Annotated in this window: 115 protein-coding genes and 1 pseudogene (1 of these 116 running past the window's edge); 45 read left to right on the plus strand and 71 right to left on the minus strand. The window is 67.0% G+C overall.

Translation table 11 applies throughout. From position 1 onward, the window contains the following. The coding region (locus AC1RJ9_RS14325) for an SOS response-associated peptidase (protein ID WP_492839391.1) at window positions 1-822 on the plus strand (822 nt) is incomplete at its 5' end. Here the strand turns inward: AC1RJ9_RS14325 and AC1RJ9_RS14330 are convergent. Next, window positions 819-1151 carry a hypothetical protein gene (locus tag AC1RJ9_RS14330; protein WP_062093634.1) on the minus strand — a complete coding sequence of 111 codons (333 nt, stop codon included), beginning with the start codon at window positions 1149-1151 and terminating at the stop codon, window positions 819-821. The genes AC1RJ9_RS14325 and AC1RJ9_RS14330 overlap by 4 nt on opposite strands. Before the next feature lie 96 nt (window positions 1152-1247). On the opposite strand from AC1RJ9_RS14330, the gene AC1RJ9_RS14335 reads away from it, so the two are divergent. After that, window positions 1248-1427 carry a hypothetical protein gene (locus AC1RJ9_RS14335; RefSeq protein ID WP_127846981.1) on the plus strand — a complete coding sequence of 60 codons (180 nt, stop codon included), beginning with the start codon at window positions 1248-1250 and terminating at the stop codon, window positions 1425-1427. 2 nt (window positions 1428-1429) lie between these two features. Here AC1RJ9_RS14335 and AC1RJ9_RS14340 read toward each other — a convergent pair whose 3' ends face one another. Beyond that, the gene (locus AC1RJ9_RS14340) at window positions 1430-1777 is read right to left on the minus strand and encodes a hypothetical protein (protein WP_062093633.1); all 348 of its coding nucleotides are present in this window, start codon (window positions 1775-1777) and stop codon (window positions 1430-1432) included. Between the two features lie 155 nt (window positions 1778-1932). Here AC1RJ9_RS14340 and dinB point away from each other — a divergent pair, with 155 nt between their 5' ends. The 3 genes from dinB to AC1RJ9_RS14355 are packed head-to-tail and all read left to right on the plus strand — an operon-like array spanning window position 1933 to window position 4314. Beyond that, window positions 1933-3003 carry a DNA polymerase IV gene (gene dinB / locus AC1RJ9_RS14345; RefSeq protein ID WP_062093632.1) on the plus strand — a complete coding sequence of 357 codons (1071 nt, stop codon included), beginning with the start codon at window positions 1933-1935 and terminating at the stop codon, window positions 3001-3003. A gap of 45 nt (window positions 3004-3048) precedes the next feature. Next, window positions 3049-3426, plus strand: a complete 378-nt coding sequence (locus AC1RJ9_RS14350) for a hypothetical protein (RefSeq protein ID WP_062093631.1) — start codon at window positions 3049-3051, stop codon at window positions 3424-3426. 27 nt (window positions 3427-3453) lie between these two features. Beyond that, window positions 3454-4314: a trypsin-like peptidase domain-containing protein gene (locus AC1RJ9_RS14355; protein WP_062093666.1), complete on the plus strand. Its 861-nt coding sequence runs from the start codon at window positions 3454-3456 to the stop codon at window positions 4312-4314. Here the strand turns inward: AC1RJ9_RS14355 and AC1RJ9_RS14360 are convergent. Beyond that, window positions 4311-4523, minus strand: a complete 213-nt coding sequence (locus AC1RJ9_RS14360) for a hypothetical protein (protein ID WP_062093630.1) — start codon at window positions 4521-4523, stop codon at window positions 4311-4313. The two genes, AC1RJ9_RS14355 and AC1RJ9_RS14360, sit on opposite strands and share 4 nt — an antisense overlap. Window positions 4524-4755: 232 nt before the next feature. On the opposite strand from AC1RJ9_RS14360, the gene AC1RJ9_RS14365 reads away from it, so the two are divergent. The 4 genes from AC1RJ9_RS14365 to AC1RJ9_RS14380 are packed head-to-tail and all read left to right on the plus strand — an operon-like array spanning window position 4756 to window position 10712. Beyond that, complete coding sequence (locus AC1RJ9_RS14365) at window positions 4756-5523, plus strand: ImuA family protein (protein WP_062093629.1); 768 nt, start codon at window positions 4756-4758, stop codon at window positions 5521-5523. A gap of 13 nt (window positions 5524-5536) precedes the next feature. Next, window positions 5537-6958, plus strand: coding sequence for a Y-family DNA polymerase (locus tag AC1RJ9_RS14370; protein WP_369797823.1), 1422 nt, complete (start codon window positions 5537-5539; stop codon window positions 6956-6958). Then, window positions 6955-10119, plus strand: a complete 3165-nt coding sequence (locus AC1RJ9_RS14375; protein WP_062093627.1) for an error-prone DNA polymerase — start codon at window positions 6955-6957, stop codon at window positions 10117-10119. Before AC1RJ9_RS14370 ends, AC1RJ9_RS14375 begins: the two co-directional genes overlap by 4 nt. Before the next feature lie 8 nt (window positions 10120-10127). Then, complete coding sequence (locus AC1RJ9_RS14380; RefSeq protein ID WP_062093626.1) at window positions 10128-10712, plus strand: alpha-ketoglutarate-dependent dioxygenase AlkB; 585 nt, start codon at window positions 10128-10130, stop codon at window positions 10710-10712. Here the strand turns inward: AC1RJ9_RS14380 and AC1RJ9_RS14385 are convergent. Continuing rightward, complete coding sequence (locus AC1RJ9_RS14385; protein WP_062093625.1) at window positions 10709-11086, minus strand: hypothetical protein; 378 nt, start codon at window positions 11084-11086, stop codon at window positions 10709-10711. The two genes, AC1RJ9_RS14380 and AC1RJ9_RS14385, sit on opposite strands and share 4 nt — an antisense overlap. Window positions 11087-11298: 212 nt before the next feature. Here AC1RJ9_RS14385 and AC1RJ9_RS14390 point away from each other — a divergent pair, with 212 nt between their 5' ends. Together AC1RJ9_RS14390 and ku are read left to right on the plus strand one after the other, a co-directional pair. Next, window positions 11299-11529, plus strand: a complete 231-nt coding sequence (locus tag AC1RJ9_RS14390) for a DUF5961 family protein (protein WP_062093624.1) — start codon at window positions 11299-11301, stop codon at window positions 11527-11529. 87 nt (window positions 11530-11616) lie between these two features. Beyond that, window positions 11617-12501 carry a non-homologous end joining protein Ku gene (gene ku / locus AC1RJ9_RS14395; RefSeq protein WP_062093623.1) on the plus strand — a complete coding sequence of 295 codons (885 nt, stop codon included), beginning with the start codon at window positions 11617-11619 and terminating at the stop codon, window positions 12499-12501. Here ku and AC1RJ9_RS14400 read toward each other — a convergent pair. After that, on the minus strand, window positions 12498-12680 hold the full coding sequence (locus tag AC1RJ9_RS14400) for a hypothetical protein (RefSeq protein ID WP_062093622.1): 183 nt from the start codon (window positions 12678-12680) through the stop codon (window positions 12498-12500). The two genes, ku and AC1RJ9_RS14400, sit on opposite strands and share 4 nt — an antisense overlap. 100 nt (window positions 12681-12780) lie before the next feature. Here AC1RJ9_RS14400 and AC1RJ9_RS14405 point away from each other — a divergent pair, with 100 nt between their 5' ends. Genes AC1RJ9_RS14405 through AC1RJ9_RS14415 form a run of 3 tightly spaced genes read left to right on the plus strand, consistent with a single transcriptional unit; the run spans window position 12781 to window position 14035 of the window. Further along, complete coding sequence (locus tag AC1RJ9_RS14405) at window positions 12781-13554, plus strand: exodeoxyribonuclease III (protein ID WP_062093621.1); 774 nt, start codon at window positions 12781-12783, stop codon at window positions 13552-13554. Beyond that, window positions 13551-13877, plus strand: coding sequence for a hypothetical protein (locus AC1RJ9_RS14410; RefSeq protein ID WP_168193664.1), 327 nt, complete (start codon window positions 13551-13553; stop codon window positions 13875-13877). The genes AC1RJ9_RS14405 and AC1RJ9_RS14410 overlap by 4 nt, the downstream gene beginning before the upstream one ends. A gap of 32 nt (window positions 13878-13909) precedes the next feature. Next, complete coding sequence (locus AC1RJ9_RS14415) at window positions 13910-14035, plus strand: hypothetical protein (protein ID WP_255357051.1); 126 nt, start codon at window positions 13910-13912, stop codon at window positions 14033-14035. On the opposite strand, the gene AC1RJ9_RS14420 is transcribed toward AC1RJ9_RS14415, so the two are convergent. Further along, window positions 14032-14562, minus strand: a complete 531-nt coding sequence (locus tag AC1RJ9_RS14420; protein ID WP_062093620.1) for an antirestriction protein ArdA — start codon at window positions 14560-14562, stop codon at window positions 14032-14034. The genes AC1RJ9_RS14415 and AC1RJ9_RS14420 overlap by 4 nt on opposite strands. A gap of 243 nt (window positions 14563-14805) precedes the next feature. After that, the gene (locus AC1RJ9_RS14425) at window positions 14806-15447 is read right to left on the minus strand and encodes a hypothetical protein (protein WP_062093619.1); all 642 of its coding nucleotides are present in this window, start codon (window positions 15445-15447) and stop codon (window positions 14806-14808) included. 317 nt (window positions 15448-15764) lie between these two features. On the opposite strand from AC1RJ9_RS14425, the gene AC1RJ9_RS14430 reads away from it, so the two are divergent. Then, entirely contained in the window at window positions 15765-16799 is a 1035-nt protein-coding gene (locus AC1RJ9_RS14430; protein WP_492839393.1) for a hypothetical protein, read from the plus strand. A gap of 31 nt (window positions 16800-16830) precedes the next feature. After that, window positions 16831-17697: a hypothetical protein gene (locus AC1RJ9_RS14435; RefSeq protein WP_127846982.1), complete on the plus strand. Its 867-nt coding sequence runs from the start codon at window positions 16831-16833 to the stop codon at window positions 17695-17697. 62 nt (window positions 17698-17759) lie between these two features. On the opposite strand, the gene AC1RJ9_RS14440 is transcribed toward AC1RJ9_RS14435, so the two are convergent. The 13 genes from AC1RJ9_RS14440 to AC1RJ9_RS14500 form a co-directional block, all read right to left on the minus strand. Then, on the minus strand, window positions 17760-18701 hold the full coding sequence (locus AC1RJ9_RS14440; RefSeq protein ID WP_062093616.1) for a hypothetical protein: 942 nt from the start codon (window positions 18699-18701) through the stop codon (window positions 17760-17762). 250 nt (window positions 18702-18951) lie between these two features. Continuing rightward, window positions 18952-19176 (minus strand): DUF2274 domain-containing protein, encoded by a 225-nt coding sequence (locus AC1RJ9_RS14445; RefSeq protein WP_062093615.1) that lies wholly within the window; start codon window positions 19174-19176, stop codon window positions 18952-18954. Beyond that, a complete protein-coding gene (locus AC1RJ9_RS14450) occupies window positions 19173-20324 on the minus strand; it encodes a TraB/TrbI/VirB10 family type IV secretion system protein (RefSeq protein ID WP_062093614.1) in 1152 nt (383 codons plus the stop codon). The genes AC1RJ9_RS14445 and AC1RJ9_RS14450 overlap by 4 nt, the downstream gene beginning before the upstream one ends. Beyond that, window positions 20321-21100 (minus strand): P-type conjugative transfer protein TrbG, encoded by a 780-nt coding sequence (trbG, locus tag AC1RJ9_RS14455; RefSeq protein ID WP_062093613.1) that lies wholly within the window; start codon window positions 21098-21100, stop codon window positions 20321-20323. Before trbG ends, AC1RJ9_RS14450 begins: the two co-directional genes overlap by 4 nt. Continuing rightward, window positions 21097-21783 (minus strand): conjugal transfer protein TrbF, encoded by a 687-nt coding sequence (gene trbF / locus AC1RJ9_RS14460; RefSeq protein ID WP_062093612.1) that lies wholly within the window; start codon window positions 21781-21783, stop codon window positions 21097-21099. The genes trbG and trbF overlap by 4 nt, the downstream gene beginning before the upstream one ends. Next, window positions 21780-23069 carry a P-type conjugative transfer protein TrbL gene (gene trbL, locus AC1RJ9_RS14465; RefSeq protein WP_062093611.1) on the minus strand — a complete coding sequence of 430 codons (1290 nt, stop codon included), beginning with the start codon at window positions 23067-23069 and terminating at the stop codon, window positions 21780-21782. Before trbL ends, trbF begins: the two co-directional genes overlap by 4 nt. Continuing rightward, the gene (trbK-alt, locus tag AC1RJ9_RS14470; RefSeq protein WP_082749312.1) at window positions 23066-23293 is read right to left on the minus strand and encodes a putative entry exclusion protein TrbK-alt; all 228 of its coding nucleotides are present in this window, start codon (window positions 23291-23293) and stop codon (window positions 23066-23068) included. Before trbK-alt ends, trbL begins: the two co-directional genes overlap by 4 nt. Then, entirely contained in the window at window positions 23290-24006 is a 717-nt protein-coding gene (gene trbJ, locus AC1RJ9_RS14475; RefSeq protein WP_066683924.1) for a P-type conjugative transfer protein TrbJ, read from the minus strand. Before trbJ ends, trbK-alt begins: the two co-directional genes overlap by 4 nt. Continuing rightward, window positions 24003-26447, minus strand: a complete 2445-nt coding sequence (gene trbE, locus AC1RJ9_RS14480; protein WP_062093609.1) for a conjugal transfer protein TrbE — start codon at window positions 26445-26447, stop codon at window positions 24003-24005. Before trbE ends, trbJ begins: the two co-directional genes overlap by 4 nt. Before the next feature lie 2 nt (window positions 26448-26449). Then, window positions 26450-26716 carry a VirB3 family type IV secretion system protein gene (locus AC1RJ9_RS14485; RefSeq protein WP_062093608.1) on the minus strand — a complete coding sequence of 89 codons (267 nt, stop codon included), beginning with the start codon at window positions 26714-26716 and terminating at the stop codon, window positions 26450-26452. Continuing rightward, the gene (locus AC1RJ9_RS14490; RefSeq protein WP_062093664.1) at window positions 26716-27006 is read right to left on the minus strand and encodes a TrbC/VirB2 family type IV secretion system protein; all 291 of its coding nucleotides are present in this window, start codon (window positions 27004-27006) and stop codon (window positions 26716-26718) included. The genes AC1RJ9_RS14485 and AC1RJ9_RS14490 overlap by 1 nt, the downstream gene beginning before the upstream one ends. 144 nt (window positions 27007-27150) lie before the next feature. Then, window positions 27151-28059 (minus strand): P-type conjugative transfer ATPase TrbB, encoded by a 909-nt coding sequence (gene trbB, locus AC1RJ9_RS14495; RefSeq protein WP_062093663.1) that lies wholly within the window; start codon window positions 28057-28059, stop codon window positions 27151-27153. 170 nt (window positions 28060-28229) lie between these two features. After that, a complete protein-coding gene (locus tag AC1RJ9_RS14500; RefSeq protein WP_156449561.1) occupies window positions 28230-28697 on the minus strand; it encodes an MmcQ/YjbR family DNA-binding protein in 468 nt (155 codons plus the stop codon). Window positions 28698-28970: 273 nt separating this feature from the next. Between AC1RJ9_RS14500 and AC1RJ9_RS14505 the strand changes: the two genes are divergently transcribed. From AC1RJ9_RS14505 to AC1RJ9_RS14520, 4 genes are all read left to right on the plus strand, one after another. Then, window positions 28971-30395, plus strand: coding sequence for an SMEK domain-containing protein (locus tag AC1RJ9_RS14505; protein ID WP_099503355.1), 1425 nt, complete (start codon window positions 28971-28973; stop codon window positions 30393-30395). A 77-nt stretch (window positions 30396-30472) separates the two neighbouring features. Continuing rightward, window positions 30473-31801 carry an argonaute/piwi family protein gene (locus tag AC1RJ9_RS14510; protein ID WP_210408489.1) on the plus strand — a complete coding sequence of 443 codons (1329 nt, stop codon included), beginning with the start codon at window positions 30473-30475 and terminating at the stop codon, window positions 31799-31801. A 663-nt stretch (window positions 31802-32464) separates the two neighbouring features. Next, entirely contained in the window at window positions 32465-32794 is a 330-nt protein-coding gene (locus AC1RJ9_RS14515; RefSeq protein ID WP_099503349.1) for a hypothetical protein, read from the plus strand. Continuing rightward, on the plus strand, window positions 32791-33888 hold the full coding sequence (locus AC1RJ9_RS14520) for an ImmA/IrrE family metallo-endopeptidase (RefSeq protein ID WP_099503347.1): 1098 nt from the start codon (window positions 32791-32793) through the stop codon (window positions 33886-33888). The genes AC1RJ9_RS14515 and AC1RJ9_RS14520 overlap by 4 nt, the downstream gene beginning before the upstream one ends. Here the strand turns inward: AC1RJ9_RS14520 and AC1RJ9_RS14525 are convergent. The 12 genes from AC1RJ9_RS14525 to AC1RJ9_RS14580 form a co-directional block, all read right to left on the minus strand. Next, window positions 33885-34790, minus strand: coding sequence for an alpha-glutamyl/putrescinyl thymine pyrophosphorylase clade 3 protein (locus tag AC1RJ9_RS14525; RefSeq protein WP_210408490.1), 906 nt, complete (start codon window positions 34788-34790; stop codon window positions 33885-33887). The genes AC1RJ9_RS14520 and AC1RJ9_RS14525 overlap by 4 nt on opposite strands. A gap of 37 nt (window positions 34791-34827) precedes the next feature. Next, on the minus strand, window positions 34828-35811 hold the full coding sequence (locus AC1RJ9_RS14530) for a thymidylate synthase (RefSeq protein WP_062096450.1): 984 nt from the start codon (window positions 35809-35811) through the stop codon (window positions 34828-34830). Window positions 35812-36075: 264 nt separating this feature from the next. Further along, window positions 36076-36474 (minus strand): CopG family transcriptional regulator, encoded by a 399-nt coding sequence (locus tag AC1RJ9_RS14535; RefSeq protein WP_371415250.1) that lies wholly within the window; start codon window positions 36472-36474, stop codon window positions 36076-36078. A gap of 14 nt (window positions 36475-36488) precedes the next feature. After that, window positions 36489-38441: a conjugal transfer protein TraG gene (locus AC1RJ9_RS14540; RefSeq protein ID WP_062096447.1), complete on the minus strand. Its 1953-nt coding sequence runs from the start codon at window positions 38439-38441 to the stop codon at window positions 36489-36491. 15 nt (window positions 38442-38456) lie between these two features. Further along, window positions 38457-40169 (minus strand): relaxase/mobilization nuclease domain-containing protein, encoded by a 1713-nt coding sequence (locus AC1RJ9_RS14545; protein ID WP_062096445.1) that lies wholly within the window; start codon window positions 40167-40169, stop codon window positions 38457-38459. 225 nt (window positions 40170-40394) lie between these two features. Next, complete coding sequence (locus AC1RJ9_RS14550; protein ID WP_231732189.1) at window positions 40395-41231, minus strand: lytic transglycosylase domain-containing protein; 837 nt, start codon at window positions 41229-41231, stop codon at window positions 40395-40397. Then, window positions 41228-41746 (minus strand): S26 family signal peptidase, encoded by a 519-nt coding sequence (locus AC1RJ9_RS14555; RefSeq protein ID WP_062098543.1) that lies wholly within the window; start codon window positions 41744-41746, stop codon window positions 41228-41230. The genes AC1RJ9_RS14550 and AC1RJ9_RS14555 overlap by 4 nt, the downstream gene beginning before the upstream one ends. Beyond that, the gene (locus AC1RJ9_RS14560) at window positions 41743-42201 is read right to left on the minus strand and encodes a DUF2840 domain-containing protein (RefSeq protein ID WP_062098545.1); all 459 of its coding nucleotides are present in this window, start codon (window positions 42199-42201) and stop codon (window positions 41743-41745) included. The genes AC1RJ9_RS14555 and AC1RJ9_RS14560 overlap by 4 nt, the downstream gene beginning before the upstream one ends. Further along, on the minus strand, window positions 42201-42491 hold the full coding sequence (locus tag AC1RJ9_RS14565; RefSeq protein WP_066683293.1) for a helix-turn-helix transcriptional regulator: 291 nt from the start codon (window positions 42489-42491) through the stop codon (window positions 42201-42203). The genes AC1RJ9_RS14560 and AC1RJ9_RS14565 overlap by 1 nt, the downstream gene beginning before the upstream one ends. A gap of 109 nt (window positions 42492-42600) precedes the next feature. Then, on the minus strand, window positions 42601-43344 hold the full coding sequence (locus AC1RJ9_RS14570) for a DUF2285 domain-containing protein (protein ID WP_231732188.1): 744 nt from the start codon (window positions 43342-43344) through the stop codon (window positions 42601-42603). Window positions 43345-43507: 163 nt separating this feature from the next. Next, window positions 43508-43723 carry a helix-turn-helix domain-containing protein gene (locus AC1RJ9_RS14575; protein ID WP_062098551.1) on the minus strand — a complete coding sequence of 72 codons (216 nt, stop codon included), beginning with the start codon at window positions 43721-43723 and terminating at the stop codon, window positions 43508-43510. Between the two features lie 92 nt (window positions 43724-43815). Beyond that, window positions 43816-44028, minus strand: a complete 213-nt coding sequence (locus AC1RJ9_RS14580) for a helix-turn-helix domain-containing protein (RefSeq protein ID WP_082749667.1) — start codon at window positions 44026-44028, stop codon at window positions 43816-43818. Between the two features lie 132 nt (window positions 44029-44160). Between AC1RJ9_RS14580 and AC1RJ9_RS14585 the strand changes: the two genes are divergently transcribed. From AC1RJ9_RS14585 to AC1RJ9_RS14600, 4 genes are all read left to right on the plus strand, one after another. Further along, on the plus strand, window positions 44161-44691 hold the full coding sequence (locus AC1RJ9_RS14585) for an RNA polymerase sigma factor (RefSeq protein WP_082749668.1): 531 nt from the start codon (window positions 44161-44163) through the stop codon (window positions 44689-44691). A 16-nt stretch (window positions 44692-44707) separates the two neighbouring features. Next, window positions 44708-45703 carry a FecR family protein gene (locus AC1RJ9_RS14590; RefSeq protein ID WP_062098553.1) on the plus strand — a complete coding sequence of 332 codons (996 nt, stop codon included), beginning with the start codon at window positions 44708-44710 and terminating at the stop codon, window positions 45701-45703. Between the two features lie 120 nt (window positions 45704-45823). Then, entirely contained in the window at window positions 45824-48913 is a 3090-nt protein-coding gene (locus tag AC1RJ9_RS14595; RefSeq protein ID WP_062098556.1) for a TonB-dependent receptor, read from the plus strand. A gap of 36 nt (window positions 48914-48949) precedes the next feature. Beyond that, entirely contained in the window at window positions 48950-51409 is a 2460-nt protein-coding gene (locus tag AC1RJ9_RS14600) for a S9 family peptidase (RefSeq protein ID WP_062098558.1), read from the plus strand. Window positions 51410-51423: 14 nt separating this feature from the next. Here AC1RJ9_RS14600 and AC1RJ9_RS14605 read toward each other — a convergent pair. From AC1RJ9_RS14605 to AC1RJ9_RS14615, 3 genes and pseudogenes are all read right to left on the minus strand, one after another. Continuing rightward, window positions 51424-53139 (minus strand): annotated as a pseudogene (locus AC1RJ9_RS14605) (asparagine synthase-related protein); the annotation flags it as partial. Window positions 53140-53142: 3 nt separating this feature from the next. Continuing rightward, window positions 53143-53790, minus strand: a complete 648-nt coding sequence (locus AC1RJ9_RS14610; RefSeq protein ID WP_062098567.1) for a lasso peptide biosynthesis B2 protein — start codon at window positions 53788-53790, stop codon at window positions 53143-53145. Between the two features lie 494 nt (window positions 53791-54284). Then, window positions 54285-54902 carry a GntR family transcriptional regulator gene (locus AC1RJ9_RS14615; RefSeq protein ID WP_062098569.1) on the minus strand — a complete coding sequence of 206 codons (618 nt, stop codon included), beginning with the start codon at window positions 54900-54902 and terminating at the stop codon, window positions 54285-54287. Window positions 54903-55235: 333 nt separating this feature from the next. Here AC1RJ9_RS14615 and AC1RJ9_RS14620 point away from each other — a divergent pair, with 333 nt between their 5' ends. Further along, complete coding sequence (locus tag AC1RJ9_RS14620) at window positions 55236-55724, plus strand: helix-turn-helix domain-containing protein (protein ID WP_062098571.1); 489 nt, start codon at window positions 55236-55238, stop codon at window positions 55722-55724. Between the two features lie 7 nt (window positions 55725-55731). Here the strand turns inward: AC1RJ9_RS14620 and AC1RJ9_RS14625 are convergent, their stop codons facing one another. Then, a complete protein-coding gene (locus AC1RJ9_RS14625) occupies window positions 55732-56058 on the minus strand; it encodes a DUF736 domain-containing protein (protein ID WP_062098573.1) in 327 nt (108 codons plus the stop codon). A gap of 388 nt (window positions 56059-56446) precedes the next feature. Continuing rightward, complete coding sequence (locus AC1RJ9_RS14630; RefSeq protein ID WP_062098575.1) at window positions 56447-56767, minus strand: DUF736 domain-containing protein; 321 nt, start codon at window positions 56765-56767, stop codon at window positions 56447-56449. A 775-nt stretch (window positions 56768-57542) separates the two neighbouring features. On the opposite strand from AC1RJ9_RS14630, the gene AC1RJ9_RS14635 reads away from it, so the two are divergent. After that, entirely contained in the window at window positions 57543-57959 is a 417-nt protein-coding gene (locus AC1RJ9_RS14635; RefSeq protein ID WP_062098577.1) for a thermonuclease family protein, read from the plus strand. Between the two features lie 11 nt (window positions 57960-57970). Here AC1RJ9_RS14635 and AC1RJ9_RS14640 read toward each other — a convergent pair whose 3' ends face one another. Then, entirely contained in the window at window positions 57971-58351 is a 381-nt protein-coding gene (locus tag AC1RJ9_RS14640; protein ID WP_062098579.1) for a hypothetical protein, read from the minus strand. A gap of 83 nt (window positions 58352-58434) precedes the next feature. Next, the gene (locus tag AC1RJ9_RS14645; RefSeq protein WP_062098581.1) at window positions 58435-60648 is read right to left on the minus strand and encodes a ParB/RepB/Spo0J family partition protein; all 2214 of its coding nucleotides are present in this window, start codon (window positions 60646-60648) and stop codon (window positions 58435-58437) included. Between the two features lie 549 nt (window positions 60649-61197). Between AC1RJ9_RS14645 and AC1RJ9_RS14650 the strand changes: the two genes are divergently transcribed. Continuing rightward, window positions 61198-61863, plus strand: a complete 666-nt coding sequence (locus AC1RJ9_RS14650) for a hypothetical protein (protein ID WP_197425296.1) — start codon at window positions 61198-61200, stop codon at window positions 61861-61863. Between the two features lie 57 nt (window positions 61864-61920). Then, entirely contained in the window at window positions 61921-62199 is a 279-nt protein-coding gene (locus AC1RJ9_RS14655) for an HU family DNA-binding protein (RefSeq protein WP_062098584.1), read from the plus strand. 520 nt (window positions 62200-62719) lie between these two features. Here the strand turns inward: AC1RJ9_RS14655 and AC1RJ9_RS14660 are convergent. After that, window positions 62720-63094, minus strand: coding sequence for a TFIIB-type zinc ribbon-containing protein (locus AC1RJ9_RS14660; RefSeq protein WP_062098586.1), 375 nt, complete (start codon window positions 63092-63094; stop codon window positions 62720-62722). 171 nt (window positions 63095-63265) lie between these two features. Here AC1RJ9_RS14660 and AC1RJ9_RS14665 point away from each other — a divergent pair, with 171 nt between their 5' ends. The 3 genes from AC1RJ9_RS14665 (at window position 63266) to AC1RJ9_RS14675 (ending at window position 66503) form a co-directional block, all read left to right on the plus strand. Then, the gene (locus AC1RJ9_RS14665) at window positions 63266-63754 is read left to right on the plus strand and encodes an MgtC/SapB family protein (RefSeq protein WP_062098588.1); all 489 of its coding nucleotides are present in this window, start codon (window positions 63266-63268) and stop codon (window positions 63752-63754) included. 153 nt (window positions 63755-63907) lie between these two features. Then, window positions 63908-64330 (plus strand): hypothetical protein, encoded by a 423-nt coding sequence (locus AC1RJ9_RS14670; RefSeq protein WP_062098590.1) that lies wholly within the window; start codon window positions 63908-63910, stop codon window positions 64328-64330. 106 nt (window positions 64331-64436) lie between these two features. Then, a complete protein-coding gene (locus tag AC1RJ9_RS14675) occupies window positions 64437-66503 on the plus strand; it encodes a TonB-dependent receptor family protein (RefSeq protein WP_099503343.1) in 2067 nt (688 codons plus the stop codon). 315 nt (window positions 66504-66818) lie between these two features. On the opposite strand, the gene AC1RJ9_RS14680 is transcribed toward AC1RJ9_RS14675, so the two are convergent. Continuing rightward, on the minus strand, window positions 66819-67493 hold the full coding sequence (locus tag AC1RJ9_RS14680; RefSeq protein ID WP_062099893.1) for a GntR family transcriptional regulator: 675 nt from the start codon (window positions 67491-67493) through the stop codon (window positions 66819-66821). Between the two features lie 144 nt (window positions 67494-67637). Here AC1RJ9_RS14680 and ribD point away from each other — a divergent pair, with 144 nt between their 5' ends. From ribD to AC1RJ9_RS14715, 7 genes are all read left to right on the plus strand, one after another. After that, window positions 67638-68636, plus strand: coding sequence for a bifunctional diaminohydroxyphosphoribosylaminopyrimidine deaminase/5-amino-6-(5-phosphoribosylamino)uracil reductase RibD (gene ribD, locus AC1RJ9_RS14685; RefSeq protein WP_062099894.1), 999 nt, complete (start codon window positions 67638-67640; stop codon window positions 68634-68636). Next, a complete protein-coding gene (locus AC1RJ9_RS14690) occupies window positions 68636-69262 on the plus strand; it encodes a riboflavin synthase (RefSeq protein WP_062099902.1) in 627 nt (208 codons plus the stop codon). Before ribD ends, AC1RJ9_RS14690 begins: the two co-directional genes overlap by 1 nt. Window positions 69263-69273: 11 nt before the next feature. Beyond that, on the plus strand, window positions 69274-70407 hold the full coding sequence (ribB, locus tag AC1RJ9_RS14695; protein ID WP_231732214.1) for a 3,4-dihydroxy-2-butanone-4-phosphate synthase: 1134 nt from the start codon (window positions 69274-69276) through the stop codon (window positions 70405-70407). 14 nt (window positions 70408-70421) lie between these two features. Beyond that, window positions 70422-70877 carry a 6,7-dimethyl-8-ribityllumazine synthase gene (ribH, locus tag AC1RJ9_RS14700; RefSeq protein WP_062099896.1) on the plus strand — a complete coding sequence of 152 codons (456 nt, stop codon included), beginning with the start codon at window positions 70422-70424 and terminating at the stop codon, window positions 70875-70877. A 231-nt stretch (window positions 70878-71108) separates the two neighbouring features. After that, the gene (locus AC1RJ9_RS14705) at window positions 71109-71711 is read left to right on the plus strand and encodes a sigma-70 family RNA polymerase sigma factor (RefSeq protein ID WP_066683756.1); all 603 of its coding nucleotides are present in this window, start codon (window positions 71109-71111) and stop codon (window positions 71709-71711) included. Beyond that, entirely contained in the window at window positions 71708-73006 is a 1299-nt protein-coding gene (locus AC1RJ9_RS14710; protein WP_062099897.1) for an Nramp family divalent metal transporter, read from the plus strand. Before AC1RJ9_RS14705 ends, AC1RJ9_RS14710 begins: the two co-directional genes overlap by 4 nt. 91 nt (window positions 73007-73097) lie before the next feature. Further along, the gene (locus AC1RJ9_RS14715; protein WP_062099898.1) at window positions 73098-74000 is read left to right on the plus strand and encodes an NAD(P)/FAD-dependent oxidoreductase; all 903 of its coding nucleotides are present in this window, start codon (window positions 73098-73100) and stop codon (window positions 73998-74000) included. Window positions 74001-74019: 19 nt separating this feature from the next. Here the strand turns inward: AC1RJ9_RS14715 and AC1RJ9_RS14720 are convergent, their stop codons facing one another. The 3 genes from AC1RJ9_RS14720 to AC1RJ9_RS14730 all read right to left on the minus strand — a co-directional run bounded on the left by AC1RJ9_RS14720 (window position 74020) and on the right by AC1RJ9_RS14730 (window position 75441). Beyond that, window positions 74020-74451 (minus strand): helix-turn-helix domain-containing protein, encoded by a 432-nt coding sequence (locus AC1RJ9_RS14720; protein WP_062099899.1) that lies wholly within the window; start codon window positions 74449-74451, stop codon window positions 74020-74022. 180 nt (window positions 74452-74631) lie between these two features. Continuing rightward, window positions 74632-74862, minus strand: coding sequence for a hypothetical protein (locus AC1RJ9_RS14725; RefSeq protein ID WP_062099900.1), 231 nt, complete (start codon window positions 74860-74862; stop codon window positions 74632-74634). Between the two features lie 246 nt (window positions 74863-75108). Continuing rightward, window positions 75109-75441 carry a DUF3768 domain-containing protein gene (locus AC1RJ9_RS14730; RefSeq protein ID WP_066730511.1) on the minus strand — a complete coding sequence of 111 codons (333 nt, stop codon included), beginning with the start codon at window positions 75439-75441 and terminating at the stop codon, window positions 75109-75111. Between the two features lie 590 nt (window positions 75442-76031). On the opposite strand from AC1RJ9_RS14730, the gene AC1RJ9_RS14735 reads away from it, so the two are divergent. The 4 genes from AC1RJ9_RS14735 (at window position 76032) to AC1RJ9_RS14750 (ending at window position 78612) form a co-directional block, all read left to right on the plus strand. Then, window positions 76032-76238, plus strand: a complete 207-nt coding sequence (locus AC1RJ9_RS14735) for a hypothetical protein (protein ID WP_062095592.1) — start codon at window positions 76032-76034, stop codon at window positions 76236-76238. Between the two features lie 105 nt (window positions 76239-76343). Continuing rightward, window positions 76344-77453, plus strand: a complete 1110-nt coding sequence (locus tag AC1RJ9_RS14740) for a HEPN domain-containing protein (protein WP_062095594.1) — start codon at window positions 76344-76346, stop codon at window positions 77451-77453. A gap of 119 nt (window positions 77454-77572) precedes the next feature. Then, on the plus strand, window positions 77573-77962 hold the full coding sequence (locus tag AC1RJ9_RS14745; protein ID WP_127846983.1) for a hypothetical protein: 390 nt from the start codon (window positions 77573-77575) through the stop codon (window positions 77960-77962). 137 nt (window positions 77963-78099) lie between these two features. Continuing rightward, complete coding sequence (locus AC1RJ9_RS14750; RefSeq protein ID WP_062095599.1) at window positions 78100-78612, plus strand: hypothetical protein; 513 nt, start codon at window positions 78100-78102, stop codon at window positions 78610-78612. 58 nt (window positions 78613-78670) lie between these two features. Here AC1RJ9_RS14750 and AC1RJ9_RS14755 read toward each other — a convergent pair whose 3' ends face one another. The 21 genes from AC1RJ9_RS14755 to AC1RJ9_RS14855 all read right to left on the minus strand — a co-directional run bounded on the left by AC1RJ9_RS14755 (window position 78671) and on the right by AC1RJ9_RS14855 (window position 101602). Continuing rightward, the gene (locus AC1RJ9_RS14755; protein ID WP_062095602.1) at window positions 78671-79747 is read right to left on the minus strand and encodes an acyltransferase family protein; all 1077 of its coding nucleotides are present in this window, start codon (window positions 79745-79747) and stop codon (window positions 78671-78673) included. Between the two features lie 24 nt (window positions 79748-79771). Next, window positions 79772-79963 (minus strand): hypothetical protein, encoded by a 192-nt coding sequence (locus AC1RJ9_RS14760; protein ID WP_062095604.1) that lies wholly within the window; start codon window positions 79961-79963, stop codon window positions 79772-79774. A 55-nt stretch (window positions 79964-80018) separates the two neighbouring features. Continuing rightward, complete coding sequence (locus AC1RJ9_RS14765; protein WP_062095606.1) at window positions 80019-80372, minus strand: DUF190 domain-containing protein; 354 nt, start codon at window positions 80370-80372, stop codon at window positions 80019-80021. A gap of 71 nt (window positions 80373-80443) precedes the next feature. Then, window positions 80444-81334 (minus strand): cation diffusion facilitator family transporter, encoded by an 891-nt coding sequence (locus AC1RJ9_RS14770; protein WP_062095608.1) that lies wholly within the window; start codon window positions 81332-81334, stop codon window positions 80444-80446. 103 nt (window positions 81335-81437) lie between these two features. Continuing rightward, complete coding sequence (gene flgC, locus AC1RJ9_RS14775) at window positions 81438-81854, minus strand: flagellar basal body rod protein FlgC (protein ID WP_062095610.1); 417 nt, start codon at window positions 81852-81854, stop codon at window positions 81438-81440. 70 nt (window positions 81855-81924) lie between these two features. Next, the gene (locus tag AC1RJ9_RS14780) at window positions 81925-85143 is read right to left on the minus strand and encodes an efflux RND transporter permease subunit (RefSeq protein ID WP_099503341.1); all 3219 of its coding nucleotides are present in this window, start codon (window positions 85141-85143) and stop codon (window positions 81925-81927) included. After that, the gene (locus AC1RJ9_RS14785) at window positions 85140-85559 is read right to left on the minus strand and encodes a hypothetical protein (protein WP_062096444.1); all 420 of its coding nucleotides are present in this window, start codon (window positions 85557-85559) and stop codon (window positions 85140-85142) included. Before AC1RJ9_RS14785 ends, AC1RJ9_RS14780 begins: the two co-directional genes overlap by 4 nt. After that, window positions 85549-86727: an efflux RND transporter periplasmic adaptor subunit gene (locus AC1RJ9_RS14790; protein WP_062096442.1), complete on the minus strand. Its 1179-nt coding sequence runs from the start codon at window positions 86725-86727 to the stop codon at window positions 85549-85551. The genes AC1RJ9_RS14785 and AC1RJ9_RS14790 overlap by 11 nt, the downstream gene beginning before the upstream one ends. An 11-nt stretch (window positions 86728-86738) precedes the next feature. Beyond that, the gene (locus AC1RJ9_RS14795; protein WP_066730480.1) at window positions 86739-87971 is read right to left on the minus strand and encodes a TolC family protein; all 1233 of its coding nucleotides are present in this window, start codon (window positions 87969-87971) and stop codon (window positions 86739-86741) included. A gap of 59 nt (window positions 87972-88030) precedes the next feature. Beyond that, window positions 88031-88399: a hypothetical protein gene (locus AC1RJ9_RS14800; protein WP_066682844.1), complete on the minus strand. Its 369-nt coding sequence runs from the start codon at window positions 88397-88399 to the stop codon at window positions 88031-88033. A gap of 84 nt (window positions 88400-88483) precedes the next feature. Then, window positions 88484-88948 carry an SRPBCC family protein gene (locus tag AC1RJ9_RS14805; RefSeq protein ID WP_066682845.1) on the minus strand — a complete coding sequence of 155 codons (465 nt, stop codon included), beginning with the start codon at window positions 88946-88948 and terminating at the stop codon, window positions 88484-88486. Beyond that, complete coding sequence (locus AC1RJ9_RS14810) at window positions 88945-89397, minus strand: hypothetical protein (RefSeq protein ID WP_127846984.1); 453 nt, start codon at window positions 89395-89397, stop codon at window positions 88945-88947. The genes AC1RJ9_RS14805 and AC1RJ9_RS14810 overlap by 4 nt, the downstream gene beginning before the upstream one ends. Next, the gene (locus AC1RJ9_RS14815; RefSeq protein WP_156449688.1) at window positions 89394-89537 is read right to left on the minus strand and encodes a hypothetical protein; all 144 of its coding nucleotides are present in this window, start codon (window positions 89535-89537) and stop codon (window positions 89394-89396) included. Before AC1RJ9_RS14815 ends, AC1RJ9_RS14810 begins: the two co-directional genes overlap by 4 nt. Then, the gene (locus AC1RJ9_RS14820) at window positions 89534-91558 is read right to left on the minus strand and encodes a heavy metal translocating P-type ATPase (protein WP_099503339.1); all 2025 of its coding nucleotides are present in this window, start codon (window positions 91556-91558) and stop codon (window positions 89534-89536) included. The genes AC1RJ9_RS14815 and AC1RJ9_RS14820 overlap by 4 nt, the downstream gene beginning before the upstream one ends. 11 nt (window positions 91559-91569) lie before the next feature. Next, window positions 91570-91920 (minus strand): DUF190 domain-containing protein, encoded by a 351-nt coding sequence (locus tag AC1RJ9_RS14825; protein ID WP_066684438.1) that lies wholly within the window; start codon window positions 91918-91920, stop codon window positions 91570-91572. Between the two features lie 111 nt (window positions 91921-92031). Then, entirely contained in the window at window positions 92032-95277 is a 3246-nt protein-coding gene (locus tag AC1RJ9_RS14830) for an efflux RND transporter permease subunit (RefSeq protein ID WP_099503337.1), read from the minus strand. 31 nt (window positions 95278-95308) lie between these two features. Beyond that, window positions 95309-96475 (minus strand): efflux RND transporter periplasmic adaptor subunit, encoded by a 1167-nt coding sequence (locus AC1RJ9_RS14835; RefSeq protein ID WP_099503335.1) that lies wholly within the window; start codon window positions 96473-96475, stop codon window positions 95309-95311. After that, the gene (locus tag AC1RJ9_RS14840; protein WP_062100102.1) at window positions 96475-97737 is read right to left on the minus strand and encodes a TolC family protein; all 1263 of its coding nucleotides are present in this window, start codon (window positions 97735-97737) and stop codon (window positions 96475-96477) included. The genes AC1RJ9_RS14835 and AC1RJ9_RS14840 overlap by 1 nt, the downstream gene beginning before the upstream one ends. 61 nt (window positions 97738-97798) lie before the next feature. Continuing rightward, the gene (locus AC1RJ9_RS14845; protein WP_062100101.1) at window positions 97799-98161 is read right to left on the minus strand and encodes a hypothetical protein; all 363 of its coding nucleotides are present in this window, start codon (window positions 98159-98161) and stop codon (window positions 97799-97801) included. Between the two features lie 259 nt (window positions 98162-98420). Beyond that, window positions 98421-98993 (minus strand): hypothetical protein, encoded by a 573-nt coding sequence (locus AC1RJ9_RS14850; protein ID WP_062100100.1) that lies wholly within the window; start codon window positions 98991-98993, stop codon window positions 98421-98423. A 47-nt stretch (window positions 98994-99040) separates the two neighbouring features. Continuing rightward, window positions 99041-101602 carry a TonB-dependent receptor plug domain-containing protein gene (locus AC1RJ9_RS14855; RefSeq protein WP_197426802.1) on the minus strand — a complete coding sequence of 854 codons (2562 nt, stop codon included), beginning with the start codon at window positions 101600-101602 and terminating at the stop codon, window positions 99041-99043. A 513-nt stretch (window positions 101603-102115) separates the two neighbouring features. Between AC1RJ9_RS14855 and AC1RJ9_RS14860 the strand changes: the two genes are divergently transcribed. The 3 genes from AC1RJ9_RS14860 to AC1RJ9_RS14870 all read left to right on the plus strand — a co-directional run bounded on the left by AC1RJ9_RS14860 (window position 102116) and on the right by AC1RJ9_RS14870 (window position 105532). Beyond that, window positions 102116-103552, plus strand: coding sequence for a M20/M25/M40 family metallo-hydrolase (locus tag AC1RJ9_RS14860; protein WP_168193665.1), 1437 nt, complete (start codon window positions 102116-102118; stop codon window positions 103550-103552). 69 nt (window positions 103553-103621) lie between these two features. Beyond that, on the plus strand, window positions 103622-104524 hold the full coding sequence (locus AC1RJ9_RS14865; protein ID WP_062100097.1) for a LysR substrate-binding domain-containing protein: 903 nt from the start codon (window positions 103622-103624) through the stop codon (window positions 104522-104524). Between the two features lie 78 nt (window positions 104525-104602). Further along, entirely contained in the window at window positions 104603-105532 is a 930-nt protein-coding gene (locus AC1RJ9_RS14870) for a hypothetical protein (protein WP_062100096.1), read from the plus strand. A gap of 9 nt (window positions 105533-105541) precedes the next feature. Here AC1RJ9_RS14870 and AC1RJ9_RS14875 read toward each other — a convergent pair whose 3' ends face one another. The 6 genes from AC1RJ9_RS14875 to metC form a co-directional block, all read right to left on the minus strand. Beyond that, the gene (locus tag AC1RJ9_RS14875; protein WP_062100095.1) at window positions 105542-106003 is read right to left on the minus strand and encodes a RidA family protein; all 462 of its coding nucleotides are present in this window, start codon (window positions 106001-106003) and stop codon (window positions 105542-105544) included. 67 nt (window positions 106004-106070) lie between these two features. Next, window positions 106071-106814: an amino acid ABC transporter ATP-binding protein gene (locus tag AC1RJ9_RS14880; RefSeq protein WP_066680041.1), complete on the minus strand. Its 744-nt coding sequence runs from the start codon at window positions 106812-106814 to the stop codon at window positions 106071-106073. Then, window positions 106811-107929 carry an amino acid ABC transporter permease gene (locus tag AC1RJ9_RS14885; RefSeq protein WP_062100093.1) on the minus strand — a complete coding sequence of 373 codons (1119 nt, stop codon included), beginning with the start codon at window positions 107927-107929 and terminating at the stop codon, window positions 106811-106813. The genes AC1RJ9_RS14880 and AC1RJ9_RS14885 overlap by 4 nt, the downstream gene beginning before the upstream one ends. After that, window positions 107926-109053, minus strand: coding sequence for an amino acid ABC transporter permease (locus AC1RJ9_RS14890; RefSeq protein ID WP_062100092.1), 1128 nt, complete (start codon window positions 109051-109053; stop codon window positions 107926-107928). The genes AC1RJ9_RS14885 and AC1RJ9_RS14890 overlap by 4 nt, the downstream gene beginning before the upstream one ends. Before the next feature lie 8 nt (window positions 109054-109061). Further along, the gene (locus AC1RJ9_RS14895) at window positions 109062-110105 is read right to left on the minus strand and encodes an amino acid ABC transporter substrate-binding protein (protein ID WP_062100091.1); all 1044 of its coding nucleotides are present in this window, start codon (window positions 110103-110105) and stop codon (window positions 109062-109064) included. Window positions 110106-110126: 21 nt separating this feature from the next. Next, on the minus strand, window positions 110127-111284 hold the 3' portion of the coding sequence (gene metC / locus AC1RJ9_RS14900) for a cystathionine beta-lyase (protein WP_062100090.1). Its footprint extends 3 nt past the window's final position; the window shows 1158 of its 1161 coding nt (coding positions 4-1161); its start codon lies beyond the right edge, outside the window; it ends in the stop codon at window positions 110127-110129.

Genomic DNA, 111284 nt, shown 5'->3' on the forward strand with positions numbered 1-111284 from the left:
GGACATCTGATAGCAAGCGTTAGGTCAGACAGTCTGCGCGTTCACTGCAAGCGGGGGGCCGTCCACATCTGCAATCTCTACGCCCTGATGAAGGCGCGCGCTGAAGTGGCGGCGCTGGCGCGGGCGATGACCGACCTCAATAACAACCAGCCGCCTATGCCGGGCATCTATCCTGACTACGCCGCGCCGATCATCACCCAAGGCGAAGACGGTCAGCGGATCATGCGCGACGCGAGGTGGGGCATGCCGTCATCAAAGGAAGCGCTGTTCGACGCGGCCACGCTGCGGGCCGACAAATTGCGCGCCAAGGGCACGGAGTTCGACTTCGCCGAGTTGCTGAAGATGGAGCCCGACAAGGGGACCACCAACATCCGCTACGCGATCAGCAAGAAGACGGGCAAAACCAACCGGCACTGGGCGCCGTGGCTAGGCGCCGGCAGTCGCTGCCTCGTGCCGTTCACCTCCTTCGCCGAGCCCGATCAGGACCACAAGAAAGACCGCAAGAACGTCTGGTTCGCGCTGGACGAAGGCCGCCCCCTGGCCTTCTTCGCCGGCATCTGGACGCCCCACGCCTGCGTGCGGATGATCAGCAAGGGCTGGGAAGAGATTGTGGCCTACGGCTTCCTCACGACGGATTCCGCCGAGCCGGTGAAGACCTATCACTCCAAGGCCATGCCGGTGATCCTCACCGAACCGGAGGAGTGGGACCTCTGGATGAGCGACGCGCCCTGGGACGAGGTCAAGTCGCTCCAGCGTCCGCTTCCGGACCGTCTGAAGATCGTCGCCTTTGGCGGCAAGAGCGACGAGGTTGTCCCCGCCTAGCCCTCGTCGTCCGGCGGGGTCCAAGACCAAGGGCCGTCGTAGAGATGCGGGAAGACAGCCACCTCCTTGGACCTGCATCCTTCTTCGCCGCTGCAGGATAGCCGCGCGGCGATATCCGCGATCTTAATGTGCGTCCGCTCGCCAAATTTCTCGACAAGATCCTCGGGAGTCCATTCCAGGCACCGAGGGCAGTCCTTGCAGCAGATCGCGAGAGAATAGCCCTTGGTGAGGTAGGTGCGCACCGTATCGCTTCCCACCTGACCGAGATGGAAGCGCCGAATGAGCTGTTCCGGCGGTCGCTTCAGCGTCGAAGGCGGGCGCTCTGACATGTCGGCGGTCTGTTCCTCGTGATCGACATCATCGGCGTCGTTCGATCCCGTAAGGAGCGATCGCGCGCCCCTGGCGTTCGGATCATGAGGTAATCCATGTCCGATCCGTTCGCACCCCCACCGCCCCATCCGGAACCTGGTGCTCCACCGCTGGAGATCCCGCCGGACGGCCCGCCGCCTGAGCTCGACGAGCCGATCGTCCCGTTCAACGAGCCAGGACCACCTTTGTCTCCAGACGACGACCGCCCCTACGATCCGCCGCCACGCGTGCAGTAGGCTTAGCCCGCGCGACGCAACTCCGTCGGCTTGGGATCGGCAGGCAACTGCGGAAAGAGCCAGATCAGCTCTGGATGCCGGTCGACCAAGTGCGCGAAAGGCTTGCGGATTCTCGGCGTTAGCGCCGGGTTCTTAACGCACATCGCTACGACTAGAGCGGCCGTCGTGCGCAGGGTCGGGTTGCGCAAACTGGCCCGCTGATCTTCCAGGCGCTTACGATAGCGCGAGCCGTGGTCTGTTGGCGGTAGTTCGGCCATCGCCCGATCGATGTCGCGCAGGGTCTCGGCAATCGCTTCGGCTAGGCCGATCTCCAGGGCCAGGCTCAGAAATTCACCCTCGATACGCGACACGTCTGGCACTCCCCGACTGGCCCCACGATGGACCACCCGAGCGGCCCTTCGCGCTGCGACGCGGCGTCGCAAGACCCGTGGTTTCACCCGATCTCAGCCGCCCGCTCAAGGAGAAAGTTCGCGTTTCGTTCACAGGGTGTTAGCTTGCTGGGGACATGGACTCGCCGCCTCGCAAAATCATCCATATCGACATGGACGCCTTCTATGCGTCGGTCGAACAGCGCGATGATCCCAGCCTTAAGGGCAAGCCCCTCGCCGTTGGCCACGGGGCACGGCGCGGGGTGGTCGCGGCCGCCAGCTATGAGGCCCGACGGTTCGGTGTGCGATCGGCCATGCCGTCAACCACGGCCCTACGCAAATGCCCGCAGCTCGTCTTCGTGCCGCCTCGGTTCGAGGTCTACAAATCTGTTTCGCGCCAGATCCACGAGATCTTCGCTGACTTCACCGACCTGATCGAACCGCTGTCGCTGGACGAGGCCTATCTCGACGTCACCGCCGACAAGGCCGGCGTCGGCAGCGCCACCGAGACCGCGCGGCAGATCCGGGCGCGCATCCTGGCCGAGACGGGCCTCACCGCCTCGGCGGGCATCTCCTACAACAAGTTCTTGGCCAAGATGGCTAGCGACCAGAACAAGCCCAACGGCCAGTTCCTGGTCGCGCCTGGCCGGGGCCAAGCCTTCGTGGCTACCTTGCCGATCGGCCGTTTCTACGGCGTAGGCGAAGTCACCGAGCGCAAGATGAAGGCGCTGGACATCGAGACCGGCGAGGACCTCTACAATCAGACCCTGGACTTCCTTGTTCACCACTTCCGCAACAGCGGAGCATGGTTCTACGGGATCGCCCGCGGTGTCGACGAGCGCCCGGTCAATCCCGATCGCGAGCGCAAGTCCTCAGGCTCGGAGACGACCTTCGAGACCGACCTCACCGATCCCGATCTCATTGAGACCGAGATCGCCGCCTTGGCCGACAAGGTGTTCGGCTGGTGCGAAAAGACCCAGGCGTTTGGGCGCACAGCGACGGTGAAGATCAAGTATGCCGACTTCGAGCAGGCCACGCGGCGGCGCTCTTTGCCCAACGTCATCGCTGACGCGACGACCCTGAAAGGCGTGGCCCAGGATCTGGTGCGATCAGTGTACCCTTTGCGCGCGGGCGTGCGATTGTTGGGCGTGACCGTGTCGAGCTTCGCTCCGGCCCCGATCGAGGCCCAGGCCACCCTACCCGTCTAGCCTCGGACCGTAGGCGTTCGTCATCGTGGCGCTATAAACCTCCCAATGACGCAGCCGCCGAACCCCGAATTGGAACCGATCGACTACTGGCGGGCCGTATCTCGCCGCGGCGTCCTGGCGCTTGGTTTCTGCGTGCGACGCGAAGTCGAGGGCCCCGTGCTGGTCGCTGAACTGACCGGGCCGCTGGACGGTTGGACGCGCCGCGCGGCGCTCGCCGCGATTGCGGTGCATCAGGATGTCACCGCAACGCGTGACCTGCCCTTGATCGCCGCGCACGCCGTATTGATCATGGCCTTGGAGCGGAGCGCAGCCGTCACCGCCCTGGCCGCCTACCAGGACCTTCTTGCCGGTGCGCTATGGCGCGCCATCGAGGCGGACCCGGCGCGCCAGATCGAGGCCTTGAGCCAGGGCGAGCCGTCCTAGCCAGCACTCAGGAGAGACCGCTTGGACATGACTGAGGACCAAGTCGGATCGCAAATCGCAATCCCGACGATGAAGTCGCTCTACATCGAAATGTTCCGGGGCGAGCTGAAGCTGGCGTCCGGCACCGGCTTCCTGGCGGCAAACGACCGGCAGTCGCACTGCGCTTTCATCACCAACCGGCACAACGTCACCGGGCGCGACCAGGATTCTGGACAGTGCCTGCACAGCCAGGGCGCCGAGCCGGACGCCATCGTCATCCATTTCCATAAGGCCGGCCATGTCGGGGAATGGGTTGAAATCCGCCTGCCGTTGTTTCGGGACGACGGCACGCCGTATTGGATCGAGCACCCTCGTCTCGGCGCAGCGGCCGATCTGGTGGCGCTGAACCTTAGTTGGGGCGGCGACGTCAGCAAATACGCGTACTACATGGACCTAGATCTGGATCGGGCGGGGATTTACGTCGGCCCCGCAGACACCGTCAGCGTCATCGGTTTTCCCTTCGGACAGTCGTCGTTCGGCCGGTTTCCAATTTGGGCGACCGGTTTTCTGGCTCAGGAGCTGGAGCTGATTACGCCGGACAACCCGGTGTTCCTTGTCGACTGTCGCGCGCGGAGAGGCCAATCGGGTTCGGCGGTGATCTCCTATCGCACCGGAACCTACCGCACGCGCCGAGCGGACGGCGCTTTGTCATCGGTCATGAGCGGCGCGTCTGTCTGGGAATTCCTGGGCATCTATTCAGGCCGCCTCAACCCGGAATCCGACCTCGGCAGGGTTTGGCATGTCACCGCGGTCAGGGACGTCCTGGATGCGGCCCACCAGGACCAAGTACGACGCGAGGCGGCCGCCGCGCTCGCAGCCCCATCCAAAGACGCTCCAGCCTCCGTCTAGCGCATCGTCCAGGGGCGGATCGCCAGGACGGCCAGCGTGAAGAGGCCGATGAAGAGGCCAGGCAAGAACCACGGCTCGGTCTTGCCCTCGATCATCTGAACCAAGCTGGTGAGCACAACCGTCGGCATCACCGCCCCGACCAGACAGACTGCCCAGCCCTCCCACTCGTAAAACCTTGGGCGCTGTCGGGGCTCGTCATCATCATCCATCAGCCACCTCCGACCACGACCCTAACGCGCATGGCCAGGCTTGGCGACCGCAGGCGGCGCCGCTTCTGGCCACGCTTACGTCAGCTTCGGTCGTCCCCGAAAAATTTCGATTCCGCTCAAACCCTTGTGGCGATTGGACCTTGGGCCGGGCGCGCGCCTGCGCCGCACCGATGGCCCCGTTGACTCCGAAACGGCAACAAGAACAAAGCTAGAACGAATTCGTTCTCTTGCCATGATCTCATCCTCATCCCCCGCCGCGCTCGACGCGCTCCGTCGCAAGGTTCGCGCCCTGGAAGCCCAGGATCGCGTCACCCGCGCGGTGTTGCCGTTCGGCGTCCAACCCTTGGACGCGCGCCTGCCCGGCGGCGGCCTGGCGCTCGGGGCGCTGCACGAAGTGGTTGGCGGCGCCGAGGAAGCGCTCTACGGCGCGACGGCGGCCAAGTTCGCCGCCGGCATCCTGGCCCGAGCGCAGGGCGAGGTTCTCTGGTGCCGGCGGCAAGCGGACCTCTTCGCCCCCTCCCTGGCCCAGGCCGGCCTGCCGCCACAGCGGGTGATCTTCGCCGACGCCGGCGACGAGGCCGGCGTGCTGGCCGCCATGGAGGAAGGTCTGCGCTGGCCGGGCTTGGCCGGGGTGATCGGCGAGGTCGGCAAGCTCTCGATGACCGCCTCGCGGCGCCTGCAGCTGGCGGCCGAGAAGAGCGGCCAGATCGCCATCGCGGTCCGAAGGTGGCGACGGATCGCCGACGCGGCCGACCTCGGCCAGCCGACAGCGGCCGAGACGCGGTGGCGGGTCTCGCCCCTGCCCTCCTCGCCACTTCCGCCTTCCGTTCCTGGCGTGGGTCGTCCCCGCTGGTTTCTCGAACTCCTCCGCTGCAAGGCCGGCGACGCCTTCGACATCGAGCTAGAAGCCTGTGACGCAAAGGGTCATCTCCGTCTTCCTGCCCCGCTGGCCCACCGACCGGCTGGCCCGTTTGCAGGGCAAGAGCGCGCCATCGCCTGACACGCCGATCGTTATGGTCGGACGGGTCGGTCGCCGGCGCGCGGTCGCGCACATGAACCTTGCCGCCGCCAAGACCGGCCTTCGGTTTGGCCAGGCCGTCGCCCACGCCACGGCCCTGGTCCCCGGCCTCGTGCTCCATGATCTCGACGTCGAGGGCGACAACGCCGCCCTCCAGCGCTTGGCGCTCTGGGCCCAGCGGCTCTACTCGCCGACAGTGGCGGCTGATCCGCCCGACGGCCTAGTCATCGACGCCACAGGCTGCGCGCATCTCTTCGGTGGGGAAGAGAAGATGCTGATCGACCTGCGCCGGCGCCTCGCCAAGGCCGGCTACGCCGCCACGGTCGCGATCGCCGACAGCTGGGGCGGCGCCCACGCGCTGGCCCGTTATTCCCGGCGCTCGGTGTTCGTCGTGCCGCCCGGCGGCCTGGGCGTGCAGCTCAAGGACCTGCCGGTCGCAGCGCTGCGCCTGCAGCCGGAGACCGTCCAGGCCCTGGCTAAGCCGGGCTTCGACACCATTGGCGAGTTGGAGGCCACGGCCAAGGGTCCGTTGGCCCATCGCTTCGGGATGGAGCCGATCCGCCGGCTCGACCAGGCCCATGCCCGTGAGCGCGAGCCGATCGAGCCGGTCTTCGCGCCCGAGACCCCACGCGCGGCCAAGATCTTCGCCGAACCGATCGGTGCGCCCGAGACCATGGCCCGCTACTTGACCGAGCTGACCGTCGAACTCTGCGCCACGCTTGAAGCTCTAACGCTCGGGGCCAAGACGATCGATGCCTGGTTCTACCGGGTCGACAACCGCGTCGAGAGCGCCCGCATCGGCCTCTCCGCCCCGGCACGCGACGCTCGTCGGCTGGCCAAGTTGCTTTGCGAAAAGCTGGAGAAGGTCGATCCGGGCTTCGGCGTCGACAAGATGGTCCTGGCCGCGTCTAACGCTGAGCCGCTGGCCTACAGCCAAGACGATGTGCTGGGCGGCAAACGCACCGCCGATCTGTCGGGCTTGATCGACACGCTGCGGGTGCGCCTCGGCGCGGAGGCGGTCTACCGCCTGGCCAGCACCGAGAGCGACTTGCCTGAACGAAGCGTGCGCAAGGCGCCCGCCGGCGAGACGCCGGCCGCCTTCTCCTGGCCCGTCGACTGGCCTCGGCCGACCCGGTTCTTTCCCCGTCCCGAGCCGATCGAGACGGTGGCCCTACTCCCCGACCAACCGCCGGCGTCGTTCACCTGGCGCGGCGTGCGTCGGCGGGTCCGCCGCGCCGACGGCCCCGAGCGGGTGTTCGGCGAGTGGTGGAAGGCGGACGCCGAGCTGGCCCGCTCCAGAGACTACTTCCAGGTCGAGGACGACGGCGGCGAGCGCTACTGGATCTATCGCGACGGCGACGGCGAGGACGCCGCCACCGGCAGCCAGCGCTGGTTCATGGCCGGGGTGTTCGGATGAACTCACCCGGACAAGCACCTGAAGATCTTGGCGAATATGTCGAGCTCCAATGCGCCTCGCACTTTTCGCTGCTACGCGGGGCGTCGTCCCCGGGCGAGCTGTTCGACGAGGCCGCTCGGCTAGGCTACCGGGCGCTGGCCATTTGCGATCGCAACAGCCTGGCTGGCCTGGTGCGCGCCCACATCGCCGCCAAGGAAACCGGGGTTCGGCTGATCGTCGGCTGCGAGTTGGTCCTGCGCGACCGCATGACGATCGTGGTCTTGCCCACAGACCGCCCCGCCTACAGCCGCCTTTCGCGGATGCTGTCCTTGGGGAAGACCCGCGCAGGCAAGGGCGGCTGCGACCTTGATCTCACCGATCTCGCCGCCCACGCCGAGGGGCTGATCGCGATCCTCGTGCCCGAGGACGCCGACGAGACCACCGCCCAGCAGCTCCACAAGCTCGCGTACATTTTCGGCCCGGACGCCCATGTCGCCCTGACCTTGCGCCGGCGTCCTGGCGACGCGCTGCGGCTCTATGAGCTTGAACAGATGGCCCTGGCGGCCGGCGTCACCCCGGTGGTCACCAACCGGGTGCTGTTCCATGAGAAGGAACGGCGACTGCTGCAGGACGTCGTCACCTGCATCCGCGAAGGGACCACGATCGACGACGTCGGCTTCAAGCGCGACCGGCACGCCGACCGCTACCTGAAAACCCCGGCCGAAATCCTGCGCCTCTTCCCACGCCACCGCGCCGCCGTCGCCGCGTCGGTAGCGATCGCGCAGCGCTGCCGGTTCTCGCTGTCCGAGCTCAGCTACCAGTATCCGCGTGAAGTGGTCGCCGACGGTGAGACCGCCCAGCAGACTCTGGAGCGCCTGACGTGGGAAGGCGCGGCCCACCGTTTTCCCGACGGCCTGACGCCGGAGGTCCGCCGGATCCTTCAGCATGAGCTGCAGCTTATCGGGCAGCTGGGCTATGCGCCCTACTTCCTGACCGTCAATTCGATCGTCCGCTATTCCAAGAGCCAGGACATCCTCTGCCAGGGCCGCGGCTCGGCCGCCAATTCGGCGGTCTGCTACGTGCTGGGCATCACCAGCATCGACCCCGAGCGCAACGACCTGCTGTTCGAGCGCTTCGTCAGCGCCGAGCGCGACGAGCCGCCGGACATCGATGTCGATTTCGAGCACGCCCGACGCGAGACGGTGATGCAATGGATCTTCGAAACCTATGGCCGCCATCGCTCGGCGATCGTCGCGGTCGTCCAGCGCTTTCGGCCGCGCGGCGCGGTGCGTGACGTCGGCAAGGTCCTGGGCCTGCCCGAGGACATGACCAAGGGGCTCTCCAGCCAGATCTGGAGCTTTTCCCGCGAGGACATCGAAGAAAAGCACGCCCGCGACATGGGCCTCGATCTTTCCGACCGGCGCCTCCGCCTGACCCTGGAGCTGGCCCAGGTGCTGCTCAACACCCCGCGCCATTTTGGCCAGCACCCTGGCGGCTTCGTCCTGACCCATGACCGCCTGGACGAGCTCGTCCCGATCGAGCCGGCGCGAATGAAGGATCGCCAGATCATCGAGTGGGACAAGGACGACATCGACGAGCTGAAGTTCATGAAGGTCGATGTGCTGGGCCTGGGGATGATGACCTGCCTCAAGCGCGGCCTGGACCTACTCAAGGACGCCAAGGGGATCGCGCTCGATCTTGCGACCATTCCGCCCGAGGATCCGCGCACCTACGCGATGATCCGCAGGGCCGACACCCTGGGCGTTTTCCAGATCGAGAGCCGCGCGCAGATGGCCATGCTGCCACGCCTCAAGCCCCGCTCGTTCTACGACCTGGTCATCGAGGTGGCGATCGTGCGTCCCGGCCCGATCCAGGGCGACATGGTCCATCCCTATCTGCGCCGCCGCGAAGGCAAGGAGCCTGTGACCTTCCCCAAGCCCGAGCTGGAAAAGGTGCTGGGCAAGACCTTGGGCGTGCCGCTCTTCCAGGAGCAGGCTATGCGGGTGGCCATCGAGTGCGCCGGCTTCACGCCCGGCGAGGCCGACCAGCTGCGCCGGGCGATGGCCACCTTCAAGTTCACCGGCGGGGTCAGCCACTTCAAGGACAAGCTGGTCGGCGGCATGGTCGAGCGCGGCTATCCGCTGGAATTTGCCGAACAGACCTTCACCCAGCTGGAGGGCTTCGGGTCCTACGGCTTTCCCGAAAGCCATGCCGCTAGTTTTGCGCTCCTGGCCTACGCCTCGTCCTGGCTCAAATGCCACCACCCCGATGTCTTCTGCGCGGCCCTTCTCAACAGCCAGCCGATGGGCTTTTACCAACCGGCCCAGATCGTCAGGGACGCTATCGAGCACGGCGTCGAAGTGCGACCGATCTGCATCAATGCCTCGCGCTGGGACTGCATCCTGGAGGAGACCTCGGACGGGTCGCTGGCCGTGCGTCTGGGTCTGCGGATGGTGCGCAAGCTGTCCGAACTCGACGCCGCACGCCTCGTTATGGCCCGCGCGGAAGAGCCCTATGGATCGATCGACGAGGTCTGGCGTCGCGCGCAGATCGGCCCTGGCGCCCTCTCGCGCCTGGCCGAAGCCGACGCTTTTCGGCCAAGCCTTGGCCTTGCCCGACGCGAAGCGGGTTGGAAGATCAAAGGCCTGCGTGATGTCGCCCTGCCCCTGTTTGATCAGGCCAAGGCGCCGGAGCTGAATGAGCCAGCCCCGGCGCTGAAGGCCATGACCGAGGGGCGCGAGATCGTCGAGGACTATGGCCACGTGGGCCTGAGCTTACGCCGCCATCCCTTGGCGCTGCTACGCGAAGAACTTGCCGCCCAGGGCTACCGCCCCTGCCAGGCCGCCGCCAGCGGTCGCGATCGCCAGTTCATCAAGACGGCAGGCCTGGTGCTGGTGCGCCAGATGCCGGGCACCGCCAAGGGCGTGATGTTCATGACCCTCGAGGATGAGAGTGGCGTTTCCAACCTCGTGATCTGGAAGACGCTCTACGAAAAGCAGCGCCGAGTGGCCCTTTCGGCCCATCTGCTCGGCGTCGAGGGCTACATCCAGCGCGAAGGCGATGTCGTCCACCTGGTCGCCTACAAGCTCCATGACCTCGGCGCGGTCCTGTCGCACCTGCAGGATCGCGGCGCCGACGCCGGCGATCTTTCCTGGGCCCGCCGCAGCCGCAATTTCTGTTGAGGCGCGCGATGATCGACACCCAACCCTTGCTCTTCGACCTTCCTCTCGCGCCCAAGACGCCCTTGCCGGAAGGCTTTCGCTATAAGGCCGAGCTGATTGACGCGGCCGAGGAACGCGAGCTCGTCGCTAGCTTCCAGGACCTGCCGTTCAAGGCCTATGAGCATCTGGGCTATTTCGGAAATCGCCGCATCGCCGGCTTTGGCTGGCGGCAGGACGAGAGCGGCCGGATGGTGGAAACCGGCGAGCCCATCCCCGACCTGCTCCTGCCGTTGCTGGACAAGGTGGCGGCCTTCACGGGCCTAGCGCGCGACAGCTTCCGCCATGCCCTGGTCACCGAGTATTCGCCGGGCGCGGGGATCGGCTGGCATCGCGACCGGCCGCCGGCCGTGGCGATCGCGGGGGTTTCACTCTTGTCGCCCTGTCATTTCCGCCTGAGGCGCAAGGCCGGCGACCGCTGGGATCGCGCGTCGATCATCGCCTCGCCACGCTCGGCCTATCTGATGGCCGGTCCGGCGCGTAGCGACTGGCAGCACAGCATCCCCGCGCTCGAGGCCCTGCGCTATTCGGTGACGTTTCGGACCGTGCGGCGCTAGACGCGCCAGCTGACGAGGAACGTCTCGATCAAGGCCTTGGCCAGGTCTTCGAAGCGCGCGGCGGCCGCGACTGGAACGCGTGCGGTCAAGCCGCCCGGGAACTTAGCCAGCGCGCCGCCGGTCAGAGCGATTATCAGTTCAAGCTGGGGGCGCGCGTCGCGAACCTCCCCATCCGGACCAATACCCGAGACCTTGGCTTCGGCGGGAATGGCGAACTCGTAGGTGACGACTTTGCTGGCGGCTGCGGCATGGGCCAGGAAGCGCTCGCGGCGCTCGGCGACGCCCTCCAGATCGAGGATCTCCGCGCTCGTTTCGACCGTCAGGTCCTCGGCGAACGGCAGGAGCGCGGCCTTCGCCGTGGATCGCGTGTGCATGCCCCAGATATGGGAACGCCCCGTGAATTTTCGAGAGGTTGGCCGGCCCGCGGGCGCTAGAGGGCGAACACGACGGACCGGCTTTCCCGCCCGCCAAACTCAAGCGGCGGACGGTATTCTAGCGCCAGACGGGCCGGCCAAGTTTCACACCGGCCAATGCGGCAGAATCCTTTCGCCATGCGAAGCGTTGTCTTGGCGCCAGGAGATTTCCCATGCCCGACACCCAGACCTATCGCGTCCATGCGCGCGGCGAAGACGCCAGCCACGGGCACGCGGTCGACGCCGTCAGCTTCGAGGACGCGGCGGTGGCCTTTGTCGAGCTCTGGCATCCGCCAGTCGACGCCGACAACGAGGTCTCTCTGATCGTGCGGGAGACCGAGAGCGGCGTGGAGCACTGCTTCCGGATCGATCTGGACAGCGGCGAGGCCGCGCCCTGCCAGTAGAGGCCGGCCAGAACGAATCACCGCCAGCCCCGTTGAGTCGAGTCTTCACGGACCGGCGATCCTGCCGGCCCTCACGGAAACAGGACCATGGCCGGCTATCGCCCTACTTGGCAGGGACACCTTCGCCTCTCGCTCGTCACCTGTCCGGTGGCGCTCTACACCGCGACCAACTCCGGCGGCGAGGTCCATTTCAACCTGATCAATCCGGAGACCAACAACCGGATCAAGATGGTCACCACCGACCCCGACACCGGGCCGATCGAGCGCGCTAAACTGGTGAAGGGCTACGAGTTCGAGAAGGGCCAGTACGTGCTGCTGACCAATGATGAGATCGCCTCGGTCAAACTGGAGAGCACCAAGACCATCGACATCGAGCGGTTCGTGCCCGAGGCCGACATCGATCGCATCTACTGGGACAATCCCTATTACCTCGCGCCCGACGGCAAGCTGGCCCAGGAAGCCTTCAGCGTCATCCGCGAGGCCATGGCGCGCTCAGGCCAGATCGCCTTGGGCCGGGTGGTCATGTCGACCCGCGAGCGCTTGCTAGCCCTGGAGCCGCGCGGCAAGGGCATCCTGGCCTATACCCTGCGCACCGATGCGGAGGTCCGGGCCGAGGATGAAATTTTCGGGGCAATCAGCGACAAGGCGCCGGACGCGGCGATGATCTCAATCGCCGAAAAGATCATCCAGCAGCAGGAAGGCCCGTTCGACCCCAGTCAGTTTACCGATCGCTACGAGGAGGCGCTCAAGGCGCTGATCGCCGACAAGCGCAAGGGCCACAAGGTGGCCAAGGTCGCCGAGCCGGACGACACCAATGTCGTGGACCTGATGGCGGCGCTGCGGGCCAGCCTTGGCGGCGCGCCCGGCGCCAAGGCCAAGCCGCCCAAGGCGGCGGCCAAGGCCAGCGGTCGATCGAAGGCGACGACGGCGCCGGCGCCCGCCAAGGCGCCGGCCCGCCGCAAGGCTGGCTAGGCCTTCTGGCGATCGCCCTTGTCGCCCTGGCCGCGTCCCGCGTCATGGCTGGAGTGGCGGCGCTGGTCGGCGGCCGACGATTTGCCGACATCGACCACCTCGGAGAAGTGGCCCTTGTCGTCGCGACGCACATAGCGCTTGTCACCGGGCGTGGGCTCGATCAGTTCACGTTTGGACATGGCGGTAAGTCTCCCTTTCGAAAGACGAATCCGCAGGCCAGCCAAACTGTTCCGCACCTAGCCTTTGGAACGACGTCCCGGCGGTGACGGTTGTCCTGGCGTGCGCATCGCCACCTTGAACATCAACAACGTCCTCAGCCGGTTCGACCCGCTGATCGAATGGCTGGACGACGCCCAGCCCGACGTCGTCTGTCTCCAGGAGCTCAAGGCCGAACAGGGCCGGTTTCCAGCCGAGGCCATTGAGCAGATGGGCTACGGCGCGGTCTGGAAGGGCCAGCGCACCTGGAACGGCGTGGCGATCCTGGCGCGCGGGATGACCCCGGTCCTGACGCGCACCGCCCTGCCCGGCGATCCTGATCCATCCCAGAGCCGCTACATCGAGGCGGCGGTAGAAGGCGTGCTGATCGGCTGCCTCTACCTGCCGAACGGCAATCCGGTTCCCGGCCCTAAATTCGATTACAAACTCGCCTGGTTCGAGGCCCTGCTATCCCACGCCCAAAGCCTTCTGAACTCCGGGGCGCCGGTGGTGCTGGCCGGCGACTACAACGTCGTGCCGACCGAAGCTGACATCTATCCCAATCACTCCTATGGCGGCGACGCCCTGCTCCGTCCCGAGAGCCGCGCTGCCTTCCAGCGCCTGCTCGATCAGGGCTGGACCGACGCCCTGCGCGCCGTGCATCCGAACGCCGCGCCCTGGACCTACTGGTCCTATCTGCGGGAGCGCTGGCCCAAGGACAAAGGCCTGCGCATCGACCATCTGCTTCTGTCGCCCGATCTCGCCGACGAACTCGAAGACGCCGGTGTCGATCGATGGGTGCGCGGGCTCGACGGCGCGAGCGACCACGCGCCCGCCTGGATCGAGCTCCTCCGATGAAGCCCCCCGCGCCCATTACGCCGGATGGCCGCTACATCGTCGTGCGCGGGCGGCTCTGGCGACGAAGCAATCCACACCTCTCGGCCGAGCACCGCCAGACCTTGGTGAACGCGCTGATGAATGCGCGTCGCGCGGTCAGGGCGGCGCTGGCGGCCGAGGACCCAGATCAATTGGCCAAGGCTCGCGCTCAAGTCGACGCCGCCAAGGTCGGGCTGGGCGAGCGCGGCCCGGTGTGGTGGAACGATGGAGCGCCAGACCTCAACCGGCACATGGCCAAGAATACCGTCTATGCCGATTGGTGGGCGGGCCTCAACGCGAGCTAGCGCCGCCATGAGCGGCGCCGTACCATGGCCTCATGCCCGCTCGCTCCCGACCAACCGCCCGCCTGCTGACCCCCGCCGGCTGGGCCGGCCTTGCCGCCTTGGTCCTGCTGGCGGCGGGCTTGGTCTTCGCCCTCGTCCAGGTTCTGCCGCGCACCTAGCGCGTCCAGAAAACATGCACTTGGTCGGCGGCGGTCTCGACCGTGAACAACTCGCCGTTTAGCCGCGCGTCGCGCGCCATGGCCTCATAGTCGATGTAGAGCCGCAGGGTCTCCGGAATGGCCGTGGTCTCCTCGGTCATCTCTTGAAAGCAATCGGCCAGACTGGCGAAGACCCCGTGATACTGGTCGTCGAGCGCTGCGGCGGCCGCATCGAGATCGCCTCCGACCTCGGCCAGCACCAGGGCGCCGAGCGTACCCCGCGCGCGCAGGAAGGCGGCGATTTCGACGACCCTGGCGATGTTGGCATATTCGGCGATCTCTACGCCGCCGAAGCCCTCATAGTCATGGATCGCAAACTCCTCGGCCATCGGCTCGGGCGAGGCCGCCAGCATCGCCCGGATCGCCACCCACACCGCTTCGATGTCGTCCTCGACATCGATCCAGGCGCCGTGCAATCGGCCGCCATTGTAGGCGGCCAGGCACGCGACATAGATACGGGGCTCAAGATCATCAGCGGCTTTTCCCATGATCCTCATCCTTCAAGGCAGGGGTTCGACATCGAACCCTTGCCCGTCGGCGAGACCGGGGGTGCAAGCGGAGGGACGGCTTCGCGGGGACCCGGCTGCAGGACGGCCATAGGCCGGCCGAAGCTGGGCGGAAGCCGATCCGAAGCGCGCCGGGGGCGGAGCCCCAAGCTAAAATAGTGGAGCGCCCGATCTGCGGCGCATGAGCCGTTGGCCCAGCAGGACTAGAACTGTGTTAGATTTGAATCACGGATCGAGGCTGTCTCGATCGCGCCTGCGCCAGAGGCGCTTCCAGCGTCGCCGTAGCCACATCGCCACCGCTCTGAAGGCCCGACCGAGTTTGTCGCCCGTCAGGCGTAGCGAGATGGCGAGCCGATGGCTCCAGGGCACGATCCCTAGAGAGGAAAGCGCAAGGTCCATCAGATCACGCGTCGCGGATATGACCTCCCCCATCGGGCCAAGATAGACATCTGGCCCAGCGTCGTAGTCCCAAGCACGTCGCGCGGTAAGAAGGCGCTCGTAGCGATCACGAAAGTGCGCTGGCAGGATCAGGTAGTTGGCCTTGAAGGCCTCATCCGCCTTTACGACCTGCACCCAGTATCGATCGTGATCGGTTTTGAGCGCATCGCTGGCATAGTAGCCGTGCACGTCCTCGTCGAACCCATCGTAGATACGTTCCGCTAGGGGTTTTGCGGCCCTAAGCGCTCCGATGATTTCGCTGCAGGCCTCCTGCCGACGCTCCCAGACTTTTTCATGCCGGTGGCGGTCGCGGGCGAACAGGCCGTTGACGATAGTGACAAGCAACGTGCCCGTCACGCCAATCAAGGCTCCGATCAGCGCGGCAGCCGCAGCCGTGAGCCGAGTATCGAAGAGAATCGAGGAAAGCACAGCCGGTTTCGCCTATATCTGCGATGACAGTCCAGGTTCAAAATTTGCCACTATTCTACTTGCCACAATAGGCGGCCGCGCTAGCCCATCAATGAGCCCTCGATGAGCGAAGTGACCTTGTCCGCCACACTGAAGGCCAACAGCTTCCTGGCGACCGTCACCGTCTCTAACGGTGTCGCGCTCAGCTCCGCTGAGACCTTCCCGACGATCCGGGAGGCTATCACCGCGCCCCTCCCTGAAGCTCCTGCCGATACCAGAGCGGATCGAGTCGCTGGGGGCCGACGAACACTAGTCCGTCACCGCAAAGGGCGAACACCATGACCCAGCGTATCGATCTCTTTGCGCCATGCGTGCCGCCCACAAAGCTGCACCCCAATTTCGCGGTATTGCTGAGGTCGGACCATCACGCCTTGGTGCGCGAGATGATCAGCGACGCCTTCGCGCGGATGGGCGACCCGAACGGGCACTTTGTCTCGCAATTTCAGGGCTATGGCTTCCATGCCCGCCTATTCGAGATTGCGTGCTTTCTTTATCTGGAAGCGGCCGGCCTAGCGCCAAGCCGACCGTTTGACGCTCCAGACTTCATGGCTTCCAAGGCAGGTCTGGAGATCGCCGTGGAAGCGATGACCGCCAATCCCACTGACGGGAACGAAGCCGACATCAGCATCTTGCGCATGGAGGACGGATCTCCCGCAGATATGCAGGAGCGCAGCAGCGTCCTCTTCCCGCGCCGAATGCGCGCGGCCCTGATCAAAAAGGCGAGACACGGCTATGACGCCCTGACGCATATGGCGGGAAAACCGCTTGTGCTGATGACTCAGCCGGCTTTCGAGGCAGGGTCCAGCCTCTACGTGGCGGACGCGCTCGTCCCAATGCTATTTGGCGACACGAAAGGGTCTGCGGGTTTCTTCGCCCGCCCAGACGCTGCCGCGATCAGTGCGATCGCCTATTGCAATGGCTTTGCGGTATCCAAGTTCTGGCGACTGTCTTCGGCGTCGCTGTTTGGAACAGCGATCTTTGCGAAGCGCTTGGGCACGTGCCTCCTGCCCGAGGAAGGCGATCACCCGCAGCCGAGGGAATACGAGTTCGACGTGAGCGATCCCGGCGCGCCGGAGGAAACCTGGTGGCAGGGCGTCACCCTGTTTTTGAATCCGAATGCGACTGTACCGCTGCCTGCGGATTTCCTGCCCGCGACATGTGTCATCGCCCGCGAAGACGGCGTGCTGACGATGGAGATCGATGGGTTCCATCCGATGACGTCCCTCATGCGCGCCGTTGTGCCTGGCCAGAAGGACGCCGGAGAGAATGGTCGCAATAGCCCGCCAGATACCGCTGCCCCCGCGCGCCCTTAAGCTTGATCCCTCGTTTGTCTAGGCTGGCGACATGACCTCGGATTCGCCCGCTACCCACAAACGCACCTCGCCCTGTCCGTGGAGAGATCGACTCCTGCATTGGAAGGATCGCACGACTTGGCATCCGACGCTGACGCAGTGGCTCCAGCCGCACTTTGTCGACGGCGGCTATGCAACTTTGTCGGCCCTCCCAGAACAGGATCTTTGCTGGGACGATACCGATTGGTTGGACGAGATCCTCGCGCCCTATCTCAAAGAGGATCTTGAGGTAGTGCTCGACCAGCTGAGCACCGTGATCAACCGAGCAGTGCTTCGCGCCTTCCACGGCTGCCGCGTCGCTGACGCCGGGGTATTTCATCGCGAGGGAATCCGCTTGAACGACCCCGCCGTGCTCGAAGACGAGGCCCGCCGCATCGTCGCCGAGACAGCGGAGCTCGCCTGGATGCAGAAGTCGCTGGAGAGCCGCCTTGCGGCCTTCGATGCCCGAGAGCGCGATACCGACCAACTCTTCCTCTGCGCCGACGACCAAGTGCAACTCGACCACATCGGCCACTACATGCTGTACGGCAGCGAGTGGATGACGTGTGCGCTTGGTCCTTCCGCCTTCGACACACTCCGAAGACGCGGCATTCCGACCATGATCGAGGTCGATCTGCCGGTCTCTTGGATATCGCCTGGCCTGAGGGACGAACTGGCCGAAAAGCTGCTTCAGGAGTGGGTTCGTGTTGTGGTCAACGCGCCAACCTTCATTCCGAAGATCGACTTCGGCATCGACCTGCGTGTACCCGTGCCGGCCGAGATGATCGTCGCTCACTACCACCCGGCCATCTTGAAGGATCCCTACAACGGCAACGCGCCGTGTCGCACCGAAGTTCGGACTTGCCCCAGCTGCGCCTAGACGCCGATGGCTACCGAAGTCGCAAGATCGACCGGCGCGCCGGTCGATCTTGCGAGGGTTCTTTAGGCGAGCATGGCGTTGAGGCGCGCGTAGGCGGGCGCATCGGTCGGCGAACCACGACGCTTGTGCTCGGCCCTGACAGCTTCCTCTGGCCTATCGACGCCTTCGTTGAAGTACTGCAGAACCGCATCGGCCAGGATGGGCAAGCCGCGCACACCGTGATCCTCCAGGAAGGCCTCTGAGAGCGACCTTGCACCTCGGTGGAGCCAGTTGGGCTCACCGGACAAATCGAAGAAGTAGGTCTGCCCTTTGCGCGGACCGATCCATAGCCACGGCCCCAGACGCTCGACCCTATCGCCACCCACGCGCCAGAGTGGATAATAGTCACGGCTGAACAGAACCTTGGAGCCGTCTTCTAGCGTCCAGTAACCGTAGGGCCGCCAATAGCGCGATGGGATGAAGTCGGCGGGCCGAACCTTGGGGCGAACGACCTCGAAGGTTGCGCAGGTGAGGATACTGTCCTCGAGCAGCACCTTGGCGCCACGTTCACCGTGGCTCAGGACGTAGCCGTATTCCCGAGGCCGCCCCGACGCTTTGATGCGAACGAGGTCACCTCGCCCCCTGGGCTTGGCCGCCAGCAAAGGGCCGCGCCGCCAAGCCGAAAGCCGCAGCATCATGTGATCTTCACGTGACCAGTTTCGGTCGCCAGTGAGCCGCGCCGCAGATAGCGCGTATTGCGCGTCACTATCGGGAATATCGAGGTAGCTGGCGAGAGCGCCGATCTGGTGATCTGCGCGCGCAAGGAACTCGGGATCGGATAGATCCTGGTCCAAGATGCTCGGCGATCGATCCGGTGGACTCTGCTCGAACGCGAACCAGTCTTGGTAGCCGAGGGCCCTGGCCAGGCCCTCCTGCACGGCAGACAGCTTGACGTCCGGAAGCGCCTTGGCAATGCGCTGCGCAGCCTTCTTCGCACGCTCGCGATTCTGGAAAACGAATGTCATGACAAACCCAATCTCGGTGCTGTTTCATGACGCGTCCACTACGCCCGCCAGCACCTCAGAAAGGGTGAGAGGGTCATTCTAGTCGTCGGCCCCTGCCCGGAAGGCTTCGCCACTGTGGACGGCATGGCGGGGTACGCCATGCCTTATCCTTAACAGCAAACGACGCCGAAGGCCACCCTTGCCTCGCACTAGCGCCGACGTCGCGGCCTTAGGGTCGGCCCGACGACGATCTGCAGAATGGAAGTCCTCGTTAGTCCTCCCGAGGCTTGCGTCCCCTCACAAACGCCCGGTCGCTGGCCATGAACTGATCCAGCATCGGCACGACCAGCCGCACGGGCTCAGCGACCTTGCCGCCGGTCTGGGTGGCGTGCGCCTGAGCGTAAGCCACCAGGTTGCGATAGGTCGCCGGCGGCACATCTAGGGTCATCTTGACCGGTGCCTCGTCCTCAAGGGGGCGCAACTTCAGCTTGCTCATCGGCCTGCTCCCGAGCTGTAAGGCTCCAGCACGAGATCCCTGGTCAGCAGGACGCGCAGAGGCGCACCGGGCCGGATGGTCAGGGTGGGTGCGCGATCGAGACTGCGACCAACAACCTGGCGGCCAACGTCGGTTACCGCATCCGCGCTTCCTCTTCGGACAGCACGGGCAAGGTCGGACTCGTCGCTGGACGATCCGCTTTCAGCGCCGATCGCCAGCAAGGTGCTCAAAGCCGCCGCCGCCAGGATCCGCCCGCCGTGGCGATCGACGCCGTCTTGAAGGCCGGCCATGCCTTGCGCATCGGCGGCCGGGAGCTTGTCCAGCACGATCGAGCGTCCCGACGGCAGGATCAGGCGCGTCCAGCCCACCCGCAGGCGGCTCTGTCCTGCCTTGACCTCGGCCTCGTACTCGCCGACCAGACGCGCGCCCGCCGGGATCAGCAGATAGCCGCCGCCGAGGCTGTCATAGACATCCTGGGTGACCTGCGCGATCGCGGCGCCAGGCGCGTCGGATCGAAGCCCGGTGACCAAGGCCGCGGGGATCACCGCGCCAGCCTGCAGCACATAGGCAGAGGCCGGAGCCTGAAGACGTTCGGGACTGGTCGTGCGCGGATCCTGGGGCGGCTGGGCCGTCCCATCGGACGACGCTGTCGCCTGGCCGGGTCCCCGCTCGGCGCGCTCGCTTACGAAGAGCGCGCTCTGACCTGCCGCACGGCGGACCGCCGCCCTGGCCTCCCGCTCTGGATCAACTGGCGGCGGGGTAGCGGGCGGCACTGACGAGGCCGAGACGACCGAGCTTTGCCCTGCCCCCTCCACGGTTCCGGCGCGCTGGGCCGCTAGGATCGGACGGCCGAGGTCTCCCGGCAGTGGCGGTCCCAAGGCCGGGACCCCGGCGGGACCGATATAGCCCTTGGGCAAGGCGGTTACCCGCTCCGAAGGCGTTGCGATCGCCGGTGTATCGGCCGCAGGCGGCGCTGCGCGCCGATGTTGGAGCATCGACCAGCTCACCGCGCCGAACAGGCCAATCGAAACGATCGCGGTGGTGATGATCAGGGCCCGGCGTGAGATGCGGGCCACCGGGACGGGCGTTGCGCGCAGGCGGAGGGTCTTGGCGATGGCCTCTTCGGCCTCGGAGCGCTCGTTGCTCATCGCAAGCCCTCCGTCGCACCAGCCTGCCGAACGATGCGCACGCGAAGGGCTTGTCGTTTGATCCCGAGCCTCAACTCCACGCGGTCGAACAGTCGATCCAGGACGATGCGCCGCCCCTCGATGCGATAGTTGACCAGTTCGCTGGTCTTGCCGTCGCCGCCGACCCGATAGAGCGGCGGCAGGTCGTCCAGCGCGACGCCGGGCCCGAACTCGACATAGGCGCGCTGGCCATCGTCGAAGACCGCGATAGGCCGCCAGACCGGGTGATCGCCCTCGATGCGGTAGCTCCGGTTCACGCGCGAGAGGTCGAGCGCCGGCCGCGCGGGCGGCGCCGCGATCAAGACCGGCTCCGCCGCCGGATAGCGCCACGAGACCTCGGCCTGCCACGTCCGTGCAGAGCCGCGAAGCTCCAGATGGTAGGTGCGTCGGTCGGTGTTGATCAGCAGGTTGGTGGCCAGGCCCGTCGCGGTCGGCTTGATCAGCACATGGACACGACGCTCAGACCCGACCCCGCTGGTCGTGTCGCCGATCACCCAGCGCGCGGTGTCGCCCGCCGCGATCGCATTCGATCCGACCAAGGCCTCGCCCGGTTCCAGGACGATGTCGGTGATGCGGCCTGGCGTGGCGATCACCGGATAGACGAGGCCTTCCCGCCAGGCGAACCGGGTCATGCCCGCCGGCGCGGCCAGGCGCGCGTCGCTCTCGACGGGCTCGGCCCACGCGGGGGAAGACAGGAGAACGCAGGCCCAGCCCGCGATTGGCGCCAGGCGGGTCATGCCCCGAACTCCTTGGACCAGGACAGGGCAGTGACGAAGACGCCCAGCGGATTGGCGCGAAGGCCTTCGGCGGTGCGCGGCGGCTTGATGGTGATGGTCAGGATCGCGGTCCAACGGTCGGTGGCGACCAGTTGGCCGTCGGCGAAGCGCTGCTCGGTCCAGGCCAGGCGAAAACTGTCAGGCGAGGCGCGAACCACGCTGGTCACGGTGACCGTCGTCTGCGTCTTGCCAACCTGGCTGAACGGGTCTGCGCGCCGCGCGTGATCGGAGAGCGCCGCGGCCCCTTCGGTCGACGTGAAGTCGTAGGCGCGAAGCCAAGCCTGGCGCATCAGGACCGGATCGGTCGAGACGGTGCGCACGTCGGTGACGAAGCGCGCCAAGGTCCAGGCGATCATCGCATCGGTCGGACGCGCGCCCTGCACGGCGGGCGCGACGACGCGCGGCTCGCCCAGCTTGTCGATCTGGACGACCCAGGGCGTGACGCCGCCCCGAAGCGACAGCGTGACAAGGCCAGCCGACAAGCCGCCGCTCAGCGCCAGCAACCCGAGCGCCATCAGGCGCCAGTTGAACGCCTGGACACGGGCCGCGCCGAGCCGTTGATCCCACGCCTGGCCGGCGCGCTGATAGGCCGTCTCCGGCGTCGGTGTCGCGCCATAGCGGGCCGGTCCCTTGAGGGGGCTCATGTTCTATCCTCCGAAAGGCTGGGCGCCGCGCCGGCGCTGTGGTCGTCGCCGCTGCCGGCGGCGTGGACGGCCATGGCCGCGCCATGGGTCATGGTCTGGCGATGCTCGAGATCCCGAGCCCAGGCGGGTTGCTCGGAGCCGTCGTCGGGTTGGCCGGGCGAACTCGGCGGGGCTTGGCGCGCGCCGCCGCCCTGGCCGCCAGAGCCACCGCCAGCACTGCCGCCATTGGGGCCGCCGGTGGGCGATGACGAGGCGGCGTCCGTTGAGGCAGCGCCTGCGCCGCCGCCCCCAGGCGGTGAATTGGGAGACCCGCCCCCCGAGGGCGCGGAGCCGGTCGGGGGCGGTCGCCCGCCGCTCGCGGCTGCCGCCGCCGCGCCGGCTCCAGAGCTTGCGACACCGCTGGCGGCCATCTGGGCGGCGGCCGCGCCGGCCATGGCCATGCCGCCAACGACTAGGCCGGTTCCGACAGCCGCGCCGGCGCCAAGTTGCGGCGCGCCCGACACCAGGCCCGAGGCGACGCCCGGTCCGAAGATCGACAGGCCCAGCAGGGTCAAGGCCGCCAGGGCCATGGCCAGGACCTCTTCCAGGGTCGGCTGGCCGCCGGCGGCGTTCGTGAACTCCGAAAAGAGCGAGGAGCCGATGCCGACGACGATGGCCAGCACCATGACCTTGACGCCGCTGGCGATGACGTTGCCGAGCACCTTTTCGGCGAGGAAGGCGGTGCGTCCGAAGAGGCCGAAGGGAACGAGAACGAAGCCGGCCAGGGTGACGAGCTTGAACTCGATCAGCACCACGAAGATCTGCACGGCGATGATGAAGAAGGCGACGATCACGAAGAGCGCCACCAGAAGCAGGACGACGATCTGGACGATGTTTTCGAAGAAGCCCGGAAAGCCGCCCAGCTCGGCGGCCGCCTCCAGGAGCGGCTTGCAGGACGAGACGCCCAGCGCCGCTAGCCGCCCTGGCCGTAGGAAGTCTTCGGCCGAAATCCCGGCGCCAGAGGCTTTCAGGCCAAGGCCCGAGAAGCTCTTGAGCACCACCAGGGAGAGGGTCTGGAAGTTGCCGATCAAGAAGGCGAAGAACCCGACATAGAGGGTCTTCTTGATCAGTCGGGCCAGCACGTCCTCGTTCGAGGCCCAGGCCCAGAACAGCGCCGCCAAGGTGACGTCGATGGCCACCAGGGTGGTCGACAGAAACGCGACCTCGCCGCCCAGCAGCCCAAAGCCAGAGTCGAGGTAGCGGTTGAAGGTGTCGAAGAAGCGATCGATGACGCCGACGTCGCTCATGACGCGGCCCCGCCGAAGGAGCGCTTGCGGGCCAAGGCCCACGCGGCCGCGCAGGCCGCGTCTTGACCGCCCGCCTCGCCGAGCCGCCGGCATCGCGCCAGCTCCGGGTCACGTGGCGACACGCTCGCTTGCGTGATCGATGAAGGCTGGGACGCCCCGCCCGCCAAGACAGCGGCGCCCAGTAGGATGATGAGTGCTGTCCCCCAAACGAGGGCTTTGGTCACGGCGTGCCTGCGCTCCCCATGAACTTGGAGAAGCGGGCCTTGGCGTCGGCCCGGGCGGCGGCACGATCGGCGGCTTCAAGGGCCTGGGCTCGTCCTTGGGCGGCGCTGAGCGCGATCAGGTCCGTCAGTTGCTGGGCTTGCAGCGCCAGGAGCTGATTTCCGGCCTGGGCTGCCTGCAGCCCACCGACCGCGCCCTGGCTCTGGCCCACCAGCGCCGCCAGCTGGTCGCGGCTGGCCCCGATCCCTCCGACCACGCCCGCCTGGACCTTCAGGGCGTCCTGGAACCCGGCGACCGCCGCGCCCCAGCGAGCATCGGCGCGCTGCGTCAGGGCCGCATCCGTCGCCGACAGGTCGACCGCGCCATACTGCGTGCGGAAGGCCTCTCGGATCTGGGCGACGTCGTAGGCCAGGCCCTGGGCCTCAGCTAAAAGACCACGGGTGCGGTCGACCTGAGCCTGCAGCGCCGCCAGGGACGAGTACGGCAGGCTGGCCAGGCTCTTGGCTTGCCCGATCAGCATCTGCGCCTCGTTCTGCAGCGAGCTGATCTGGTTGTTGATGGTCTGCAGAGCGCGGGCGGCCTGCAGAACGTTCTGGGCGTAGTTCGTCGGGTCGAAGACCGTGAACTGGGCCCAGGCCATGGAAGGGACGGCCGGTGTGGCGGCGAGCAGGCTCGCGACCACGACGCCCGTCAGGCGGCGACGCGTGACGTTCATGACGATGTCTCCGGAGAGGCGGACGCCGGGGCGGACGACCCGCCCGGCAGGAGGGTGGCGGCCCAGGACAGGCGCTTGGCGCGCAGCCAAGCGGCGGCGAAGCCGCGCTTGCCGTGGCTCTTGAGCGTCTTTCCGATCGCGGCTTGGTCGGCCTTCGACGAGGCCGCGCAGAACGCCAGGGCCACGGGGCCAAGGCCCAGATCGAACAGGCGGTCGCCGACCCGCGATTGCAGGTAGTAGTCGCGGGCCGGCGTGGCGCGGGCCAGGATCTCGATCTGCCGCGCGTTGAGCCCAAAGCGCGCATAGGCCGCGGCCCCTTGCGGCTCCAGGGCGCGTGGATTGGGCAGGAAGATCCGGGTCGGGCAGCTTTCGATGATCGCCGCGGCGATGGCGCTGGCGGTTACGTCGGCCAGCGACTGGGTGGCGAACACGACCGACGCGTTCTTCTTGCGCAGGGTCTTGAGCCATTCGCGCAGCTGGGCGCCGAACGCGGGGTCATCGAGCGCCAGCCAGCCCTCGTCGATCAGGATCAACGTCGGCCGACCATCGAGGCGACGCCCGATGCGATGGAAGAGATAGGCCAGCACCGCCGGGGCTGCGGCGATGCGCGCGAGGCCCTCGGTCTCGAAGACCTGGACATCGCCCTCCCCCAACCGCTCTCCCGCCCCGTCCAGAAGCCGGCCATGGGGACCGCCCAGAATGAACGGCGCCAGGGCCGCCTTCAGCGGCGGACTGGCCAGTAGCGCAACCAGGCCCGTCAGGGTGCGCTCAGGGACCGGCGCTCCGGCCAAACTTCCCAGCGCCGCCCAGAGGTGCTCGCGGACGGCCGGGGTGATGATCACGCCCTCGCGGGCCAGGATCGCCGCCAACCACTCGGCGGCCCACGCACGCTCCTCGGGCTGATCGATCATCGCCAGCGGCTGCAGGGTCGGCGTCTTGCCGCCCTCGCCCGACAGATCATGGAAGTCCCCGCCCATGCCCAGCACGGCAGCGCGACTGGACGCGCCGAAATCGAAGGCGAAGACCTGGGCGCCGGGATAGCGGCGGAACGACAGAGCCAGCATCGCCAGGAGGACGCTCTTGCCAGCGCCCGTGGGCCCCACCACCAGGGTGTGACCCACATCGTCGACATGCAGACTGAGCCGGAATGGCGTCGAGCCCGCCGTGCGGGCGATCAGCAGCGGCGGTCCGTCGAGGTGGCGGTTGCGGTCCGGTCCGGCCCAGACCGCCGACAGCGGGGCCAGGTGGGCCAGGTTCAGCGTCGAAAGGGGCGGCTGACGCACATTGGCGTAGACATGACCGGGTAGTGTGCCGAGCCAGGCTTCGACAGCGTTGACGCTCTCGCGGATAACCGTGAGCTCTCGGCCCTGGACGACCTTCTCGACGAGGGCGAGCTTGGCGTCGGCGCGAGCGGGGTCCTCATCCCACACCACGATGCTGGCGGTGACATAGGCGTAGCCGACAGCGTCGCCGCCGAGATCTTGAAGCGCGAGGTCAGCTTCGCTGGCCTTGTTGGCCGCATCATTGTCGACGAGCGCCGACGGCTCCTGGGTCAGCGCCTCGCGCAGGAGGACTAGGACCGACTTGCGCTTGGCGAACCACTGCCGGCGGATCTTGGTCAGCAGGCCTGTAGCGGCGGTCTTGTCCAGGCATAGCGCCCGCGTCGACCAGCGATAGGCGAAGGCCAGCCGGTTGAGGTCGTCGAGAAGACCTGGCGTGGTGGCGGGCGGAAACCCGACAACGGTCAGGACCCGCAGGTGCGCCGCGCCCAGGCGCGGCTCGAGACCGCCGGCCAGGCCTTGCGTGGCCAGAAGGGTATCCAGGTAGATCGGCGTGTCGGGGACGGCCACGCGCTGACGCATCGTGGAGACCGCGCCGTGCAGGACGCTCAGCGTCGCGGCGTCGTCCAGCCAGGCCAGGCTGGGCATCAGGCCGTCGAGCAGCGCCAGGAAGCGGTCGGTGCGGTCGACGAACGCGGCCAGCTCGGCGCGCCAGTCGATGTCGGCGCTGTTGCGGCCCTCGACGAAGAGCCTTTCAATCCGGCCGCGCTGCTCGGCCGGCGGCAGATAACTGAGGGTCAGGAAATAGCGGCTCTCGAAGTGGTCGCCGCTCTCCAGGAAATCGGCCCGCCGCTCCTCTTCGACCAAGGCCGAGACCGGATCGGGGAAGGCGCTTGTCGGATAGGCCGCCGACGGATCACGCCGCGCTTCGACGAAAATCGCCCAGCCCGACCCCAGCCGCCGCAGCGCGCCGTTGAGCCTCGCGGCGACGGCGGCGACCTCCGCGTCCGTCGAGCTATCGAGGTCAGGTCCCCGAAACTCGGCAGTGCGTTGGAAACCGCCATCCTTGTTGAGCACCACGCCGGGCGCGACCAGGGCCACCCACGGCAGGTAGTCGGCCAAAAGCGCCGGCCGCTGGCGGTATTCGCGAAGGTCGAGCACGCTCAGACCTCCAGATGCGAAGGCAGGCGCACGTGGCGGCGGCCGACATCGAAGATCTGGGGGTCGTGGCGCGCGGCCCAGACGGCCAGCCCATGGCCGACCATCCAAACCAGCAGCCCCACGATCCACAGGCGCAGGCCAAGGCCCAGGGCCGCGGCCAGGGTGCCGTTGACCAGGGCGATCGCGCGCGGGGCGCCGGCCAGGAGCATCGGTTCGGTCAGGGCCCGATGGACGGGGGCTGCGAAGCCCAGGGCGCGATCGCCGGCCATCAGACCAGCGCCCCGCCGCCGAACGAGAAGAACGACAGGAAGAAGGAGCTGGCGGCGAAGGCGATCGAGAGACCGAAGACGATCTGGATCAGCTTGCGCGAGCCGCCCGAGGTCTCGCCGAACGCCAGGGTCAGGCCCGTGACGATGATGATGATGACAGCGATGATCTTGGCGACCGGCCCTTCGACCGACTCCAGGATCTGCTGCAGCGGCTCTTCCCAGGGCATGCCCGAGCCGGCCGCTTGGGCCTGGGCGCTGAGCAGGGTCAGACCGCCGGCCTGGCCCGCGATGAGCCAGGGCTTGAGCTTGGGAAGCCGGTCACGAAAGCGACGCGCGCGGGTCAGCAGGCCGGGCGCATAGGCGCGCGGCAGGGCAAGGCTCGTGGACACGAGACCATCTCCTTCAACAATGTCGGGGTTTGGGGGCTTAGGGTCTCAGACGGGGCTGAGCTGGTAGGCGCCGTCGGGCGCCTGGCCCTCCAGGCGGACAAGGTCGATCAAGCGTCGCTGTCGCCCACGTCCGGCGAGCACGGCGATGACATCGATGGTTTCGGCGATCAGGCCGCGCGGCACGGTGACCACCGCTTCCTGGATCAGTTGCTCCAGCCGCAGCAGCGCGCCCAGAGCCGAGCCGGCGTGAAGGGTTCCCACACCGCCGGGGTGCCCCGTTCCCCAGGCCTTGATCAGATCGAGGGCTTCGGGTCCGCGCACCTCACCGATGATGATGCGATCGGGCCGCAAACGCAGGGACGATCGGACAAGGTCGGTGAGGCTGGCTACGCCCTCGCGGGTGCGCAGGGCCACCTGATTGATGGCCGCGCACTGCAATTCGCGCAGATCCTCAAGCAGGATGACCCGGTCGCCGCCCATGGCGATCTCGGCCAGGAGCGCATTGACCAGCGTGGTCTTGCCGCTCGATGTCGGCCCGGCCACCAGGATGTTGGCCCGGTCTGCGACCGCGGCGGTCAGCACCTGGGCTTCCCGCTCGGTCATGATCTCGCTGCGGACGTAGTCGTCGAGCCGGAAAACCAAGCTGGCGGGTTTGCGAATGGAGAAGGTCGGGGCGGCCGCCAGCGGCGGCATCAAGCCCTCGAAGCGCTCACCCGTGGCGGGGAGCTCGGCCGACAGCCGCGGCTGCTGCGCATGGATCTCGGCGGCCACATGATGAGCGACCAGCCGCAGGATCCGTTCGGCGTCATCGGCCGAAACCGATAGGCCGGCATCGACCAGGCCCGCATCGAACCGGTCGATCCACACACGCCCATCGGGGTTGAGCATGACCTCGGCGACACCGGGGTCTTCGAGCCGCGCCAGGAGCAGCGGTCCGAGCGCGGTGCGCAGCATCTGGCGGCTGCGTTCGCGTCCAACTTGAGTTTCGGAAAGGTCCACGGCTGATCCCCGTTGCTTACGGGGATGAGTAAGAAGACCTGGAATCCGTCGATCTCAACAGCCAAATCGGCGGATCGGACAGTGGCGTACAAAGACAGGGAAACGGCGGCGTTGGTCCAGTCGACCTAGGCCGAGAGCGCTCGCCCAGTAGAAGCCGCCGTCCCTCGCGCTCGCGGCGCGATGCTGCGGTGTGCGAAAGACCAGGCATCCGCCAAAAGGTCGACCGCCACCGCCTCGTCGATCGCCGCCAGCTGCATCAGAACGATCCCGGACTTGCGACGACGGCCTGGCTCGGGCGCCAAGCCAGCACTCAACGACAACGCCCAGACCTGGCGCGACGGAGCCACCTTCACAACAGCCCAGCCCGTCGCCGGCCAGCCCAAGGTCGCGAACGCCTTGCCACCAACGCGAAACTGAACCGCTTCGAGGATCGGCTTGACGTGGACACTCGGACCAAGGCCCACCGCCAGCGCTGAAAATTCGTCAGGGTTCATCGGATCCTCGTCGCGGCGACGATCAAAATCCGAGTCGCCGCCTGGACACAAAGTCGAGCCGTCCAAAGTCAAAGCCGGTCGTGCGCCATCACCAGACATTGGGACAGGTCCAGGAACGCGACATTCCATAGACACCTGAACAGCGCCGCCACCTTACTCCGGCACGCCCGACTAGGTCGCTTCGACATCCACTTTCATGGCGACCGATTTTGACGCAGCCAACTGCAAAGCTCCCTGGGGAGTGCGGGTGCGTCAGAGAGGATAGTGGGCTGTGGGCAGCTTAGAACTACTTGGGGCTTTCGACCTTGCCCCTCTTGAAATGTTCCCCGTGCGTTCCCATCACAGAGATCTCCGTTTGCAGAGGGGCGCGGGGTGAGGCAACTCGAAATCGAAAACCAGCTTCGTGACGTGGTCAGTCGCATCATGCTCCAAGTGGAGCTGGCGACGGCCCAAGGGCGCACAGACATCAATCTGGCTCTAGAAGACGCTTTCATTCCGATCCTGAAATCCGTCTACAACCTGCCGCACCTGGTCAACCTAAACCGCAAGCAGAAGAATTTCCCGGGGATCGACCTGGGTGACGACCATGATCGCGTCGCCTTCCAGCTAACCTCGACCACAACTCTCGAGAAGGTGAAGTTCACCGTCCGTCAGTTCATGGAGCGAGCCTACTACAACACCTTCGACGAATTGTACGTCCTGATGCTGGCCAGGAAGCAGTCCTCTTACAGCCAGGCCTCGGTTAACGAGCTGCTTGGCGACAAGCTCGCGTTCAACTGCAAGAAGCACATTATCGATTTGACCGATCTGCTGGGCGAGGTCTCCGGCCTACGGCTGGCTGCCCAGGAGCGGGTCCTGGCCGAGTTCAAGCATATCCTCGGCGAGGTCGACGCATTCATCAGCTACAGCACCGAGACGGTCGCCGCCCCCATGGCGATCACCTCAAACCTGCAAGCGATCCGCCTGCCCGAAGCTGTCCACGTCGCGGAGCTGGAGATCGACGACAAGGATGTTTTATCGCGTGCCAGGACGGAGCTTAGCTACGGCGGCAAGGCACGTAGCCGCAGGTCGATCGTCAAGATGGCGCTGCTCCTGAACGGCGTGGAGACCGACGCCTGGATTTGCCATGAGAACAAACTGTTTTCCTTCCACGACCTTGAGGCGACTGGGCTGGCCAGCATAGTCCAGGTAGGTACGATCGAGCGGCTGGAGGCCTCAGACCTCGCCGACTCCCTGGAAATCGACAACATCAACATCCTCAAGCAGCTTCTAGCGGCCGAGACCCGCGAGCGGCTTAAGACGCGCCACGTCCGGATGCACCCGAAGGACGGTTTCTTCTTCTTCACGCCGACAGCCGAGGGTCAGCAGGAGCGCAAGGAGACCTGGATCGGCAAGAAGGCCGCCGCGCGTCGAGTTTATGAAATCAAGTACAATAAGAAGGACCCGTCGAAGGTAGCGCACCATCAGCATTTGTCCTTCGAGCTGGCCTTCACCAAGCTTGCCGACCAGTGGTTCGTTCAGATCGTTCCCAGTTGGTACTACTCCTGGAACGGCCACAAACAGTCCAACTGGCACGACCAGTTACTGTCCCAGCAGAAGCGCCTGGAGCACAACTCCACCGTCAAGAACATGGTCCGGTTCGTGGCCTTCTTCCTGTCCAAGCTGGAAGAGCGCGAGGACGTCGAGGGCCTGCGCTTTCTCTCGCTAGTCGAGTTCAACGTCCAAGAGACCGACGATGCCGACGAGGACGGGGACGACGTGACGATTGATCCGTCGATGGAAGGAGCCGCCGCTTGAAGCTCTCAATGCTCCCCGAGCCCCTGCTGGAGTTCGGCACAGGCACGCACATTTGCCCTCGGACCGGGATCGAGCACATGGGCGTCTACGACAAGCGCGACGAGCTGCGACGCACCGAACTTCGGATCGGCATCGTCGGCCGTGGGGAAGGCATCGACCTGCTCGACGAGTGGTTGGAAAAGTGCCGCGACGGGATCGAGCGCAAGACTGAGTCCAAGCTTCTCAACCTCTTCAGAGGCTTTGGCGGCATCAACCTCGACTACGGTTTCCTAACCCGGTTGATCAACTCGCCCCAGTACACACGCACGATCAAGAAGTCCGACATCACCGGTGTCGTGAAACTCTCCTCGCGGGCCGAGCGGGTGACCAGGGCTGTCGAGCTCTACTACGAGCAGATCCGCTTCCTGGCCGAAAACCGCTCGGTGGATGTCATCGTCTGCGTGGTCCCGAACGAGATGTTCGACTCAGTGACAGCAGCGGCAAGTGGCGACACGCCAGAAGACAACGAGATCGAGCACAATTTCAGACGCATTCTGAAAGCCAAATGCATGCACTTGGGCACGCCGCTTCAGCTGGTGCGGGAGCGAACCATTACCACCAGCAAACAGGCCAGCGACCAGCAGGATCCGGCCACGCGCGCATGGAACTTCTGCACAGCGCTCTACTACAAGGGTAACCGCACAATCCCTTGGCGTCTGGTCGAGGACAATGCCAAGCTCCGCTCCTGCTACATTGGCGTCGGCTTCTACAAGAGCCGGGACGGCGAGACTGTCTCCTCGAGCTTGGCCCAAGTCTTCGACGAGTTCGGGCACGGGATCATCCTGCGCGGTACGCCGGTGTCGATCGACAAGAAGAACCGCCACCCTTACCTCAGCGAAGATCAGGCCTACGAGTTGCTGCGCGATGCGCTCGACGAATACGACCGGGCCCTTGAGCACATGCCCGCCCGCATCGTGATTCACAAATCGAGCCATTTCCGCGACAGCGAGCGGGCCGGCTTCCTGCGGGCGCTGGACGAGAAGGGCATCCGGTCCAAAGACTTCGTGTCCATTACCGACACCGACATCCGGTTGTTCGGCGACAAGGACTATCCGCCCAAGCGCGGGACGCTGCTTTCGGTCTCTGAGTCGGAGGGCGTGCTGTACACCCGCGGCATGGTCGATTTCTACAAGACCTATCCAGGAATGTACGTGCCAAACCCGCTGCGGATTACCGCATATGAGCAGGACTCCTCGCTCGAAGCGCTGTGCGAGGAGATCCTGGGCCTCACCAAGATGAACTGGAACAACACCCAACTCGATGGCCGCCTCCCTATCACCCTGGAGTGCGCCCGAAAGATCGGGGACATCATGAAGTACGTCAGCGCGACGGAGAAGCCGCAGGTCAGCTACAGCTACTACATGTAGCTGGGTGAGGCAGCGATTGTCGGCCGATTTTCAGAGCTAACTATGCGCTTTAGCGGCGACCACGGTTGACGCAAAATCAACAAGCCCAAACTCTACCCTGCATGCTGTTGGCCAGTCGGCTCCCGGAAATGTTGCGCGCCATCCGATTAAGCTTAAGCTGAATCAGAATGGTAGTAGCTGGGACTCGGCGAGGGATGAAAAACGAGGAGCAAGCGCCCGACCGCGTCGTGACAAGCTTCCAGGAGCGCGTCGAGAAATGGCTTGAGGCATGCTTCCCTCCATCGGTCCGGTCTGACAGCAGCGAGAGAACACATCGCTTCCTCGAGGAGGCGTTGGAGTTAGCTCAGGCAAATGGGTGTACGCGGGGCGATGCCATCGCTCTGGTCGAGTACGTTTTTGGCCGCCCTCAAGGACAACCGGACCAAGAGGTCGGTGGCGTGTTGGTCACGCTAGCCAGCCTATGTAGCGCGACCGGGTTGAATATGGACGAAGCTGGCGACCGCGAGTTGGATCGAAACTGGAAGCGGATCGACGCAATTAGAGCCAAGCAACAGTCCAAGCCCCATGGATCGCCGCTGCCGCAATGATTGCCTTGATGCACGGTCGGACTGCCCTCGAAGCCGAGCGTCGCGCCCTTGCTAGGCGCTTAGAGGGCGCTCGCCGTTGATCACGATCTCGTTCGATAGTCAGCAGCTTCACGACGATTGCGTGAATCTCCAGCGTGCGGAGCAGCTCTTTGGCAGCATCAGCGCCGAAGCGCTTGTCACCTTCCTATCGGACGCCGCTGCGTTCGAGAACGCAGGCGAGCTGATCGAATTTCTAGACGGGCAGGTCGGAATTAATTTTGACGACTCACTTTTCGTCGCGATTGGTTCGGAGTATCGCGCGGCCCTCGTCGTCGTCGGTAGGCGTTTTCTGCGAGACGCGAACGATCGAATTGTCTGGGATAGCGTGACTAGGTTGAAGTTGGTCGAAATTTCGAGGCTGCCGTGACGGACGTACAGGAGTTCACGCCCGACTGGTTCTCGAAGCCCGGCGACGCGCTGCGTTCGCTCATGATCCGTCGCGGCCGTACAGCCCAAGAAGTCGCCGGCGTCCTAGATGGCGGATTGGCGACGCTGCGCGGCTTGCTCGACGGGACCAACGCCATCACCGAACACCATGCAGCCGCCCTCGCCGATAATTTGGGTGGAACGAGTTCATTTTGGATCAAGCGCCAGACTAACTACGAAGCCGCGCTTGAGCGCGCAGTTGATCGCGCTGTCGCTACCGAAAGCGAGGACTGGCTGCTGATTCCGGTTCCTGGGGAAAAGCCACGTGGCCGCCTCAGCACCGAGAAGCGGCGAGCAGAAGTTCGTCGTCGCCTCGCCTTCTTCAACGTGGGCACGCTAGACGCGTGGGACGCGCGCTATGGGCGGATTTGCTCCAACACCCTCTTCCGCAAGTCTCAAGCCTTCACCGCAAACAATCGCGCAGTGCTGATGTGGCTCCGCTCGGGCGAGTTAGGCGCGGACCTCATCTCAACGCGATCCTGGAACCTGGGAAATCTCCTAGATCGCCTGGAGACGATTAGAAAACTCTCGAATATCAGGCAGCCAGAACGGTTTCTCCCCAAGCTCAAGCAGCTTTGCGCTGAAGCAGGCGTCGCCGTTGTAGCGCAGAAGGCTCCTGCGGGCTGCCCAGCGTCGGGTGCTAGCCGTATGGTGGCGCCCGACAAGGCCATGATCCTCTTGAGTTTTAGAGGACTGTCTGACGACAAATTCTGGTTCACAGTGTTTCATGAGCTGGGTCACCTCATCCTCCACAATGCCAAGACGTTCGTCGACGCCGATATGGAAGAAGTCGATGAGAGCGAGCGCGAGGCCAACGAATTCGCCTCACGCCTTATTGTGCCGGAGGGCCGGGCAGAGGAGTTTGACCAGTTGGATGCCTCGCGAGACGCCGTACTACGCTTCAGCGTCTCGGTCGGCGTTGCTCCTGGACTAACCGTTGGTCAAATGCAGCACCGTCAGATGATCAGGCGCGATCAGATGAATTTCCTCAAGCGTCATTGGAAGTGGGAAGATCTCGACCCGATCCTCGACTAACCCTTATAGTGGACGAAGCGACGTGGGCTTTTCTGCCAGTTGCAGAGCGCGTCTTCCATAACTTCCATTCCAACGTTCAACCGCTTGTCGAGCTCGTCGAGTACGCCTTGGAGCCTATGATTGTCCGTGTGGCTGGTCGCATCGCCGTCGACAAGAAGCCTCACACCCCGACCGGGGCCCGTCGCACCATCTAGGTAGGCCGTCCCTGCGGAAATCGGGGCGAGGCCGTAGCGGCCGATCAGCGACAAGTAGTCAAACTTAGCCAGGCGCCCAAACGAGTTCACCTTCAGTGATTGATACAGGTTGTCGAAGATGACGTGCGGATCGTTGCCCGCGATCCGGACAGCATTTGCGAAGAAGGCCTGATGACCGGCCGGGCCTATCCACGCCAGGTAATCTTCCACCGCCCGAGACATTGGGCGCTTGGCATTCGGGTTGAGGCTTTCGTACTTGCGATGGTTTCCGAACGCCCCGCCGACACGTTGCCAGTTGGCGACTAGCCACCCGAAGAAAGGCTGAGGATTGCCATGAACGCTCGCCCAGTCCCAAACGCCCGCGCCTAGCTTGCCGTAAACGTCCTGAAGCCGTCGCCATCCAGTGTCTGGACGCCTCGCGAAATGCGTCATCAGGAACAAAAGCCATCCGGCCTCGTCAATATCACCTCGCTGAAGATGGAACGCCACCGCGCGCTCGGCATCGAATGCCACAGAATTGGGATCGGCACGATTGGCCTGGATCTGCTTAACTTGGACCAATCGGTAGTAGTCCTCGCGACGCAAGCTAGCGATGAATTGCCAAGCCAGAGTTTCAACGGTCGCGGCGTCAGGAATTCCTCTTAGACCCAGAGCGGTCCGAGAAGCAGTCAACTCGCCGATGATGCGTTTCCGCTCAGCGTCGCGCAAAGGCCATTTCACTTGAAGCCCCCCCCAATGTATCTCTCTAATTGGCGACCTTAGCTGGGTCGCGTGGCTTCATGAACATCCGCCCGTCAATGTAGGAGCGGTAAGCGGGAGAAGAAAGCGCTTCGCGCAGCCCCTTCAGTTGCCCACCGTAATCTTCACCAGCCCACTCACGTGCCCAGAACACCTGGAGAAGGCGGATGATATCGGCCCAATACGGCTGATCGAACGCCTCAGCAGCATCGACATCTTCACCGCCCCGAAGCTTCCCTTCCACCTCTAAGAGCTTTTCGACGATAGAGAACGGATCTCCTTCAGGCATCGGCGGCATCTCGAATGTCTGCTGCACACCCTCTCTAATGTATTCCCTCATATCATCGTAGTAATCTTTGTATACATGCATGCTTCCTACATATTGATAATATTCCCCGATCTCGACGCCGAGCCGCCTGGCCATCATTTCCTGGATCATCGTGAAGCAGAAAACGTCGTGGGGAAGTCCCCAATAGGCATCGTTTGAGCGCAAGGTCACCGACATATGCAGTAGCTCCCCGCGGAGATGAAACTGCAGCGTAGTGGTGCAAGGAATTTCCTTGTGATCGGTCGCAATGTCCTCAGCATTGAAGAGCTGGATCACCGCACGGCGAGAACCGGGCTTTTTACTCAGAAGGCGCTCAATACTCGCGAACTGGTCGATCTTTCCGCGCATTGCCAAGAGGCGCGGCCCATAAGCCCCCTCCAAAACGCCGTCGACAGCATCTTTTTTGTACTGGACCACGTACCGATCAATAAACTCTAACTTGTCGGACCCGGAGAGATACCAAAGCAACTCTCCTAGAGCGCTAAACGGCTTTCCGCGATTTTCAGAACGACTGATGCGAGCTCGCGGCTTCATAATCCGGAGCGAGACACCCAATAGCTCCTTGGTCTCACCACGGGAGCCTTCGTTGATTTCGCCGTACTCATCCAGCGCTCGATACAGCTCGTGGAGAACGGCATCGAGACTATCGTTAGTAATCTCCATACTTCATCGCCGCACGAGGCAGCGCCTCCCCCGAGACATGAAGCGATTGCTCAACGCAACTCTCACTTGAGTCGCGATGCCGAGCAAAGCCACGGGTGAAGCGAAGGAATACGAACAAGCCCACCGTCAGTCTGCGGCCGCTGCGACTCCGGGCACCGCAACTTCGCAAGGTCAGCGATGAGTCAGCTTCCCCGCTGTCGCTGACTGTCGCGCAGTCCACCTCGCTGCGGCCGGAAAGCAGACCTTCCGAGCGGAAGCGATGAGTCACGCACTACCGCTCCCTGGTTGCTCATCATGAATTTCACCGCGCAATAGACGACCTGACGACAGCCGCCGAGACAAGGCGTCGAGGAAGCCGACATAGCGTTCCTGTCCCTTGGCGTTCTGAGCTTTCTGGTCTCCGGCTGTAAGGCTAGGTGTCGCGGTCAGCCAAGCCTTCACGAAAAGCGCGATCGCCTCGTTTGAGATCGTCACGTCTCGCTCCAGCCGCTCGACCGAACGGCTAATCCGATCGAGCCGACGCGTGACCGCCGCCTCCGACGCCTCGTCCCCATCAGGCGATAAGTAGGCGGCGACAGCGGCCTGAACGATCTCGGACTTCGACCGCCGCATACGGCGCGACGCCGCGTCCAAAGCCAGGGACAGATCCCTGGCCAAGAACACCTTCGTCTGGACCTTCACAACGGGATACCGTCGTCGGGATCCAAGGCCGCCAGCCGCGCAGCGGCCCTGAACCGCCGAGCCTGTTCGGCCTGAACCGTTTCGTCGGTGTCGAGTTCAGGGTCCAAGCCAAGCTCGACCTCCTCCGGTGCAGGCGTCGCCTCAATCGGGGCATCGAGCTCCGGCTCCAGCCGTAGGCCGCCCTCTTCCTCCTCGCCTGATCTGGCGCCCTCCTGACCGGCGGAGACATGGACCGACACCCATTCGGAGACCTCGGCGGGAAGCAAGATCGCGGGCTTCTCGGGCGGCGGCCCGACGCGAGACCCAAGCTCCTGGTCGACATAGAAGCGCGCCTTCTTCGCCCGAATGGGCGGTACGCCCGACACCTGCACCAGCGCCTCGTCGGACGGGAGCTGCATGACCTCACCGGGCGTCAGTAGCGGCCTGGCCGTCTCCTGCCGACTGACCATCAAGTGACCAAGCCAGGGCGAAAGCCTGTGCCCGGCGTAGTTCTTCATCGCCCTCATTTCTGTGGCGGTGCCGAGGCTGTCGCTAATCCGGCGCGCGGTCCGCTCGTCGTTCGTAGAGAACGCGACCCGGACGTGGCAGTTATCGAGGATGGAATTGTTCTCGCCGTAGGCCTTGGCGATCTGGTTCAAGCTCTGCGCTATAAGGAAAGCCTTGATCCGGTACCCGGCCATGAACGCCATGGCCTGCTCGAAGAAGTCGAGCCGACCGAGCGCCGGAAACTCGTCCAACATCAGGAGGAGCTGCGGTCTATGGCGCGCCGTCTCTAAGCCCTCGGTCAGGCGCCGGCCGATCTGGTTTAGGATCAGGCGGATCAGCGGCCGGGTACGGCTGATGTCGGACGGCGGCACGACGAGGTAGAGGGTCACCGGCCGGCCCGGCGTCACGAGGTCGTCGATCCGCCAATCGCATCGCGACGTCACGGCCGACGCGATCGGATCGCGGTAGAGCCCGAGGAAGCTCATCGCAGTGGACAGAACGCCCGACCGCTCGTTCTCGCTTTTGTTCAGCAGCTCTCGGGCGGCGCTGGCCACGACGGGATGGACGCGATCGCCCAGATGCGGGGTCGCCATCATCGCCCGCAGGGTGGCCTCGATCGTGCGTCGAGGGTCGGCCAGGAAGTTGGCGACACCCGCCAACGTCTTGTCGGGTTCGGCGTACAGGACGTGTAGGATCGCCCCGACCAGCAGGCTGTGGCTGGTCTTGTCCCAGTGTGACCGGCGCTCTAGCGCGCCATCTGGATCGACCAGGATGTCGGCGATGTTCTGAACATCGCGGACTTCGCGCGGCCCGCGACGCACCTCCAGCAGCGGATTGTAGGCGCTGGACAAGGGGTTGGTCGGGTCGAACAGCAGGACCGGCCCGATGCCAGCGCGACAGGCCGCGGTCAGATGCCAGTTCTCGCCCTTGATGTCGTGGACGACAGCCGAGCCGGCCCAGGTCAGCAGCGTCGGAACGACCAGGCCCACGCCCTTGCCCGAGCGGGTCGGCGCAAAACAGAGAACGTGTTCAGGGCCGTCGTGGCGGAGGTAGTGCTGCCCCAGACGACCAAGAATGACACCGTCCTGACCGAGCAAACCGGCGGCCTTGGCTTCGCCTTCGCTCGCCCACCGCGCCGAGCCGAAGGTGGTCACCTTCTTGGCTTCGCGGGCGCGCCAGATCGACATGCCGATGGCCACGAAGACCGCGACCAGCGCGCCGCCGGCCGCCATAAATGCGCCGGCCGCGAACACATCCGGCGCATAGGCTTCGTAGATGAACCACCAGACGAAGAAGGCTGGCGGCGGATAGACGGGCCATGGCCCGAGATGAAACCAGGGTGGTCCCAAATGCGGCTGGAAGCCCAGCCGCCAAGCAGTCCATTCAGTTGCTAGCCAGATGCCAGCCAAGGCCAAGAGGCCGACGACCAGGATCTGGCCCCAGAGGATCTTCGTTCCACTCATGGAGGGGACTCGCGTTCAAAGCCCTCTCCCCCGCTTGCGTCCGAGCGCCCAATCGACCCCTCCTCCCGGGGTCATCGTCCCTTTCACCTCCTGCCCAAGGCGGTCGTCCAAGGCCTTGGTCCAGGGCACCAACTGGAACCCGAGGCCGTCGTCGATCATCGCGAACCGGCCGGAGGCCAGATCCACCCTTCGTTGGTAGACGCCCTGCACCAGGTCGCCGGGCCGCGATGCGCCCGCTCCGGCCTGGCCGCTTGCAGCGATATTCTCGGCGACCCGCGCCAGCTCCTCAGCCTTCAAGGTGGCCAGCAAGCCCGGCCGGAGTCGGCCGGCTTGATCCGCGAGACCCAGGCGCTGCAGGTGGGCGCGGCGCGCTTCCAGGGCCTCGCGAACTTCCTGGCCGAAGCCATGATTGGCGAGCGTGGCCGGATCCTTGATGACGAGCTGGCGATCGAGCCAAGTCGCACCCGATGCGGTGACCTGACGCTCAAGGGAGAGGTCGGCGCGATGCACCAGCTCTACGCCACGACGACCATCTTCAGCCGTCCATGATCGGACCTCGACGAGGCCGCCCACGGGGGTGTCGCCAGCGGCGCCGAGATCACGCACCCGCACGTGGTGAAGGCGGCCATCCACGCCGTCGACGACCACATAGGCTTGACCGTTCAGCTCGTCGTGGAGGCCACGGTCCGCCAACCGTCCGATCAGGGGCGCGTCTAGAGTCTCGCCATGGATCCGCAAGTCGGCCGGGTCGCGCTCGCCACGCCAAGCACGGTGCAACGTCTTGATGATGTCGCCACGCTCGCCCAGCGCTCGCAGTCTAGCCTCAATGTCTTCGGCGAGGTGCCACTGCCCGTCGGCGCCGTCGGCCAGACCCAGCTTCTGGAGGAAGCTCGCCCGCCCGAGCAACCGCGCAGGAACGTGATGATCATCCGGTCCAGCGGGGCGCAAGTCGATCAGACCGTCGGTGCCCCCAAGGTCGCGGAGCCTCCGATCCAGACTCGTCCAGCGCTCGGCCTCGACTTCGCGGTCCAGGCTGGCCTCCAGCTCCGCAACTGTCCGAGGGCCAAGTTCCATCGAGACCAGAGCCTCGGCGCGCTGGCGCATGCCTTGGGCGATGTAGTCTCTGTCGATGATCAGGTCCTGGCCTGTCTCATCGACACCCCGGATCAGCAGGTGGACGTGCGGGTGTTCGGTGTTCCAATGATCAACGGCCACCCAATCGAGACTGGTCCCCAGGTCCTTCTCGGCCTGAGCCATCAGCTCCCGTGTCGTCGTCCGCAGATCTTCGAGAGAGGCGGCGTCCTCGGGCGAAACGATGAACCGGAAGTGATGGCGATCGTCCTCACAGCGGCGGGCGAAAGCCTCGTGGTCGGCCGCACCGTCGCGATCGAACATCTCCGCTGGCGCGCCGTCCCGCGTGACGCCTTCCCGTCGCAAGTAGCGCATGTGGTCGGCCAGGGGCGCGGCCCGATATCGGGAGCCGGAATGCCGGACGACCCGGGCCTTGATGACCACGCGGCGCCCGATCGAGCGCGAACGCACCCCAGCGTCCCGCCCGCGGCCTGACCGCCGGATCCGCCCACGCCCATTCAGATCGACCGCGCCGAGCCCGCTCTTGCGAGCGCCGGCCAGAACCTCCCGCACGAAGCCGCGGCCCCGCGCGCCATTGCTGGCCCCTCGGTCGCCGATGCGCCCAAGACGCAGGAAGAAGTCGTGGTCGTCAGACATCGCGGCCGTTCCGGCCGGAGGTCCCGGATAACGCTATGAAAAGCTTACGAAACCTCTGAATTCCGGGACCAGACCGCGAATGCAGGTCCCGGAAAATCACCAACAGAACCAAGGACATGGCCCCGAAAGGTCCCGGTCCTTTTATCTCGCCATCTTTCCCGAGCAGCCAATCAGACCAAACCCGCCCTCTTCCGGCGACTTTCCCCGTCATCAGCAGGCCCGGCTTCATCGGCCTGCCTGCGATGTGATCGGAGGAAACAGAAGCTCTTCGAGCGGCCCGTCCTGAACCTTCGAAGTTGCCACAGCGCCGCCTATGAACAAACCTGAAGCACGCCATCCAACGACGCTTGGCGCGCGGTCGGGCCATTGCACCGACGCCATCCTGCCCACCCTAGCCCGCACGCGCGCGATGTAGGCGATGGTCTCCGGCGGCAGACTTTTTCTGCCGTCGAGGAACGCTTGGTAGCGCGCTGGGCCAGCATTGTAGGCGGCCAGGAAGCCATCCTCGCCGAAGCGATCGAACATGCGGCGTAGGTAGACAGCGCCGGCCACGAGGTTGTCGCGCTCGTCGAACGGGTCGCTTCCAAGCGCGAGGTCTATCCGCAGCTCGCGCCAGGTTGCAGGCATGATCTGCATCATGCCCATCGCCCCCTTGGGCGAGATCGCCTCCGCCGCGCCCCCACTCTCGACCCAGGCGACGGCTCGGATCCAGCTCTCCGGAAGGCCTGATCGGCGCGAGGCTTCGGCCATGTGGAGGCCAATCTCGGGCTGCTCCCCGCCAAGTGACAGCGCCGGAACTGCCTCCGCCCGACCAAAAGCCAGAGAGATCGCCAGCACGCCGGCGACGGCGGACGCGCGCAGAGCACGCGAAATCTTTGCTCTCGACCCGACCACAAGAAGCGTGCGGCCGTGCTCGTCGCCGTCAAGGGAAGCGCGCAAGGCGCGCCGGCCATCCGGCCGCCCTTGACCGCGCCTGCGCGCGACCGCCGACGCGGTCTTGGCCGGGACGAGGAAAGGCGACGCAAGATGGCCGAACAAGGAAACGAGGTTGGGCAGCGTCACCTCAGCGCCCCCCATGTCCAGATCGGATGAAGCCGTCCCACCACGGCTTGGCGCGGCAGCGGACCGAAATATCGACCGTCGAGGCTATGAGGCGCGTCGCTGTTGAGGAGAAAGACCTCCCCCTCCCCCACTCGCCGACAGCCGCTGATACCCTTCAGCGGTCGGTGCAGGCGGTCATGCAGTAGGACCTTGGCGACCGCCTGGCCGTCTATCAGAACGCGACCGTGGTCACCGCAAACGAGCTGACCCGTGACGGCGGCCACGCGCTTGATCAGCGGCACGTTCATCGGCAAGTAGCCGCGCATCGCCATCCAGCGCGCCAAAGGCGGCGGCGGGCGAACAAGCGCCAGATCACCGACATCTGGCTCTTGGCCGGCAAGCCAGTAGAAGCCCAAGGGCGCGCTGGCCGTCGTATTGAGGACCAAGCGTTTGGTCGGCTGCACCAGGCCGCCAAAGGCCAAGAGCAGGCAGCTAACCCCGCCGGCGAGCAAGTACCGAGACGCGCCGCCGCTCATCGCCCAAGTCTCCGGCGCATAAGCCAGGCGCGGTGGCGGGCGCGATCGTACGGCCTGGGCGTGAGCCCAACGCCGATCCGAGCGCCGACGTGACGCCAGTAATCCGGCGCGGCCAGGGCCGGCGCCACGCCGATCTTCTCGACCCCATCGACAGCCTCCAGAACCGATTGGACCCTGGCCCAGCCGCTGAGGCTGAGCAGGATTTCAGCGCCCGGCGCGACGCAGGGATAGGTCGTGAACGCCTCGCCGGACGTGACGGCCCGCAAGATGGCGATGTGCGACTCGACGGTTCCGTACTCGCCCGCCCGCCACCGCACGAACGCGAAGACCGAGCCGGCTGCGAACTCGACGATGCGATTGCGTCGGTCGACGATCCGCTCGGCGGCGACCTTCCCGAAGCGAATCCAGCGCTCGATCTGCCCATCGAGCCACAGAAGATCGACCTGGGTATTCATCACTTGCGGCCATCGGCATGCTGAGGCCGCGAACCCGTTCCGGACGCCGGCGTGCGTTTGGCGGGCGACACAAACTGCGCGTCGGGGTCCGTGGTCGAGCGGCGCGCGGCGCGCTCCGACCAGGCCTGCAGGTCCTCCAGCGTGTAGACGACGCGGCCCCCGATCTTCCGATAGATCGGTCCAGTTCCGTATGACCGGTGCTTTTCCAGCGTGCGGTCGGAAAGTCCCAAAAAGCGCGCAGCCTCAGCCGTTTTCAGATGCCTCTGCGGATCGGAGGGGTTGTTGCTCATGACGTATCCTCGGCGACGCCTGGATAAGCCCGGCGTCGTCTGGATAGGCTGGAGCGACGGAACGCTCGGGGTGGATGGCGAAGACAAGGGCCGCCGAAAACGCCACCCCCTAGAGGCCGTCCCGCAGCAGCTTCAGGTACCCTCCGCGCATCAGGTTTCTTCCTGATCGCACCAACCGGATCGTCGCGTCGCGAATGGATGCAGTCCGCCACGTCTCGCGATCGACACGGTCGTGGCCAAAAACTGACCGCGCGATGTCTCGATAGCTCTCGTGCCGTTCGGCGCCATCCAAAGCCACAAGGCTACGAGCCAGGCGTGCGCGTTGAGCCATTGTCAGCCGCGATTTAGGAGCAGCGCGCCCTCGGACAACTCTATCGAGGGCCTCGACTGCACGGACCCGAACCCCGAAATCTTGATCCAACGACAGCACGACAAGCACCGGCCCGGGAGGGGGTGTCGCCCTTTGAACGAGCAGTTGCAGCCCCGCCACCAGCCGCAAGTGGACTCCGTCATCCGCTTGGCGCGGACCACCAGCGATCTGCTTTTCTTGCAACCGCTTGGCGGCCTGATGACCATCGCCAATGATGGGTAGCACGATGCCCGGCGCTATCTCTGCACGCCAAAACACATCTGCGTTCTCGGCTGAAAGTTGCGGGTCTACGGGAAATCGAAGGCCCCACCGCTGATCGATCCGCGCGCCGCGCGAGCCGAATTCCGAGCGGTACTCGGGATTTCGGCGAAGGAACTCCCAAGCAAACCCTGGGACTGTCAGGTTCGCAAATGCATGCCAACCGCCGCCGGCGCCATCGCTCGGCGGCCGATCCCTTCCCGATCGGGCGTGCGGGCCAGCCATCTGCCGATCGCAAATGGCCGAAGCGAAGATTGCGAGGGCCAGCAGCCTATCTGCGCTCTAATTGCTTCACCGCCGCAGCCATCTGGGGGCCGAGCATTGATTTCATACGGCGCGGGACACAATAGAGTGGGGGCGAAACCCCAACTTCTTATTCCAATCGCTCTTAACGTTCAGGTCGCCGAACGAGGTCCTCTTCCGCAACGCCGAGAGCTTTTGCGATGCGCTCCAAAACATTCAATGTAATGTTTCGCTTCCCGGTCTCCACGCCCGACAGGTATGTCGTGTGGATCTCCGCCAGATGTGCGAGTTCATCCTGCGCCATGTCGCGATCGTCACGCAGCGCGCGAATATTCTCTCCAACGACATACCGCAAATTCATAAGGCACGGGCGCACGGACCCGACCGCCAGTTGAATAGACTATGAGTAAAGTCACCCCTTATCCACAGCTATAGCCGCCGCAAATCCCTTCGCTATCGGCGCCGTCGAACCAAGTCTTCCTCATAAACTCCGAGTGCGACGGCCAGCCGTTCAAGCAAATCTACAGTTATGTTCTTCCGACCGTTTTCAATTCCCGACAAATAGGTCGGATGTAGGTCTGCACGATCGGCAAGCTCCTCCTGCTTGAGCGATTTCGCCACACGAAATGCTCGAACATTATCGGCGATGACCGCGCGAAGGTGCATCCGCGCAAGCCGCCGTATTTAGGCTGGACTGTGAATAGACTATGAGTAAAGTCGCTAAAAGGGGCCGTTGAATTCAGTGGAGCGCGCACGCGATGGGGCGTCCCGAAACGCCCCCGGGGCGAGGCAGTCAAGATGGAAGCCACACTAAAGAACTATCCCCTTCGGGAGGCTGACTCTGGGAAGCGCGAAGCGGTTGTTCCACCGACTGTTGAAGACCTGTACAAGGACCACGCCCCCTGGCTTTCCGGCTTTCTTCGTCGCCGCTACGGCGCGGACGCCGCCGACGACCTCCTTCAGGAAACCTTTGTCCGGTTGTCACGACTTCCGCTCACGGAGCCGCTGAAGGACCCGCGCTCCTACCTGCTCCACATTGCCACGAACTTGGCGAAGAACCGCGGCCGCGCCGCGCGCAGGCGAGCCACCGAAACGCAGGACGACAAAGCCGCCGCCAACGCGCCGGTTGAAGCCGCGCAACTTGAAGCCGTACTTTTCCGACAGATCATGCTGGCCCTGCCGCCGAAGTTGCGCGATGTTTTGGTTCTGAACCACGTTCGCGGAATGACCTATCTGGAGATCGCGGCCTTGCTCGGCATCTCGGTGAAGACGGTCGAAAAGCGCATGAGTAAGGCGCTCAAACTTTGCGCGTCGGCGCTTTGCGCCTGACATCTGTGGCTCGCCCATGATCGATCAAACGCACCGTTCAACGGACACCGAACAGGAGGCGGCCGACTGGTACGCTCGCCTGAACTCCACGGTGATCGAGAGTTCGGACGTGACGGCCTTTGAGGCGTGGCGCAAGATTCCGGACAATCGTCAGGCCTATGATCGCTTGTCGGCCGCGGCTTCAAGGTTGCGCGCGCTGCGCGGCGATCCGGCGCTGGAGGACCTCGCCGACGACGCCTTGGCGCGGGCCGCCAAGAGCAGAACCGGTCGACGCATGGTCAGCAAATCCGCTGGGGTTGGCGCAGGCCTCCTGCTCGCCGCTGGCTTGGTGGTCGGCGCCGTGAGCCTGAACAACGCCATGGGACGGCGGTATGAGTCCGCTGTCGGCGAGCGGAAGACCGTGCAGCTGAGCGACGGTTCGGCCGTCCTTCTGAACACCAACAGCCGCATCGCCGTTCGTCTGACAAAGGATCGACGGCTGGTGAAGCTAGTGCGGGGACAGGCGATGTTCGACGTCGCGCACGACAAAACCCGCCCCTTTGTGGTCACAGCGGGGAGCACGTCGATCACAGCGATCGGCACCCGCTTCGACGTCTATCGCCAATCGGACGCCGTCCAGGTCACGCTGGCTGAAGGCAAGGTCGCGGTGCGAGATCAGGGGCGCGAGACCAAGGCGTGGACGCTCAGCCCAGGCCAGAAGATCGTCGTCGGGCCCGCAGCCGCAAAGCCCTCGCGAACCGATGTTGCGGCCGACACGAGCTGGACCGCCGGACAGATTGTGTTCCACAACGCCCCGCTCGACGCTGCGGTCGCGGAGGTCAATCGCTACAGCGCCCGCAAGGTCGTGCTGGCCGAGGGCGCGCCCCACAATCTGGAAATCAACGGCACGTTCCCGACCGGGGACGTCGATGGTTTCGCGATGGCGGCGAGCAACATCCTGGACCTGGAAACCCATACCGCCAGCGGCGGCAAGACCATCGAATTGCGCCCGCGCGGCGCGCCGTCGCCATGACGTCACATTTTTTTCACAGGGCGGTAGGGTAAACCGCCCTCCCCGGTGTCTCCCCCATATCGCCGGTATCGAGCGCCCGTCACGGTGACGCGGCCCGGCCAGCGAGCCGGGGGTGTTTGAATGTCGTTGTCGTATCGCCGCGTCCTATTGGCCTGGGTCTCACCGATCGCCTGCATTGCCGCTGCGCCCAGCGTCGGCATGACGGCCGAGGCCGCCGTTCAAGTCGAAATACCTGCAGGTCCGCTCGACGTCGCGCTGCTGACACTCGGTCGCCAGGCCAAGCTGAAGATCATGTTCACCAGCGATCTGGTCGCGGGCCGCAAGACGGCAGGGGTCAGCGGCCGAATGACGCCTTCGCAGGCGCTCTCCCAGTTGCTGGCGGGCGCCAAGATCGACGTGCGCCAGGCCGGCCCCGGCGTGCTGGTGCTCTATCCCCACGGTCAGAGCGTCATGCGCCCGGTCGCCAATGCGAAGGGGGCGTTGGTCGGTTCAAGCGGCGAGGCTTCGACACTGGCCGGGGACCCGCTGACCGCGACCACCCTGGCTCAGACCCTGCCGTCGCTGGCCCCTGCGTCCACGTCCGGGGAACCCTTCACGGTCTCGGAAATCGTGGTCGGAAGCCACATTCGCGGCGCCCGTAGTGGAGCCTCACCGGTTTTGGTGCTCGGCCGCGAGGACCTCGATCGCGGCGGCTACGCCACGGTCGCTGACGCGCTGACGGATCTGCCCCAGGCATTCGGCGGCACGACGAGCGACGACACCATCATGACAGGCGCCGACACCACCGGCACCAATCAGGCGCGGGCCACGGCGGTCAATCTGCGCGGTCTCGGCGCGGACGCCACCCTGGTCCTGGTCAACGGCCGCCGGTTGGCCGGCGCTGGCCTGCTCGGAGACTTCTCCGACCTGTCGTCCATTCCTCTGGCCGCCGTCGCGCGCGTCGAAGTGCTGCTCGACGGCGCCTCGGCGCTCTACGGGTCGGACGCTGTCGGCGGCGTGGTCAATGTCGTGCTGCGCGACCGCTACGACGGCACCGAGACGCGGGCGCGGATCGGCGGGTCTACCCACGGCGACATGGGCCAACGGCAGCTGGCGCAGACCTTCGGCAAATCCTGGAACACGGGTTCGCTGCTGCTCACAGCCGAATACCAGAGCCGGGATCGATCGCAATCGTCCGACCGTGACTACACGGCCAATGCCGATCTGCGCCCCCTGGGCGGCAGCGACCGCCGACTATACTATTCGATGCCAGCGACGATCCTGGGCATCGATCCCGTCACCTTCTCGCTCGTGCCGATGTGGGCCGTACCGGCCGGCCAGGACGGGACGCGCCTGAAGCCCTCCGACTTCATCGCCGGCGCTCAGAACCTGATCAACTGGCGCGCGGCGGTCGACAACCTGCCCAAACAAGAGCGCGGCGGGTTCTACGCGGCGGTGACCCAGGATGTCGGCTCGAGGATCACGCTCAACGCGGACGCCCGGTACAGCGATCGCCGCTACACGGCCTATTCGGTGGCGCCCTTGACCGTGATGGTCGTCGACGCTCGAAACCCCTACTTCGTCTCGCCCAATGGCGCGTCCAGCAACTATCTGGGCTATTCGTTCCAGAACGAGACCGGCGGCTTGAAAAACACTGGCGAGGTGCAAAGCCGCGCGCTGTCGATCGGGGGCAAGGTCCGTCTTCCCGCAGATTGGCGGCTGGATCTCTACGCCGGCCACGGCGAGGAGATCGCCACCAGTCTCTCGACCCACGGCCTGAACTCGGCCTTCCTCAATGAGGCCCTGGGCGCGACGCCCGACAACCCGCTGACCGCCTACAACGCTGCCCGTGACGGCTACTTCAATCCCTACATCGGCCTGGGCCGCAACAATCAGACGGTGCTGGATTTCGTGATGTCCGGCTATGACACGCGGCGCACGGTCGGGCGGCTCGACACGGTCAGCGCCACCGCCGACGGCCCGTTGTTCACGCTTCCGGCCGGGGCCGTGCGCCTGGCCCTCGGCGCCCAGTGGCGAGAGGAAGGCCTAAAGACCATCGGCGTTTCGGGAAGCGTGGCGGCGACGCCGCGCCCGGCTTTCTCGCGCTTCGCCGAGCGCCGGGTGTCCTCCCTGTTCGCCGAACTGCGCGCGCCGCTGTTTGGCCCGGACTTCCGCCGTCCGGGGCTGGAGCGTCTGGAGCTTTCAGCCGCAGTGCGTCGCGAGACCTATACCGGCGGCCTTTCCAGCACGGTGCCGAAGATTGGCGTGGTCTGGGGCCCAACCGCCGACATCAACCTCAAGGCCACCTATGGCGAATCCTTCCGGGCGCCGTCGCTCAGCCAGCAATCGGATCCCGAGACCGCCTCCCCGACCAATGTCAGCTTCGGATCGGGCACGGCGTTGACCCTGATCCGCTACGGCGGCAACCGCGACCTCAAGCCCGAGCAAGCCAAGTCGTGGACAGCCGGGATCGAGTGGGCGCCGGCGGACCGTCCCGGAACGCGCCTCTCGGCCACCCTGTTCGACACCCGGTTCACCAACCGGATCGCACGGCCCGCCAACGACAACATCTCGACCGTGTTGACCGCCCCGGACCTGGCGCCGTTTCGGACCTTCGTGAACCCTGGAACCAACGCCGCCGATCTGGCGCTGATCCAGGACCTGCTCAAGAACGCGACCTCGGCTGCGGCCGGCCTGTATCCGGCAACCAGCTACCGGGCGATCGCCGACGCGCGCTACGTCAATGCCGGCGCGTTTCATGTGCGGGGCCTGGACCTGACCGGGACCTACGGCCTGACGGTCAAGGGCGACCCGGTGGTGATCGGCGGCAATCTCTCCTGGCTGATGTCCTATGCCCGCAAGATCACGGCCGCCGCGCAGTCGGTGGAGCTGGCCGGGATGGCGACCTTCCCGGCCGACCTTCGGGCGCGTTTCTACACGAGCTGGACGCACGGCGCGTTCACGACCACTGCCTCGTTGAACCATATCGGCGACCTTCGGGACGTAGACGCCAAACGGATCGCAAGCCAGACCACCTTCGACCTGCAGGTCCAGTGGACGTCGCCGGCCAAGGACGGGGCATTTCGCAATCTGAGCCTGGCGCTGACGGCGCAGAATGCCTTCGACAAGGATCCGCCGTTCTATGACTCGCGGCTCGGCGTCGGCTACGACCCGGCCAACTACGATCCGACCGGACGCCTCGTCGCGCTCCAGCTGACCAAGGCCTGGTAGGCCAAAACCCTCTCTCTTTCGCCATCGGAGACTGCGATGCGACACTTCGCATGGCTGGCGCTCGCCTGTGGTCTGGCCACATCGAGCCCGGCTGACGGGCAAGCGTTCTCGGTCGAGGACCTACTCTCGCTGGAAGAACTGGGCCGCACGGCGTTCTCGCCGGACGGCCGCTGGCTGGTGTTCGAGATCCAGGGCCCTTGGAAGAGCGCGCCGCGCTTCGATCAGGACTTCCTGATCGGCGCGGCGGCCAGCCGCCTGATGCTGCTCGACCTCACCGATCGCGGACCGGCCCGGGCGTTGCTGCGGGGCCTTGCCGGCGACGGCGAGACCTTCGGCGCCTTCTCGCCGGACGGCGCGCGCCTGATCGTGTTTCGCCAACGCGGCCATGCGCGGGAACTGGGTGTCGTCACCCTGGCGAGCGGCGCTGTCGCGTGGTCGGGACGCCTTGTCGAGCCGGAGCTGTGGTTTGCCCAAGCGCGTTGGCGCGACAATCGAGAGGTGGTGGCCATTTCACGTCCTCTCGAGGCCCAGGCCCGCCTGGCGGGTCTGGGCTGGCTCGCGGGCGAGCGCCTGCAGCAGGCCTGGGCAGCCGGCGCTCGCGGCGAGATCTCAGTGACGGCGCTGGGCAGCGGCCGCTTCTCCGGCGTCAACGCGCCGGCCAGCACCGCCAGCCTGGTCGCGATCGATGGCGTGTCCGGCGCGGTCCGGGACCTGACCCAGGGCGCGTTCAGCGACCTGATGGTCGCTCCGGGCGGTCGAACCGCAGCCCTGATCGAAGACGGCGAGCGAACGCAGCCTTCGACGAGCAGCACCATGCGCGTGGGCTATCCGCCGCGTCGCCTGCGGCTGGTGATGGTCGACCTCGTGAGCGGGAAGCGGACGATCCCTTGCCCGCGCTGCGATCTCATTCGCGGAACCTGGACCTGGTCGCCGAAGGGAGACGCGGTGGCGGTCGCCGCCCGTCCCGATGGCGATGGCTGGTCCGGTTACGGCTACTGGCGCCTTGCGGCCAACGGAACGGCGAAACCCCTCGCGCCGGACCTGACGCTCGGCGACACCGGTGGCCGGGATCCCAGGCCCATGCCGGGCCTTGCCTGGCTTGGTCGGGATCCGTTCGTCCTGGCGCGGGGTGGCGGAACCCCGCGCCAGGATTGGTGGCGTCTTGACGGCCGCCGCGCGGTCAAGCTCACGGGGACGATCGCCGAGCCCCAGGGGCCAGCGGTCATGATCACGGCCCGCGGCTTCGTCATTCGCAGCGCCGAGGGCCTCCAGCGCATCGGTGCTGACGGACGCCTGGCCCGCTTCGCGCCTTCTACGGCGAGCCTGGACGCGCCGGCCGACCTCCTGCCCGGCGAACCCAGGGCGACGAGAATGCTGTCGCAGGACGGCGAGCGCCGCTTGCTGGGGTCGAACGGGGAGCGCTCCGCGCCTCTCGATCTCCCGGCGAAGGCGCAGATCCTGGCCGCGTCGCAAGCCTGGGGGGGCGTCGCCGTCACAACGACCGATCCGCATGGTGTCGGCTCGTTGCAGGTGATCCGGCCCGGAGCGCCCGCGCGCGCGGTCGCCACCATAAATTCCGCCCTGGCCGACAAGGCTTTCGCCACACCGGAGGCGATCCGCCACAGAGGCCTGGTCGAGGCGGAGTTGACGAGCTGGCTCTATCTTCCGCCCGTCTTGCCCACCGCCGGTCTCAAGGGGCTCATCGTCGTTCCTTATCCCGGCGCGCGCTACGCGCGTCCGCCCGTCGCGGCCGAGCCCGGCAGTCGATCGTTCGACACCAACGTCCAGCTGATGGTAGCGGCGGGCTATGCGGTGATCGTGCCCAGCCTTCCCATGGCCCGTGATCGTGAGCCGATGCCAGGGCTCGCCGAGGCGATGCTGCTGGCCGTCGACGCGGCGATCGCCACCCATCCCGTCCTGAAAGACAAGCCCCTGGCGGTGTGGGGTCAGAGCTATGGCGGCTACGGCGCCTTGGCGGCGGGTGTCCAGTCCAGCCGCTTCTCGGCGATCGTCGCCTCCGCGCCGATCACGAATCTCCTGTCATACTACGGCGCCATCCATCCCGAGGCCCTGGCGTCTCCTGCCCTGATCACCATGCCCTCCGAGCTGGGGTGGGCTGAAAACGGCCAGGGCGCCATGGGCGGCCCGCCATGGTCGGCGCCCGACAAGTACCTGCGCAACAGCCCCGGTCTGCAGTCCGACAAGATCGGCGCGCCGGTGCTCCTGATCTATGGCGATCTCGATATGGATCTTGGCCAAGTGACCACGCTGTTCTCCTCGCTTCTCCGCCAAGGCAAGGACGCGCAGCTGCTGCTCTATCGCGGCGAGAGCCACGTGGTGATGAGCCCGGGTAATGTTCGCGATCTCTATGCGCGAGTGTTCGCGTTCCTGGACGCGGCCCTGCCGGGATCCGCCCTCGCGCCAGCGACGCCCGGCGGCGCGCCCACTCCAGCGACGGTCTCGCCATCCCCCTCGGCGATGCGCCCTTCCCAATGACGAACCCAGGCCTCAAGGGCTGCTGCGACCAGGATCTCCCCGTAGAAATCCTTCCACACCAGGGTCTCTGGCCGCAGCGCCGCCTCCAGGCGCGCCTTGTCGATCAGACCCTCCGCGACGAGACGCCCGTCCAGAAGCATCGGCCTAAGGGTTGGCAGGCTGGCGGCGATGCTTTTGCCGAAGAAGACGGTGATGTCGCCCTTGGACCGTCGCTCGGCCACGAGGGCCGGTAATCGATCGGAGAACGCGCGCCTTGCCAGGCGCCGGTCGCCTTCGCCGGCGCTGAGGATTGGGGCGGGAATCGAGAGACAGAGCTCGACCATCGGCTGGCCGAGCAAGGGATGAGCCAGGCGCGTGACGGCCCCGCGCCGCGTCCTGGCGACCACGTTCAAGCTGTTGACCAACCCCGCCACCTGGACCCGCTTGGCCGGCGCCAGCCCTTGCAGGTCGTCAAGCCAGGGATGGGCGACGCCGCGTGCGGCGTGGACGACGAACCGCTCTCTGCTCGCCGCCCCCTCCGTTGGCCGCCGCCCCCAGAACGCTTGACGGGCGAGACTCCAGACGGACCGGCGCGTGCGCCGCGCGACATCGCCGAGCGCGCGCAGGCGGCCGTCTTCGGTGACCGCGCCCTGCAGGATGTCCGCCGCGATCTCGGCCGCGCCGAGCTGGTAGAACACCACGTCGCCGCCGTGGCCGGTGAAAAGCACCTGCGCCTTCAATCGCTCGGCTTCGGCGAGCAAAAGGCGATCGTACTCCGGGTCCAGGGCGTTCAGGCTCGGGCGCAGGCCCGTCGCGCCAAAGGCAAAGTCGTCTGACGCCAGGGCGAAGGGCGAGCGTTGAACCGTTGTCAGCGGCACGCCGATCGCGTCGGCGACGGCGCGCGCCCAGAGGCGCTCGTCGCCTTGCGCCTGATCGCGATAGAAGTTGATCGCGCCAGTGGGACGCCGACCGGCCCGGGCGAGCGCGGTGGCGACGATCGCCGAGTCCAGTCCGCCGGAGATTTCACAGAGCATCGTCTCGGCATCGCTGGCCTCAGCCGCGACGCTGACGTCCACCCAGCGCCTGAGCGCGTCAGCAGGATCGTCCGGCGGCCTGCGCTCGCGCACGATCCGGGCTGGCGACCAAAGGCGCAGGGATTCGCCCGCGCCGACACCATGCCGGCACTCTCCGGGGTCAACGCCCAGGACGCCGCTCAGCGGCGGGGCCGCGCCGGTCCGGCGAGGATCGTCCAGGAGATCGCCGACCCGGCGCCAATCGATCGCAAGCCCTAGCGGCGCGGCCAGGCCCCTGGGGGCTTCTGATCCAATCAAGGTGACGCCGTCCCGGCGCCAGATGAAGGCCTCGACCTGACCGGTAGGATCGCGCAGCACGACCGGCGGGTCGGGGCGTCGCGGGGCCAGCACCGCCACGTAGCCGCCCCAAGCGCTCTGGATGAGGCGCGAGACCGCCTCGATGGGATCCAGATCGACCAGGCCATCGAGCTGAGGTTGGCGCGCCTCCCCAGCCTCTCCCGCCGCTCGATCGAATACGCGCCCCAGCAAGACGCCACCGACGCCGTGCGCGCCGGCAAGCGGCAGGACCGGCAGCGGCGCGGCGCCCTTGACCAGCACCGCCAGGGCATAGGCCTTGACGACATGGCGCCATCCTTGCCGCGCGACCAGGTCTTCGAGCATGGCGTCGAAGGCGGCGGCGGTGGCGCCGGGCGTGCGGACCAGAACGATATAGCCCATGGCTCAGACCACCAGGATCGGGTGGTAGGCGGACAGGCGCTCGGCCTCGTCGTCCAAGACCGCGTCCTCGACCTGTAGCCAGCAATGAGCGTCGAAAGGCCAGACGCTGACGCCAAAGACCCAGGCTGCGTCGTGCCCGAGCGCGCGAAGATAGGCGCGCAGCATGTGGCTGCGAAAAAGGCAGGCGCCGTCGATCGGGAGCCACGGCGTCAGGCGTCGGTAGGCCGCCAGATCGTCGAGGAAGTCAGGCGAGAGCGCCTGGGCCTGGGCGGGCGGTCCGGCAATGAGCTGCGCGAACGGCCGGTACCGGCCGGCGCGCGCGACGAGGACCGCGTGCGCCAGGGCGCGCCATCGCCGCACGGTCGCACGCGCGTCGATCGTCTCGAGGTGCTCCAGGATCCGACGCGCCGTGCGCGCCACCGGCGCGACACAGGCCGGCTCTGTCGTCGGGAGCGTCCCGCGCTCGGCCAATCGCGCCTCAACCAGCGCTCGCGCCAGCGGTTCGGGCGCGCCGTGCACCTGGCCGTCCGGGTCGATAACCACGCCCCTGATCGCGGGCAGGCAGAAATAGGCGTCGGCTTCGGCGTCGAGCAACACCAGGTCGTCCTCGACGCTGACTCCGCGCACGTGTCGGGCCAGGCACAGCGACATGCTGCCTCCAGAGACTTTGGGAAAGACAGGGAGCCGGCGCCGCGCGGCGCCGGCGCGCCCGCTAGACAGGGTCGTAGTAGAGCGGCAGGCCTTCTTCCATGTGCATAGTGCCGCCGCCGGCTCGGGTCAGGGCCATGGCGCTGCCGAGGCGGATCAGTCGAGGCATGGAGGTCATTGGACCGTCTCCATGAGCGTATGCCGCGCAAAAGCGCGATGAGACGGCGCGCCGTCGGATTGTGACCGGCAGGCGCGCCGCACGGAAGACGGCGTCCGCGAGCGGGCGCCGTCCGCGCCGGGTTCAGAGCGGGTCGTACCGGATGAACTCGACGGACTCGGCCTTCAGGGTGCCGCCGCTGGCCTGGGTCAGCTGCTTGGCCGAGCCGAGGCGGATCAGTTGCAGGGAGTCACGCATCGCAGGTCTCCTTTCGTTCAGCCGCGGGTTGCGGCTTAATCAGGAGGCGACGCGGAGGTGGTATATTCAAACTATATCCGGGCTATATCTGCAGCCGCTCGAGGGTCGCCGAAAGAACCCGCGCCGCGCCCTGGATGCGCCGGCGGTAGAAGGCCCGGGCGAGCGCGCGCAAGCGGCCGGGGTCGGGATAGGCCTGCGCCAGTTCGGCCATGACCGCCTCGGTGTCGCCGATCACCAGGGCTTCGGCCGCAATAAACACCGACAGGGGCTCACGCGTGCGCCGCAAAGCAGCCAGCAGGGTGCGGTCTCCGGCCAGGGCCACGATCACATCGAAGACCTGGTTGGGATCCTCGCCGTCGATCAGCGGCCAGGACGCGCGCCTTACCGGCCCAACGCCACGAGCCGCACCGCCCCGGGCATCGGCCGACAAAGCGGCCAGGACGTGGGCCAGGTTCAAGCGATAGAGTTCGGCCAGGCTCGTGGCGTCATGCGAGCGGCCGACATAGCCGGTCCGGGTGCGGACGATCAGACCTTCGCCGGCCAACCATGCCAGAGCTTCTCGCACCGGGGTCTGGCTGACGCCAAGCGCCTTGGCGAGCAGATTGATGGCCAGGGCCCGGCCCTGCAGCCCCTCCCCCTCCCGAAGCTTCAGCCGAATGGCTTCCAACGCCCGCTCGAACGGATCGCGATCACGGCTCACGACATCCCCACCACAAAGCGGCAAGCGTGAACGTCCCGCTTCCTGGCTGTCGAGGCGCGAAGGGCGCGATGCGCCACCAGGCGGTCAAATGTGTTCGCTCAGAGACTCAACCGGTGGGTGGAAACCAGAAGACGACGGCTCTTCCCCCAGAATCGTGCGGATTGGTTCGCATGGTTTAGAGCAAACCCGTCGCCGATCCCGCGACGGGCGCCGGAATTCGCAAAAACCTGCCCACCTGCACGCAATTGCAACCTTCGGTCATTGATCCGGCTGCGGACGAGCGCCAGATTGCAATTCTGCCTTAGGTTGACCGCGTGTGGTTGCGGAGTGAGCATGTCCCAGCAGGATATCAGCTATGCCCGGCAGTCGGAGTTGCTGTCCACAATCCTCAAGAAGATCCGGGTCATACGAAGGCTCACCCAGGTCGAAGTCGCCGAGGCGATGGGCATCGCCGAGAAGACCTACGAGAACTTCGAGGCGGGTCGAGGACGCTTGCACTTCGACCGCATCAAGCGGTTCGCGGAGGTGACACGCAGCGACGCCTTGGCGATCGTCCACGGCGTCATGTTCGAGGATCCGGAAGTGGCCTACCGGGCGATGGACAACAAGTCGTCCATGATCCTTTGGCTGGCCCACCGGGAGTTCAGCGCCGAGGCCGGAGACGCCGGCGCCCTGCTCCCGGGGACCGCCATTTTCGAGGCCTTCCGGCAGGCATTCGCCCATCTAAAGGCCTTGTTGGCGCGGCGCCGCGACGGGGCCGAGCACTGGCTCGAACGAGAGATCGGCCGGCTCTACCGCAGCGGTGACGCTTCGGAAACTTGACCCAGGCCTAGGCGGGCGGCGGTTTGTCGACCGGCGTCTCGGCCCGGCGGAACCAGACCAGCGGCAGCACCCCATCCTCGGCGGCCATGATCCGGCCGCTCACCGGCTCGGGCCAGGTCGGGTCGTCGATCTTGACGCTGAGCACCGCGCCGCTGGCGTCATTGACCCGCCAGCCTGCCCCGCACTCGCGCTGCCCCGACCAGGCGATGAAGTCCGGGGCCTTGGCCGAGAACTTCTCGGCTGGGGTCAGGGTGATGAGCGCGTCGCTGGCGAAGGTGTCCAGCTTGCCGGTGAAGCCGTCGCCGTCGCGACGGAATTGGCCGATGGTCATCATGAGGTTCTCCTTTTTGCGCTGTCGTGGTCCCCGCCTGGACGATGCCGGCGCCCGACCGGCGGCGGCTCGAGAGACCAGCTGGGGGGAGTTGAGCTGGTCGGACGAGCCGCCGCCTCGCCGCGCTCCGGGGGGAACGAGAGCGCCGCGACGCGCGGGTGCGAAACGGACGCCTGGGCGGGCGGTTGGTGGCGTCCTCGCGAGACCCGCAAGACCCTTGTGTGCCAGCGCCCAAAGGCTCTCAAGGCGCCCAGGACGCCAGTCGTAGAAAGACAGGCCATGGCGTGGAAACGGCGGCTCCGCCCCACGCCGAGCCCCGCTGAAGGCCGGCTTGAAACATCCCCGGCGCGCCGCGCCCGCCCCGCCGGATCGGCGGGGCGGGCTGACCGCCTTAGTCCTCCTTGGGGCCGGTGCTACGCGACCAGACCAGGGTGTGGACCGTCTCGATGACCACCAGGGCGGCGTTGATCGCCGCGCCGAACGAGGGGTCGTCCAGCTTGACCGACAGGTACTCGTTGTTGTCCTTGCTCGTCTTCTTCCAGGCGGCCCCGAGATTGGCGGCGCCGGCGGTGATGCGGAAATCGGGGCTCTTGTCGCTGGGCTTGTCGGCGACCGGGCGGATCTGGACCTTCTTGAGGTTGATGGCCAGGGTGTGGATCTCGCCCGTGAACGAGCCGTCAGCGTTGGCGGTGAAGGCGCCGATGGTGGACATGGTGGTCTCTCCGATCTGAACCGGGCCGCGCCGATCGCGGCCTCGATGGCGATCGCTGGACCGGGGCTTAAAGTCCGCCCCGCAGAGCGCGCCCCGCCCGTCCAAGCCGTGCTTGCGGGCGCGCTCCCGGAGCCTTGCGGAGGACCGAAGGCGTTGAAGTTTCTTGTCTCGCGAGGAATGGGGCGCCTGCGCCCCAAGGGAAGAAAGTCCAAGGCCAAGGTTGCGGGGACGGACCGGTCCCCGGTCAGATCAGGCCAGAAGAGGACGCGGTCGACGCGCCCGGCTCAGATTTTCATGGAGAGACCGCCTGTTCATCTCGGCGCCGGAACGACAACCCTGGCGGCTGGTTCAGCGGCGAGATCCACACCCTGACCATCGGCCTCGAGAGTCCAGGTCCGCCCGGTTGCCGACAAGTCCGCGACATGAGCTCGGGCTTTCGCATCACCTGCGGGAATGCCGGGTTCGGGCCGCCGGACGATGACGAGTAAGGATGACAGCGAGCACCAGTTGGTCAGCCTGGACGTCCCTTGTTCGGCGCGGCGATCAACGCCGCCCTGGCGATCGTCGAGAAGGCGACCCCCTGGTCTGGTCGCGCAGCACTGGCCCCGAGGTGGACTAAGGCGGTCAACCCGCCCCGCTGATCCGGTGGGGCGGGCGCGGCGCGCCGGTCCTTCAGCCCGTCACTCGATCCCTGCCCTCGCGCGGTCCACTGGGCGCTGACGTCTTGATCCGAGGCTGACTGGCGAAGCGCGCGACGCAGGCTATAGGCAGGGACATGCCCGCTCCCGTCGTCATCGGCGTCATCATCGCCTGCACCGCGCCGACCGTTCACGACGGCGATACCCTGCGCTGCGGGAAGACGTATGTTCGGCTGTTCGGCGTCGACGCCCCGGAAGTGCGGCGCGGCAAGACGGCGGCGGAGCCCTTGGCCTACGAGGCTCGCGATTTGCTTTTCAGCCTGACCCGCGAGCGGGTCGGCTGTCGGGTTGTGGCGGCGGACCGCTACGGCCGGCAAGTGGCCAAGTGCTGGTCGAGCGCCAGTCCTGACCTCAACGCCGCGATGATCCGGTCGGGCCTGGCGACGGAGTGGCGCCGCTACAGCAAGGGCGCTTACGCCGCCGCGCAGGACGAGGCGCGCATCGCTAAACGTGGCAACTGGGCACCGGGGGCGACGGCGCGCCCGGCCCGCTGACCCCGCAGGCGCTAGACCTTGGCGTCCTCGCGGCTCTTGAGGTCTTCGAATGACTTGGGGTCTTCGCCCATCGCCACGGCCTCGGCGCGCGTCCACACCCTCGTCTCGCGGCCCTTGGCGACCTTGATCTGAATTCCGCGCGTACGAATGCCGCGTCCTAGCGTGGTGCAGCAGGTCGAAAGGTTGGCGCCGACCCAGTCATCCCGGTCGAAGGTGATCAGGCCGGGACGCTCGCCATCGTCGCCGGTCTTCTCGAAGGCGGCTTGCATCTCTTCGAGGATGCGGTCGATCTGATCCTGAGTCATCGAGCGGCGATAGGTCGATTCCGCGCGTCGCCGACCGTCGATCCAGACCATCAGCCCGATGGTCCACAGGAAAGCGGGCGACGCCAAACGAAAGCGGCCGATCCCAAAGGATCGGCCGCGCCGGTCTTGCCGAAAAGATGACGGGTGGCCGCAAGGCCGCCCGTCCCTCCCTACTCGGCCGCGTCCAGCAGAGCCGCGACCTCAGCCTCGTCCGCTGCGGTCTGTTCGGCCTCGCCGCCGCCCAAGACATCGTCCACGTCGGGCGCGACCTCCTCGGCCTCGTCTTGAGCGCCCGCCCCCTCGGGCGCCCCGGCCTCGGGGGTCGGGCCTTGATCGTCGTCCTCGGCGGACGCCTCGGCACGCGGACTGACGGTGCGCAGGACGGGCGGCAGCCATCCGGCTTCGACCAGCAGCGGCTCGGCCGCCTCGACCATCTGCGGCTTCTTCAAGCCCGACAGCCGCCCCGCCACCTCGGCCGACACACCATCGCCGACCGCCGCCATGATCTGGGCCTTGGTGACGCGGTCCAGGTAGCGCACGGCGGTCGGCCTCCAGTAGGCCCGCATGTCGAGATCAAGCGCCGTGGCCAGGGTCTCGACATGGGCCAGGATCGTTCGCTCACGACGCTCCCAGGTGCGCAGGCCATCGAGCGTCAGGCTCACGCAGTGGGCGAGCAGACAGGCGCGGCTGTCGGCGTCGAGCCCGACCACGAACGCCCAGATGTCCTCGGGGGCGCCGGGGACTTGGCGCGCCCAATGGCTGTGGCGTTCGGCGATGGAGAGCCCCGCCGGGCTTTCCTCGATGCCTTCGCCAAAGCCATTGAGGTTGCGCGACCCCCAACGGATGTCGAGGCAGGTCGCCGGAACGCCGAGGGCGAAGACCCGGCTGACCAGAGCGTGGACCAGGGCGAGTTGGGCAAGGTCCGGGTCCTGGGCCAGGGCGTCGCGAAGGGCCGCGGTGCGATGGGCGGTCAGTTCGGCGATCACGCGGTCGGGCAGCGGCGCGGCGGCGTCACCGTCGGGCTCGTCGATGTCGTCGTCTTCGCCGCCGTCGTCTGCGTCGCCGTCGCCGTCTTCTTCGTCCCTGTCGTCGTCTTCGCCGAGGAATGGGCCGTGATCATCGGCGCCGTCCTGCCCGTCATCGGCCTCGTCTTCCGGTTCGGGCGCGGGCTCGTCCTCGGGGCGGACAAAGCCCCGGTCGATCCGCACGTCGCCGTAGGGCAGCAACACCACCATAACACCGGCTCGCGCCTTCTCTTGCGCCGTGTGGCCGAAGTCGTCGCCCAGCGCCTCCAGTTCGGCTTCGATGGCCTCGAAGCGCGCGGCGACCTCGGGCGGCAGCGGGTCTGCCTCGGCCCACTGCTCGGTCAGGGCCGCCTCTTCAGCCTGCAATGCGTTCACGGCGGCGACCGCCTCGGGCGTGCGCTCAAGCGCGTGTTCCCAGATACGGGCCAGGCCGTGGCCGTGCGGGAATTCGAGGTGAGCGCTCGCCCACTTCCAGCCCTCACGGTCGCGGATGTCCTGGGCCAGAGCGGCGAGCTTTTCGCCGACCAGGCGGTCGAGCAGAACGACGTCCTCGACCCAGCCGTCGTTGTCCTCGGTAAAGAGGTCGCGCAGCACCGGGCCGCCCGCCGCGACATAGGCGTCCAGCCCTAAGAAGCGCACGCGGCGGTCGTCGGCCCCCACCTTCATCTCGGTCATGAGGCGACGGATGGCGTAGGGCTGGCGATTGCCCGGCGACAGCTGCTCATAGACCTGCATCTGCCGCACCGGATCGGGATTGACCGCGAAGGCGGTCACCTGATCGAGGGTCAGGACCCCTTCGCGATAGAGGTCGAGCAGCGCGGGCGACACCGCGCCGAGCCGCAGGTGCTTGCGCACGGTCTCGGGGCTTGGCCCGAACCGCGCGCTCAGCTCCTCGGCGCTGTAGCCCTTGCGCTCGGCGAGGTCCTTGTAGGCTTCGTACTGGTCAGCCGGGTGCATCGGTTCGCGGCTAAGGTTCTCGTCCATTGAGACCTCGGACGGGTCGTTGACCGTATCGACCACGCAGCGAACCGGCGCCCCCTTGGCCAACCGCTTGCGCTGGGCCAGCAGGCGTAGGGCTTGGCGACGCCCTTCGCCCGCGCTGACGAGGTAGTAGCCGGTTTCGCGCCCATCCTTGATCTCGGGTTCGACGACGAGCGGTTGCAGCACGCCCTTGTAGGTGATTGAGGCCGCGCGGGACTCGATCACCTGGGCGCTGTGACCGACGCGTCGGACGTTGCGAGGCGAGGCTTTCAGGCGGTTCAAGGGAATGTCCCGAACCTCGCCGTACTGGACGACGATCTGGCTGGGCTTGGCGGCCGAAGCGTCAGCGACGGTCGCGCGGGTTTCTTGGGGGGTCATGTCTGCCTCCTTGGGCAAGGGTTGCAGGCACGCGGAAGGCGCGCCTGAAACCCTGCCAAGCGGCGAGCGCGGGGGTGCAAACGGAGGGGCGTCTTCGCGGGGACCCGCCTGCAGGACGCGACCTGGCGATGGCTGATCCCTGTCGACACGGCCGAAGGTGGGCGGAAGACGATCCGAAGTGCGCTGGGGGCGGAGCCCCAAGCCACGGCCGCGGCAGCGGCCAAACAAGCCAAAACTCAGTCGGCCGATCTTATCGCGGATCCGGCCTTCGCAGAGATGGGCCCTCGATCGCGGCCAGGGCGGCTAGCCAGGCCGGCGTATCGGGTTCGGCCGTCACAGAGATGGACCCTCGTGGCCTTATCGTCGCAGCGCGCCCACCGCGCCTCGCGCTGTGACCCATAGGCCAAGAACACTCGTAGTGATCCGAGCAACCGAACATCGACCTTCCGCCGACAGGCCAAGCTTGCACCAGGCTGCGGGTCGAGCGACTTGGTATTGGCGGCCTGGCATTGGACCGTCATGGTGACCCAAACGGCCAGGACGCTTTTGATGCCCAGACCCAGCAAGATCGACGAGGAGAGGTGGCGCACCGCGCTTGCCCTGGTGATCGTCGAGACGGGCATGCGCAACTCTCGCCTAGAGGAGCTGCACGCGGGAATCTTCCCGACTTCGGCGGTCGGCGACTACAGCGACGTCAAGGTCGTCACGCCCTACGGCGAGATCCCCTGGTCGCGGCTTTCGCGGCTGTGCGACGAGGAAATGAAGTCGCTGATGATCGAGGTGGTCAATCGCGTCTACACGATCTTGATGAATCCCGAGCCCTTCAAGCGACTAATGGGGGCCGCGCGTTGGAACAAGCCCGAGCCCGATCCGGCCCTGATGGATGTCATCGCCCGCTGGGAGGCCAGGCAGCGTGGGATTTCGGACGAGGAGATCTGGGCGAAGTGGCCTCTGGACGAGTCCAAGCGCCCGCCGCCGATCCGCATGGAGCAACGAACGGCCGCCTATGAGGCCGAGCTCGACGAACCACGGGAGCACTGGTCGTTCGAGGCGACGCCAGGAAGCCTGCGGGCCCTGGCCGAGGCTCCGGTTGCCGACGCGGCCTGGATCGCCAAGGCCCGCGAGGCCCTGCGGCTGGGGGCCGAGGAATGGGAGCGCGATCGGATGACGATCCTAGACGAGGAAGACGCAGCCTATCTGCGCGACGAAACGTGACAACCCAGCAGCGAAGACGCAGGCTCGCGCCTTCGATTCCCACACGGAGCCTACAAGATGAACGTTTCGGATCTCGTCGACGCCGCCGTCGCGGCTGAACCCAAGCTCACCAAGGCCCAGGCGAAGGCCATCATCGATGGCGTGTTCAAGTCGCTCGCGGACGCGGCGGTGAAGGGCGAGGAAGTCTCGATTCCCGGCTTTGGCAAGTTCAAGGTCCAAGCCAAGCCCGCGCGCACGGGTCGCAACCCTTCGACCGGCGCGAGCATCGAGATCGCCGCCAGCAAGAAAGTTGCCTTCTCGCCGGCCAAGCAGCTGAAGGACGCGGTGAATTCCTAATCTTTCGGGCAAGGGGCCATCGACAAAATGGCCCCTTCGCTGGACAAACGCGTCGGTGGACGGCGGTCAGAACAAGCCAGCCGTGCGTCCGCCCCACGGTGCTGTCCCATCTCAACGACCTTAGCCGAAGCCCTGGCCCACGCCCGTAAGCTCTGCCGGACGCTGGCGAGCGCGCCCCTCCCCCAGGTTCGCGCCAAGGAGGTTTTCCAGACCTTGGTGCGTGCGCACGATTGGAGCCCGGCTTAGAAGAGAGATCATCGCCTTTGGGCGGTGGCTCGACAACCGTCCCGCGCCCGGCGCGATCAATGAGCGCTACGAGCGGATGCTGAACGCCCTCTAGGGTTCAGCGCCGGAGGCGGCCCAACCCAGCCGCCGTGACCAAAGGTCTTGTACGCCGCCACGATCAGGCCCGCCACGCCCGCCAGCGCCTGGAAGCGGAGCCCCAAGCCTTTCCAAGCTGGAGGCTCGCCGTGGGCGAGCCGTCGCTACGTCGGATCTACGCGGGTTGGTGTCAGACCGGCTAGTCGAAGAGCCCTCCCAGGAAGCCCCGACGCCGGCCGTGGCCACCACCGTGACCGCCGCCGTGCTTTCCGCCCCCGTGCTTTCCACCGTGGCCGCCGCGATCATGATCACCGCGATACTCCCCTTCCCAGGGGCCGCCGTACTCGGGCGCCTGCTGACGCGGCGTCGGCGCGGGCTGAGGCGGCGGGGCCGCTTCATAGGCCATGCTGCGCTCGATGATCTTGTCGAGTTCGCCCCGATCCAGCCACACACCACGGCATTTCGGGCAGTAGTCGATCTCGATGCCTTGCCGATCCGTCATGACCAGATCGACGCGGCAGACGGGGCACAGCAGACCGCCTTCATGGCGGGCGGCGGACATCGTATCGGTCATTCGCAAGCTCCTCGGAACGGCTGCCCTGTGACGATGGCGACGGATTTTGGAACCCGCCAGGACTGACGGCCACTTAAGAACTCGCACGAGGCCATATAGTGGCGCTCGGCACGCTGGTTCCTGTCAAAGTATGGCGGAAAGACCTGCCCCTGTTGGAGACGTCCGTACGCCATGAAGGTTGATCCGACCGCGCTGTGGGAGACTGCCAACCACGTCTTCAACCTGGCCCTGGCCTTCATCCTGGCCTTGCCGGTCGGTTGGGATCGCGAGCGCGAGGAGCGCAGCGCTGGCATCCGGACGTTCCCGCTGGTCGCCATCGCCGCCTGCGGCTTCGTGCTGGTCGGCATCGCGGTGCTCGGCCGCGGATCGCCCGGCCAGGCCCGGATCATGGAAGGCCTGATCACCGGCGTAGGATTCATCGGTGGCGGGGCGATCCTCAAGCAAGGCGCCCGCGCATCCGGAACCGCGACCGCCGCCAGCCTCTGGGCGACCGGGGCGATGGGAGCGGCGGTCGGCTACGGCCTCTACGACATCGCCGTCGTGCTGGCCCTGACCACCTACCTGACCCTGCGGTTTGCCCGCCCGCTTAAGCAAGCCGCCCGCGATGATAAGGCCGACAGTGAGGCGACCGCTGGCGAGGATCGCGGCGAATATAGCTAGGCACTGGACCGTCCAGCGTCCCCGAACCGTTCCGGCGCTGCGGCTACAGCCGCCGCGCCGGAAGGTCTCGCCTGATTCCTCCGTAGTCGCCCTGAGCCAGGCTGGCGTGAGTGGCAGGCGACAGCCGCCGATTGATCGGATAAAGGCGCCGTCGTGAGCCGCTCGACCGCCATCGCCAGATTCTTGGCCCGCGACGCCTTCCTGGTGCTCGCGACCTTGGCGATCGCCCTCCGGATCATGCTCCCGGCCGGCTACATGCCAGGCCAGGCCACCGGCGACAGGCTGCCGTTCGCTCTGGTGCTCTGCACCGGCAACGGCCCCATGACCATCCAGCCCGGTGAAGACCTGGGGGCGCGCCACGGCGAGGCGCCGGGCGAGCCGTCCGCTCACGACACCCCCTGCCCGTTCGCCGCCCAGGGCGCCGCGGTCGCGCCGCCGACCATCACCGCCGTCGGCCAGGCCAAGGCCGTAGCCTATGCCGAACGGCCCTTGGCCGCCGCGGCGAACCTGACGCCCGGCCGAGGTCTTGCGGCCCCACCGCCTCCGCCGACCGGTCCTCCCAGCGTCCTGATCTGATCTCCGGCGGCCTTGCGCCGCCATCCGAGCCCGCGCGTTCGCGTCGAACCGCGCGCGGCAGATCGATCACGGCCGTCTCGCGCGGCCCAAGGACCTGAACAACGCCATGAAATCGCTCCTGCTGGCCGCCTCGGCCATTACCCTCTGCACGCCTGTCACCGCCCTGGCCGCCGATCTCGCGGCCGCCAACGACCAGACACCGGCCGATAGCCAAGTCTCGTCGGTCATCGTCACCGCCCGCCCGAACCCCGAGGACCCGCAGGTCGTCGCCGACGCCCGCCGACGGCTGTCGGAGACCCCCGGCGGCGTGTCGGTGGTCTCGCAAGAGAGCTACATCAGCCGCCAGGCCCTGGCGCTGGACGACATGCTGCGCGACGCCCCCGGCGTCTACGCCCAGCGCAAATGGGGCGGCGACATCCGCATCTCGATCCGCGGCTCTGGCATCGGCAACACCGTCCACAATCGCGGGCTGCTGCTGGCCCAGGACGGCGTGCCGCTGAATGAAGCCGATGGGTTTGGTGACAGCCAGGTCGCCGACCCGCTGAACACCCGCTACGCCGAGGTCTATCGCGGCGGCAACGCCCTGCGCTTCGGCGGGGCCTTGCTGGGCGGGGCGGTCAACCTGGTCACGCCCACGGGCAAGGACGCGGGCTTCGCCAACCAAGTCCGGATCGACGGCGGCTCGTTCGGGCTGCTACGTGAGCATGTCGCCATCGCCCGCCAGTCGGGGAGCTGGGACGTCTATGCCGCGGCCACAAACCAGACGGCCCAGGGCTGGCGCTCGCAGAGCCAGCAGAACATCCAGTTCGGCTCGCTCAATATCGGCCGCAGCTTCGGCGAGGACCGCGAGGTCCGCTTCATCGTCAACGGCTCGAATATCAACCAGGAGATCCCCGGATCCCTGACCCTGGCCCAGTTCCAGGCCAATCCGCACCAGTCGGCGGCCGGCAACCTCTCCGGCGACCAGAGCCGCAACCAGCGCGGCCTGCGCGGTTCGCTGCGCACCACCTGGCGGCTGGACGACAGCTTGGTGTTCGAGGGCGCTGTCTATGCGGTGTGGAAGGACCTGGACCACCCGATCTTCCAGGTCATCGACCAGCAGAGCCGCAACTGGGGCGCCTTCGGCCGCTTCGACTGGGACGGCGAACTGGCCGGCAAGCGGGCCGACGCCTTCTTCGGCGCCTGGGTGCGGACCGGCGACTTGGACAGCAATTTCTACGTCAACAATCGCGGCGCTCGCGGCGCGCCGACCTCGCGGACCTTGCAGAACGCCAAGGCCGTGGACGTGTTCGGCGAGGGCCGTCTGTTCGTCACCGACCGCGTCGCCGTGGTGGCCGGCGCGACCTGGGGCGAGGCGCGGCGCGACTACACCAGCTTCGCCATCCCCGGCCAGGCGGCGACCTTCAACCTCAAGGCCGACAAAACCTATGACTGGGTCTCGCCGCGCGTCGGCCTCCTCTGGCAGGACGAGACCGGCAACCAGGTCTTCGCCAACCTGACCCGCTCGGTCGAGCCGCCGAACTTCAGCTCGATGAGCCCGACCAATACCGGCTTCGCCCCCGTGAAGGCGCAGAAGGCCTGGACCGGCGAGGTCGGGGCGCGCGGCCACAAGGGTCCGTTCACATACGACCTGACGCTCTATCGCGCCGAGCTTCGGGACGAGATGCTGCAATATGCGGTGACCTCGTCGATCCCGGCCTCGACCTTCAATGCCGACAAGACAATGCACCAGGGGATCGAGGCGGCGCTGGACTGGGCCGTGGCCCCGCGCTGGCGCCTGCGCCAGACCTGGAGCCTGTCGGACTTCCGCTTCAAGGACGACGTGCAGTTCGGCGACAACCGCCTGCCGATCGTGCCGAAGACCTTCTACCGCTCTGAGGTCCGCTACGACGACCCGCGCGGCTGGTTCATCGCGCCGTCGGTCGAGTGGTCGGCCAGCGACGCCTGGATCGACTACAAGAACACCCAGGCCACGCCCAGCTATGCGATCGTCAATCTGAACGCCGGCTGGAAGGTCACGCCCGCCGTGTCGCTGTTCGTCGATGCCCGCAACCTGACCGACAAGGCCTATGTCTCCAACACCCAGGCCGCCGTCGCCTGGACCGCTGCGACTGCCACCCTGTGGCCCGGCGACGGCCGGTCGATCTTCGGCGGGGTCACCGTAAACTTCTGACCTATGCAGGCGCGCCCGGCGCGTCTGCCCCACCCGCCCTTTCGAGCCGCTACACCTGTCCCCCCATGGACGAGTCGGTCGGCCAAAACAGGGCGCTACGGTTTGCGAACCCCTCGTCCTTGCCCCAATTCAGGGTGCGCCGGCCAAGCGTGAGGTGAATCTTCGAGCCCATCACGCGATGGATCCGCGCCTGGCCGGATGGTTCAAGTTCCGTGTGAGCTCCTTGCATCGCGCACGGTGACGCCGATCGACGGCGGGCCTGGTCGTGCCAACCTTGGGCGAGCGACGCTGAAGGCTGAATCCTTGGGGAGCCCCTCAGCGGGCCTCGCCGCTCGGTGGGTGACCAATCAGCTGGGCGCATAGTGCTTCGGCCAGGTCCGGGTCCCCGTCGGCGATGGCCTGACCCAGACCCCGGTGAAGTCCGACGTCCTCCAGCTGGCTCTCCGGCGACTGCTTTTCCATCTGCCAGATCCAGAACCGGGTGGCGACGTTCTGCAGGGCGATCACGAACCGGGCCAGCGTCGGGTTCTGGGCGGCGACGGCGACCGCGCGGTGAAAGGCCAGGTCCATGGCCAGCATGGCGCGAAAATCACCCGTGGCGATGGCGTCTTCGGCGCCGGCGAAGGCGTCGAGAATGGCCACGACATCGGTCGGACGGCGATTGCGCGCGGCCAGCGCGGCGGCCTTGCCTTCGAGCATCCGCCGGACCTGAAAGGCGTGCTCGATCTCGGCGACATCGAGGGGCGCGACGATGGTGCCCACGCGCGGGCGACGCACCACCAGCCCCTCGATGGCCAAGCGCCCCAGGGCGTCCCGGATGCCCGCGACACCGCCTGCGTAGCGGGCGGCCAGGGCATTCTCCTCCAGGACCTGCATGGGCGGCAGATCACCCAGGATGATGTCCTGCAGAAGGAGGTCATAGAGCCTGGCCTTCTGGAGACCGGGCGACCAGGCGCCGTGCGGCGCGACACTATTGAGGGGCCCCTTCATGGGCGGGGCGCGATCGACGACTTCATGGCCAAGGTCCTAGTGACAAACCCCGCCGACGTCATTCCCATTGGCCTCTAAAATGTAAGACTTTCGAACGGCGACAAGCGCTTGGCCCGGGCCGGCCGCCCGCTCTAAGTCGCCGCCATGTCCTGCCCCCACCCTGCTCCCGGCGCCGTCGCATCGGCGTTCCAACAGGCCCTTGAAGCCGGCGCGGCCCTGGCCGGCGCCACCGCGCCCAATCCACCGGTCGGGTGCGCCGCCCTAGCCGCCGATGGCGAGATCCTGGCTGTCGCCGCCCACCATGGCGCCGGTCACGCCCATGCCGAGGTCGCCGCGCTGGAAGCCTGTCGCCAGACCGGCCGGCTGGATGCGGTGAGCGCCCTCGTCGTCACGCTCGAACCCTGCAATCACCACGGCCGCACCCCGCCCTGCGTCGAGACCATCCTGGCCAGTCCCGTCCGCGCCGTCTGGATCGGCACGCCAGATCCGAACCCGGCGGTGCGCGGCGGAGGCGCGCGCCAGCTCGCCGCCGCCGGTCTGGACGTGACCTTCGCCGCCGACCTGCCCCACCCGATGGCGCCGCGGCTGGCCGCCCGGAGCGCCCGGCTCATCGCGCCCTTCGCGCGGCGCCTGCGAAGCGGCCGGCCGTGGGTGACGGTCAAGCAGGCCCTGCGATCGGATGGCTCCATGATCCCGCCCGCCGGCGCCAAGACCTTCACCAGCGCCACGTCGCTGGACCTGGCGCACGCCTTGCGCCGCCGCGCTGACGCCATCGTCACCGGCTCTGGCACGATCCTGGCCGACAGCCCTCTCTTCACCGTGCGGCGGGTCCCCGACCCGCGCCTGTCCCCGCGCCGCCTGGCCATCCTCGACCGCCGCCGCCGCGTCCCGGCCGCCTATCTGGCCCGGGCACGGATGCAGGGCTTCGCGCCGAGCCTACACGACGACCTGCCGACGCTGCTGGCGCAACTGGCGGAAGATGGCGCCCTGGAGGCTTTGATTGAGGCTGGGCCGACCGTGACCACGGCGGTGCTGGCCGGCGATCTCTGGGATGAGCACGTCGTCATCAGGACAGCGGACGCGGCCGATCAGGACGACCGGATCGAGGTTCGGCTGGCCCACGATCTGGAGGCCCGCGCCTGATGTTCACCGGGATCATCGAGACCGTCGGCGAGACCCTGTGGGTGACGCAAGCGGGGGACGGCGCCCTCAAGATCGGCCTGGCCACTGGGTTTTCCGATCTGACCCTGGGCGAAAGCGTCGCCGTCGATGGCGTCTGCCTGACGGTGATCGCCCAGGACGACGCTGGAGAGGCCACCTTCTTCCTCAGCGCCGAGACGCTGGCGCGCAGTACCTTCCCGACCCTCGCCGTCGGCGCCCGCGTCAATCTCGAACGGGCGCTGCAGGTGTCGGCGCGGCTGTCGGGTCACATCGTGCAGGGTCATGTCGATGGCCTGGCGCGGATCACGGCCATCACCGGCGACGAGGACGATCGTCGCGTGCGCCTCAGACTGCCCGACGGCCTCTGGCCCTACTGCGTCGAGAAGGGATCGATCACCCTGAACGGCATCAGCCTGACCCTGACCGATGTCGGCCCGATCCAGGCCCCTGACGGGTTCAGCGTCGGCGTCGCCCTCATTCCCCACACCTGGACCCACACCACCCTGCGGCACGCGGTCGTCGGCGATCTCGTCAATGTCGAAGTCGACGTGCTGGCCAAATATGCGGAGCGTCTATGTCACGTCTATCTGAAGCGCTCGCACGCCTGAGGGCGGGCGGGATGATCATCGTGGTCGACGACGTCGACCGGGAGAACGAAGGCGACCTGGTCATGGCCGCCGAGCATGTCGACGCCGCCGCCATCGCGTTCATGGCCAAGGAAGGCAGCGGGCTGATCTGCCTGTCGCTGGAGGCCGGGGCCGTCGAGCGCCTGGGCCTGGCGCCCATGGTCGCCGACAACCGCACCCGACGCGGCACGGCCTTCACGGTCTCGATCGAGGCGGCGGAAGGCATCGACACCGGCATCTCGGCCCACGACCGGGCCAAGACCATCGCCGCGGCCACCGCGCCGGGCGCATCCGCCGTCGACCTGGTCTCGCCGGGCCACGTCTTCCCGCTGCGGGCCGCGCCGGGCGGCGTCCTGGCCCGCCGCGGTCACACCGAGGCCTCCATCGATCTGGCGAAACTGGCCGGACTGAGGCCCGCCGCCGTGATCTGCGAGATCATGAACCCCGACGGCGCGATGGCGCGGGGCCCGAGCCTGGACGCCTTCGCGGCGCGTCACGACCTGCCGATCGTCTCGATCGCCGAGCTGGTGGCCCATCGTCAGGCTGTGACCGAAGTGGCGCGCTCGCACCTGCCCAGCGCGCGCGGCGACTTTGAAGTCGTGGCGTTCCGGTCGGCGGAAGCTGAACACCTGGCCCTGATCGCCGGTCCGCGCGATGGCGCCGCGCCGTTGGTCCGTATCCACTCGGAGTGCCTGACCGGCGACGCCCTGGGCTCTGGGCGATGCGACTGTGGCGAGCAGCTGCGCGCCGCGATGGACCGCATCGGCCAGGAAGGCGGTGTGCTGATCTATCTGGGCGGTCACGAAGGGCGGGGCCTTGGCCTGGCCAACAAGATCGCCGCCTACGCCCTGCAGGACCAAGGTCTCGACACGGTGTCGGCCAACCATGCCTTGGGCTTCGTCGACGACGCGCGCGACTACGGCGCGGCGTGCCAGATCCTGCAGGCCCTGGGCGTGCGGCAGGTGCGCCTGATGACAAACAATCCGCGCAAGGCCGAGGCCGTGACGGCCGGCGGCCTGACCGTGGTCGAGCGCGTGCCGGTGCTGGCCCCGATCACCGCCGACAACGCCGCCTATCTCAACGCCAAACGCGACCGGCTTGGCCATGACCTCGGTCACGTCGCCTGAAAGGACCTCACGCCATGACCCATGATCTTCCCCGCATCGCCCTCGTCGTCAGCCGCTTCAATGCCGACATTGTTGACGGCCTGGTGCTGGGCGCCCGCGCGGTCCTCGAGGCCGAGGGCGTCAGCCTGGGCGAGGAGGACATCGTGGAGGCCCCGGGCGCTTTCGAGTTGCCGCTGATCGCCCAGACCCTGGCCGCCAGCGGGCGGTTCGATGGGATCGTCTGCCTGGGCTGCGTCATCAAGGGCGACACCGCGCACTTCGAGTATATCAGCCAGGGGGTCGCGGCCGGCCTGATGACTGCGGGGCTCAGCACCGGACGGCCGATCAGCTTCGGCGTCCTGACGACCTACGACGAAGACCAGGCCCTGGCCCGCAGCCGCGAGGACGTAGACAACAAGGGCCGCGAGGCCGCCCACGCCTGTCTCCAGGCCTGGCGGACGCTCCGGTCGATCAGATCACGCGCGGCCTAGACGGCGCCGCAGGCCGACGACCGCCCGGACTGAACGGCGTCGCCGATTGGGGAGCGGGTGACTGCCACAGGAACGGGCGAACACGCCCATTCCTGTGTCGAACACTCGACATCGAATACTGTCTAACCTCCTGACTTTGCTCTGGAACCAAAGTCTTTCGCTGGGATTGAAGCTGCAGTGAGCGGCCTCGGCAAAGGTTGTCCGGGCCGGCGGTGAGGACAGGGCCAGCCCATGACGACGGCGTCACGCGACAAGATCTTCGAAAAAGAACTGGTTTCGCAGATCCCCCACCTGCGCGCGTTCGCCCGCTCGCTCTGTGGGGATGCGGTTCAGGCCGACGACTTGGCCCAGGACGCCGTCGCCAAGGCCTGGCGCTGCCGTGAAAGCTTCGAGCTGGGCACCAACATGCGCGCCTGGACCTTCATGATCCTGCGCAACCAGTTCCTGTCTGAGAAGCGGCGCAGCTGGCGGTCGGTGGAACTGGATCAGGAACGGGCCGAGCAGACCCTGGTCGCCACCGACAATCCAGCCGCCGCGATCGAGCTGGACGATGTCCGCCAGGCGCTGATGGCGCTGCCGGTCCCGCAGCGCGAAGCCCTGATCATGGTCGGGGCCGGCGGCTTTTCCTACGAAGAGGCCGCCGCGGTGATGAACGTGGCGATCGGCACGGTGAAGAGCCGGGTCAACCGCGCGCGCACCGAGCTGCAACGCCTGCTGGAGACTGGCGACTATGCCCGCGATGGCCGCCCGGTCGGCGAGGCCATGGCCGCGCTCACCCCCTGGGACGTGGCGCAACGCGCCGACGTCGTGCTGGACGCGCAGTCGGCCGCGTGACGGCCGCCCCGCCCCCGGACACCACCCAGCGCCCGGCGACCAGCCTGCTGCGCAAGCTCGGACCTGGTCTCGTCACCGGGGCGGCGGACGATGATCCCAGCGGCATCGCCACCTATTCCCAGACCGGCGCGCAGTTCGGCTATGGCCTCTTGTGGACCATGGTCCTGACCTATCCGCTGATGAGCGCGATCCAGCTGGTCAGCGCCCAGATCGGTCGGGTGACCGGCAAGGGCCTAGCGGCCAATCTTGGCGAGGTGATGCCGCGCTGGGCGGTCAATCTGCTGGTGGTTCTGCTGCTGGTGGCCAACACCATCAACATCGGCGCGAACCTGGCGGCCATGGGCGCGGCCGCCGAGCTTCTCGCCCATCGCGGGTCCCACATCTTCACCGTGGGGTTCGCGGTGCTCTCGCTACTGCTGCAGCTCTTCGTGCCTTACCAGCGCTACGTCGCGTTCCTCAAATGGCTGACCTTCGTCCTGCTGGCCTATGTCGCGGTGCTGTTCACCGTGAAGCTCGATTGGACCTCGGTCATCCAGGGTCTGGTCTGGCCGCGCGCGCAGCCGTCGGCGGCGCTGATCACGGCGATCGTGGCCATCTTCGGGACCACGATCAGCCCGTATCTCTTCTTCTGGCAAGCCGCCCAGGAGGTCGAGGAGGTCAATCGCAAGGCCCATGCCAAGCCGCTGACCGAAGCGCCCAAACAGGCCGGCCGGGCCATGCGGCGCATCCGGCTCGACACCCTGGTCGGCATGGCCGTCTCCAACCTGGTGGCCATCGCCATCATGCTGGCCACCGCCGCCACTCTGCATGTCCAGGGCAAGACCGACATCACCAGCGCCGCCGACGCGGCGCGGGCCCTGGAGCCGGCCGCCGGGCGCTTTGCCTTCCTGCTGTTCGCGCTGGGCATCATCGGCACCGGCCTATTGTCCGTCCCGGTACTGGCCGGCTCGGCCGCCTATGCGGTCGGGGAGTGCCGCAAGTGGAAGTGCGGCCTGGCGCACAAGCCGTGGGAGGCGCCGGGGTTCTATGGCGTGATCGCCGCGGCCACCCTGCTGGGGGTCGGTATCGACTGGTCGCCGCTCGACCCGATGAAGGCGCTGTTCTGGAGCGCGGTGATCAACGGCGTGATCGCCGTGCCGATGATGGCGGCGATGATGCGGGTGGCTTCGCGGCCCGGCCAGATGGGGCAGTTCGTGGTCGGGCGCGGTGTGCGCCTGCTGGGATGGATCGCCACGGTCGTGATGGGCCTGGCGGTGGCGGCCATGGCGCTCTCGCCGCTGCTGCCGCGCGGCTGAAGCGGCCGGGCGCGGAGTCCTCGCGCAACTGGAACCGGGTCAGGTCCAGTTCCGTTGAGCCGATGGAACCGACGCCGAGAGATAGCGCCCGATGATCTACGACGCCCTCATCGTCGGCGCCGGCCCGGCAGGCCTGACGGCGGCTACCTATCTCGGGCGCTTCCGCCGCAAGGTCCTGGTGCTCGACGGCGGCCCGTCCCGCGCCAGCTGGATCCCCGAGAGCCACAACACGCCGGGCTTCCCGCAGGGAGTTGGCGGCGGAGCGTTGCTCGCCCGTATGCGCGACCAGGCCGAACGCTACGGCGCCGTGTTCCAGACCGCGCGGGCAGAGACCTTCGAGCGTCGCGGCGACCTTTTCGCGGTACGCCTCTCCGGCGAGAGCGGCGGAACGGTTCAAGGGCGCACCCTGCTGCTCGCCGCTGGCGTGGTGGACATCAAGCCCGACCTTCCCGGGATCGATGCGGCCATCCGGCGGGCGCTCGTGAGGATCTGCCCGATCTGCGACGCCTATGAGGCCATCGACCAGGCCATTGCGGTGCTCGGCGATGGGCCGCTGGGCGCGCGCGAAGCGATCTTCCTGCGCACCTATTCCAACCAGGTGACCTTGCTGCATCTGGGCGCGAGCGACGATCTCGACCTTGTGGCGCTGCGCGAGGCCGGCGTCACCGTGATGGCCACCTCGCTGGGCGCCGTCAGGCTGGAGGACCAGGTGATCGTCGAGACGGGCGACGGTCGGGCGACCTTCGACTGCCTCTATCTGGCGCTCGGGTGCGAGATGCAGAGCCGTCTGGCGGTGCGGTGGGGCGCCGAGCACGACGACGACGGCAACCTGAACGTCGACGCCCATCAGCGCTGCTCGATCGACGGCCTCTATGCGGCGGGGGACGTGGTCCGAGGCCTCAACCAGATCGCCATCGCCACGGCCGAGGCGGCGGTCGCGGCCACCGATATCCACCGACGCCTGCGGCAGATCGATCCTTCGCCCGGCGCCTGAAGGCGGCGCCGGGCGGGGATTACCCGTCGGCCTCTTCCTCGCGCTCGTCGAGGACGGCCATCGCGCCCATCAAGTCCAAGATCTGACGCCGCGCGGTGGACGGCAGGGCTGGAAAGTTCCGCGCCAACTCGACGCCCTCGGCCGACATCAGGAAGGCCTGCGTGGTGCGGGCGATCCGCTCGGCGTCCTGAGCCAGGGCGCTCTCGGGCTCGACGGGATCGGGCAAACCCTCGAAGAACCAGCCGACCGAGGTGTTCAGCACCGCCGCCATGCCGTGGAGCTTGGAGGCGCTGATCCGGTTGGCGCCGCGCTCGTATTTCTGGAGCTGCTGGAAGGTCAGGCCGACCGCGTCGGCCAGGGTCGTCTGGCTCATGCCCAGGCTCTTTCGGCGCAGGCGAAGCCGGGCGCCGACATGCAGATCGACGAAGTGGGGTGATGTTTCGGTCGGCACGTCGGTGCTCCCTGGGCGCAATTGTCCTCAGGGGACATGACGGTTGACCGCCGTTACGCCGAGTCGGTCCAGCAGCCAGCGGTCGCGCGCGGGCGAGTCTCGTCCCAGACGCGAAAGTCGAGACGCGCAACATCCCCGATCAGGGTTCGCGGCCACGGTCGGCCCGCCCCTCGCGCGTCCTCAGCCAAGGGCGCGCACAGCCGCCAAGAACAACATCAGGGCGCCGAGTAACCCGGCGATCCGGCTAGCGCCCAGAACCAGGCGCTCGAGGCCACGCGTGGTCACCGACGCGCCGAAGCTGCTGAAGGTTTCCAGCCCGGCCATATTGCGCCGATAGAAGCGACGGCGTTTGACCCACAGGTCGGCAGCGACGGCCAAGGCCACTAGCCCGATACCAACAATCCATTCCATGGCAGCCTCCACGCGCCGAACTCAACCCTGGATAAACTATCACACCCCTGGCGACATCCAGAGCCGAACGATCAAGCCACCCGCCCGTCAGGTCCGCCCACGACCCCGACAATCTCTTCGAGGCCGGAAGAATGTCCCGCCGCCGCGCGCCGCCGCCTTTGCGGCGGCGCGTCGCGACGCGCCTGCCCCCCCCTGGCCCAGCAAGCCGGAGCGCCCTCCCCGCCCCGGCCGCCTCTGGCGCCAGGCCTAGTATTCCTCGGCCAGCATCAGGGTCAGCACCCGCTTGGTCACGGCCGGGTCGGCCGGATCGGTCGAAGCCATGCAGAGGTCGAGGTCGTAGTAGTCGATCTTCCAGAAGAGCTTGGCGTCGCCGACCATAAAGGCCCCGCAATCGCGCTCGCCGTGCGGGTTGTTGTCCTCGTGGAAGTCGGTGAAGGCGGTCACGGCGGCGAAGGCCTTCAGCTTGTCGCCCTCAGGCAGCGCGTGAACGCCCTGGGTCAATACCCAGCCCGCGCCGGGCTCGGCGCGGCAGGCGTCGTTCAGGGCCGCGATGGCGGCGGTATGGTCTTGCTCGGTCATAGGAATTTTCTCCTAGGTGCTCGGGGTCAGGCGCAAAGCGCGCCTGACCCCGACGCCCGTCGGCGAGACCGGGTGTGCAAACGGAGGGGCGGCTTCGCGGGGACCCGGCTGCAGGACGGCCAAGGGCCGGCCGAAGCTGGGCGGAAGCCGATCCGAAGTGCGCCGAGGGCGGAGCCCTAAGCTGGCGCGTCCGCGTCAGCGGGCGCTCATGACAATGAAGCCTGCACAGGAGCCCGCGCGCAGCGCGTGGCGGGAGGCGGCGTCGAGCGTCCGGCGGCAGGCCAAAAGCCTGCCCGCAGGGGCGCGCCCGAGGGAGCGGCGAAAGCCGCGGGACCGAGCGTGCCCGCCGGTCGCTCGCCGGATCAGGCAGAGCCTGGCGCGAAAGCGCCGGGCGGCGCCCCGAGTAGCCCATTTGGACGCCCGCAACAGCGACGCCGGTCAGCGAACGCCGTTAACCAAGCTTGACAAGAGGCAAGTTTTGTGGTAGTATAGAAGTAGGATTGGGATTCCCTCAATCCGTTTTCAGCGCCCTTCAAACCGACGACTGAGAAAGAAATCAGATGAACTGAAATCAATAAGAGAGTTATAAATTGTATAATCCATTTATTCAACGCATTTTCCAATCCCGCCAAGCTCGCAACGGCGGGCTCGTTCGCCGCAATATCGGCTGGGTCAATCTTTTCGCCTCCATGGAACAGCTCGAAGCCGAGGTTCGCCGCCGCGGCTTCCACATGTTTGTCGTCGGCGACCAGGCGCTCATCCTCTGCAACAGCGGAGGCCTCACCTTGGTCTGCTAAAGCGCCCCACCACCGTCCTGGGCCTCTGGCCCAGGACGTATTCTCTTCACGGCCCCCGCCCCTGCGGGATGCGAATGACTCCCGGACAGGCGACGGAAGCTCTCTTTGACCGACACGAAGATCACCGAGGGGCTGCGCCCATCCAACCGCGTCCAGCGGGTCCTGATCTCATCGACCAGCTGGTTCATCGGCGAGTTCGCCGGCGATGATCTCTTGATCACCCACGCCTGGCCCAGCCTTGGAAACCGGGCGGCACGCCAGAGGATGCTGGCCGATCGCCATGCGCGCGGCGCCTTCGTGGCTGCGTTTCTGACCGACGACTACGAGAAGGCCCCAGGCGTCGTGGTCCCGCAATATGCCGGCTACGGCGAGATGTTCGCGGCCGGGATGAGCGTGCTGTTCGGCAAGCGCTTCGACGCCCATGGCTCGCTGCAGAACGATGGCATCTTCAACCTGCCCGATCTCAGCGCGTTCTCGACCTTCACCGATCCGGAGCTGCCGCAGAACAACCACCGTCCGCGCAAGACCCTGCCCGTCCTGCTGAACCTGGAAGAGGTCACCCGCCTCTATCCCGTCTGGACGGGCACGCGCGACATCCCGGCCCTGCACGCCTTCGACGCTGCGTGCCGCTTCTACATGCGCGCGCTACAGAGCAGCGAGCACGATCCCGAACAGGCCTATCTGCACCTGATCACGGCCGGCGAGATCATCTCCGAAGCCCAGTACCCGGCCGGCGGGCGGCTGCTCGACCCGGAGCTGGAGGCTCTCCTGCAGCGGATCGAGAAGGACCTGCCCGACGGCAAGGCCGCCGGCAGCACGCTGCGAAAGCGACTGTTCGAAATCAAGCGACGGTTCGTGACCACCTTCGTGGACTATATCGACCAGCCCTTCTTCGATGGGGGCGAGGCCGAGGCGGCATTCTGGTGCTTCCAGCCCGACAGCTTCAAGGCGTCCATCGGCGCGGCCTACGACCTGCGAAGCCGCTTCGTCCATACTGGCCAGTCATTCGCGGGCTGGGTCGAGCCCAGCCACCGGCTCAACGACGTCCAAGGCGGCCAGCCCGTCGTCAACGACAAAGACCTCCGCAAGATCCTGGAGCGCGCCCCGACCATCCTGGGTCTCGAGCGCGCAACCCGCTATCTGATCCTGCGCTTTGGCCAAGCGCGCCTCGGCCTCGACCTGACACCGCCCCCGCCACCCGAAACCACAGCCTAGCGACCCCAGACCGGGCATCCAGCGTTGAAGAACCCAACCGAAGGCGCGACAATGCGCCGGTTCATTCACCCGGGGGAACCGTGGGCCTCGCTGCGTTCAAAACCGTTCGACAGGCATTGGTGGCTTTCGCCGCCCTGCTGATGGCGGGGCTGTCCGTGCAGGCGCCGGTCGAGCAGGCCCATCTCGACGCGGACTTCGTTCAGGCCGCCAGCGCTTTGACCCAAGCGGCCGCACCCGCGGTCGCCGAGACGCAGGACGCTTCAACCTCCGTGAGACCGAGCGCGGTTCAGACCCCGACCGATCCTCACGCATCCGAGGCGCCGGCCTCGGGCGCGCATCATCACCATGCCGACGGCCCGCCCCTTCACGATCAGGTCGCGAACGCCAACGCTCCGACCATCGCGGCCACTGCAGCGGCTCGGTTCCGGCTGGACAATGACCACCGCGCCGGCCTGACCGGCAACCCGCAAGACCGCCCGCCCAGATCCGACCTCGAACCTATCGCCTAGACCGCGCGGCCCTGGCCGCGTCCTTCGTGTTCGAGGATTCCCATGTTTCTGAAATCTTCAGGCCGCACGTCGCGGCTCCATGCGCCCGCGCGCGCCTCCACTCTGCTGTCGTCGATTGATCACCGGAGCGTCGCTCCGTGAGCCCGATCCATGACCTCACCCTCTATGCCGCCGCCCATCCCTGGGCCGTGACGGCCGCCGTGCTGCTGGTCCTGATCGTCCTGATCGCCAGCCTGGTCTGGCTCTGGCAACGGCAGGCCGAGGAGATCCTCAGCCTCTACAAACAACCCGACGACGACCCACACCGGATCGATCTTGAGAACGGGCGCTTTCGGCTGGACATCGTGCGCCGCCACGCCGGCTGGCGGTTCGTGATCACCTGCCGTGACCACGATCTCAAACCCGGCGACGTGGTCGTGACCACAATCCGTCCGGACGGCTTGGGCCAGCGTTTCGACTTCGCTCGCCGCGGTCGACGCCTGCAATCGATCGTCAAGGTGCGTGAACCGCTGATCTTCGTGGCCCACGTGTCGATCAGCTGGGGCGGTTTCGACTCCACCTTCGTGATCGGCTTTGGCGGCGCCGTAGAACCGATCCGCGCCCACGGCGAAGTGCTCCGGCGCCCGGAGACCACCGCTGACAAAGGCTAGAGCGCCGACCTGGCGCGCCCGCCGGGTTCGCCCGGCGGGCCCTGGGGCTCGGCTCGCCCTACACTGGTGGACCGCGGAACGGATCGTTCTCCCGCAGCCAGCGCCGGGCCGGTCGCTCGACCGCGTGATAGACCGCCACCGACACAAGGAGGCACACCGCCAGGACCCCGAACCTGGCGCCCCAGGCCCAGACCCCGGTCGGCGGCGCCGGCAGGCGGTCCAGGACTTCGAAATAGGCGATGTCGACCGGCAAGTGGGTCATGTAGACCGCGTAGGAGATCTCGCCGAGATAGACCGCCAGCGGCGCGGCCAGGAGGGTGGCGCGCCCAGCCTTGTCCGTTTCCGCCAGGCAGAAGATCAGCGCCGCCAGGCCCGGCCAGATCCAACGATCGGCCAGACCCAGGGCGGTGGACAAGACGATCCAGACCACCGCGAGACCCGTACCCAGCAGCGCCAGCCTCGGCGACATCGACCGTGTCGCGCCCAACCGATGCAGGGCCACGCCCATGGCGAAGGACGGCACGATCCGCAACGCCCCGCCCTGGGCGGTCAACCGGGTCAGCGATCCGCCGAAGGTCTGCACGATCCCGTCGAGCGCGAAGAACAGGACGATCGCCAGCACCACGGCCAGAACGGGACGCGCGCGTAAGGCGATGGATGCGACGGCCGCCGCCGGGAACAGCAGGTAGGCGAACCATTCGGCCGAGATCGACCAGGATGGGAAGTTCCACTGCACGGTTGGCGTCGACCACCAGGCATGGATCAGCACCAGATGCTGCGGGATGGCGCTGGGATCGAAGGCCTGTGTCTCGAAGCTGGCGCCGGCCCAGCGGCCCAGGGCCCAGAGGACGATGGTCGCGCCCAGGGTCAGCAGATGCACCGGATAGAGCCGCGCCAGGCGGGCCCACAGGAAGGAACCGTATCGGAAGCGCCCCTCGGACCAGGCCTTCAGATAGACATGGGAGAGGATGAAGCCCGACAGGATGAAGAAGAGATCGACCCCGAGATAACCCTTGGCGATCAGACCGAACCGTTCGAGGTCGAGACCGAGGCGATTGCGGAAGTGGTAGACGAGCACCCAGGCGGCCGCGACGATGCGCAGGCCGGTCAGAGATCGAAGATCGGCTGGATACATGGTCCCCCCCGGGATGTTGATGGCCTAGCCCTCGCCGAGCATGCCGCCATCGCGGCGCGTTTCGGTTTCGCTCTCGACGCCCTCGACATTGCCGCCCGTCGGGCCGCCCTCGTCGATCATGCCGCCGTCCTTGCGGGGCGCGGGCTCCGGGGATGACGACGGCTTGCCATCGGTGCTGGTCGCCGCGTCGGGCTTGGGGGGATTGGGATTGGTCATGTGCTGCTCCTGAAAACTGGCCGTGGGGGCGGGTCGGGACGCGCCTGGCTCCGCGCTAGGCGGTCGCGGCCCCGGTGCGGTGTCGGTGGCCGCCATAGGCGACGACCTGGATCTTGCCGATGGTCGCCAACCCCACATCGGCGGCCACTTCCAAGGTCGCGGCCAAGGCGTCGAGCTTGGCGCGGCTGTCGACCATCTCGACGATCAGATGCTGTTCGGGAGCCAGGTCGCGGGCCTTGGCGCCGTGCAGCACCGCCTCGCCAAAGGCTTCTTCGATACGCAGCACCGCCGCGCCGGCGATGTCCATCTCGCGGGCGCGCGCCATAAGTACCGCGTCATAGGCGACCCCGTTCAGGGTCGCGCCGGCGTCCAGGTAGATCCGCAGGATGTGCAGGTCGTCTTCGTTCACGCGTCACCTCACGCTCTAAAGTCTGGCGCGCCCCAAGGTCTGGGGCGGCCAGCAGATTGAGGGCCGGCCGCCTAAGCGTGCCGCCCCTCCTCTCCGCACTCGGTCACTTCGGTCTGGATGGTGACGTGGTGCAGGTCGAAGTCGGTCTCTAGTCGGGTGGCGATCGCCGTGCGCACGGCCTCGCCCTGCGCTCCCTCTGTCAGCACGACATGGACGGTGCAGACCGCCTGGTCCGCGCCCGTGGTCCACAGATGCAGCTCGTGAACGCTGGCCACGCCAGGGGCCTCGGTAATGGCCTTGCGCACGCCGGCCAGGGCCATTCCGGGAGGCGCGCCTTCCAGGAGGATTCGGGTGGTGTCCTTCAAAAGGATCCAGGTCCGCGGCAGCACCCACAGGCCGATGCCGATGGCCACGATCGGGTCGACGAACCGCCAGCCGGTGATCTTGATGACGATGGCCCCGACGACCACGCCCAGCGAGCCGAGCATATCGGCCCAGACCTCGAGATAGGCGCCCTTGACGTTGAGGCTCTTGTCCTTGTGGCTGGCCAGAAGGCGCATGGAGATCAGGTTGATGACCAGGCCCAGCGCCGCGACGATGAACATCCCCACCGAGCCGACGGGCTCGGGGTTGAGGATGCGCTTGACGCCTTCGACCAGAACATAGATGGCGACGCCGAACAGCAGGATGGCGTTGAAAGCCGCCGCGAGGATCTCGAAGCGCCGATAGCCGAAGGTGAAGTCCTCGGTGGGCTTGCGCTGGCCGACCCGGATCGCCGCCAGGGCGATGGCCAGGGCGGCGGCGTCGGTGAACATGTGCGCGGCGTCTGACAGCAGCGCCAGGCTGTTGAAGGCGATGCCGGCGACGACCTCAGCGATCAGGAATGTCGAGGTCAGCGCCAGGGCTATGGCAAGCCGCTTGCCGTTCGCCTGGCTCGCGCCGTGATCGTGTCCAGCTCCCATTGAAAACCTCTCCTCTTCACGTGCGCCGAAACGCGCCTGCCAAGTTTGAGGGATCAACGCACGAAACCCGCCAAATGGGAGCTTCGCGCGCGCTCCCCCGCGTCTATTTCTTGTCGAGGATGGAGAGGGTCGCTTTCTCCATCGCGTCCTGGGTATCGAGGACGTTGAGATTGGCCTCATAGGCTTTCATAGCCTGCTTGAGGTCGAGGCTCTCGGCCAGGCTGTTGACGTTGGGCAGCAGCACGTAACCGGCGGCGTTGGCCGCTGGGTGGCCGGGGTCGTAGGCTTGAGGGAATGGTTTGGGATCGGCTTTCACGCCGCTCAACACCACGCCCTCATCGCCGCCCATCGGCTCGACCTTGAACACCGGGATCTGGCGGCGATAGGGCTCGCCGCCGGGGGTTCTGGCGGTCGAGTTCGCGTTGGCGATGTTCTCGGCCAGGATCTGGATACGCTTCTTCTGGGCTTGCAGTCCCGACACGGCGATCGCCGTGCTTCCCCCTTCGATCGGCTTACTCATTCAAGTGCTCCGTGGGTGGATATGAAGAACGGGCGGCGCGCCGGAGCTTGTCCGGCGCGCCGCCTTGGTCTTAGGCGTCGGCGGGTCTCCGGATTTCGGCCTTACGCAGGACGAAGCGGCAGATCGCCGGCAGGACGAAGAGCGTGAGGGCCGTGGCGGTGATCAGCCCGCCGATGACGACGGTGGCCAGCGGACGCTGGACCTCCGCGCCGGTGCCGGTCGCCAGGGCCATGGGCACGAAGCCCAGCGAGGCGACCAGACCGGTCATCATCACCGGCCGCAGCCGCTCCATGGCCCCGTCGATGATCGCCTTCTCCAGCGGCATGCCGGTGGCGAGGCGCTGTCGGATGGCGGTCATCATGACCAGGCCGTTCAGCACCGCCACGCCCGAGAGCGCGATGAAGCCGACGGCGGCCGAGACGGAGAACGGGATCCCGCGCAAGGCCAGGCCGAAGACGCCGCCGGCCAGGGCCAGCGGGATCGCCGAGAACACGGCCGCGGCCGGCGCGATGCCGCCCAGGGCCATGTAGAGCAGGCCGAAGATCAGCAGGAAGCAGAGCGGGACCACGAGCGCCAGGCGGCCTTGGGCGGCCTTCAGATTCTCGTACTGACCACCCCAGACCAGCCAGGAGCCGGCCGGCAGCTTGACCTGCGCATCGACCTTCTGCTGGGCCTGCGTGACGAACGAGCCCAGGTCCGCGCCGCGAACATTCGACTGGACCACGACGCGACGCTTGCCGTTCTCGCGGCTGACCTGGTTGAGGCCTTCCGAATAGGAGAACTTGGCCACGTCGCGCAGAGGCACCGAGGCGCGGGCGCCGCCCCCTGCCCGCTCAGGCAGCATGACCGGCAGGGCGCCGACGGCGTCCAGGTCGTTGCGGCTGGCGTCCGGCAAGCGGACCACCACGTCGAAGCGTCGGTCGCCCTGGAAGACCAGGCCGGCCTCGCGGCCGCCCATGGCCACGGCCAGGGTGTCGGCGACCTCCTCGACCGTCAGGCCGAGGCGACCGATGGCGTCGCGATCGAGCTGGACGTCCAGGGTCGGGAAGCCCGAGGTCTGCTCGACCTTGACGTCCGCCGCGCCCTTCACCGTCCGCAGGACCGTGGCGATCTCTTCGGCGGTGCGGCTCATGGCGTCGAGATCGTCGCCATAAACCTTGATCGCCACGTCGCCGCGCACGCCGGCGATCAGCTCGTTGAAGCGCATCTGGATCGGCTGGCTGAACTCGTAGGCGTTGCCCGTCAGGCCTTCCAGCTTGTTCTCGATGCGGCCGATCAGCTCGGCTTTGGTCTCATTCTTATTGGGCCATTCGTCCTTGGGCTTGAGGATGATGAAGGCGTCCGAGGCATTGGGCGGCATGGGGTCGCTGGCGACCTCGGCCGTGCCGGTCTTGGAGTAGACGAAGGCCACTTCGGGGAAACCCGCCACGACGCGCTCGATCCGGCGCTGCATGCGCAGCGACTGCTCCAGCGAGGTCGACGGGATGCGCAGGGCCTGGACGGCCATGTCCTTCTCGTCGAGCTGAGGCGTGAACTCCCGGCCCAGGAACCCGAAGGTCACGGCGGCCAGGACAAAGAGCGCCACCGCGCCGCCGATCACCGGCCAGGGCTTGGCCACGACCTTGTGCAGCAGCGGCTCATAGCGGGACTTGGTCCAGCGGACCGGCGCGACTTCCTTCTCGGCCACCTTGCCGTTGATCAACAGGGCGATCATGGCCGGGATGAAGGTCAGCGACAGCACGAAGGCGCCGGCCAGGGCCAGCATCACGGTGATGGCCATCGGCGAGAAGGTCTTGCCCTCCACGCCGGTGAAGGTCAGCAGTGGGGCGTAGACCAGGAGGATGATCGCCTGGCCATAGACGGTGGGCGAGATCATCTCGCGGGCGGCTTCGCGGGTTTCGCCCAGGCGCTCGGACAGCGTCAGGAGACGGCCCTCGTGGTGCTGGCGCTCGGCCAGGCGCCGCAAGGCGTTTTCGACGATGATCACGGCGCCGTCGACGATCAGACCAAAGTCCAGCGCGCCCAGGCTCATCAGATTGCCCGAGACGCCCAGCTTGTTCATGCCGATGGCGGTCATCAGCATCGACAGCGGGATGACCAGGGCGGTGATCAGGGCGGCGCGGAAGTTCCCGAGCAGCAGGAACAGCACCACGATGACAAGCAGAGCGCCTTCGGTCAGGTTCTTTTCGACGGTCTTGATGGTCGCGCCGACCAGCTTGGAGCGGTCGTAGACCACCTGGACCTTCACGCCGACCGGCAGACTCTTGGCCACCTCGGTCAGCTTCTCGGCCGAGGCGCCCGCGACGGTGCGGCTGTTCTCGCCGGTCAGCATCAGCACGGTGCCGACAACGACCTCTTCGCCGTTCTCCGAAGCCGCACCGGTGCGCAGGGCGCCGCCGAGCTTGACGGTGGCGACGTCACGCACGCGGATCGAGACACCTTCACGCGCCGCGACCGTGGCGTTGGCGATCTCGTCGACCGTGCGGACGCGGGCGTCGGCGCGAACGAGGAAGGCTTCCCCGCCCTTCTCGACGAAGTTGGCGCCGACGGCGAGGTTCGCCGCCTCCAGGGCTTTGGCCAGGTCGTTGAACGAGACGCCGACCGAGGCCATGCGGGTCGGATCGGGCTGGACGATGAACTGCTTTTCGAAGCCGCCGATGGAGTCGACACCGGCCACACCCGCGACCGAGCGCATCTGGGGCCGGACGATCCAGTCCTGCACTTCGCGCAGGAACGCCGCCTGGGCCGTGGGATCGGAAAGCCGCTCCCCCGTCGAGGTCAGGTAGGACCCGTCGCTCTGCCAGCCGGGCGAACCTTCGGTGACCTTGGCGCCCTTGCCGCCCGGATGCTCGAAGGCCACGGTCCACATCAGGACCTCGCCCAGACCCGAGGAGATCGGGCCCATGGCCGGTTCGGCTCCGGCCGGCAGGCTTTGGCGCACCTGGGTCAGGCGCTCGGCCACCTGCTGGCGGGCGAAGTAGATGTCGGTCTTTTCCTTGAAGACGATCGTCACCTGGGAAAAGCCGTTGCGCGAGATCGAGCGCGTGGACTCCAGGCCAGGGATGCCGGCCATGGCCGTCTCCACCGGGAAGGTGACGAGCTTTTCCACCTCGGCCGGGGCCAGGGTTCCCGAGACGGTGTTGATCTGGACCTGCTTGTTGGTGATGTCGGGCACCGCGTCGATCGGCAGGCGCACGAGGTTGTAGACGCCTAGGGCCGCGACCAGCGTGACCAGGGCGATGACGGCCCACCGGAAGCGGACCGAAAGGTCGAGGATACGGCCGATCATCGGGCCACCTCGCCGGTTTCCATGGCGTGGGGCTTGTCCTGATAGCGGACTTCCAGCTTGGTCACCGAGGCCAGCTGAAGCAGCGGAAAGGTCGCTTCAAAGCGAGCCGGCTCCCGGTCGGTGCGCTGGGGGCTGAGCGCCGCCAGGCGCGTGGGGACGGTGATCGCCCAGTGCCCGTCGGGATCGAAGGCGCTGACGTCGAGGTGGGCGGTGACCGGCGGCAGGCTGCGGCCTGGCGCGCGTCGGACCAGGCCCGACACGCGCAGGCCGTTGCCGGTATCGCGCGCCGAGGCGGTGATGATCTCGACGGTGCGGCCGCCGACACGGTCGATCGTCACCGCATCCTTGGCTTGGGCCGTTGAGGTGGTGAGCGAAGCGACCAGGGCGGCCGCGGCGAGGATGAGCTTAGTCTTCATGGCTCGCCTCCCCCTTGCCGAGTTCAGCCTTCAGCAGGAAAGCGCCCTTGCCGGCGATCTGCTCGCCGGTGCGCACGCCCGAGAGGATCTCGACCTGGCCGCCGCCACGGCGACCGACCCGGACCGGGCGCGGCTCGAAGCCGTTCTTGGTGCGCACGAAGACGACCTCGGCGCCATTGACGGTCTGGACGGCCTCGTCTGGTGCGGAGATGCGGCCGCTGACGCTGGCGGCGGCGCCGCGCGGGGTGATGCGCGCGCGCAGCGCCTGGCCGGGGGTCAGCATCGGGGCTTCGCCACTGACGGCCAGTACGGCGGTAGCCGAACGGTTCTCGGCGTCCAGCGCCGGGGTGATGCTGCGCACGGTGGCGTTCACCGAACCGCTTGCGGTCTCGACCACGGCCGCGTCGCCGGGCTTGACGCGCTGGGCGTCGGCGACCGGGAGCGCGGCCTGGATCTCGATGCGGCCCGGATCGGCGACCCGGAAGAGTTCGGAGCCGGCGGCGACATAGGCGCCGAGGGTGGCGGTGGCGGCGGTGATCCGGCCCGAAATCGGGCTGGTCACGGCCAGGGTGCGGCCATTGCCGCTGACGCCAGCGGCGGCGCTGGCGCCGCTCGCGCGCCGCAGCTCGGACTCGGCGATGGCGGCCTCGCGCTGGGCGGCTTCCAGGTCCTGGCGAGCGGTGATCTTGGCCTCGAACAGGCGCTGCTCACGGACCAGGGCCTGGCGGGCGGCGGCGGCCTTGGCGGCCGCGGCGCTCCGGTCGGCGCTGATGGCGGCGGCGTCGCGGCTCTCGATGGCGGCGATCACCTCGCCGGCGGCGACGGGGTCGCCCAGGCGCTTGTTGATACGAACGATGGCCCCGTCGGCGCGAGCCGCCAGGATCGCCGCGCCATTGGGCGTGGCCACCACCGTGGCCTGGGCCGGAACGGCCGCATCGAGCCCGCCGCCGGCCAGGGTCACCAGCTGGATGCCGTCGGCGGCGATGCGCTCGGCGGTCATCGCGACATGGGGCTTTTCGCCGGCGTGATCTTCCTTGGCCTCGGCGGCCGGGGCGTCCTTGGCGGGCGAGGACAGCATGGTCTTGCCGATCAGCACGCCGGCGCCGGCGGCCAGGACGGCGCTGACCGCCACGGCCGTCAGCAGGGTCTTTCTATCGTTGGACTTCATGGTGAGCTTTCCTATTGCGCGGCGGCGCGTTCGAGCGCGGCCAGCGCCTTGGCGCGTTCGAGGCGCGCGGCGATGAGTTCGGTGCGGGCGGTCGTCAGGGCGCCTTGCGCGTCGAGGACTTCGAGCAGCGAGAACTTCCCCGCCTCGAAGCCACCGCGCGCCAGATCGACGGCGGTTTGGGCCTGCGGGACGATCTTGCTGTCGAGCACTTCCAGCCGGGCATTGGCCGCGCGCAGCGAGGCTTCGCCGTCACGCACCGCCCGGACCGAGCGAGCCAGCGCCAGGCGCTCACGCGCCTCGGCGGCGGTCGCGTCGGCGCGAGCGGCCGCGACCGTGCCCTGGTTGCGATTGGAGATCGGGATCGGGGCCGTGAAGCCGACGATCATCGCCGAGTCGCCGGTCTGCTCGAACCGCCGCACGCCGGCCTGAACCGTCAGGTCCGGGCGGCCGGCGGCGCGCTCGCGATCGATGACGGCGCGGGCCGTTTCGAGGTCCGCGCGCGCCTGGCGCACGTCCAGGGTCTCGCTGGGATCGATCGTGGTCTGGGGGGGCGCGGCCGGGTCCTGACCGCGCACAAGCTCGATCGTCTCGCCCGCGTCGCCCCAGAGGGTGACGAGCGCGCGCCGGGCGGCCAGCGCCTCGGCTTCGGCGGCGATCACCGCAGCGGCCGCTTCGCGGCTGGCGGCTTCGGCGCGCAAGGCCCGCAGCGGCGGCTCGCGTCCGGCCTCGACCAGGGTGCCGGCGACCTTGGACAGCCCCTCGGCGCGGGCGGCGGTTTCACGCGCCAGGACCAGGCGATCCTGGGCGGCCAACGCCTCCGCGTAACGGACCCGAACTTCCTGGGTCAGGTCGGCCTTGGCGATGGTGAAGCCGATACGGGCGGCATCGACTTCGGCATTGGCGGCGGCGGCGCGGGTGCGGCGCTTGCCGCCCAGCTCCAGGCGCTGGCTAATCGTGGCGGTGGTTTCGGCGGCGCCGAACCGGCCATAGGGGCCCGAGCCGGCGAAGTTCTCCGATTGGAGGCCGGCTTCGGGGTTGGGCATCAGGCCAGCCTGGCGCGCGCGGCCTTCCGCCGCCTTCACCGAAGCTTCGGCGGCCGTGACAAGCGGTGACTGGGTCTGGGCGCGCGAAATGGCGGCGTCCAGGGTGAGCGGCTCGGCAGCGGCGCGCGAGAACGCGCCGACACCGGCGAGCGCCAGAACCGCGCCGAGAACGGCAGCGGGCCGGGCATAACGGGAATGCATGGGAGGTCCCTGTGTGAGAACTGACGATGGCGATTACGCGCGCGAAGGCGCGGCCAGGGTCAGGCTCGAGGGGGCTCGTTGGGGCCGTCAGGCATGCGCGAGGGCGGCATGTTGAGGGCCGAGGCGACCAACCGGATACGGTCGGCGGACACGACGTGCTGCGCCCCAACGACCGGGTTCATCAGCTGAGGCACATGGTGGCAGTGACCGCCCGGTTCGCCGCCTTTGGCGTCCGAGGCGTCCGCCGCGTCCTGGTCGTCGATCTGGGTGAAGCTCGCGGCTTCAGCCGCGGCGCCATGCTCGGCGGTCACCGACGTCTCCGGCGGACAGACGTCCAACCGGAACGACGGCGCGGCGACGGCGAGCACCAGCAGGCACGCGAAAAGCGCTCCCGTCCAAGTCTTCAGCCATGTCGGCACGTCGAACATAAAAGGGCCTATAGCGTCCGTGTTGCGTCGAGGAAATACGTTACAAGATACACTTGGCGTGGCGCATCAGCGCAGCCGCAAGGGTCAGATCCGGGTCCGCGGACGTGACCGGGTCACTGCACGCAAAGGCGTGCTGGTGGTGATATATTTCGCGAGAGCTTCCAGCCGGAAGTTGTAGATTCTAACCAACTTTTCGTGCTCAGCCTTAAACTTGAACTGCAAGGCCGCCAAACCGGTGATCTCGTTGGTGTGGCGAAGCAAGGTGCCGCGCGCACTCGGTTCGAGCCGGAAGTATTCGTACGATCGCGCGAAGAACGGCCCCGACTGGAACGCGACTTCCTCGGCCGGCGCCATGCCGATCACCTTGGCCCTGAACCGCAGCCGCTTCTCCGGGTTCGAACCGATGCGGATATAGACCCTAGCGCCCTGCACCGGCACGCCTTCGATCTCCCAGTGCGGGTGCCAGCGCGGATAGGCGCCAAACTCCGTCAAGGTTCGCCAGACCTTGGTCGGGGGCGCGGCGATATCGATCTCTGATTCTATGATCATGGGCGGCCTTTCGTCGCCTTGTCGCCCGCGCCCGATGGGGCCACGACGGGCTCCGGGCACGGGCGGTTCGTGGAAAGCAAGCAGACACGGAACAGCTCGCCGTCTATCGGCGGACTGGCCGTGGGCAAGTCGAAGAACGTGCAGTGGCGCTCGCGCCCGCGCAGATCCCAAAGGACCTTCGACGCGGTGCTCAGGATGTGGCCGTCGCGATCGAGGCGATCGGCTCGCACGAAGCGCGGCGCGGGACCGGCGGTGCGTCGGCAGACCGCGCCGTGGAAGCGCACGCCCTGGCCCTCGGCGACGGCGCGGACCGAGTCCAGCACAAAGCCGCGCGGGGTCGAAAGCGCGATCGGCTTGTCGATGGTGTCGGCCAGGGCCGAGCCGGCGATCGATGCGCCAATCATGGCCAGGCCAAGCGCCATGGCCGGGACGGATCGATGCCCGATCATGGCCGATGCCCCATGCCGATCACCGCCACGGCGATGGTTGCGGCGAGAAACACCATCGCGGCCACCAGGGCGAATAGGGCGCGGCGGGCCGAACGGCGGGCCCAGGCCGCGGCCTCGTCGTGGGATTCAGGGACGCTCATGCCCGGCGCTCCTTGTAAGCCAGGAGGCGCAGGGCGTTGGCCACGACCAGCAGGGTCGAGCCTTCGTGGAAGATCACCGCCTCGCCGATCTTCAAGCCAAACAAGGTCGCCGGGATCAGCACCGCGACCATGCCCAGGCTGACCCAGAGATTTTGGCGGATGATGCCGCTCGTCTTTCGGCTGAGCCCCACCGCGAACGGCAGATGGTTCAGGTCATCGGCCATCAAGGCGACATCGGCGGTCTCCAGGGCCACGTCCGAGCCAGCCGCGCCCATGGCGATGCCGACCGTGGCATTGGCCATGGCCGGGGCGTCGTTGACGCCGTCGCCGACCATCGCGGCCTTGCCGAACTGCTCGCGCAGGGCCTTGATCGTGGCGACCTTGTCCTCCGGCATCAGACCGCCACGGGCCTCATCGAGACCCAGATCACGGGCAATGGCGTCGGAGACCGACTGGTTGTCGCCTGACAGCATGATCATCCGGGTGATCCCGAGGGATCGCAGGCGCTTAATGACGTCGCGCGCCGCCGGACGGGCCGTGTCCATCAGGCCGAGCACGCCAAGATATCGGTCGCCATGGCGCACCATGACGACGGTGCGGCCATTGGCTTCCAGTTTCTGGGCCTCGCTCCACACATCTTCCGGCGGTCGCGGCCCCTCGGCTTCGAACAGGCCTGGCTTGCCGATCACGGCGGACTTGCCGTCCACCTGCGCCTGGATCCCCTGCCCTGTCAGGCTCTTGATGCTGGTGGCTTCCCGGCGGGCCTGGCCGTTCAGCTTGGCCTCGCCGTCGCGCACGACGGCGGCGGCCAGCGGGTGGTCGCTGAGCGCCTCGACCGCCACGGCGATGGCCAGCAGTTCGTCTTCCTCGACGCCTTGGGCCGGGACGATATCGGTCAGCTTGGGCTTGCCTTCGGTCAGGGTGCCGGTCTTGTCGAAAGCCAGGGCCGTCAGGGTGCCCAGGTTCTCCAGCGGACCGCCGCCCTTGACCAGGACGCCGCCGCGGCCGGCCCGGGCCACGCCGCTCAGCACCGCACTGGGCACCGAAATGGCGAGAGCACAGGGGCTGGCGGCCACCAGCACGGCCATGGCGCGGTAGAAGCTGCGGCTGAAGGGCTCATCGAGCACCAGGAAGGCCAGCATCAGGGTCGCGACCAGGACCAGCACGGCCGGAACAAAGACCTTCTCGAACCGGTCGGTGAAGCGCTGGGTGGGCGAGCGCTGGGCCTCGGCCTCGGCGACCATGCGCACCACGCGGGCCAGGGTGCTCTCGCCGGCCTTGCGGGCCACGCGGATGTCGAGCGCGCCCGCGCCATTGATGGTGCCGGCGAACACACGGTATTCCGCGCTGGCCTTGGCGAAGTCGAGATCGCGATCGGCGCTGGCGCGCTTGTCGACGGGCACGCTTTCGCCGGTGACCGGGGCCTGGTTGACGCTGCTGTCGCCCGCCACGACGACGCCGTCGGCGGCGATGCGCTCATTGGGCCGGACCAGGATGATGTCACCGATCTCCAGGGCCTCGACGGCGACGTCCTCGGTCTTGCCGTCACGGCGGACCGTGGCGCGCTCGGGGGCCAGCTTGGCCAGGGCCTCGATCGCCCGGCGGGCCCGGCCCATGGCATAGTGTTCCAGCGAGTGGCCCATGCTGAACAGGAAGAGCAGCAGTGCGCCCTCAGCCCATTGCCCGAGCGCCGCGGCCCCGGCGGCGGCCACCAGCATCAAGGTGTCGATCTCGAACTTGCGCTTGCGCAGGTTTTCGATCGCCTCGGTCAGGGTGAACCAGCCGCCGAACAGGTAGGCCGCCAAGTAGAAGGCCAGCGGCATCCACCCATCGGCCTTGAGGCTGATCAGCCACCCGACCAGCAGCGTCGCGCCGCACAGCAGGGCGAAGATGAGTTCGGTTCGCTCGCCAAACAGCCCACCATGGGCGTGGCCATGGCCGCCCTCCCCGTCGCCATGCTTGTGGTCGCCCTGATCGCCATGGTCATGGCCTTCATGGGCATGCGCAGACTTGCTGGTCATGGCGCTCGCTCCTACCGGTGCGGCTCGACGTGATGGCCGCCGTAACGCAACACCTCGACCTTCTCGAAGGTGACGAGGCCGATGTCCTTGAGATCGTCGAGCTTGGTCAGGAACTCGCGCAAGCGGGCTTCCTCGTCGACGAACTCGATCACCACCGGCAGGTTGTCATTGAAGTCCAGCGGCCGAGGCTCATGCATGCGCGCGGACTCGCCAAAGCCCTTGCGGCCGCGCAGGACCGTGGCGCCGGCCAGTCGATTGGCCTGCGCGCGCTGGACGATGACGTCCATCAGGGACCGGTCGCCGACCAGGGCGTTTTCGTCGGTGTAGATGCGGAGAAGGACCGCTTGTCCGGGGGTTTGCATAGGCGTCTCCTCTTGGTGATTACGGCCCCCGAAGGCTTGGCCCTCGGGGCGTTTGAAGGTGATGCGCCGGCGCGACGCTGTGGGGGCTGAGGGGCCGCGCCGGCGCCCCGGCTAGTGCGTCGTGCTCAAATCCGACGCGGCCGGACCCTCGTCTGGGGTCTTCCGACCAGACCCCAGTTGGAGGATGAGATTGGCGATGGCGGGCAAGACGAGCAGGGTCACGGCGGTGGCCGTGACCAGGCCGCCGATGACCACCATGGCCAGGGGCTTTTGCACTTCGGCGCCGGTCCCGCTGGCCAGGGCCATCGGGATGAAACCGATGGCCGGGACGAGGCCCGTCATCAGAACCGGACGGAAGCGCTCGACCGAGCCCTCGTAGATCGCCTGGGCCACGGGCACGCCCGCTTCGAGGCGCTCTCGGACGCTGGTCATGACGACCAGGCCGTTGAGAACCGCGACGCCGGCCAGAACGATGAAGCCGACGGCGGCCGAGATCGAGAATGTGATCCCCGTCAGCGCCAGGGCGAACACACCGCCCGAAAGTCCGAGCGGGATCGCCGCGAACACCGAGGCTGCGGGTCCGAACCCGCCCAGCGCCATGTAGAGCACCAGGAAGATCAGCGCGAAGCACAGCGGCACGACGATCGACAGGCGTTGGGTGGCGGCCTTCAGGTTCTCGAACTGGCCGCCCCAGGTCAGCCAGTAGCCGGTCGGAAGCTGGACGGCTTCGACCTTTGTACGGGCTTCGGTGACGAACGAACCGATGTCGCGGCCCCGCACGTTGACCTGGATGACCACCCGGCGCTTGCCGTCCTCGCGGCTGATCTGGTTCAGACCATCGGAGAAGCGGAACTGCACCAGCTCGCGCAGCGGCACCGAACGTTGCACACCACTGTCGCCGGCCGGCAGCATGACCGGCAGGGCGCCCAGGGCGTCCAGGTCGTTGCGCTGGGCCATCGGCACGCGGACGGTGATGTCGAAGCGGCGGTCACCCTCGAAGACATCGCCTGCCTGGCGCCCGCCCATGGCCGTGGCCACGGTGTCGGCGACTTGGTCGATGCTGAGACCAAAGCGGGCGATGGCGGCCCGGTCGAACTTGACGTCCAGGGTGGGAGCCCCGCCGACCTGTTCGACGCGAACGCCTTCAGCGCCTTGGATCGACTCCAGCACCGCGCCGATCTTGGCGGCGGTGGCGCTCATCTTGTCCAGATCATCGCCATAAAGCTTGATGGCGACGTCACCGCGCACACCGGCGATCAGCTCGTTGAAGCGCATCTGGATGGGCTGGGTGACTTCGAAGCTGTTGCCCAGCAGCGGCGCGACCTTGGCCTCGATGCGTTGAACGACACCGGCTTTGTTCTCGACGGTCTTGGGCCACTCCTTTTGCGGCTTGAGGATGATGAAGCCGTCCGAGGCGTTGGGCGGCATCGGGTCGGTGGCGACCTCGGCCGTGCCGGTCTTGGAGAACATCATCTCCACTTCAGGCAGGGACGAGACGTTCTTTTCGACCTGGCGCTGCATGGTCAGCGACTGTTCGAGCGCCGTCGACGGGATCTTCAGCGAGCCCATGGCGACGTTCTTTTCGTCCAGCTGCGGGATGAACTCCTGGCCCAGCGTCGTGTAGACCACGCCGGCGACCAGGAAGAGCGCCACCGCGCCGCCGATGAACGGCCAGGGACGATCGACCACGCGCTTCAGGACAGGCTCATAACGCTGCCTGGAGACGGCGATCACCTTGACTTCCTTCTCCGAGATCTTGCCGCGCATCAGGATGGCGACGAGAGCCGGAACGAAGGTCAGCGACAGGATGAAGGCCGCGCCCAGGGCCAGCATGATGGTGATGGCCATCGGCGAGAAGGTCTTGCCTTCCACGCCCGTGAAGGTCAGCAGCGGGGCGAAGACCAAGAAGATGATCGCCTGGCCGAAGACGGTCGGACGGATCATTTCCTGGGCCGCGCGCAGCACGGTTTCCAGGCGTTCGGGCAGTCGCAGCAGGCGGCCTTCGTGGTGCTGGCGCTCGGCCAGGCGTAGCAGACAGTTTTCGATGATGATGACGGTGCCGTCGACGATCAGGCCGAAGTCCAGCGCCCCCAGGCTCATCAGGTTGCCGGGCACCTTCAGCTCGTTCATGCCGATGGCCATCATCACGAAGGACAGCGGGATGATCAGCACGGCGATGAAGGCCGCGCGGACGTTGCCGAGCAGCAGGAACAGGGTCGCGGCGACCAGGATGGCGCCTTCGGTCAGGTTGCGTTCAACGGTCTTGATGGTGGCGTTGACCAGCACCGAGCGGTCGAGCGCGGTGGTGATCACCACGCCATTCGGCAGGGCCTTGCGAACATCGACGAGCTTATCGCCGACCGACTTGGCGACCGAGCGGCTGTTTTCGCCGATCAGCATCAGGGCGGTGCCGACAACGACTTCTTCGCCGTTCTTGCTGGCTGCGCCGGTGCGCAGGTCACCGCCGACCCGCACGGTGGCGACGTCCTTGACGGCGACGGGCACGGTGCGGCGGGTGGCGATGATGGCGTTCTGGATCTCGTCCAGCGTGCGCACCCTTGCGTCGGCCCGGACCAGATAGGCCTCGCCCGCGCGCTGGATGAAGTTGGCGCCGACGGAGAGGTTGGCGCCTTCCAGGGCCTTGGCCAGATCGGTGTAGGAGACGCCGTAGGCGACGAGCTTGGCCGGGTCGGGTTCGACCACATACTGCTTTTGGAAGCCGCCGATGGAGTCGACGCCGGCCACGCCCTTGACGGTGCGCAGTTGCGGACGAACGACCCAGTCCTGGATGGTGCGCAGATACGCGCCCTGCGAGGTGGCGTCGGTGAGGCGTTCGCCCTCCGGCGTCAGATAGGCGCCGTCGCTCTGCCAGCCGGTCTGGCCGTCACGAACCTTGGCGCCCTTGCCGCCCGGATTGGCGTACTCGACCGAGTACATGTAGACCTCGCCGAGGCCCGTGGTGACGGGCCCGATCTGCGGCTGGATCCCGGCTGGCAGGCTATCGCCCGCCTGGGTCAGACGCTCGGCCACCTGTTGGCGGGCGAAGTAGAGGTTGGTCTTCTCCGAGAAGATCGCGGTGACCTGCGAGAAGCCGTTGCGCGAGATCGAGCGGGTGGTCTCCAGGCCGGGGATGCCGGCCAGGGCCGTTTCCACCGGGAAGGTCACCCGCTTTTCGATTTCGACCGGCGAAAGCGCGCCGGCGACGGTGTTGATCTGCACCTGGTTGTTGGTGATGTCGGGAACGGCGTCGATGGGCAGCTTGGTCAGCTGCCACGTGCCGAGGAGTGCGATGATGACGGTGAGAAGCAGGACGTACCAACGCCCCTTCACCGACATCGAGAGTAAGCGACCGATCATTTCGGCGTGTCTCCAGAATAGCGGTTAGGGGTCAGTCTTCTTCCGAGCTCTTGCCGAGTTCGGCCTTGAGCAAGAAGGCGTTCTTGACCGCCAGGGTCTCGCCGCCTTTCAGACCATCGACGATGACGACACGTCCGCCGCTGCGCTGACCGGCCAGCACGTGCTGGACACGGAAGCCCTCCTTTGTCCGCACGAACACCACGTCGTTGCCGTTGACCGTCTGGACGGCCTCTTCGGACACGACGATCCCGCTCGAGGTCGATTGGCGCGAGGTGATGCGGGCGCGGACCAGCTGGCCCGGCTGCAACTGCCCTGCCCCGCCCGTCAGGGTCAGGACGACCGTGGCGCTGCGGGTTTCCTCGTTCACGCCTGGCGTCACGGAGCGGACGACGGCGGTGCGGGTTTCGCCGCCGGTCGTCTCGACGATGGCCTGGTCGCCGGGCTGAATGCGCCGGGCGTCGACGGCGGTAACCGAGGCGTTGACCTGGATCTTGGCCGGGTCGGAGATGCGGAAGAGTTCGGTCTCCGGCGCGACGAAGGCGCCCAGGCTGGCGGTCATGGCGGTCACGCGGCCGTTGATCGGGCTGATGACGGCGACATAGCCACCCGATACCGCCGAGGCGCCGGCCGCGGTCGCGGCGCGACGGGCCTCGGCCTCGGCCACGGCCACTTCGGCCTGGGCGGTCTCATAGTCCTGGCGCGGGCTGACCTTCTGTTCGAAGAGACGCTTCTCACGGGCCAGGTTCTTGCGGGCCAGGTCGGCCTTGGCCGAGGCGACGCTGCGGTCGGCCGAGATCTGGGCGGCCTCGCGGCTGGAGACCAGGGCCAGGGTCTCGCCGGCCCGCACGGGGTCGCCGAGGCGCTTGGTGATGCGGGTGATCGAGCCGGCGGCGCGGGCGGTCAGGGCCGCCTCACCGCCCGGTTCGGCTTCGACGGTGGCCTGAGCGACGACCTCGGCGGCCAGGCCGCCAGTGTTGACCGTCTGCAGCTGGACGCCCGAGGCGGTGATACGCTCGGGACCCATGGCCAGGTTTTGCGGTCCGGCCGCTTCCGCGGCTGCCGCGGGCTTTTCGGTCGCCGGTGTCTCGGCGGGTTTGCCGCCGGACATCTTTCCGACCGAGAAGGCGGCGATGGCGACGACCACGACGGCCGCGCCGCCCAGCAACAACTGCCGGTTCGAGGAATTGGACTTGGGCATCAACGGTCTCCGAAGAGGCGGCCTTGCAGGCGCGCCAGGTCGGCCTCGGCGCGGACGCGCGCCAGCTGGGCCTGGATGGTTTGGTCGCGCGCTTCGGCCAGAGACCGGCGCGCATTGATCAGCTCGACCAGGGGGGCCTTGCCGGACTCGTAGGCGATGCGGGTAAGACGGAAGGCTTCGGCCGCACTGGTTTCGCCTTCGCTCGCCGCGTTGGCCCGCGATTGGGCGGCGCCGAGCTGGAACCGGGCCGTGCGGATGTCGGCCTCGGCGTCGAAGCGGGCAGCGTTAAGCCGGGCCTCGGCCGCCTGCAGCTCGCCCTGAGCGGCGGTGATGTTGCCGCGGTTCTGGTCGAAGACCGGGATGGGCAGCGAGACGCCAGCGACCAGGGCCGTGGAGTCGTCGCCGCTAAAGCGGCGAATGCCAGCCGATACCGTGACGTCCGGCACCGCGCGGGTTCGTTCGATCCGCACCCGCCGGGCGGCGGCTTCACGGTCGGCTTCCGCCGCTACGACCGCCGGGGTCGACAGCGCATCGATGTCGCCGGGCTGGCTCGTGACCTTGGGGCTGGTCAGCAGGCTGTCGCTCAGCGAGGTGAAGGGCGTTGCCGACCCGACGAGGGCTGTCAGCCGCGAGAAGGCGCCGGTCCGTTCGGCCCGAGCCTCTTCTCGGGAGGCCCGCGCGGCGGTCAAGGCCGCTTGAGCCTGCAGGGTGCGTAGCTCGGCTTCCTTGCCGGCGTCGACCATGACCCGCGAGGCGCGCAGCGTCTCGTCGGACAGGGTCACGGCTTCGTCAGCCAGGGCGACACGACGTTCGGCCGCCTCGGCCAGGGCGTAGGCGTCGGCCAGGGCGAAGGCGAAATCAGCCTTGGACTGAACCAGGCGCGCCCGCGCCGCATCGAGAGCGGCGCGACCGGCGGCGACCCGCGCGTCGCGCTTGCCCCCGACTTCGAGCGGCTGGCTCAGCTGGAAGGTCGTCTCGGCATTGTTCGTACCGCTGTAGATCCCCTTGCCGCTGAAGTTCTCGACGGTCACCCCGGCAGTCGGATTGGGGCGGGCGCCGGCCTGGCGGGCCAGACCTTCCGCTTGACGAACGCCGGCCGCCGCTTCGGCGAGCCTGGGCGCATTGGCCTGCGCTTGAGTAAGCAGGTCCTTGAACGGCGGCGCCGGATCGGCGGCCGCGCCGGTCGCGGACGCCAACGCGCCTACGATCGCGGCCGCGCTCACGGCCGCGAAACGCAGCCGCCCACGCATGATGAGAGTCATGAAGATGTGTTCCTAGAGATTGAGACGCAGACGGTCCGCCGCGATGGGCGGAAGGGTCGCGTCAGGCTCTAGGCGGACGATCCAGAAGGACGGGGCGCTCGATCAGCAGGCCCTGGTCCTGCACGGGCTGCCAGGCGGCACGGTCCTCGAACGCGACCGTCTGGGGCGCGAACGACACCGGCAGGCTGATGCTGTGGGCCGAGCAATGGCCCGTACAGGCCGCGAGGGTCTTCTTGACAGGGACCTTTTGGTCGCCCGCGACCTTGATCACGGCCGGGGCCTGGACGTTCGACGCCATGACCTGGGAGGCCACGGACGTCTCGGTTTCCAGAGCCGCGTGTTCGGCCGGGCCGCAAATGACGATGCCCATCAGGAAGACGACGGTGACGAAGAGCGCCACGGCCTTACCGAAGGTGAAACGCACGGGCTGGCCACGGCGCGAGCGCCGCTTTGCGGCGTTTCCGCCGACTTGCCAGCCATGGAGTGCGAGTCCAACCATCCTGAGCTGGCATACCTCTGCTTAGCCGAGATTGAAATGCGTTATATGATTACATGTTATACAATTACACTGAGTGACGACTTGATGCGCCGCAGCGAACACTGAGAAAAGCTAGGCAATACCTAACATCCCCGCCCCAGAACTTCGCCACGACGCGCCAAGATGCCGCATCCAGAAACTCGACCTAACGCCCCGTCGGATAGGGCACGGCCTGCAGGTTGACGTAGTAGGCTTCGAGATCCGTGCCCGCGCCGTCCACCGGCTGCATGACCAGGGCGATATCGTGCCGCCCCTTGGGCAGGGTGAAGACGAAGGACCCATCGGCCGGCTGACGGTCGTGCTCGTAGCGATCGACGGTCTGGACGCTGGGCGCCCCGACATTGACCCGCTTGACGATAACCGGCGCCTGGTCGTTGACCCGCAACAGCGCGCGGACCGAACAAGGACACCCCGCCCCGGTTTCGGCGGCCAGACCGCTGGTGAAGCTGACCATGACGTCGGCCTCGGCGTCCAGGTCCAGCCGGACCTTGCCGACATCGGTCGCGGCCTTTGGGTCAAGCGCCGTCCCGTGGCGATTGGGTGTGTTGAAGTAGGCGATCGCCTTTCGGCTGACGCCATAGGCTGCGGGCTGCTCGGTTGTCGCCGTCGCGGGGGCGTGGGCATGGCCATGCGCGCCATGATCCTGGGCCAATGCCCCATGGGACGCCGCCAGCCAGAGGAGACCCGCCAGGATGGCCGGGGGGAGGATTGCGCGCATACGGGTTCTCCAGGACGGAGAGGCCCTCGCCTCTCCGTCCGCTGGGGTTAGAAGCGATAGCTGGTCTTGATGTAGTAGGTGCGGCCGTTGACGCCGTACGGCGCGACATAGGCGTAAGGGAAGATGCCGTTGTTGTCGGAGCCGTTGGTTCCGGCCGCCACGCTGGCCGCTGTCGAGGCGATCTGCTTTTCAGGATACTTATCGAAGACGTTGTTGACCCCCGCCGACAGGCGCAGCTTGTCGTTGACACGCCAGGCCACGTCCAGGTCCGCGACGATGTCGGCGCGGAAGCGCTGGATAATGTCGGAATTGGCCGAGCCGGGCGCCGAGGGCACCACGGTTACATTGTAGCCGGGGATCAGTGCAGCAACCTGGGCCTGGGTCTTGCCGGTTAGGCCCACCTGGCTGACCTGGCCATAACGCGTTCCGGTCAGGTTGACGCTCCAGGGCCCCTTCTCCCAGTTGAAGTTCAGGGTGATCTTGTCCTTGGGCGTGCTGTCGGTGGTGCGCACCTGCTGGGTGAGGTCAAACAGCGGCGTGGCGATGCCGAGCGCGGCGAGCGGCGCGGGCGTCCCGGCCACGCGATCGAGGCGGGTCTTGTTGAAGTTGGCCGCCAGGGTCGTGGTCAGCTCGCCGAAATCGCCCAGGCCCGCCTTGTGCCGGACGGTCACGTCGACCCCGGTGGTGGTGGTGTCGACCGCGTTGCTTTCGAAGGCGACGGCCGAAATCCCCGAATAGCCTTTGGAGGCCAGCAGCGTGGTGAGCGCCGTGCTCTGGAAGTTCGACGACATGACGATGCGGTCGTCGATAGCGATCCGGTACCAGTCGACGGAGCCGGACAGACCAAAGCCTTGGAACACCGCGCCGACCGAGATGTTGTCGGACTTCTCGGGCGTGAGCGGCTTGGTGCCGACCAGCGCCCCGATGGCGGTGTTGACCGGTACGGTCAGGATCTTCAGCGGCTGGCCGTTGACGAAGCTGATGTTGGTGTTGCCGAAGTACGACTGGGCCAGCGCCGGAGCCCGGAAGCCAGACCCCGCCGAGGCGCGCACCGCCAGGCCCTCGAACAGTTCGAACCGTCCGGCGACCTTGTAGTTGGTCGTGCTGCCGAAGTCGGAGTAGTCCTCGTATCGAATGGCCGCATCGATCATGAAGCGGTCGCCGAAGTCCTTCTCGATTTCGGCATAGAGCGCCTTGGCGGTGCGGTTGGCCGCGGCCGCGTCGGCGGGCGTGATGCCGCCGCCCGGCTGGGCCCCGACCGGGGCTGGTTTGCCGGCGTTGGGCCCATCCAGGATCAGGCCGCCGCCGTTGGCGTAGGACGCCAGCTCCCCGGCGACGAGGTCGTAGTAGTCTTTCCGGTATTCCGCCCCCAGGGCCAGCTTCAGGGGCGAGCCAAGGCCCAGATCCAGCTGACGGGTGAGGTCGAGGTTGGTTGTCCACTGGCGGAACCGCGAACCACCCCGATAGAAGGTGGTCGGCGTGGTCAGCCCCATCGAGACGTTGTTGGAATTGCTGTAGCCGATGTCGTTGATGCTGGTGCCCAGCCCCGTCGACAGGTCCCACTTGAAGCCCAGGACGTCGTCGCCGCGCAGGCCCAGGTTCACCGAATTGTTCTGCAGCTTGATGTCCTGCAAGGGCACGAAGCCGTCTGGATAGAGGGATCGGATGGTTTCATCCTGACCGGCCCGGCGGAAGAAGTTGAAGCTCGTTCCCTTCAGGCGATTGAAGCCACCGAACCCGTAGGCGGTGACCTGGTCGTTGATCGGCAACTCGCCGTTCAAGAAAACGCTGGTGTTGGTGTACTCGGGATCGCCGAACACCCAGATGTTCCGATCGACGGTGGCTTCGCGCGGATCGAGCGTGCCGCTCGACGGCGTCAAGCCAGTGCCGGACCCGAAGTTGGCCGAAGGCGCCACCGCGCCGCCGGCGGCGTTGCGGCCGAAGTACTGCTGGCGGGTGTCGGGCGCGGCGCGGTCGGAGTGTTCGTGGTCCTGGTACTGCACGGTCATGCGGATGACGCCGCCGTCGCCGACGGCGAAGCCCGCCCCGATCGAGCCCTGCAGATCACGTCCATCGCCCTGCGAGGTGACCCCGGCTTGGCCGTTGGCGGTGACGCCGATCGACTTATCCAGCTGCAGGTTCATGACCCCGGCGATGGCGTCCGAACCATACTGGGCGGCGGCGCCGTCCCGCAGCACTTCGATCCGGCTGATCGCGGCGGCGGGAATGGAGTTGAAGTCATAGGCGACGTCGCCCCGGCCGATCTGGTTGCCGTTGTTGAGGTCGGCCGAGGTGTGGCGACGTTTGCCATTGACCAGGACCAAGATCTGTCCGGTCGAGAGGCCGCGCATGGTCGGCGGCGTGATGAAGTCGAGCGCGCCGGCCGCAACGGGACGCGGAGTGCTGAAGCTGGGCACGGCGACCTTCAGCATGTCCTGGAGGTTCGGCGCCGCCCCGCGGGTCAGCTCATCATTGGTGATGGCGTCGATCGGCGTCGCCGAATTGATCGCGGTGCGACCGCCAAAGCGCGAACCGGTGACGACGACCTCCTCCACCTGGGTGTCGGCGGCCGTGGCCTGGGCCATCGCGTCCGACGCCGCAGCGCTCAAGATCGAAACGCCCACGCCCGCCAAAAGCCAGGCGCGACGCTTTCCCCCGTTCGAAGCCATATGAGTTCCCCTTCTTGGACGCTCTTGGTGAACGTCGGTCGCTCACGACGGTGTGGGGATGACGGTAGAATGACAATTGACGGGGGAACACCACTCCATAACTAACTGTTATAGGTCGCCCAGCGCCCACATTAGTAAGGGGCTGAAGCACAGTGCGAGGTCGCCCCGCGATTTTCTTGCCGCGACCTGACGCGATCCTGCGGCGCCGGCGCCCGATAATTGTGCGCCCGACGAATACCTAGCCGCTAGGCCTGGTTGCTGGACACGCTGGAGACGTGGGCCAAAGGCCGAAGAGCGACCGCCCCCATAACAACAGCGTATGGAGCCTTGCAGTCGGAGCCATTGTCACGCCGAGCGCAGCGGCCAAGGATCAGCACCGCTAAAGTCGCCGTGTCGAGGTTTCTCATGTCGTTTCGCCGCTCTGCCCTGCTCGCTCTTCTGTTGGGCGGATCGATGCTCGCGACCGCCCCGGCCAAGGCCGGATCGCCGGCTGGGCAAAGCGATGTGACGGCCATGCTCAAGGACCTGATCCGCTACGACACCACCAATGCGCCCGGCGACACGCGGGCCGTCGCCGACTACTTGAAGACCGTCTTCGACGCCGCCGGGATCCCCAACGAGATCATCTTGGCGCCCAACGGCAAGGCCGCGCATTTCATCGCCCGGCTGAAGGGCGACGGCCGCCAGCGCCCGGTGCTGCTGGCCGCCCATACCGACGTGGTCCCCGTTCAGAAGGAGCGCTGGAGCGTCGATCCGTTCGGGGCGGTCGAGAAGGACGGCTTCATCTATGGACGCGGCGCGCTGGACAACAAGGGCTCGGTCGCCGTGTTCGCCCAGGCCGTCCTGAAGCTTGCCAAGGACCCGGCGGCCCGGTCGCGCGACGTGATCTTTTTGGCCGAAGCCGACGAGGAACAGGGCCAGTTCAACACCAACTGGCTAGCTGAAAACCACTGGGACAAGATCGACGCCGAATTCACCCTGAACGAGGGCGGACGCACGGTGGGAAGCCCGGATGGCAAGGTCCGCGAACTTCAGGTCACCTATGCCGACAAGCTTACGCTCAATCTGAAGATCAAGACCCACGGCCCGACCGGCCACTCTTCCCGCCCCATTCCCATCACCAGCTCGGCCAATGGCCAGCTGGTAACGGCGCTGAATCGGCTTCAGTCGTACGAGACGACCGTGCAGCTGTCTCCGGAGGTCCGCGCCTTTCTGCAGAAGAAGGCCAGGTTGAGCAGCCCGGCCTTGGCGGCGGCCATCGACCAGCTGCTGAAGGCCAAGGACGCTCCAGCACGCGCCACGGCCGCACGCGTGGTCGTGGCCAATGATCCTGGCGGCTGGGGGATGGAGGGCTTGCTGCGCAACACCCTTGTCCTGACCATGCTGAACGCGGGCCAAAAGCCCAATGTCATCCCCGGCGACGCCGAGGCCGTGCTGAACGCGCGCCTGCTGCCTGGTCAGACCGTCGAGGGCTTCATCGCCGAGCTGAAGCAGGTGATCGCCAATCCCAAGGTCGAGATCGAGATCATCAGCGCCCGGCCCAAGGCCGAGATCGCCGCCTACTTCGACAAGCGCTCGAAGATCGCCCCGTCCAATCTCAACACGGCGCTCTTCAAGGCCTTGGAAGACAGCGCCCAGGCGACCTGGCCCGGTGTCTCCGTACTGCCGACCTTGCTGGTCGCCAGCACCGACGCCACGCCTTGGCGCGAACGGGGCGTGCCCGTCTACGGGATTGGAGCCCTCCCCGCCGATCCTGACAGCGCCAGCCGCATCCATGGCGATGACGAACGCGCCGGGATCGCGGACCTGCGCCAGGGGGAGGCCTTTGTTTTCGGCATTCTCAAGCGGGTGACGACCGCTCCAGCGGCGGCGACGGCCGCGAAGCCATAGACGCTACAGTCGAACTTGCCGCAATCCATGCGCAAACCTTATGGTTCTCGTCTGGAGGCGTGGGGCGGCATGAACTTTCGACATCTTGAGGTTTTCCGCGCGGTGATGATCAGCGGCTCGGCCTCGCGCGCCGCCGAGCTGCTGCAGATCACCCAGCCGGCGGTCAGCCGCGCCCTCTCCGATCTGGAGGCCTCGCTGGGCTTCAACCTCTATGATCGCGTCCGCGGACGGCTCGTGCCGACGCCGGAGGGGCAGCTGTTCTTTCGGGACGTCAACACCAGCTTCGTGGGTCTGGACCGTCTGCGCGCCTCGGCCGCCCAGATTCGCGACTTCGGATCCGGCTCCTTGCGGATCGCCAGCCATGCCGCGCTGGGCTCGGCCCTGGTGCCGCGCGCCATCGCCTCGTTCCGCGCCAAGCATCCCAAGATCGCCATCACCCTCCAGACCCCGTCCTCGACGGCGGTGCGCGACCTGGTGGTCCACCAGCAGTTCGACGTGGGATTGGCCGCCGACGAGGTCGATCTCTCGGGCGTCGACCATCGGGTATTCGGCAACTTCCGCGCCCTGTGCGCCATGCCGCCAGGCCATCCCCTCGCCCAGGAACCGGTCATTCGGCCCGAACATCTTCAGGGCGTTCCGTTCATTGCTCTCGCGCCGGAGGACCGAGCGCGCGGACGCCTAGCCAAGATCCTCGAAGCCGCCGAGGTCCACCCCGAGATCGTGGTGGAGACGCCCAGCTCCTCGACCGTCTGCGCCCTGGTGTTGGAAGGCGCCGGCGTTGGCCTCATCAACCCGTGCTCGGCCCACGGCTTCTCCGAACGCGGCGTGATCTTCCGCCCATTCGAGCCCGAGGTGCTGTTCCGGTCGTACCTGCTGTTCCGGCCGGACGCCCAGCGGGCCCGCCACGTGAACGCCTTCGTGGCCGAACTGCTGAAGGCCCGGGCCGGCATCGTCAAATCGACCGGCTCCTAGATCGCCAGCCTCAAGGCTTCATCGCCGTGGAAGCCCCCGTCGACGGCGCCCCTCTCCCGAAATATCAAGGCCTCGCCGATGACCAGTTGCCTGCTCGCCAAGTCCCCAGACCGTCTCGTGGCCGTCGCCGACGGGCGTCTGTCAGTCACTTCAAAGGGCGTACTGACCACCAGCCTCGACAGCGCCCAGAAGATCGTGGTGTTTCCGACGCGCTACGAGATACCGGTCGTCTCGGTGGGACGCTTCAGCCACTTCTCCGAGTACACGGGGCCGACCTGGCACATCGCCTATGCCGGCACCCACGCCTTGGTGAGCGAGATCCTTGACGGATTTCGCAGCCAAGTTTGCGGAAACCTTCGCCTGTCGAGAGGCGAGAATGGCGTCCCGACCTTTGACGAACACTTCGACCGGTCAAGGTCCTATGACGACAGCTACAACTTCGACAATGACGAATTGCCCAAGCTAGAACCCTGGGAACTGATCCACGAGTTCCGGCAGGTGGCGGAGGCGAAATCCACGGAGTGGGCCCTTAACCGCGCCTTCCCCGACTGCGAGTTCCTGCTGTTCGGCAAAGAACTCCAAACCCGGCGCTACGTGGCCCACAAGGCGGTCCCTCGGCATTTGGGCTGGAGTACGGGCTCGCGGGTCGAATTCGATTTCCACTTGATCAAGGACGGGGAACTGGCGGCGATCGGGTCGCCGGAGGTGTCGAAGCGCGCCTATGCCGACGCAGAGCTGATCGGCGGGCTGAGCGGCTGGAGCAAGGCGGCCGACGCCTTCGGAGACGGGTCGATGTTCGCCGACTTTGATCTCGATGGAGACCTCAATGCCAAGCCGACATCAAAGGCTCCGGCGCCGCCCCAGCCCGATCCGGCGGACTGGGGGACCAACAAGGTGCAAGAGCGCCTGATCGAGCACGTGCTCGGAGCCGGCGACGCCGGCGTCGGTGGCAAGCTCACAATCGCCACCGGCGGCTGGTACGGCGAGATTCAGATTGAGAAGCGCTGATCTGACTCGTCACGCGACCTCAATAATGGCGTCGACCTCGACGGCGAAGCCCAAGGGTAGCTGGTAGACGCCGACGGCAGAGCGGGCGTGACGGCCGACGTCGCCGAAGACTTCGACCATCAGGTCCGAGCAGCCGTTGATGACCTTGGGGATGTCGTGGAAGCCGGGACCGGCCTGCACGAAGCCGCCCAGCTTGATCACGCGGACCAGCCGATCGAGGTCGCCCTCGCAGGCCGCCTTGAATTGGGCGATCAGGTTGATCCCGCAGAGCCGCGCGGCCGCCACGGCCTGGTCGATGTCGACGGCCTCGCCGACCACGCCCTTGATGCCGCCACCAACGTCCAGCGAGAGCTGGCCGGAGATATGGACGATATTGCCCGAGCGGACCGACGGCACGTAGTTGGCTACCGGCGGGGTTAGGGCCGGCAGCACGATGCCCAGCTGTGCGAGGCGTTGATCGATCTTGGGCATGGATAGGCTCCTTGCGCCGGCGCGAAGCGCGCGGCGGTCAAACTTCAGCTGGCGAAAAGGGTGAAGGTTAGTGCAGCACCTGGGCCAGGAACTGGCGGGTGCGCTCATGGCGCGGGGCGGCGAAGAATTCGCCCGGCGGCGCGACCTCCAGGATTTGGCCGGCGTCCATGAACACCACCCGATCGGCGGCCTGGCGGGCAAAGCCCATCTCGTGGGTGACGCAGATCATGGTCATGCCCTCGGCGGCCAGCTCGACCATGATGTCGAGCACCTCCTTGACCATCTCGGCGTCCAAGGCCGAGGTCGGCTCGTCGAACAGCATGACCTTCGGGTCCATGCACAGCGACCGGGCGATGGCCACGCGCTGCTGCTGGCCACCCGACAGCTGGCCCGGATACTTGCCGGCCTGCTCGGGGATGCGCACGCGCTCGAGGTAGCGCATGGCCGTCTCCTGGGCGACTTTCTGCGGCACCTTCTTGGCCCAGGTCTGGGCCAGGGTGCAGTTCTCCAGGATCGTCAGGTGCGGGAAGAGGTTGAAGCTCTGGAACACCATGCCGACCTCGCGCCGCGTAGCGTCGATGGTCTTGGGATCGCCGGTCAGCTCGACGCCCCCCACCCGGATGTGGCCGCGATGATGGGCCTCCAGGCGATTGACGCAACGGATCATGGTCGACTTGCCGGAGCCCGAGGGTCCGCAGACCACGATCTTCTCGCCGCTGGCCACGCTGAGCGTGACATCGCGCAGGGCGTGGTAGTCGCCGTACCACTTGTGGACGCCGGACAGCTCGACGGCGGCAGGGGTATCGGTCATCGGCGGACTCCGAAGGCGGCGCGACGCTCCAGCCAGGCCGCGTAGCGCGACACCGAAAAGCAGATCGCGAAATAGATCAGGGCGATGAAGAGGTAGGTCTCGGCATAGGGACCAGGCCAGGCCGGGTCGGCCAGGGCCGCGCGGCCGGAGCTGAGCAGGTCGAACAGACCCACGACCAGGACGAGGCTGGTGTTCTTGACGATCACAACCACGGTGTTGGTCAGCGGCGGGATCACCTTGGCGATGGCTTGGGGCAGGACGACCAGCCGCGTGGTCTGGAACCACGTCAGGCCCAAGGCGCGGGCCGCCTCGGCCTGTCCGGGCGGGATGGTCTGCAGGCCGCCGCGCAACACCTCGGCCAAATAGGCCGCGGAAAACACCGTCAGCGCCTCCAGGGCTCGCAGCAGCTTGTCGATCGTCACGCCGTCGGGGAGCATGATCGGCAGCATGATCGCGGCCACATAGAGGATGCTAAGCAGCGGCAGGCCGCGGACGATCTCGATCAGGGCCACGGCGATCATGCGCGGCACTGGCAGATCCGACTGGCGCGCCAGTGCCAGGACTACGGCCAGCGGAAAACCCAGGCCCAACGAACTGACGGTTAGCAACAGGGTGATCGGCAAGCCGCCCCAGTCGGAGGTCGAGACCTCCTCCAGGCCGAAGACGCCTCCGCCCATCAGCACCAGCACGGCCGCCGTGCCCACGCCCCAGGCCGCGAGGGTGACACGCGTCCAGTGGCGGGGCGGCAGGCTCCAAAGCGAAAGGCCCAGGAAGATCGCCACGACCAGCATCGATCGCCACTGCTCTTCCGGCGGATAGATGCCGAACAGGATCTGCGGATGCTTGTCACGCAGAAAGGCCCAGCAGGCCCCGACGCCGGTACAGGCCGCGCCCTCGCCGCTCCAGACGGCATTGATCACGCCCCAAGACAGCAGCTTGGGCAGGGCCAGGATCACCAGGGCGGCGATCAGCAGGGTGGCGAGACTCGTGGCCAGGTCGCCAAACAGCGCCTTGACCAGATCGAGGCGCGCCCGGGGCGGCGGCGGCTCGGCGGTCAGCGTCTCGGTGCGCAGGAAGACCTGGGCGACGCTGGGTGGGACGGCTTGCGTGCTCATCGTTGCACCAGCGCGATGCGGCGGTTGTACCAGTTCATGAACAGCGAGGCCGAGAGGCTAAGGGTCAGGAACACCGCCATCAGGACGAGGACGCCCTCCACGGCCTGGCCCGTCTGGTTGATGGTGGTGGCGATCACCGAAGAAATGTCCGGATAGCCGACGACCAGGGCCAGGGTCGTGTTCTTGACCACGTTGACGTACTGGCTGGTCATCGGCGGGATGATCACGCGCAGGGCCTGAGGGATGACGACCAACCGCAGGGTCTGGCGCTCCGAGAGGCCCAGCGCCCTGCCCGCTTCCCACTGCCCGATCGGCACGGCGTCGATGCCGCCCCGGATGATCTCGCCGATGAAGGCCGCCGAATAGAGGATCAGGCCCAGCAGCAGAGCGACCAGCTCGGGCGTCAGGGCAAAACCGCCGGCGTAGTTGAAGTGGCCCAGGCGGGGCGTCTCGACGGTCACGCCGGCCTTCACCGCCAGACCCAGCAGCGAGAGCGCGACCAGCCCCGCGCCGCCGAGGATCATCCCACGCTTGCCGATCTCGCGCTGGGCGTAGGCCGCGCCGCCCGCGATCACCACGACCGCGCTGAGCGTCAGGAACAGCGCCGCGCTCGAGAGCCGCAGTCCCGGCAGATAGAGGCCGCGATCCGTCAGGAAGACGCCCTCGATCGGGCTCATCGCCGCGTGGACATTTGGCAGTCCGACGGTGACCAGCGCGTACCAGAACAAGAGCTGCACCACGAGCGGCGTGTTGCGCAGCGCCTCGACGAAGACGGTCGAGACGCCGCGCGCCAACGGGTTCTGAGAGCGGCGCGCCAGGGCGACGACCAGGCCCAGCGCCGTCGAGACCGCGCCGATGACGATGGCCAGCATCAGGGTGTTGGCCAGGCCGGCCGCGAACGCCCAGGCGAAGCTGTCTGACGGCTGGTAGGGCAAGACGCCCTCGGAGATCGGGAAGCGGGCCGAGCGGGTGACGAAGTCGAAGCCGACGGTGATGCCGCGCTTGGCCAGGTTTGCCAGTGTGTTGCCGACCAGCCAGGCTGCGACGCCGGCCACGGCCAGGATCACCAGGCCTTGGTAGACGAGACCGCGAAGACGGCCTTGGGTTGGCGCGAGCCCCGACATGGGCGCGCTCAGTTGAAGGCCAGGGGGACCATCAGCCCCCCGTCGCGCTGCAGGCGGTTGAGGCCACGGTCGATCTTCAGCTTGCTGTCCTTGCCGACGTTGCGGTCATAAACCTCGGCATAGTTGCCGACCTGATGGACCACGTCGTAGGCGAAAGCCTCATTCAGCCCCAGCGCCTTGCCGTTGCCCTTCTCGACGCCGAGGAAGCGACGGACGGTCGGGCTGTCGGATTTCAGCATGGCTTCGGCATTGGCCGAGGTGATCCCCAGCTGCTCGCCCATCAGCATGGCCTGGAACGACCATTTGACGATGTCGAACCACTGGTCGTCGCCGTGGCGGACAGCCGGCGTCAGCGGCGCGACCTCGTCATTGGCCGGGATGATCACGTAGTCGTCGGGATTGGCCGCCTGGGTGGCGCGCACCGAGGCCAGGGCCGAGGCGTCGGTGATCAGGGCGTCGCAGCGGCCGCTGAAGAAGGCTTGGCGCGTGGCCTGGACGCTGTCGAACACCACGGCGTGCAGGCCAAGGCCATACTGCCGCGAGACGTCGGTGAAGGTCACCTCGGTCGTCGAACCGGTCTGGACGCACACAGACGCACCGGCGAGGTCTTTCACGTTCCCGACCTTTGCCGACTTGGGCACCAGTAGTCCGACATAGTCGTAGTAATTGGGAAAAGCGAAGTTCACGCCGTTGCCGTCGCGCGACAGCGTCCAGGTCGTGGTCCGGGGCAGGACGTCGATCTCACCGCTCTGCAAGGCGGTCAGGCGCTGCTGGCCGGTCAGGGGCACGAAGCGGACCTTGTCCTTGTCGCCCAGGGCGGCGGCCGCGACCGCGCGGCAGGTATCGACATCGAGGCCTCGCCAATAGCCCTTCTTGTCGGGCATGCCGAAGCCGACGGTCAGCGGGCTGGCGCCGCAGATCACGTAGCCGCGCTTGCGGACGGCCGCGAGGGTCGCCCCGCCACCGCCGGACTTGTCCTTGGGCTTCTCTGCGCAGGCCGCGAGTCCACAAAGGACCCCCGCCGCCAGAACCATCGAGACCAGTGCGCGCATGTCCTCGCCCCTCCGCTCGCCTTAGGCCAAGGCCGCGAACAGGCCTTCCAGGTCGGCCCACAGATCCTCAGGATCTTCCAGACCGATGCTGATGCGCAGGATGGTCCCCTCTTCCGTCCACGGCACGGCCACCCGGTCTGGACGGATGTCCATCGGTACGATCAGGCTGCGAACGCCGCCCCAGGAGGCGCCGATGGTGAAGGTCTTGAGCGCGGTCAGAGCCGGGCCGAGCTTGTCGTCGACACCCGGCTTCAGCACCACGGCAAAGAGGCCGCTGGCCCCGGCAAAGTCGCGTTCCCAGAACTCTCGGCCGGGGCACTCGGGCAAGGCCGGATGCAGCACGCGCTCCACGCCGGGCAGGCCGACGATCTTATGGGCCAGGTCCGTGCCGACCTTGCCGACATGGGCCAGGCGCACACCCATGGTCTGCAGGCCACGGATGGCCAGCTGCACCTCGTCGGGCGAGACGCCGATGCCGATCATCCGGGTCGTGGCCTTCAGCGCCTTGAATAGCTCGACGTCGCGGACGCTGATCGAGCCCAGCAGCAGGTCCGAGTGACCGCCGACATACTTGGTCAGGGCTTCCATCGAGAAATCCGCGCCATGGACCAGCGGCTTGAACAGCAAGGGCGTGGCCCAGGTGTTGTCGCAACCGACCAGCGCGCCCTTGGCGTGGGCCGCGGCGATGATCGCCGGCACGTCCTGAAATTCCATAGTCGTCGAGCCGGGGGACTCGATCCAGACGAGCTTGGTCCGATCGTCGATCAGGTCGGCGATCCCCGCCCCGATCATCGGGTCATAGACCTCATGGTCGATGCCGCGCGGCTTCAGATAGTTCACGCAGAAGCCGCGCACTGGCGGATAGGCGGTGTCGGGGATCAGCACCTTGTCGCCCGGCAACAGCACGGTGAGGAAGACGATGGTCGCCCCGGCCTGGCCCGAGGGCACGATCACCGTGCGCTCGCCGCCTTCCAGCGCGGTCAGATAGGCTTCGAGGGTCTTGGTCGTCGGCGTACCGTGCAGTCCGTAGGTATAGCCGTCGGGGCCCCGGTACTTTCGGTTCGAATAGGCGTCGGCGTCTTCGAAGACGATGGTCGAGGCGCGGTAGGTCGGCACCTGCAGGCTGGCGTAGCCTTCGTGCGAAACTTCCGGGTAGTGCACGACGCGCGACAGGTCTTT

The organism is Caulobacter sp. GW822-FHT07D08 (assembly GCF_058798735.1).

Coding starts and splice junctions, on each gene's coding strand:
- AC1RJ9_RS14645 (WP_062098581.1), bottom strand. CDS start 60,648: ATGACCCCCCAAGAAACCCGCGCGACCGTCGCTGACGCTTCGGCCGCC.
- AC1RJ9_RS14500 (WP_156449561.1), bottom strand. CDS start 28,697: ATGTCTGGTGATGGCGCACGACCGGCTTTGACTTTGGACGGCTCGACT.
- AC1RJ9_RS14715 (WP_062099898.1), top strand. CDS start 73,098: ATGATCTACGACGCCCTCATCGTCGGCGCCGGCCCGGCAGGCCTGACG.
- AC1RJ9_RS14785 (WP_062096444.1), bottom strand. CDS start 85,559: ATGAAGACTAAGCTCATCCTCGCCGCGGCCGCCCTGGTCGCTTCGCTC.
- AC1RJ9_RS14540 (WP_062096447.1), bottom strand. CDS start 38,441: ATGAGTGGAACGAAGATCCTCTGGGGCCAGATCCTGGTCGTCGGCCTC.
- AC1RJ9_RS14860 (WP_168193665.1), top strand. CDS start 102,116: ATGCTCGCGACCGCCCCGGCCAAGGCCGGATCGCCGGCTGGGCAAAGC.
- trbJ (WP_066683924.1), bottom strand. CDS start 24,006: ATGAACGTCACGCGTCGCCGCCTGACGGGCGTCGTGGTCGCGAGCCTG.
- AC1RJ9_RS14595 (WP_062098556.1), top strand. CDS start 45,824: ATGTCGTTGTCGTATCGCCGCGTCCTATTGGCCTGGGTCTCACCGATC.
- AC1RJ9_RS14440 (WP_062093616.1), bottom strand. CDS start 18,701: ATGACATTCGTTTTCCAGAATCGCGAGCGTGCGAAGAAGGCTGCGCAG.
- AC1RJ9_RS14570 (WP_231732188.1), bottom strand. CDS start 43,344: ATGGCTGGCCCGCACGCCCGATCGGGAAGGGATCGGCCGCCGAGCGAT.
- AC1RJ9_RS14375 (WP_062093627.1), top strand. CDS start 6,955: ATGAACTCACCCGGACAAGCACCTGAAGATCTTGGCGAATATGTCGAG.
- AC1RJ9_RS14660 (WP_062098586.1), bottom strand. CDS start 63,094: ATGACCGATACGATGTCCGCCGCCCGCCATGAAGGCGGTCTGCTGTGC.
- AC1RJ9_RS14575 (WP_062098551.1), bottom strand. CDS start 43,723: ATGAATTTGCGGTATGTCGTTGGAGAGAATATTCGCGCGCTGCGTGAC.
- AC1RJ9_RS14360 (WP_062093630.1), bottom strand. CDS start 4,523: ATGGATGATGATGACGAGCCCCGACAGCGCCCAAGGTTTTACGAGTGG.
- AC1RJ9_RS14675 (WP_099503343.1), top strand. CDS start 64,437: ATGAAATCGCTCCTGCTGGCCGCCTCGGCCATTACCCTCTGCACGCCT.
- dinB (WP_062093632.1), top strand. CDS start 1,933: ATGGACTCGCCGCCTCGCAAAATCATCCATATCGACATGGACGCCTTC.
- AC1RJ9_RS14650 (WP_197425296.1), top strand. CDS start 61,198: ATGCCCAGACCCAGCAAGATCGACGAGGAGAGGTGGCGCACCGCGCTT.
- AC1RJ9_RS14825 (WP_066684438.1), bottom strand. CDS start 91,920: ATGCAAACCCCCGGACAAGCGGTCCTTCTCCGCATCTACACCGACGAA.
- ribB (WP_231732214.1), top strand. CDS start 69,274: ATGATCATCGTGGTCGACGACGTCGACCGGGAGAACGAAGGCGACCTG.
- AC1RJ9_RS14820 (WP_099503339.1), bottom strand. CDS start 91,558: ATGACCAGCAAGTCTGCGCATGCCCATGAAGGCCATGACCATGGCGAT.
- AC1RJ9_RS14730 (WP_066730511.1), bottom strand. CDS start 75,441: ATGACCGAGCAAGACCATACCGCCGCCATCGCGGCCCTGAACGACGCC.
- ku (WP_062093623.1), top strand. CDS start 11,617: ATGGCCGGCTATCGCCCTACTTGGCAGGGACACCTTCGCCTCTCGCTC.
- trbB (WP_062093663.1), bottom strand. CDS start 28,059: ATGCTGCGCACCGCGCTCGGACCGCTGCTCCTGGCGCGGCTCGAAGAC.
- AC1RJ9_RS14450 (WP_062093614.1), bottom strand. CDS start 20,324: ATGAGCAACGAGCGCTCCGAGGCCGAAGAGGCCATCGCCAAGACCCTC.
- AC1RJ9_RS14385 (WP_062093625.1), bottom strand. CDS start 11,086: ATGCACACGCGATCCACGGCGAAGGCCGCGCTCCTGCCGTTCGCCGAG.
- AC1RJ9_RS14780 (WP_099503341.1), bottom strand. CDS start 85,143: ATGATCGGCCGTATCCTCGACCTTTCGGTCCGCTTCCGGTGGGCCGTC.
- AC1RJ9_RS14840 (WP_062100102.1), bottom strand. CDS start 97,737: ATGACTCTCATCATGCGTGGGCGGCTGCGTTTCGCGGCCGTGAGCGCG.
- AC1RJ9_RS14665 (WP_062098588.1), top strand. CDS start 63,266: ATGAAGGTTGATCCGACCGCGCTGTGGGAGACTGCCAACCACGTCTTC.
- flgC (WP_062095610.1), bottom strand. CDS start 81,854: ATGAGTAAGCCGATCGAAGGGGGAAGCACGGCGATCGCCGTGTCGGGA.
- AC1RJ9_RS14355 (WP_062093666.1), top strand. CDS start 3,454: ATGACTGAGGACCAAGTCGGATCGCAAATCGCAATCCCGACGATGAAG.
- AC1RJ9_RS14610 (WP_062098567.1), bottom strand. CDS start 53,790: ATGTCGCTGTGCCTGGCCCGACACGTGCGCGGAGTCAGCGTCGAGGAC.
- AC1RJ9_RS14415 (WP_255357051.1), top strand. CDS start 13,910: ATGCCCGCTCGCTCCCGACCAACCGCCCGCCTGCTGACCCCCGCCGGC.
- AC1RJ9_RS14875 (WP_062100095.1), bottom strand. CDS start 106,003: ATGCCCAAGATCGATCAACGCCTCGCACAGCTGGGCATCGTGCTGCCG.
- AC1RJ9_RS14690 (WP_062099902.1), top strand. CDS start 68,636: ATGTTCACCGGGATCATCGAGACCGTCGGCGAGACCCTGTGGGTGACG.
- AC1RJ9_RS14705 (WP_066683756.1), top strand. CDS start 71,109: ATGACGACGGCGTCACGCGACAAGATCTTCGAAAAAGAACTGGTTTCG.
- AC1RJ9_RS14880 (WP_066680041.1), bottom strand. CDS start 106,814: ATGACCGATACCCCTGCCGCCGTCGAGCTGTCCGGCGTCCACAAGTGG.
- ribD (WP_062099894.1), top strand. CDS start 67,638: ATGTCCTGCCCCCACCCTGCTCCCGGCGCCGTCGCATCGGCGTTCCAA.
- trbG (WP_062093613.1), bottom strand. CDS start 21,100: ATGACCCGCCTGGCGCCAATCGCGGGCTGGGCCTGCGTTCTCCTGTCT.
- AC1RJ9_RS14895 (WP_062100091.1), bottom strand. CDS start 110,105: ATGCGCGCACTGGTCTCGATGGTTCTGGCGGCGGGGGTCCTTTGTGGA.
- AC1RJ9_RS14410 (WP_168193664.1), top strand. CDS start 13,551: ATGAAGCCCCCCGCGCCCATTACGCCGGATGGCCGCTACATCGTCGTG.
- AC1RJ9_RS14530 (WP_062096450.1), bottom strand. CDS start 35,811: ATGGAGATTACTAACGATAGTCTCGATGCCGTTCTCCACGAGCTGTAT.
- AC1RJ9_RS14630 (WP_062098575.1), bottom strand. CDS start 56,767: ATGTCCACCATCGGCGCCTTCACCGCCAACGCTGACGGCTCGTTCACG.
- AC1RJ9_RS14420 (WP_062093620.1), bottom strand. CDS start 14,562: ATGGGAAAAGCCGCTGATGATCTTGAGCCCCGTATCTATGTCGCGTGC.
- trbF (WP_062093612.1), bottom strand. CDS start 21,783: ATGAGCCCCCTCAAGGGACCGGCCCGCTATGGCGCGACACCGACGCCG.
- AC1RJ9_RS14790 (WP_062096442.1), bottom strand. CDS start 86,727: ATGAAGTCCAACGATAGAAAGACCCTGCTGACGGCCGTGGCGGTCAGC.
- AC1RJ9_RS14760 (WP_062095604.1), bottom strand. CDS start 79,963: ATGACCAATCCCAATCCCCCCAAGCCCGACGCGGCGACCAGCACCGAT.
- AC1RJ9_RS14350 (WP_062093631.1), top strand. CDS start 3,049: ATGACGCAGCCGCCGAACCCCGAATTGGAACCGATCGACTACTGGCGG.
- AC1RJ9_RS14335 (WP_127846981.1), top strand. CDS start 1,248: ATGTCCGATCCGTTCGCACCCCCACCGCCCCATCCGGAACCTGGTGCT.
- AC1RJ9_RS14445 (WP_062093615.1), bottom strand. CDS start 19,176: ATGAGCAAGCTGAAGTTGCGCCCCCTTGAGGACGAGGCACCGGTCAAG.
- AC1RJ9_RS14580 (WP_082749667.1), bottom strand. CDS start 44,028: ATGCACCTTCGCGCGGTCATCGCCGATAATGTTCGAGCATTTCGTGTG.
- AC1RJ9_RS14590 (WP_062098553.1), top strand. CDS start 44,708: ATGATCGATCAAACGCACCGTTCAACGGACACCGAACAGGAGGCGGCC.
- AC1RJ9_RS14835 (WP_099503335.1), bottom strand. CDS start 96,475: ATGCCCAAGTCCAATTCCTCGAACCGGCAGTTGTTGCTGGGCGGCGCG.
- AC1RJ9_RS14560 (WP_062098545.1), bottom strand. CDS start 42,201: ATGAATACCCAGGTCGATCTTCTGTGGCTCGATGGGCAGATCGAGCGC.
- AC1RJ9_RS14885 (WP_062100093.1), bottom strand. CDS start 107,929: ATGAGCACGCAAGCCGTCCCACCCAGCGTCGCCCAGGTCTTCCTGCGC.
- AC1RJ9_RS14400 (WP_062093622.1), bottom strand. CDS start 12,680: ATGTCCAAACGTGAACTGATCGAGCCCACGCCCGGTGACAAGCGCTAT.
- AC1RJ9_RS14620 (WP_062098571.1), top strand. CDS start 55,236: ATGTCCCAGCAGGATATCAGCTATGCCCGGCAGTCGGAGTTGCTGTCC.
- AC1RJ9_RS14625 (WP_062098573.1), bottom strand. CDS start 56,058: ATGATGACCATCGGCCAATTCCGTCGCGACGGCGACGGCTTCACCGGC.
- AC1RJ9_RS14830 (WP_099503337.1), bottom strand. CDS start 95,277: ATGATCGGTCGCTTACTCTCGATGTCGGTGAAGGGGCGTTGGTACGTC.
- AC1RJ9_RS14725 (WP_062099900.1), bottom strand. CDS start 74,862: ATGGAATGGATTGTTGGTATCGGGCTAGTGGCCTTGGCCGTCGCTGCC.
- AC1RJ9_RS14800 (WP_066682844.1), bottom strand. CDS start 88,399: ATGTTCGACGTGCCGACATGGCTGAAGACTTGGACGGGAGCGCTTTTC.
- ribH (WP_062099896.1), top strand. CDS start 70,422: ATGACCCATGATCTTCCCCGCATCGCCCTCGTCGTCAGCCGCTTCAAT.
- AC1RJ9_RS14655 (WP_062098584.1), top strand. CDS start 61,921: ATGAACGTTTCGGATCTCGTCGACGCCGCCGTCGCGGCTGAACCCAAG.
- AC1RJ9_RS14330 (WP_062093634.1), bottom strand. CDS start 1,151: ATGTCAGAGCGCCCGCCTTCGACGCTGAAGCGACCGCCGGAACAGCTC.
- AC1RJ9_RS14545 (WP_062096445.1), bottom strand. CDS start 40,169: ATGTCTGACGACCACGACTTCTTCCTGCGTCTTGGGCGCATCGGCGAC.
- AC1RJ9_RS14755 (WP_062095602.1), bottom strand. CDS start 79,747: ATGTATCCAGCCGATCTTCGATCTCTGACCGGCCTGCGCATCGTCGCG.
- AC1RJ9_RS14870 (WP_062100096.1), top strand. CDS start 104,603: ATGACCAGTTGCCTGCTCGCCAAGTCCCCAGACCGTCTCGTGGCCGTC.
- AC1RJ9_RS14585 (WP_082749668.1), top strand. CDS start 44,161: ATGGAAGCCACACTAAAGAACTATCCCCTTCGGGAGGCTGACTCTGGG.
- AC1RJ9_RS14510 (WP_210408489.1), top strand. CDS start 30,473: ATGGGCGTCTACGACAAGCGCGACGAGCTGCGACGCACCGAACTTCGG.
- AC1RJ9_RS14795 (WP_066730480.1), bottom strand. CDS start 87,971: ATGCATTCCCGTTATGCCCGGCCCGCTGCCGTTCTCGGCGCGGTTCTG.
- AC1RJ9_RS14890 (WP_062100092.1), bottom strand. CDS start 109,053: ATGTCGGGGCTCGCGCCAACCCAAGGCCGTCTTCGCGGTCTCGTCTAC.
- AC1RJ9_RS14565 (WP_066683293.1), bottom strand. CDS start 42,491: ATGAGCAACAACCCCTCCGATCCGCAGAGGCATCTGAAAACGGCTGAG.
- AC1RJ9_RS14365 (WP_062093629.1), top strand. CDS start 4,756: ATGATCTCATCCTCATCCCCCGCCGCGCTCGACGCGCTCCGTCGCAAG.
- AC1RJ9_RS14390 (WP_062093624.1), top strand. CDS start 11,299: ATGCCCGACACCCAGACCTATCGCGTCCATGCGCGCGGCGAAGACGCC.
- AC1RJ9_RS14435 (WP_127846982.1), top strand. CDS start 16,831: ATGACCTCGGATTCGCCCGCTACCCACAAACGCACCTCGCCCTGTCCG.
- AC1RJ9_RS14680 (WP_062099893.1), bottom strand. CDS start 67,493: ATGAAGGGGCCCCTCAATAGTGTCGCGCCGCACGGCGCCTGGTCGCCC.
- AC1RJ9_RS14635 (WP_062098577.1), top strand. CDS start 57,543: ATGCCCGCTCCCGTCGTCATCGGCGTCATCATCGCCTGCACCGCGCCG.
- AC1RJ9_RS14805 (WP_066682845.1), bottom strand. CDS start 88,948: ATGATCATAGAATCAGAGATCGATATCGCCGCGCCCCCGACCAAGGTC.
- trbL (WP_062093611.1), bottom strand. CDS start 23,069: ATGAGCGACGTCGGCGTCATCGATCGCTTCTTCGACACCTTCAACCGC.
- AC1RJ9_RS14810 (WP_127846984.1), bottom strand. CDS start 89,397: ATGATCGGGCATCGATCCGTCCCGGCCATGGCGCTTGGCCTGGCCATG.
- AC1RJ9_RS14600 (WP_062098558.1), top strand. CDS start 48,950: ATGCGACACTTCGCATGGCTGGCGCTCGCCTGTGGTCTGGCCACATCG.
- AC1RJ9_RS14380 (WP_062093626.1), top strand. CDS start 10,128: ATGATCGACACCCAACCCTTGCTCTTCGACCTTCCTCTCGCGCCCAAG.
- AC1RJ9_RS14865 (WP_062100097.1), top strand. CDS start 103,622: ATGAACTTTCGACATCTTGAGGTTTTCCGCGCGGTGATGATCAGCGGC.
- AC1RJ9_RS14370 (WP_369797823.1), top strand. CDS start 5,537: ATGGTCGGACGGGTCGGTCGCCGGCGCGCGGTCGCGCACATGAACCTT.
- AC1RJ9_RS14815 (WP_156449688.1), bottom strand. CDS start 89,537: ATGAGCGTCCCTGAATCCCACGACGAGGCCGCGGCCTGGGCCCGCCGT.
- AC1RJ9_RS14770 (WP_062095608.1), bottom strand. CDS start 81,334: ATGGGAGCTGGACACGATCACGGCGCGAGCCAGGCGAACGGCAAGCGG.
- AC1RJ9_RS14555 (WP_062098543.1), bottom strand. CDS start 41,746: ATGAGCGGCGGCGCGTCTCGGTACTTGCTCGCCGGCGGGGTTAGCTGC.
- AC1RJ9_RS14485 (WP_062093608.1), bottom strand. CDS start 26,716: ATGGCCGGCGATCGCGCCCTGGGCTTCGCAGCCCCCGTCCATCGGGCC.
- AC1RJ9_RS14850 (WP_062100100.1), bottom strand. CDS start 98,993: ATGCGCGCAATCCTCCCCCCGGCCATCCTGGCGGGTCTCCTCTGGCTG.
- AC1RJ9_RS14430 (WP_492839393.1), top strand. CDS start 15,765: ATGACCCAGCGTATCGATCTCTTTGCGCCATGCGTGCCGCCCACAAAG.